Annotated in this window: 101 protein-coding genes and 3 pseudogenes (2 of these 104 running past the window's edge); 48 read left to right on the top strand and 56 right to left on the bottom strand. The window is 67.1% G+C overall.

What is annotated here, in order from left to right; translation table 11 throughout:
* A protein-coding gene (locus tag MKK62_RS11680) for a MaoC/PaaZ C-terminal domain-containing protein (protein WP_240264195.1) crosses the window boundary here: on the top strand, positions 1–271 show its 3' portion. It extends 545 nt beyond the left edge of the window; the window shows 271 of its 816 coding nt (coding positions 546–816); its start codon lies beyond the left edge, outside the window; the stop codon is at positions 269–271.
* On the opposite strand, the gene MKK62_RS11675 is transcribed toward MKK62_RS11680, so the two are convergent.
* The 3 genes from MKK62_RS11675 to MKK62_RS11665 are packed head-to-tail and all read right to left on the bottom strand — an operon-like array spanning position 257 to position 3,332.
* The gene (locus tag MKK62_RS11675; RefSeq protein ID WP_240260928.1) at positions 257–1,492 is read right to left on the bottom strand and encodes a chloride channel protein; all 1,236 of its coding nucleotides are present in this window, start codon (positions 1,490–1,492) and stop codon (positions 257–259) included. The two genes, MKK62_RS11680 and MKK62_RS11675, sit on opposite strands and share 15 nt — an antisense overlap.
* A gap of 4 nt (positions 1,493–1,496) precedes the next feature.
* Positions 1,497–2,126, bottom strand: coding sequence for a TetR/AcrR family transcriptional regulator (locus tag MKK62_RS11670; protein WP_240260929.1), 630 nt, complete (start codon positions 2,124–2,126; stop codon positions 1,497–1,499).
* Positions 2,127–2,186: 60 nt separating this feature from the next.
* Complete coding sequence (locus MKK62_RS11665) at positions 2,187–3,332, bottom strand: glycoside hydrolase family 3 N-terminal domain-containing protein (RefSeq protein WP_240260930.1); 1,146 nt, start codon at positions 3,330–3,332, stop codon at positions 2,187–2,189.
* Positions 3,333–3,425: 93 nt separating this feature from the next.
* On the opposite strand from MKK62_RS11665, the gene MKK62_RS11660 reads away from it, so the two are divergent.
* From MKK62_RS11660 to MKK62_RS11640, 5 genes are all read left to right on the top strand, one after another.
* Complete coding sequence (locus MKK62_RS11660) at positions 3,426–3,599, top strand: DUF2613 domain-containing protein (RefSeq protein WP_067342410.1); 174 nt, start codon at positions 3,426–3,428, stop codon at positions 3,597–3,599.
* A gap of 81 nt (positions 3,600–3,680) precedes the next feature.
* Positions 3,681–7,850 carry a DUF3367 domain-containing protein gene (locus MKK62_RS11655; protein ID WP_240260931.1) on the top strand — a complete coding sequence of 1,390 codons (4,170 nt, stop codon included), beginning with the start codon at positions 3,681–3,683 and terminating at the stop codon, positions 7,848–7,850.
* A 116-nt stretch (positions 7,851–7,966) separates the two neighbouring features.
* On the top strand, positions 7,967–8,260 hold the full coding sequence (locus tag MKK62_RS11650) for a WXG100 family type VII secretion target (RefSeq protein WP_240260932.1): 294 nt from the start codon (positions 7,967–7,969) through the stop codon (positions 8,258–8,260).
* 3 nt (positions 8,261–8,263) lie between these two features.
* Positions 8,264–9,898, top strand: a complete 1,635-nt coding sequence (locus tag MKK62_RS11645) for an alpha/beta hydrolase (RefSeq protein WP_240260933.1) — start codon at positions 8,264–8,266, stop codon at positions 9,896–9,898.
* Positions 9,899–9,934: 36 nt separating this feature from the next.
* On the top strand, positions 9,935–11,371 hold the full coding sequence (locus MKK62_RS11640) for a lipase maturation factor family protein (protein WP_240260934.1): 1,437 nt from the start codon (positions 9,935–9,937) through the stop codon (positions 11,369–11,371).
* 70 nt (positions 11,372–11,441) lie between these two features.
* Here the strand turns inward: MKK62_RS11640 and MKK62_RS11635 are convergent, their stop codons facing one another.
* Positions 11,442–13,091, bottom strand: a complete 1,650-nt coding sequence (locus MKK62_RS11635; protein ID WP_240260935.1) for an acetolactate synthase large subunit — start codon at positions 13,089–13,091, stop codon at positions 11,442–11,444.
* A gap of 80 nt (positions 13,092–13,171) precedes the next feature.
* Between MKK62_RS11635 and MKK62_RS11630 the strand changes: the two genes are divergently transcribed.
* Complete coding sequence (locus MKK62_RS11630) at positions 13,172–14,548, top strand: NADP-dependent succinic semialdehyde dehydrogenase (RefSeq protein WP_240260936.1); 1,377 nt, start codon at positions 13,172–13,174, stop codon at positions 14,546–14,548.
* 97 nt (positions 14,549–14,645) lie between these two features.
* On the opposite strand, the gene MKK62_RS11625 is transcribed toward MKK62_RS11630, so the two are convergent.
* Together MKK62_RS11625 and MKK62_RS11620 are read right to left on the bottom strand one after the other, a co-directional pair.
* Entirely contained in the window at positions 14,646–15,587 is a 942-nt protein-coding gene (locus tag MKK62_RS11625) for a R2-like ligand-binding oxidase (protein WP_240260937.1), read from the bottom strand.
* 15 nt (positions 15,588–15,602) lie between these two features.
* Entirely contained in the window at positions 15,603–16,271 is a 669-nt protein-coding gene (locus MKK62_RS11620) for a TetR/AcrR family transcriptional regulator (RefSeq protein WP_240260938.1), read from the bottom strand.
* A 142-nt stretch (positions 16,272–16,413) separates the two neighbouring features.
* Here MKK62_RS11620 and MKK62_RS11615 point away from each other — a divergent pair, with 142 nt between their 5' ends.
* Positions 16,414–17,394, top strand: coding sequence for a phosphotriesterase family protein (locus MKK62_RS11615; protein ID WP_240260939.1), 981 nt, complete (start codon positions 16,414–16,416; stop codon positions 17,392–17,394).
* On the top strand, positions 17,391–18,875 hold the full coding sequence (locus MKK62_RS11610) for an AMP-binding protein (RefSeq protein ID WP_240260940.1): 1,485 nt from the start codon (positions 17,391–17,393) through the stop codon (positions 18,873–18,875). Before MKK62_RS11615 ends, MKK62_RS11610 begins: the two co-directional genes overlap by 4 nt.
* 21 nt (positions 18,876–18,896) lie before the next feature.
* Here the strand turns inward: MKK62_RS11610 and MKK62_RS11605 are convergent, their stop codons facing one another.
* Positions 18,897–20,060 (bottom strand): acyltransferase family protein, encoded by a 1,164-nt coding sequence (locus MKK62_RS11605; RefSeq protein ID WP_434085056.1) that lies wholly within the window; start codon positions 20,058–20,060, stop codon positions 18,897–18,899.
* A gap of 173 nt (positions 20,061–20,233) precedes the next feature.
* On the opposite strand from MKK62_RS11605, the gene pgfA reads away from it, so the two are divergent.
* Both pgfA and MKK62_RS11595 read left to right on the top strand, forming a co-directional pair.
* Positions 20,234–21,478 (top strand): cell envelope lipid trafficking protein PgfA, encoded by a 1,245-nt coding sequence (gene pgfA / locus MKK62_RS11600; RefSeq protein ID WP_240260942.1) that lies wholly within the window; start codon positions 20,234–20,236, stop codon positions 21,476–21,478.
* Between the two features lie 12 nt (positions 21,479–21,490).
* Entirely contained in the window at positions 21,491–23,215 is a 1,725-nt protein-coding gene (locus MKK62_RS11595; RefSeq protein ID WP_240260943.1) for an MmpA family trehalose lipid delivery protein, read from the top strand.
* Here MKK62_RS11595 and MKK62_RS11590 read toward each other — a convergent pair.
* Positions 23,177–24,331 carry a glycosyltransferase family 4 protein gene (locus tag MKK62_RS11590; protein ID WP_240260944.1) on the bottom strand — a complete coding sequence of 385 codons (1,155 nt, stop codon included), beginning with the start codon at positions 24,329–24,331 and terminating at the stop codon, positions 23,177–23,179. The two genes, MKK62_RS11595 and MKK62_RS11590, sit on opposite strands and share 39 nt — an antisense overlap.
* A 38-nt stretch (positions 24,332–24,369) precedes the next feature.
* Between MKK62_RS11590 and MKK62_RS11585 the strand changes: the two genes are divergently transcribed.
* A complete protein-coding gene (locus MKK62_RS11585) occupies positions 24,370–25,137 on the top strand; it encodes a class I SAM-dependent methyltransferase (RefSeq protein WP_240260945.1) in 768 nt (255 codons plus the stop codon).
* A gap of 45 nt (positions 25,138–25,182) precedes the next feature.
* Complete coding sequence (locus tag MKK62_RS11580) at positions 25,183–26,664, top strand: aldehyde dehydrogenase (RefSeq protein WP_240260946.1); 1,482 nt, start codon at positions 25,183–25,185, stop codon at positions 26,662–26,664.
* A gap of 71 nt (positions 26,665–26,735) precedes the next feature.
* On the opposite strand, the gene MKK62_RS11575 is transcribed toward MKK62_RS11580, so the two are convergent.
* A complete protein-coding gene (locus MKK62_RS11575; protein ID WP_240260947.1) occupies positions 26,736–29,492 on the bottom strand; it encodes a helix-turn-helix transcriptional regulator in 2,757 nt (918 codons plus the stop codon).
* Positions 29,493–29,612: 120 nt separating this feature from the next.
* Here MKK62_RS11575 and MKK62_RS11570 point away from each other — a divergent pair, with 120 nt between their 5' ends.
* The 3 genes from MKK62_RS11570 to MKK62_RS11560 all read left to right on the top strand — a co-directional run bounded on the left by MKK62_RS11570 (position 29,613) and on the right by MKK62_RS11560 (position 31,747).
* Complete coding sequence (locus MKK62_RS11570) at positions 29,613–30,758, top strand: LLM class flavin-dependent oxidoreductase (protein ID WP_434085055.1); 1,146 nt, start codon at positions 29,613–29,615, stop codon at positions 30,756–30,758.
* A 199-nt stretch (positions 30,759–30,957) separates the two neighbouring features.
* On the top strand, positions 30,958–31,104 hold the full coding sequence (locus MKK62_RS11565; protein WP_240260948.1) for a hypothetical protein: 147 nt from the start codon (positions 30,958–30,960) through the stop codon (positions 31,102–31,104).
* 22 nt (positions 31,105–31,126) lie between these two features.
* Positions 31,127–31,747: a TetR/AcrR family transcriptional regulator gene (locus tag MKK62_RS11560; protein ID WP_240260949.1), complete on the top strand. Its 621-nt coding sequence runs from the start codon at positions 31,127–31,129 to the stop codon at positions 31,745–31,747.
* A gap of 4 nt (positions 31,748–31,751) precedes the next feature.
* Here the strand turns inward: MKK62_RS11560 and MKK62_RS11555 are convergent, their stop codons facing one another.
* On the bottom strand, positions 31,752–32,048 hold the full coding sequence (locus MKK62_RS11555; protein WP_240260950.1) for a hypothetical protein: 297 nt from the start codon (positions 32,046–32,048) through the stop codon (positions 31,752–31,754).
* A 22-nt stretch (positions 32,049–32,070) separates the two neighbouring features.
* Entirely contained in the window at positions 32,071–33,588 is a 1,518-nt protein-coding gene (locus MKK62_RS11550) for a class I adenylate-forming enzyme family protein (RefSeq protein WP_240260951.1), read from the bottom strand.
* A gap of 194 nt (positions 33,589–33,782) precedes the next feature.
* On the opposite strand from MKK62_RS11550, the gene MKK62_RS11545 reads away from it, so the two are divergent.
* Positions 33,783–34,778 carry an MIP/aquaporin family protein gene (locus tag MKK62_RS11545; protein WP_240260952.1) on the top strand — a complete coding sequence of 332 codons (996 nt, stop codon included), beginning with the start codon at positions 33,783–33,785 and terminating at the stop codon, positions 34,776–34,778.
* Between the two features lie 2 nt (positions 34,779–34,780).
* On the opposite strand, the gene MKK62_RS11540 is transcribed toward MKK62_RS11545, so the two are convergent.
* A complete protein-coding gene (locus tag MKK62_RS11540) occupies positions 34,781–35,560 on the bottom strand; it encodes a crotonase/enoyl-CoA hydratase family protein (RefSeq protein ID WP_240260953.1) in 780 nt (259 codons plus the stop codon).
* A gap of 86 nt (positions 35,561–35,646) precedes the next feature.
* Here MKK62_RS11540 and MKK62_RS11535 point away from each other — a divergent pair, with 86 nt between their 5' ends.
* Both MKK62_RS11535 and fadD12 read left to right on the top strand, forming a co-directional pair.
* Positions 35,647–36,453, top strand: a complete 807-nt coding sequence (locus tag MKK62_RS11535) for a 1-acyl-sn-glycerol-3-phosphate acyltransferase (protein WP_240260954.1) — start codon at positions 35,647–35,649, stop codon at positions 36,451–36,453.
* A gap of 3 nt (positions 36,454–36,456) precedes the next feature.
* Positions 36,457–38,055: an acyl-CoA ligase FadD12 gene (fadD12, locus tag MKK62_RS11530; protein ID WP_240260955.1), complete on the top strand. Its 1,599-nt coding sequence runs from the start codon at positions 36,457–36,459 to the stop codon at positions 38,053–38,055.
* A 6-nt stretch (positions 38,056–38,061) separates the two neighbouring features.
* On the opposite strand, the gene MKK62_RS11525 is transcribed toward fadD12, so the two are convergent.
* Together MKK62_RS11525 and MKK62_RS11520 are read right to left on the bottom strand one after the other, a co-directional pair.
* Complete coding sequence (locus MKK62_RS11525; RefSeq protein WP_240260956.1) at positions 38,062–39,480, bottom strand: WS/DGAT/MGAT family O-acyltransferase; 1,419 nt, start codon at positions 39,478–39,480, stop codon at positions 38,062–38,064.
* A 27-nt stretch (positions 39,481–39,507) separates the two neighbouring features.
* Entirely contained in the window at positions 39,508–40,719 is a 1,212-nt protein-coding gene (locus MKK62_RS11520; protein WP_240260957.1) for an alpha/beta hydrolase, read from the bottom strand.
* 101 nt (positions 40,720–40,820) lie between these two features.
* On the opposite strand from MKK62_RS11520, the gene MKK62_RS11515 reads away from it, so the two are divergent.
* The 4 genes from MKK62_RS11515 to MKK62_RS11500 are packed head-to-tail and all read left to right on the top strand — an operon-like array spanning position 40,821 to position 44,493.
* A complete protein-coding gene (locus MKK62_RS11515; RefSeq protein ID WP_240260958.1) occupies positions 40,821–41,720 on the top strand; it encodes an alpha/beta hydrolase in 900 nt (299 codons plus the stop codon).
* 11 nt (positions 41,721–41,731) lie between these two features.
* On the top strand, positions 41,732–42,832 hold the full coding sequence (locus MKK62_RS11510) for an acyl-CoA dehydrogenase family protein (protein WP_240260959.1): 1,101 nt from the start codon (positions 41,732–41,734) through the stop codon (positions 42,830–42,832).
* Positions 42,833–42,839: 7 nt separating this feature from the next.
* Positions 42,840–44,000, top strand: a complete 1,161-nt coding sequence (locus tag MKK62_RS11505; protein ID WP_240260960.1) for an acyl-CoA dehydrogenase family protein — start codon at positions 42,840–42,842, stop codon at positions 43,998–44,000.
* Between the two features lie 43 nt (positions 44,001–44,043).
* Positions 44,044–44,493: a TetR/AcrR family transcriptional regulator gene (locus MKK62_RS11500; RefSeq protein ID WP_240260961.1), complete on the top strand. Its 450-nt coding sequence runs from the start codon at positions 44,044–44,046 to the stop codon at positions 44,491–44,493.
* Between the two features lies 1 nt (position 44,494).
* On the opposite strand, the gene MKK62_RS11495 is transcribed toward MKK62_RS11500, so the two are convergent.
* From MKK62_RS11495 to MKK62_RS11485, 3 genes and pseudogenes are all read right to left on the bottom strand, one after another.
* Positions 44,495–45,796 (bottom strand): amidohydrolase family protein, encoded by a 1,302-nt coding sequence (locus MKK62_RS11495; protein ID WP_240260962.1) that lies wholly within the window; start codon positions 45,794–45,796, stop codon positions 44,495–44,497.
* Positions 45,790–46,857, bottom strand: a pseudogene (locus tag MKK62_RS11490) (CoA transferase); the annotation flags it as partial. The gene MKK62_RS11495 and the pseudogene MKK62_RS11490, both read right to left, overlap by 7 nt.
* A complete protein-coding gene (locus MKK62_RS11485; RefSeq protein ID WP_240264197.1) occupies positions 46,836–47,759 on the bottom strand; it encodes a hotdog family protein in 924 nt (307 codons plus the stop codon). The pseudogene MKK62_RS11490 and the gene MKK62_RS11485, both read right to left, overlap by 22 nt.
* Before the next feature lie 80 nt (positions 47,760–47,839).
* Here MKK62_RS11485 and MKK62_RS11480 point away from each other — a divergent pair, with 80 nt between their 5' ends.
* Positions 47,840–48,988: an acyl-CoA dehydrogenase family protein gene (locus MKK62_RS11480; protein WP_240260963.1), complete on the top strand. Its 1,149-nt coding sequence runs from the start codon at positions 47,840–47,842 to the stop codon at positions 48,986–48,988.
* A gap of 86 nt (positions 48,989–49,074) precedes the next feature.
* Here MKK62_RS11480 and MKK62_RS11475 read toward each other — a convergent pair whose 3' ends face one another.
* The 6 genes from MKK62_RS11475 to MKK62_RS11450 all read right to left on the bottom strand — a co-directional run bounded on the left by MKK62_RS11475 (position 49,075) and on the right by MKK62_RS11450 (position 57,522).
* On the bottom strand, positions 49,075–50,013 hold the full coding sequence (locus MKK62_RS11475; RefSeq protein WP_434085084.1) for an enoyl-CoA hydratase/isomerase family protein: 939 nt from the start codon (positions 50,011–50,013) through the stop codon (positions 49,075–49,077).
* A gap of 2 nt (positions 50,014–50,015) precedes the next feature.
* The gene (fadD4, locus tag MKK62_RS11470; RefSeq protein ID WP_240260964.1) at positions 50,016–51,557 is read right to left on the bottom strand and encodes a fatty-acid--CoA ligase FadD4; all 1,542 of its coding nucleotides are present in this window, start codon (positions 51,555–51,557) and stop codon (positions 50,016–50,018) included.
* Positions 51,558–51,743: 186 nt separating this feature from the next.
* On the bottom strand, positions 51,744–53,018 hold the full coding sequence (locus MKK62_RS11465; protein WP_434085054.1) for a calcium:cation antiporter family protein: 1,275 nt from the start codon (positions 53,016–53,018) through the stop codon (positions 51,744–51,746).
* Between the two features lie 151 nt (positions 53,019–53,169).
* Positions 53,170–54,996, bottom strand: a complete 1,827-nt coding sequence (locus MKK62_RS11460) for a phosphoenolpyruvate carboxykinase (GTP) (protein ID WP_240260965.1) — start codon at positions 54,994–54,996, stop codon at positions 53,170–53,172.
* Between the two features lie 124 nt (positions 54,997–55,120).
* A complete protein-coding gene (locus MKK62_RS11455; protein ID WP_240260966.1) occupies positions 55,121–56,704 on the bottom strand; it encodes a GumC domain-containing protein in 1,584 nt (527 codons plus the stop codon).
* Positions 56,701–57,522, bottom strand: coding sequence for a hypothetical protein (locus MKK62_RS11450; RefSeq protein WP_434085053.1), 822 nt, complete (start codon positions 57,520–57,522; stop codon positions 56,701–56,703). The genes MKK62_RS11455 and MKK62_RS11450 overlap by 4 nt, the downstream gene beginning before the upstream one ends.
* A gap of 298 nt (positions 57,523–57,820) precedes the next feature.
* Between MKK62_RS11450 and trmB the strand changes: the two genes are divergently transcribed.
* The 3 genes from trmB to mmpL3 are packed head-to-tail and all read left to right on the top strand — an operon-like array spanning position 57,821 to position 62,233.
* Positions 57,821–58,603, top strand: coding sequence for a tRNA (guanosine(46)-N7)-methyltransferase TrmB (gene trmB, locus MKK62_RS11445; RefSeq protein WP_240260967.1), 783 nt, complete (start codon positions 57,821–57,823; stop codon positions 58,601–58,603).
* The gene (locus tag MKK62_RS11440) at positions 58,600–59,268 is read left to right on the top strand and encodes an NYN domain-containing protein (RefSeq protein WP_434085052.1); all 669 of its coding nucleotides are present in this window, start codon (positions 58,600–58,602) and stop codon (positions 59,266–59,268) included. The genes trmB and MKK62_RS11440 overlap by 4 nt, the downstream gene beginning before the upstream one ends.
* 49 nt (positions 59,269–59,317) lie before the next feature.
* Positions 59,318–62,233, top strand: a complete 2,916-nt coding sequence (mmpL3, locus tag MKK62_RS11435; RefSeq protein WP_240260968.1) for a trehalose monomycolate exporter MmpL3 — start codon at positions 59,318–59,320, stop codon at positions 62,231–62,233.
* Between the two features lie 121 nt (positions 62,234–62,354).
* Here the strand turns inward: mmpL3 and MKK62_RS11430 are convergent, their stop codons facing one another.
* Positions 62,355–63,497, bottom strand: a complete 1,143-nt coding sequence (locus MKK62_RS11430; RefSeq protein ID WP_240260969.1) for an AI-2E family transporter — start codon at positions 63,495–63,497, stop codon at positions 62,355–62,357.
* Positions 63,498–63,621: 124 nt separating this feature from the next.
* Here MKK62_RS11430 and MKK62_RS11425 point away from each other — a divergent pair.
* Positions 63,622–64,668, top strand: a pseudogene (locus MKK62_RS11425) (lysylphosphatidylglycerol synthase transmembrane domain-containing protein); the annotation flags it as partial.
* Positions 64,669–64,684: 16 nt separating this feature from the next.
* On the opposite strand, the gene MKK62_RS11420 reads toward MKK62_RS11425, so the two are convergent.
* A complete protein-coding gene (locus MKK62_RS11420) occupies positions 64,685–65,224 on the bottom strand; it encodes a hemophore (RefSeq protein ID WP_240264201.1) in 540 nt (179 codons plus the stop codon).
* Between the two features lie 361 nt (positions 65,225–65,585).
* On the opposite strand from MKK62_RS11420, the gene MKK62_RS11415 reads away from it, so the two are divergent.
* Genes MKK62_RS11415 through MKK62_RS11405 form a run of 3 tightly spaced genes read left to right on the top strand, consistent with a single transcriptional unit; the run spans position 65,586 to position 69,537 of the window.
* Positions 65,586–68,585: an MMPL family transporter gene (locus MKK62_RS11415; protein WP_240260970.1), complete on the top strand. Its 3,000-nt coding sequence runs from the start codon at positions 65,586–65,588 to the stop codon at positions 68,583–68,585.
* Positions 68,582–69,121: an XRE family transcriptional regulator gene (locus MKK62_RS11410; protein ID WP_240260971.1), complete on the top strand. Its 540-nt coding sequence runs from the start codon at positions 68,582–68,584 to the stop codon at positions 69,119–69,121. Before MKK62_RS11415 ends, MKK62_RS11410 begins: the two co-directional genes overlap by 4 nt.
* Positions 69,121–69,537 (top strand): CoA-binding protein, encoded by a 417-nt coding sequence (locus MKK62_RS11405; RefSeq protein WP_240260972.1) that lies wholly within the window; start codon positions 69,121–69,123, stop codon positions 69,535–69,537. The genes MKK62_RS11410 and MKK62_RS11405 overlap by 1 nt, the downstream gene beginning before the upstream one ends.
* Here the strand turns inward: MKK62_RS11405 and MKK62_RS11400 are convergent.
* Together MKK62_RS11400 and MKK62_RS11395 are read right to left on the bottom strand one after the other, a co-directional pair.
* Positions 69,534–70,223, bottom strand: coding sequence for a hypothetical protein (locus MKK62_RS11400; protein ID WP_240260973.1), 690 nt, complete (start codon positions 70,221–70,223; stop codon positions 69,534–69,536). The genes MKK62_RS11405 and MKK62_RS11400 overlap by 4 nt on opposite strands.
* On the bottom strand, positions 70,220–70,846 hold the full coding sequence (locus MKK62_RS11395) for an Rv1363c family protein (protein ID WP_240260974.1): 627 nt from the start codon (positions 70,844–70,846) through the stop codon (positions 70,220–70,222). The genes MKK62_RS11400 and MKK62_RS11395 overlap by 4 nt, the downstream gene beginning before the upstream one ends.
* Positions 70,847–70,964: 118 nt before the next feature.
* Between MKK62_RS11395 and MKK62_RS11390 the strand changes: the two genes are divergently transcribed.
* Positions 70,965–72,950 (top strand): M13 family metallopeptidase, encoded by a 1,986-nt coding sequence (locus MKK62_RS11390; protein ID WP_240260975.1) that lies wholly within the window; start codon positions 70,965–70,967, stop codon positions 72,948–72,950.
* Here the strand turns inward: MKK62_RS11390 and MKK62_RS11385 are convergent.
* The 3 genes from MKK62_RS11385 to ricR form a co-directional block, all read right to left on the bottom strand.
* Positions 72,947–74,029, bottom strand: coding sequence for a L,D-transpeptidase (locus MKK62_RS11385; RefSeq protein WP_240260976.1), 1,083 nt, complete (start codon positions 74,027–74,029; stop codon positions 72,947–72,949). The genes MKK62_RS11390 and MKK62_RS11385 overlap by 4 nt on opposite strands.
* 121 nt (positions 74,030–74,150) lie before the next feature.
* Positions 74,151–75,386 carry an MFS transporter gene (locus tag MKK62_RS11380; protein ID WP_240264202.1) on the bottom strand — a complete coding sequence of 412 codons (1,236 nt, stop codon included), beginning with the start codon at positions 75,384–75,386 and terminating at the stop codon, positions 74,151–74,153.
* Positions 75,387–75,430: 44 nt separating this feature from the next.
* A complete protein-coding gene (gene ricR, locus MKK62_RS11375; RefSeq protein WP_240260977.1) occupies positions 75,431–75,721 on the bottom strand; it encodes a copper-sensing transcriptional repressor RicR in 291 nt (96 codons plus the stop codon).
* 199 nt (positions 75,722–75,920) lie between these two features.
* On the opposite strand from ricR, the gene ilvD reads away from it, so the two are divergent.
* Positions 75,921–77,618: a dihydroxy-acid dehydratase gene (ilvD, locus tag MKK62_RS11370; RefSeq protein WP_240260978.1), complete on the top strand. Its 1,698-nt coding sequence runs from the start codon at positions 75,921–75,923 to the stop codon at positions 77,616–77,618.
* A gap of 92 nt (positions 77,619–77,710) precedes the next feature.
* On the opposite strand, the gene MKK62_RS11365 is transcribed toward ilvD, so the two are convergent.
* Positions 77,711–78,364, bottom strand: coding sequence for an O-methyltransferase (locus MKK62_RS11365; RefSeq protein WP_240260979.1), 654 nt, complete (start codon positions 78,362–78,364; stop codon positions 77,711–77,713).
* Positions 78,365–78,479: 115 nt separating this feature from the next.
* Here MKK62_RS11365 and MKK62_RS11360 point away from each other — a divergent pair, with 115 nt between their 5' ends.
* Positions 78,480–78,623, top strand: a complete 144-nt coding sequence (locus MKK62_RS11360; protein WP_240260980.1) for a metallothionein — start codon at positions 78,480–78,482, stop codon at positions 78,621–78,623.
* Between the two features lie 5 nt (positions 78,624–78,628).
* On the opposite strand, the gene MKK62_RS11355 is transcribed toward MKK62_RS11360, so the two are convergent.
* The 3 genes from MKK62_RS11355 to MKK62_RS11345 all read right to left on the bottom strand — a co-directional run bounded on the left by MKK62_RS11355 (position 78,629) and on the right by MKK62_RS11345 (position 80,818).
* A complete protein-coding gene (locus tag MKK62_RS11355) occupies positions 78,629–79,126 on the bottom strand; it encodes a TIGR04338 family metallohydrolase (protein ID WP_240260981.1) in 498 nt (165 codons plus the stop codon).
* Positions 79,123–79,872 (bottom strand): DUF2786 domain-containing protein, encoded by a 750-nt coding sequence (locus MKK62_RS11350; RefSeq protein WP_240260982.1) that lies wholly within the window; start codon positions 79,870–79,872, stop codon positions 79,123–79,125. The genes MKK62_RS11355 and MKK62_RS11350 overlap by 4 nt, the downstream gene beginning before the upstream one ends.
* Positions 79,873–79,978: 106 nt before the next feature.
* A complete protein-coding gene (locus tag MKK62_RS11345; RefSeq protein WP_240260983.1) occupies positions 79,979–80,818 on the bottom strand; it encodes an alpha/beta hydrolase in 840 nt (279 codons plus the stop codon).
* Between MKK62_RS11345 and MKK62_RS11340 the strand changes: the two genes are divergently transcribed.
* Positions 80,766–81,833 carry a sigma-70 family RNA polymerase sigma factor gene (locus MKK62_RS11340; protein ID WP_240260984.1) on the top strand — a complete coding sequence of 356 codons (1,068 nt, stop codon included), beginning with the start codon at positions 80,766–80,768 and terminating at the stop codon, positions 81,831–81,833. The genes MKK62_RS11345 and MKK62_RS11340 overlap by 53 nt on opposite strands.
* A gap of 22 nt (positions 81,834–81,855) precedes the next feature.
* Here MKK62_RS11340 and MKK62_RS11335 read toward each other — a convergent pair whose 3' ends face one another.
* The gene (locus MKK62_RS11335) at positions 81,856–82,989 is read right to left on the bottom strand and encodes an NAD(P)H-dependent amine dehydrogenase family protein (RefSeq protein ID WP_240260985.1); all 1,134 of its coding nucleotides are present in this window, start codon (positions 82,987–82,989) and stop codon (positions 81,856–81,858) included.
* A 61-nt stretch (positions 82,990–83,050) separates the two neighbouring features.
* On the opposite strand from MKK62_RS11335, the gene MKK62_RS11330 reads away from it, so the two are divergent.
* The 4 genes from MKK62_RS11330 to MKK62_RS11315 all read left to right on the top strand — a co-directional run bounded on the left by MKK62_RS11330 (position 83,051) and on the right by MKK62_RS11315 (position 87,229).
* Positions 83,051–83,929 (top strand): MarR family transcriptional regulator, encoded by an 879-nt coding sequence (locus tag MKK62_RS11330; protein WP_240260986.1) that lies wholly within the window; start codon positions 83,051–83,053, stop codon positions 83,927–83,929.
* 4 nt (positions 83,930–83,933) lie between these two features.
* The gene (locus tag MKK62_RS11325) at positions 83,934–84,656 is read left to right on the top strand and encodes a pirin family protein (RefSeq protein ID WP_240260987.1); all 723 of its coding nucleotides are present in this window, start codon (positions 83,934–83,936) and stop codon (positions 84,654–84,656) included.
* Between the two features lie 27 nt (positions 84,657–84,683).
* On the top strand, positions 84,684–86,033 hold the full coding sequence (locus tag MKK62_RS11320; RefSeq protein WP_240260988.1) for an ABC transporter permease: 1,350 nt from the start codon (positions 84,684–84,686) through the stop codon (positions 86,031–86,033).
* A gap of 86 nt (positions 86,034–86,119) precedes the next feature.
* Positions 86,120–87,229, top strand: a complete 1,110-nt coding sequence (locus MKK62_RS11315) for a phosphodiester glycosidase family protein (protein ID WP_434085083.1) — start codon at positions 86,120–86,122, stop codon at positions 87,227–87,229.
* Here MKK62_RS11315 and MKK62_RS11310 read toward each other — a convergent pair.
* Together MKK62_RS11310 and fadD5 are read right to left on the bottom strand one after the other, a co-directional pair.
* Complete coding sequence (locus tag MKK62_RS11310) at positions 87,226–87,939, bottom strand: mammalian cell entry protein (RefSeq protein ID WP_240260990.1); 714 nt, start codon at positions 87,937–87,939, stop codon at positions 87,226–87,228. The two genes, MKK62_RS11315 and MKK62_RS11310, sit on opposite strands and share 4 nt — an antisense overlap.
* A gap of 31 nt (positions 87,940–87,970) precedes the next feature.
* Positions 87,971–89,242 (bottom strand): annotated as a pseudogene (gene fadD5 / locus MKK62_RS11305) (fatty-acid--CoA ligase FadD5); the annotation flags it as partial.
* Positions 89,243–89,345: 103 nt separating this feature from the next.
* Here fadD5 and MKK62_RS11300 point away from each other — a divergent pair.
* Positions 89,346–90,035 carry a GntR family transcriptional regulator gene (locus tag MKK62_RS11300; RefSeq protein WP_240260991.1) on the top strand — a complete coding sequence of 230 codons (690 nt, stop codon included), beginning with the start codon at positions 89,346–89,348 and terminating at the stop codon, positions 90,033–90,035.
* Between the two features lie 49 nt (positions 90,036–90,084).
* Here MKK62_RS11300 and MKK62_RS11295 read toward each other — a convergent pair whose 3' ends face one another.
* A complete protein-coding gene (locus MKK62_RS11295) occupies positions 90,085–90,525 on the bottom strand; it encodes an SRPBCC family protein (protein ID WP_240260992.1) in 441 nt (146 codons plus the stop codon).
* A gap of 41 nt (positions 90,526–90,566) precedes the next feature.
* Entirely contained in the window at positions 90,567–91,025 is a 459-nt protein-coding gene (locus MKK62_RS11290; RefSeq protein WP_240260993.1) for an acyl-CoA thioesterase, read from the bottom strand.
* A 14-nt stretch (positions 91,026–91,039) separates the two neighbouring features.
* On the opposite strand from MKK62_RS11290, the gene MKK62_RS11285 reads away from it, so the two are divergent.
* A complete protein-coding gene (locus tag MKK62_RS11285) occupies positions 91,040–92,146 on the top strand; it encodes an alcohol dehydrogenase catalytic domain-containing protein (protein ID WP_240260994.1) in 1,107 nt (368 codons plus the stop codon).
* 221 nt (positions 92,147–92,367) lie between these two features.
* The gene (locus tag MKK62_RS11280; protein WP_240260995.1) at positions 92,368–93,993 is read left to right on the top strand and encodes a vanadium-dependent haloperoxidase; all 1,626 of its coding nucleotides are present in this window, start codon (positions 92,368–92,370) and stop codon (positions 93,991–93,993) included.
* Between the two features lie 66 nt (positions 93,994–94,059).
* Here MKK62_RS11280 and MKK62_RS11275 read toward each other — a convergent pair whose 3' ends face one another.
* From MKK62_RS11275 to MKK62_RS11235, 9 genes are all read right to left on the bottom strand, one after another.
* On the bottom strand, positions 94,060–94,953 hold the full coding sequence (locus tag MKK62_RS11275; RefSeq protein ID WP_240260996.1) for an alpha/beta hydrolase: 894 nt from the start codon (positions 94,951–94,953) through the stop codon (positions 94,060–94,062).
* A complete protein-coding gene (locus tag MKK62_RS11270) occupies positions 94,950–96,398 on the bottom strand; it encodes a flavin-containing monooxygenase (protein ID WP_240260997.1) in 1,449 nt (482 codons plus the stop codon). Before MKK62_RS11270 ends, MKK62_RS11275 begins: the two co-directional genes overlap by 4 nt.
* Positions 96,395–97,105: an SDR family NAD(P)-dependent oxidoreductase gene (locus MKK62_RS11265; protein WP_240260998.1), complete on the bottom strand. Its 711-nt coding sequence runs from the start codon at positions 97,103–97,105 to the stop codon at positions 96,395–96,397. The genes MKK62_RS11270 and MKK62_RS11265 overlap by 4 nt, the downstream gene beginning before the upstream one ends.
* Entirely contained in the window at positions 97,102–97,851 is a 750-nt protein-coding gene (locus tag MKK62_RS11260; RefSeq protein ID WP_240260999.1) for an HpcH/HpaI aldolase family protein, read from the bottom strand. The genes MKK62_RS11265 and MKK62_RS11260 overlap by 4 nt, the downstream gene beginning before the upstream one ends.
* On the bottom strand, positions 97,848–98,819 hold the full coding sequence (locus MKK62_RS11255; RefSeq protein WP_240261000.1) for a zinc-binding dehydrogenase: 972 nt from the start codon (positions 98,817–98,819) through the stop codon (positions 97,848–97,850). Before MKK62_RS11255 ends, MKK62_RS11260 begins: the two co-directional genes overlap by 4 nt.
* Before the next feature lies 1 nt (position 98,820).
* Positions 98,821–100,035 carry a cytochrome P450 gene (locus MKK62_RS11250; protein WP_240261001.1) on the bottom strand — a complete coding sequence of 405 codons (1,215 nt, stop codon included), beginning with the start codon at positions 100,033–100,035 and terminating at the stop codon, positions 98,821–98,823.
* The gene (locus tag MKK62_RS11245) at positions 100,032–100,736 is read right to left on the bottom strand and encodes an NIPSNAP family protein (protein WP_240261002.1); all 705 of its coding nucleotides are present in this window, start codon (positions 100,734–100,736) and stop codon (positions 100,032–100,034) included. The genes MKK62_RS11250 and MKK62_RS11245 overlap by 4 nt, the downstream gene beginning before the upstream one ends.
* Positions 100,736–101,284, bottom strand: coding sequence for a hypothetical protein (locus MKK62_RS11240; protein ID WP_240261003.1), 549 nt, complete (start codon positions 101,282–101,284; stop codon positions 100,736–100,738). The genes MKK62_RS11245 and MKK62_RS11240 overlap by 1 nt, the downstream gene beginning before the upstream one ends.
* A gap of 78 nt (positions 101,285–101,362) precedes the next feature.
* Entirely contained in the window at positions 101,363–102,532 is a 1,170-nt protein-coding gene (locus MKK62_RS11235) for a CaiB/BaiF CoA transferase family protein (RefSeq protein WP_240261004.1), read from the bottom strand.
* 103 nt (positions 102,533–102,635) lie between these two features.
* Here MKK62_RS11235 and MKK62_RS11230 point away from each other — a divergent pair, with 103 nt between their 5' ends.
* Positions 102,636–103,316 carry a DUF427 domain-containing protein gene (locus tag MKK62_RS11230; protein ID WP_240261005.1) on the top strand — a complete coding sequence of 227 codons (681 nt, stop codon included), beginning with the start codon at positions 102,636–102,638 and terminating at the stop codon, positions 103,314–103,316.
* Here MKK62_RS11230 and MKK62_RS11225 read toward each other — a convergent pair.
* From MKK62_RS11225 to MKK62_RS11215, 3 genes are read right to left on the bottom strand one after another with little or no spacing between them, the layout of a single operon-like run.
* Positions 103,295–104,488 (bottom strand): acyl-CoA dehydrogenase family protein, encoded by a 1,194-nt coding sequence (locus MKK62_RS11225; RefSeq protein ID WP_240261006.1) that lies wholly within the window; start codon positions 104,486–104,488, stop codon positions 103,295–103,297. The genes MKK62_RS11230 and MKK62_RS11225 overlap by 22 nt on opposite strands.
* A 5-nt stretch (positions 104,489–104,493) precedes the next feature.
* Positions 104,494–105,375 (bottom strand): acyl-CoA thioesterase, encoded by an 882-nt coding sequence (locus MKK62_RS11220; protein WP_240261007.1) that lies wholly within the window; start codon positions 105,373–105,375, stop codon positions 104,494–104,496.
* A gap of 47 nt (positions 105,376–105,422) precedes the next feature.
* Positions 105,423–106,343: an LLM class F420-dependent oxidoreductase gene (locus MKK62_RS11215; protein ID WP_240261008.1), complete on the bottom strand. Its 921-nt coding sequence runs from the start codon at positions 106,341–106,343 to the stop codon at positions 105,423–105,425.
* 117 nt (positions 106,344–106,460) lie between these two features.
* Between MKK62_RS11215 and MKK62_RS11210 the strand changes: the two genes are divergently transcribed.
* Together MKK62_RS11210 and MKK62_RS11205 are read left to right on the top strand one after the other, a co-directional pair.
* Positions 106,461–107,315: an SMP-30/gluconolactonase/LRE family protein gene (locus MKK62_RS11210; RefSeq protein ID WP_240261009.1), complete on the top strand. Its 855-nt coding sequence runs from the start codon at positions 106,461–106,463 to the stop codon at positions 107,313–107,315.
* Positions 107,312–108,127: a thioesterase family protein gene (locus tag MKK62_RS11205; protein WP_240261010.1), complete on the top strand. Its 816-nt coding sequence runs from the start codon at positions 107,312–107,314 to the stop codon at positions 108,125–108,127. Before MKK62_RS11210 ends, MKK62_RS11205 begins: the two co-directional genes overlap by 4 nt.
* Before the next feature lie 13 nt (positions 108,128–108,140).
* On the opposite strand, the gene MKK62_RS11200 is transcribed toward MKK62_RS11205, so the two are convergent.
* The gene (locus MKK62_RS11200) at positions 108,141–108,767 is read right to left on the bottom strand and encodes an SDR family NAD(P)-dependent oxidoreductase (RefSeq protein ID WP_240261011.1); all 627 of its coding nucleotides are present in this window, start codon (positions 108,765–108,767) and stop codon (positions 108,141–108,143) included.
* Between the two features lie 106 nt (positions 108,768–108,873).
* Here MKK62_RS11200 and MKK62_RS11195 point away from each other — a divergent pair, with 106 nt between their 5' ends.
* Positions 108,874–109,413 (top strand): TetR/AcrR family transcriptional regulator, encoded by a 540-nt coding sequence (locus tag MKK62_RS11195; protein ID WP_240261012.1) that lies wholly within the window; start codon positions 108,874–108,876, stop codon positions 109,411–109,413.
* 6 nt (positions 109,414–109,419) lie between these two features.
* On the opposite strand, the gene MKK62_RS11190 is transcribed toward MKK62_RS11195, so the two are convergent.
* Positions 109,420–110,760: an FAD-binding oxidoreductase gene (locus MKK62_RS11190; protein ID WP_240264203.1), complete on the bottom strand. Its 1,341-nt coding sequence runs from the start codon at positions 110,758–110,760 to the stop codon at positions 109,420–109,422.
* 39 nt (positions 110,761–110,799) lie between these two features.
* Between MKK62_RS11190 and MKK62_RS11185 the strand changes: the two genes are divergently transcribed.
* On the top strand, positions 110,800–111,705 hold the full coding sequence (locus MKK62_RS11185; RefSeq protein ID WP_240261013.1) for an alpha/beta hydrolase: 906 nt from the start codon (positions 110,800–110,802) through the stop codon (positions 111,703–111,705).
* Here MKK62_RS11185 and MKK62_RS11180 read toward each other — a convergent pair.
* Together MKK62_RS11180 and MKK62_RS11175 are read right to left on the bottom strand one after the other, a co-directional pair.
* A complete protein-coding gene (locus MKK62_RS11180) occupies positions 111,695–112,468 on the bottom strand; it encodes an SDR family oxidoreductase (protein ID WP_240261014.1) in 774 nt (257 codons plus the stop codon). The two genes, MKK62_RS11185 and MKK62_RS11180, sit on opposite strands and share 11 nt — an antisense overlap.
* A complete protein-coding gene (locus MKK62_RS11175) occupies positions 112,465–113,112 on the bottom strand; it encodes a TetR/AcrR family transcriptional regulator (RefSeq protein WP_240261015.1) in 648 nt (215 codons plus the stop codon). The genes MKK62_RS11180 and MKK62_RS11175 overlap by 4 nt, the downstream gene beginning before the upstream one ends.
* Positions 113,113–113,255: 143 nt before the next feature.
* Here MKK62_RS11175 and MKK62_RS11170 point away from each other — a divergent pair, with 143 nt between their 5' ends.
* Complete coding sequence (locus tag MKK62_RS11170; RefSeq protein ID WP_156751530.1) at positions 113,256–113,387, top strand: hypothetical protein; 132 nt, start codon at positions 113,256–113,258, stop codon at positions 113,385–113,387.
* A gap of 15 nt (positions 113,388–113,402) precedes the next feature.
* Here MKK62_RS11170 and MKK62_RS11165 read toward each other — a convergent pair whose 3' ends face one another.
* A protein-coding gene (locus MKK62_RS11165; RefSeq protein WP_240261016.1) for an NAD(P)(+) transhydrogenase (Re/Si-specific) subunit beta crosses the window boundary here: on the bottom strand, positions 113,403–114,700 show its 3' portion. Its footprint extends 145 nt past the window's final position; the window shows 1,298 of its 1,443 coding nt (coding positions 146–1,443); its start codon lies off the right edge, out of view — the gene reads right to left on this strand; the stop codon is at positions 113,403–113,405.

The raw sequence follows: 114,700 nt of genomic DNA, 5'->3' as shown, positions 1-114,700 counted from the left end.
CAACCCGATCCACACGAGTTCGGTCGGCGCCAAGCTGTTCGGATTCCCCACCGTGATTGCCCACGGGATGTTCAGTGCCGCAGCGGTTTTGGCGAATCTTGAGGCAAGCCTTCCCGACGCCGTGAAGTACACGGTTCGGTTCGGCAAGCCGGTGGTGCTGCCGGCCAGCGTCGGACTCTACGTCGACCAGGTCCAGGATGGCTGGGACATCAGCCTGCGCAACATCTCCAAGGGGTACCCGCACCTCACCGGGACGCTACGCGCGCTGTAGCGGGAGGCGCCGGACGACGAGGCGCAAGCCGTAGGTGCTCGCCGCCGCGGCGAGGAACACTAGCGACAGCCACAGCGGTGGTCTGGCCAGCTCCCACACGAAGATCGCCGCCCACAGCGGCGCGTTCTGGGTGATGGCCAGCACCCCCGCCGAGCCGGCCAAGGCGATTGCGGGCACGCCGTAGTGAGTGCCCGCCATCGCGTTGACCGTCAGTACGAACAATGTTCCGGCCGCCGCGCCGGTCGCCAGCGCGGGAGTGAACAGTCCGCCCCTCGCGCCCGCTCGCAGGAACGCCGCGGTGGCCACGAGTTTGAGTACCAAGATGATCGCCGCTGATTCGATTGTCATGCCGCCGGCAAGAATCAGGTTGAGGATTGAACGACCGTTGCCGGGCAATTCGGGCCACCAGTGTGAGCACACGCCCACGAACAACCCCGCGCCGGCGATGCCGGGGATCATCAGCCACGACTTCGGCAGTTCGCGTTGGCCGGCCCATCCCATCAGCCGGTTGAACACCAGCCCGACCATCAGCGTCAGTGGGGCCAGCGCCACCGCGTAGGCGAACAGCCGGTAGGACACATCCGGGTTGGGCCAGTGCAGGTTCGGCTGGTCATGGGTGATGAATGACGACACCGAGACGGCCAGGCTCGACGAGATCAAGGCGGCGCCCACCGCGCGGGGATGCCAGCTCTTCAACATGATGCGCAGGGTGAACAGGGCGCCACCGAGCGGCACCGAATACACCGCGCCCAACCCGGCGCCCGCCGCGCAGGCCAACAGGATCTGACGGTCTCGCTCCGTGAGCCGCGTTATCCAGCCGGTGGCGACATTTCCCAGCGCGACGGCCAACTGGCGCGGTGCGACCTCCCGGCCCAGCGATGCGCCGGAACCGACCACCAGGACTTGCAGAGCCGCGTCGAACGTGAACGGCCAGAAGCGAATTCGCTCTCGGTTCCGGACGGCCGCAGCCAGCGGCGCGACTTCGGTCCTGGGCCGGAGAATCCACCAGCCCAGGCCGGCCAGTGCACCCCCGATCACCGGTCCGACGGCCCGCCGAACAGGGCTGCTCGCGGTGACACCCTCGAGCAGGGAGCCGAACACATAGTGATACGTGAGGTGCTCGATCGAGCGCAAAAGGAAGGTCGTCGCCAAACCGGCGCAGCCGGCCAGCAGCCCAACGGCGACGACCGCACACGCGAAATCGACGGTGCGGCTGCGCATTCAACTAATCGGACTCGCCGGCAAGTTCCGCGGCATCCTTGTCGGACGGCTTGCCTTTCAGGCCGCGCCAGAACAAGTTGATCATCACTTCGGCGGCGCCGTCGACGTCGGTGTCGCCGGTGCTCAGCCGCGTCGCGATGGCCTCACCGGCGCCCACAAGTGCCGCGGCGATCATCTCGAAATCGGTGTCAGGCTCGGGGTTTCGTGTCCCCGCCTGCAGGACGCGTACGACCAGGGCGATGATTCGCTCCCGCCCCTCGCGGACAGTGTGGGCGAACGCCTGCGAGTTGGTCGCCTGGGCGTACATCACAATCCAGGACGCCCGGTTGGAGTCGATGTAGCGCATGAACGCCACGATTGTGTTGTGCAGCAGATCTCGTGGACTCTGGTTGAGGTCGATGTCCTCGCGGACGCCGTCGATGAATCGCTGCAGTTCACGGTCCAAGCAGGCGCCGAAGAGTTCCTCTTTGGAGCCGTAGTACAGGTACAGCATTGGCTTGGAGATCTCAGCTTTGGCCGCGATCGCATCCATCGAGGTGTCGTGATAGCCGTTGATGGAGAACATTTCGACCGCGGCGTCGAGCATCTGCTGTTCGCGGACGGCACGGGGCAACCGCTTGGTACCACCTGCCATGCGGCCCCCTCTCACCAACGCCGGAGTTCAGAGTAAGCAATCCGGACGTGCGTCGCCGAACTACCGTCCGCAGTCGGACTTGGTGCCTTTGAACTTCGCGATCCGCTGCACCGAGGCGTCCACGCTTGCAGACGTCAATTCCCCTGCGGTGACGGCCTTCTCCAGCCGGTCCAACACCGCGGGCACCTCGTCGGTAGTGACCCACAGCGCGACATCGGTGCCGGCTTGCAGCGTCTTGAGCACGGCATCGGGCACGCTGTAGCGGTCCTTGATGGCGAGCATGCTGGACAGGTCGTCGCTGAAGATCGGACCGTCGAACGCGGGTGCCTGGTAACCCGCGCCGGTCCGGAGTAACTGCACGGCCGCCCGATTGACACTGGCCGGCTCGTCGCCGGTGAGCCCGGGGACCTGCAGGTGTCCGACCATCACACCGATCGGCGCCGCCGTCACCAGATTCCGGTAGGGAATCAGGTCGTCGTTTTGCAGTTGCGACAGCGGCGGCGTCGTCACCCCGCCGGTGTGTGAGTCCCCGGAACCGTGGCCGTGACCGGGGAAATGCTTGATCACCGGAAGCAGGCCCGCGTCCTGCAGGCCGCGAACGTACTGGCGCGCGTATTCGGTGACTTTCGCCGGGTCCGAACCGAACGACCGGTCACCGATCACCGTGTCATCCGGCACGGCGGCGTCGACGACGTCGACATCCGGAGCGAAGTCGACTGTGATACCGAGCCCGCGCATCTTGTGGCCGCGGTCCAGCGCCAGGCCGTAGACCTGTTGCGGCGTCTGGGTCTGCGCCAGCTCGCGGGCGGATGGCGCCTTGCCGATCAGCTTGGACAGCCGAGCCACCCGGCCGCCCTCCTCGTCGACGCTGATCGCCAGCGGCAGCGCGGTGCTGGCGCTGAGGTCCTTGCCCAGGTTGGGCCCGAGCATCGACATATCGGTCCAGCTGCCGATGAAAATGCCACCGACGTGGTACGCCGACACGACGGTCTTGGCGTCGTCGCCGTTGCGAACGCCCACCATCAAGAGCTGGGCGAGCTTGTCGCGCAGTGGGATGGCAGTCGGATCCCCGCACGCCGGCTTGGCCGGCGGTTGCGCGTTGGCCGTCGACGACGACGGGCCCGCGGGTTTGGTGGAGGTATGGCTGCACCCGGTCATCAGCGCCGTGACGGCGGCAAGCACGGCCAGTGTGCGCGGCAAATTCATCACGCCATGCTGTCATGCGACGCGCTCGGCAATGCCGGTGACCTCGGCGGCCCCGACCGACTCTTCTGCGTCTTTCTGCTAATTTGGGCAGCGATGAATCGCTTTGTCGCCCCCGCCGCCGCGAGTGTCGTGGTTGGCCTGCTGCTCGGCGCAGCCGCGATCTTCGGGATCACGTTGATGGTGCAGCAGGACACCAAGCCGCCGCTCCCCGGAGGCGACCCGCAGTCGTCGGTGCTCAACCGGGTCGAGTACGGCAACCGCAGCTAGCAGCGCCCCCCGGTGACGATGCGGGCCGAGGAACGGCCCGAGGAGGAGCCGGTTCAGCAAGTCGGTGCAGCGCCTGTGCCCATGTCACGCCGCTGGCTGTGGCTGGTTGCCAGCGTCTCGCTAGCGCTGAGCTTCGCCTCGTCGCCTGGCCGGATCTCCCCCGACACCAAGCTCGACCTGACCGCCAACCCGCTGCGGTTCCTGGCCCGCGCCACCAACCTGTGGAACAGCGAGTTGCCCTTCGGGCAGGCGCAGAACCAGGCCTACGGCTACCTGTTCCCGCATGGCAGCTTCTTTCTGCTCGGCCATGTACTGGGTGTGCCGGGCTGGGTGACGCAACGGCTGTGGTGGGCGTTGCTGCTGACGGTCGGGTTCTGGGGACTGCTGCGGGTGGCCGAGGCCCTGGGCATCGGCACCCCGTCGTCGCGAGTGGTCGCCGCCGCGTCCTTCGCGTTGTCGCCCAGGGTGCTCACCACGCTGGGGTCGATCTCGTCGGAGACCTTGCCGATCATGCTGGCGCCGTGGGTGTTGCTGCCGACGATTCTCGCGCTGCGCTGCCACGACCGCTCGGTGCGACGGTTGGCCGGTCAAGCCGGGATCGCGGTGGCGCTGATGGGCGCTGTCAACGCGATCGCAACACTGGCCGGGTGCCTGCCCGCCGTGGTCTGGTGGGCCTGCCATCGGCCCAACCGGCGGTGGTGGCGCTACACCGGGTGGCTGCTGCTCGCGATGGCGCTGGCGACGACGTGGTGGCTGGTCGCGCTGGTTCTGATGGCGCGGATCAGCCCGCCTTTTCTGGACTTCATCGAATCGTCCGGGGTGACGACGCAGTGGTCGTCGGTGGTCGAGGTGCTGCGCGGCACCGACAGCTGGACACCGTTCGTGGCGCCCAACGCCACCGCGGGCGCGCCACTGGTGACCGGGTCGGTCGCCATCCTGGCTACCTGCATGGTGGCCGCAGCCGGGCTGGCAGGCCTGGCGATGCGAGACATGCCGGCACGCGGCCGATTGGTGACCATGCTGCTGCTGGGCATGGCGCTGCTGGGCATCGGATACAGCGGCGGGCTCGGTTCGCCGCTCGCGCAGCAGGTCCAGGCGTTCCTGGACGCCGACGGGGCGCCGCTGCGCAACGTGCACAAGCTCGAGTCGCTGATCCGCATCCCGCTGGTGCTGGGGCTGGCGCAGCTGCTGAGCCGGGTCCCATTGCCGGGCTCGGCGCCGAAGTCGACGTGGCTCAACGCATTCGCCCACCCTGAGCGCGACCGTCGGGTCGCGGTCGGGATCGTGGTGCTGACGGCGCTGACCGCCGCGACGTCGCTGGCGTGGACCGGGCGGATCACCCCGCCCGGCACGTTCGCCGCAATACCGCGGTACTGGCACGACACCGCCGACTGGCTGACGGCGCACAACACCGGGTCGCCCACGCCGGGGCGGGTGCTGGTGGTTCCCGGCGCGCCCTTCGCTACCCAGCTGTGGGGCAACACCCACGACGAACCCCTGCAGGTGCTGGGTGACAGCCCGTGGGGAGTACGCGACTCGATCCCGTTGACCCCGCCGCAGACCATTCGGGCGCTGGACTCCGTGCAACGGCTGTTCGCCGCCGGAACACCATCGGCCGGGCTCGCCGACACCCTTGCCCGTCAAGGCATCTCATACCTGGTGGTGCGCAACGATCTGGACCCGGACACATCCCGGTCGGCCCGTCCGATCCTCGTGCACCGCGCGATCGAGGGGTCGCCACGGCTGCCAAGGGTCGCGGTATTCGGCGACCCGGTGGGCCCCGGACCGGTGTCGGGATTCGTCACCGACAGCGGGCTGCGTCCGCGTTATCCGGCCGTCGAGGTCTACCGCGTCGCCGCCGACGCCGGGAATCCCGGCGCTCCGTACCTGACCGACGTCGACCAGTTGCCCCGCGTGGACGGCGGACCGGAGGCGCTGCTGCGACTCGACGAACGCCGTCGGCTGTCGAACCAGCCGCCGCTGGGACCGGCGCTGATGACCGCCGACGCGGTGGCAGCGGGCCAACCGGTGCCGCTCACCACCGTCACCGACACCCCATTGGCGCGCGAGACCGACTATGGCCGCGTCGACGACCACTCGTCGGCGATCCGCGCCGCGGGCGACGCCCGGCGCACGTTCAACCGGGTGCCCGACTACCCGAGTCCCGGCGCCGAAACCGTCTACGGCGCATGGACTGGCGGGCGCCTGACGGCGTCCAGCTCGTCATCGGACTCGACGGCGTTGCCCGACGTCGCCACCGCCGCCTCGCCCGCCGCGGCGGTCGACGCCGACCCGGCGACGGCCTGGGTGTCCAACGCACTCCAGTCGGCCGTCGGCCAATGGCTGCAGGTCGACTTCGACCACCCGGTGACCAACAGCGTCATCGCGATCACCCCCAGCGCGACCACAGTCGGGGCCCAGGTCCGTCGCATCGAGATCGAAACCGCTACCGGCACAACGACACTGCGATTCGACGAGCCGGGCAAGCCGGTGATCGGGGCGCTTCCGTACGGCGAAACCCCCTGGGTGCGGATCACCGCGATCGGCACCGATGACGGATCGCCCGGCGTCCAGTTCGCGATCACCGACATGTCGATCACCCAATACGACGCCAAGGGTTTCGCGCATCCGGTCAACATCCGCCACACCGCCCTGGTGCCCGCGCCACCGGCGAATAGCGCGGTCGCACAATGGGATCTGGGATCCGAGCCGCTGGGCCGACCGGGTTGTGCGCTGGGCCCGACCAATGTGCAGTGCGCGCCGTCGATGGCGCTTGCCGCCGAATCGCCGGCCGCCTTCAGCCGCACCCTGAGCGTCCCTGCGCCGATATCGGTGACGCCCAAGATCTGGGTCCGCGCCCGTCCCGGGCCCAAGCTGGCCGAGCTGGTCGCCGAGCCGAGCACCACCCAGGCTCACGGTGACGCCGATTCGGTCGACGTGCTGGGGGCCGCCTATGCCGCCACCGACGGCGATCCAGCCACGGCGTGGACCGCCCCGCAAAGAGTGGTGCAGCACAAGACCGCCCCGACGATCACCCTTACGCTGCCTCAGCCCACGGAGGTGGCCGGGCTGCGGGTGACGCCCAGTTCGTCTCCGGTGCCCGCACACCCGACGTTACTGGCCGTCGACCTGGGCGACGGCCCGCAGGTCCGCGACCTGAAATCCGCTGATCCCCAGATGCTTTCGTTGAACCCGCGAGTCACAGACACCGTCACGGTCAGCCTGCTGGACTGGAGCGACGTCATCGACCGGACCGCGGTCGGCTTCGACCAGCTCAAACCGCCGGGACTGGCCGAGATCGCGGCGCTGGGCACCGACGGCGCGCCGATCGCCGCCGCCGACGCCGGCCGCAATCGAACTCGTGAGATCACCATCGACTGCGAGCACGGTCCCGTCCTGGCGATCGCCGGCCGTTTCGTCCACACCGAAGTCCACACCGACGTCGGGTCACTGCTCGACGGATCTCCGGTGGCCGCCCAGCCGTGTGACACCCAACCGATCGAACTGCCCGCCGGCCAACAGGAGCTCGTGCTGAGTCCCGGACCGCAATTCGTCGTCGACGGTGCCGAGCTGCTCGGACCGCACGCCGCCGCACCGGCGAGCTCCACCCCGGTGGACGTGGCCGGGTGGGGTCCGGCACGGCGCGACGTGCGTGTCGACGCCGCGAAGACCATGCGGGTCCTCGTCGTGCCGGAAAGCATCAACCCTGGCTGGGTGGCACATACCGGCTCCGGAATGCGGTTGAAAGCGCTGGCGATCAACGGATGGCAGCAGGCCTGGCTGGTGCCGCCCGGAACGGCGGGCACCATCACGCTGACCTATGCGCCGAACTCGCTGTACCGGGTCGGCCTGGCCGGCGGCCTTGCGTTGCTGCCGCTGCTGGCGCTGCTGGCATGGTGGCCGTCGCGGCGCCGGTCCCGCGACGATCCCGCCGCACAGCCGTGGACGCCGGGTCGGTGGGCCGTCGTACCGGTGGTGGCCGCCTGTGCCGTCATCGCGGGGGCCGCGGGCGTCGCGGTGTTCGGTGTCGCCCTGACCGTGCGGTGGGTGCTCCGAAAGGATCCGCAGCGATGTGACACCGTCACGTTGTGGCTGTGCGCCGGTGGCCTGATCCTGGCCGGTGCCACCCTGTCCCGCCACCCGTGGCGCTCCGTCGACGGCTACGCCGGCCATTCAGCCTGGGTGCAGCTGCTGGCGCTGATTTCGCTTGCCGCCGTGGCCTCGACGGTGGCGCGCGCCCCTGAGCGCTAACCCACAGCTGTGCATGGGTGGCCCAATCGACGGGGTCGCCCGGCGACACCTGACTTGCAGCCCCGCTGCGCTGCTGTTAGTCGGATAGCAACGCATTTCCTGTGAGGTGGTGAGCTATGGCGATTCTTCGGGTCGACCTGGAAACGTTGGCGGGCTCGGCGGCACACGTCGCCGGGCAGGGTGAGGACTTGGCCAACGCGCACCTGGCGTCGGACAACCGGATAGCGGGCGCCGAGCCTGGCTGGGTGGGCGCCTCCGCCGCGGCGCTCAGCACGACGGCGGCGACGTGGTCACAGACTTCGCGTCGGCTGCTGGCCCGCGTCGGCGACCACGCGCTGGAACTGACCGGCGACGGAATCGCCTTTGCCGCAATGGGAGAAGCCCATGCCGTCGCATTGAGGATGGTCTGAGACGTGACGCTGACGGTGGCCGACATCGATCGGTGGAGTGCCGACGCGGTGCGTGAGGTGTTCCACGCCGCGGTCGCTCGCGGTGAGGCGACGTTGGAGGCCGCGCGCCAGCTCGATTCGCTGGCGGTGTTCGATACCTGGCAGGGCGAGACCGCGCGGGCCCGCGCGCATACCAACGCGTCGATCCGCCTGGACCTCGACGCGCACGGCAACGAGTCGCTGGCGGTGGCGCGCGCCGCCGGCAAGGCCGCCGACGACATCGCCCACGTCCAGTCGGCCCTGAGCACGTTGCGCCGCGACGCCGCCGAACTGCAGATGACCATCGACGCAGCCACCAATACGGTGGTGCCGAGCTGGCGGTTCAACGGACCGCCGGTGGCGGCCTTGATCGCCGAGATGCAGCTGCAGCCACGACTGAACGCTATTGTCGCGGAGGCCGATTCGACTGATCGAGAATTGGCCGGTGCCATCGATATGGCCGACGGCGATCGGCCGGTGCCGCCGAGTCCGCACGACAACCGGCCGGCTGTCCAGCGGGCGTTGCTGTCGCCGGTGCCGGCGGACCCGAAGCAGTTCAATGCGCTGTGGAATCAACTCACAGCGGAAGAAAAGGATTGGCTGTACCGCCAAGACCACGGGATCGGCAACCATCCCGGAATGCCCTGGGACGGTGCCGATCACCTGGGCAGGGATCATTACAACCGGCTACATCTGGACGAACTCGAACGCGACTCCGCATCTGACGTTGAACGGATACAACGCAGCATTGAGGAGTTGACCAGTGCGCCGCGGATCGACGACGGCGCGGTGTATGCGTTGCAGTCACAACTGAGCGCGGCCAGAAGCCGGCTGGCGGGATACGAGGCGGTGCACGCGACGCTGGACGGGGCGAGCGGGCCCAAACGGTACTTGGGCCTGCTCGACGAGTTCGGCCGCGGCGCGGTGTCGATCGGCAACCCGGACATCGCCCGGCGTAATGCGGTGTTCGTTCCGGGTACCGGCCAGGGACTGTCCCGGCTGCGATTCAGCGACGACAAGTCGCTGGCGATGTACGCCGCCGCGCTGCTCGCCGACCCCGACCTGCGGCCTGACGATGTGGCTGTGACGACATGGCTGGGCTACGACCGTCCAATGGACCTGAGCCACGCGGCTTTTCCGCAGCCGGCCACCGGGGGCGCTGACCGGTTGGACGCCTTCCAGAACGGCCAGCGGGCCTCCCACGTCGGCGCGCCATCGATTGACACCATCGTCGGTCACAGTTACGGCTCGACGGTGATCGGTGCGGCCGCCGCACCCGGACACCGCCTCGACGCCGACAACGTCATCGCCGTCGGCAGCCCCGGCATGCTGGTCGACCGGGCCGACCGGCTGAACCTGCACACCGGCGCCCACGTCTATGTGATGCGGGCGCAGAACGACGCGATCAGCATGGGCGGCGTTGTCACCGGATGGACGCTGGGGATCGATCCGATGGCGCCGGGCTTCAGGGCCGAGCACCTGACCGCCGACGCCGGTCCCGCCGGGCCGCTCGGGTTTCCCAGCGTCACCGCGCACAGCAGCTACTGGCGCGACGGCAACGTGGCGCTACGCAATTTCGGCGCTGTCATCGCCGGGGTGCCGCCGACCAGCCGGCGGTGACGTTTTCCCGCGGGTCAGACGGGTACGCGCGACACCATGGCCTGGGTGAACGCACCGGAGTACTGGCTGAGCAGGCTGGTGCTCGAGCGCGGAATCGCGATCATTTACGTGTTCGCATTCGTGGCCGCCGCCCGGCAGTTCCGCGCACTGATCGGCGAGCATGGGCTGCTGCCCGTGCCGCGATATGTGGCACGGCAGTCGTTCGTACGGTCACCGAGCATCTTTCACGTCCACTATTCCGACCGGTTCTTTGCAACGGTCGCCTGGTCGGGCGCGGCGCTGTCGGCGGCGATGGCGATGGGGCTGCCCGACGTGCTGCCGTTGTGGGCGGTGGTGCCGACCTGGCTACTGCTGTGGATCCTGTACCTGTCGATCGTCAACGTCGGGCAGACGTGGTACTCCTTCGGCTGGGAGTCGCTGATGCTCGAAACTGGTTTTCTGGCAGCATTTCTCGGCAACGACCGGATAGCGCCCCCGGTGCTGACGATGTGGCTGGCCCGGTTGCTGCTGTTCCGGGTCGAGTTCGGCGCCGGGCTGATCAAGCTTCGCGGCGACTCTTGCTGGCGGGATCTGACCTGCCTGGACTACCACCACGAGACGCAGCCCATGCCGGGCCCGCTGAGCTGGTTCTTCCATCACCTACCCAAGCCGCTGCACCGGGTGGAGGTGGCGGGCAACCACTTCGCGCAGTTGATCGTCCCGTTCGGACTCTTCGCCCCGCAGCCGGTGGCCAGCATCGCCGGGGCGATCGTCGTCGTCACCCAGCTGTGGCTGGTGGCGTCGGGCAATTTCGCGTGGCTCAACTGGTTGACGATTCTGCTCGCCTTCAGCGCGATCGACGTTCGGTCGATGGCGATGCTGCTGCCGATCCCCCACCCTGCACCGCTGCCCGACGCACCGCGATGGTTCACCGCGTTGGTGCTCGCCTTCACGATGCTCACGGTGGCGCTGAGCTATCTGCCGATACGCAACATGATCTCGCGCGGTCAGCGAATGAACATGTCTTTCAACCCTTTTCACCTGGTGAATACCTATGGCGCCTTCGGCAGCATCAGCCGCACACGTCACGAGGTGGTGATCGAGGGCACCGACGACTCCGCGATCACCGACCAGACCGTCTGGCGGGAATACCAATTCAAAGGCAAACCCGGCGGGCTGCGGCGACTGCCGCGGCAGTGGGCGCCGTATCACTTACGCTTGGACTGGCTGATGTGGTTCGCCGCGATCTCACCGCAGTACGCCTACTCCTGGTTTCGGCCATTCATCGTGCGGCTGCTGCAGAACGACCCGGCCACCCTGAAGCTGCTGCGTGGCAACCCGTTCCCGGATACACCGCCGTCCCACATCAGGGCTCAGTTGTACCGGTACCGGTTCACCACTGCGGCCGAACTGCGGCGCGATCACGCCTGGTGGCATCGAACGCTCGAGGGCACTTACCTGCCGCCGGTCGCTCTGGAGACGCTCACCGCGTGACCGCGAAACAGAACGTACGGTCGTGATTCGAGCAAGCACCACGACCCAGGCTTCTGTTTCGCGGATGCGCCTAGAGGGTCTCGTCGAGTTCGCCGAGGCGGTCGGTCAGGCGTAGGTTCTCGGAGTAATCCACCGGACAGCAGATCAGCGAGACCCCATCCTCAGCGAGGGCGGCGCGCAGAGTCGGCAACAATTCGTCGGCGCTGGTGATCTGATATCCCTTGGCGCCGAAACTCTCCGCGTACTTCACGATGTCGGGGTTGCCGAACTTCACGTAGTGGTGCTCGCCCAGTTCGAGATCCATCTTCCACTCGATCAGGCCGTAGCCGCCGTCTTCCCAAATCAGCACCACCAGCGGAATTTGCTCGCGGACAGCGGTTTCGATCTCCTGCGAGTTCATCAGGAAGGCGCCGTCGCCGACCACGGCCAGCACCTTCGACTCCGGCTGCGCCAGCTTGACCCCCATCGCTCCGGGCAACGCGAAGCTCATAGTGGACAGTCCGTTCGAGATCAGGCAGGTGTTGCGTTCGTAGGTCGGATACAACCGGGCCATCCACATCTTGGTGGCGCCGGTGTCGACCAGCACCACGTCGCTGCGGCCCAGCGCCGCGCGGGTGTCGGCGACCACTCGCGCGGGGGCCAACGGAAAACGCGAGTCTTGTTGTCCCCGAGCGAATTCTTCGCTCAGCAGCCCGGCACCCGGGATGTGCGGGTCGGCCTCGTAGGCGTGATTGTCGAGCCCTTCGCAGAGTGCGTCGAGCGAGGCGCTGATGTCACCGATGATCCCGACGTCGACCGAGTAATGCGCGTCGACCTCGGCCGGGAAGCGGTGAATGTGGATGATCTTCTTGTCGGCCTTCGGGTTGATGCGCACCGGGTCGAACTCCTGCAGCTCGTATCCCACCGCGATGACGACGTCGGCGTTGTCGAAGCCGAAGTTCACGTAGTCGTGCCGCATGAAGCCCAACGCCCCGAGGGCGTTCGGGTGGTCGTCGGGCATCACCCCTTTGCCGTGGAAGGTGTTCGCCACCGGGATGCCGAATTTCTCGGAGAATCGGACCAACGCTTGGGTGGCGTCGGCACGGGCGGCGCCGTGACCAGCCAGCACGACCGGACGCTGTGCCTGCCGCAGCACCTCGACGGCACGCTCGACCTGGCGAGACGCCGGAGCCTCGGCACGAACAACGTTGCGCGGCAACGGATGTAGATCCGGGTAGTCGGCAGTGTCGGCATCGATGTGCTCGGGCACCGCGAGGTAGACCGCGGCCGGGCGTTCGGTCTCGGCCAGCTTGAAGGCTTTGCGAACCATCTCCGGTATCGCGTGGGCGGTGGGGATGTCGGCGGCCCACCGGGTGATCGGCGCGAACATCGACACCAAGTCCACGTACTGGTGCGACTCCTTGTACTCGCGGTCCTGACCGACCTGGGCGGAGATCGCGATCAACGGCGTGCTGTTGGTGGTGGCGTCGGCGACGCCGAGTTGCATGTTGATCGCGCCCGGCCCCAGGGTGGCCGACACCACGGCAGCGCGGCCGGTGACCCGCCCGTACATCTCGGCCATGAAGGACGCCGCCTGCTCGTGCCGAGTCAGGACGTAGCGAATGTTGGACGCGGCCAGCGCGCGGACGAAACGGATGTTCTCTTCGCCCGGAAGCCCAAACACCACCTCGACGCCCTCGTTTTCCAGGCACTTGACTACCAACTCGGCAGCTTTGCTCATTGGCACCTCCCTTTGTGGGAACGATAGTGGCAGGCTAGGTGTTGCACCTTTTACCCAAAAAGCAACCGAAGGATGTCAGAGTGCCTATCGCCACCATCAACCCGGCCACCGGCGAGACAGTCAAGACCTTCACCCCGGCCACCGATAGCGACGTCGAAGCCGCTATCGCCAAGGCTCACGAGCGTTTCCTTGATTATCGCCACTCCACCACGTTCGCCCAGCGCGCCGAGTGGGCCAATGCCACCGCCGACCTGCTTGAGAAGGAAGCCGACGACGTCGCGGCGATGATGACCCTCGAGATGGGCAAGACGCTCAAATCCGCCAAGGCCGAAGCGCTGAAGTGCGCCAAAGGTTTCCGCTACTACGCCGAAAACGCCGAGAAACTGCTTGCCGACGAGCCGGCCGAGGCATCCAAGGTCGGAGCGAAGCGGGCTTACACGCGGTGGCAGCCGCTTGGCGTGGTGCTGGCGGTGATGCCGTGGAACTTCCCGCTCTGGCAGGCCGTGCGATTCGCCGCACCGGCGCTGATGGCGGGCAACGTCGGCCTGCTCAAGCACGCCTCGAACGTGCCGCAGTCGGCTTTGTACCTGTCCGACGTGATTGCCCGCGGCGGCTTCCCAGACGGCTGCTTCCAGACATTGCTGGTTTCGTCCAGCGCGGTGGAGGCAATCCTGCGTGATCCGCGGGTCGCCGCGGCGACGCTGACCGGCAGCGAGCCCGCAGGGCAGTCGGTCGCCGCTATCTGTGGTGACGAGATCAAGCCGACCGTGATGGAGCTGGGCGGCAGCGACCCGTTCATCGTGATGCCCTCAGCCAACCTTGAGGAGGCCGTGAAGACCGCAGTCACTGCCCGGACCCAGAACAACGGTCAATCCTGTATCGCGGCAAAGCGTTTCATCGTCCACACCGACATCTACGACGCCTTCGTCGACAAGTTCGTCGAGAAAATGGAGGCCCTCAAGGTCGGCGACCCGACCGATCCCGACACCGACGTGGGTCCGCTGGCCACCGAGTCGGGTCGCGACGAGATCGCCAAGCAGGTCGACGACGCCGCCTCGGCGGGCGCCAAGATCCGCCTCGGCGGCAAACCACTCGACCAGCCCGGCTGGTTCTACCCGCCGACCGTGATCACCGACATCACCAAGGACATGGCGCTGTACTCCGAAGAGGTGTTCGGCCCGGTCGCTTCGATGTACCGGGCGTCAGACATCGACGAGGCGATCGAGATTGCCAACGCCACCACGTTCGGGCTCGGGTCCAACGCCTGGACCAACGACGAGGCCGAGCAGGAGCGCTTCATCGACGACATCGAAGCCGGCCAGGTCTTCATCAACGGTATGACGGTGTCCTATCCCGAACTCGGATTCGGCGGCGTCAAGCGTTCCGGCTACGGTCGCGAGCTAGCGCACCTGGGCATCCGCGCGTTCTGCAACGCGAAGACGGTGTGGGTCGGCTAGTGGCGATCGCAAGCACGGCGTAGCCGGGCGCAGCGGGTCGCCGCCGTTGGGTCGGTCGAGTGGTTCGGCGTCCGGCGACTCGAAGGTCGAGTAACAGTTACACCGACGCGCCGGCGAGGGCCCTCGCGTCCTCGTCGGCGAAGGTGTCCTCCAGTTGCACCGGCGAGTAGTCGAGGTCGATCTCGGCGAGGGGGCGTCCCCGCGCACTGGAAATCGTGCCGAAGCGCCGCATTCCTTTGTCCGCGGCGTACTGCATGAACTCGTCCTGGACCAGATCGAACGGCATCACCTCGAACAGCTCGAAACCTTGCACGGTGGCATCGAGGGCGATCGGCATCAGCTCGTTCATTCGGTTTTCGAACACTGTCCAGTTGGTGTCGTCGGCGGCGACGTGACGACGGCAAGTGAAGGTGCCCCACGCCATGTGGCGGCGCTCGTCGTCGCCGATGCGGCGCACCAATTCCTGCATCCCGGGCAGGATTCCGCGCGCCACGCAGACTTTGTGCCAGGCGTAGTAGCCAGTCAGTGCGAGCATGCCCTCGACGACGTGGTTGTAGGTGACCGACGCCCGGATCTGCGCCGCGGGTGACGGATCCGACGACAGGGCGTTGAGGCAGTCAGGCAACTCGTCGTAGAAGATCGTCCGGTACGCCGGCAGCGGCTCCAGGTAGCTCTGCAGGTCCCCGGTCATGCCGACGGCGTCGAGCCAGAGCCGGAAGACCTGCGTGTGCTTGGCCTCTTCGAAAGCGAACTGGGTCAGATACATTTCGTCGCCGAGCCGGCCTTCTTCTCGCATTGCGGCCATGAACGGCTGGATGTCCTCGGTGACCGCTTCCTCGCCGGCAATGAACTGCGCGCACAACCGGGCGGCGAAATCACGTTCGTCCTCGTTCAGCTTTTCCCAGTCGGCCCGGTCGCGGGAGAAGTCGATGTCGGCGGGATTCCAGAATTTGGCGTTGCCACCGGCAAACAGCTTGAGCGGCAGGCTGTCCCAGTTGAGCCCGCCGGCGACGAGTGAATTCGAACCAGTGCGTGTCATCAGACCTCCTCAGATCTAAGCGGTGTGAACAATTGTGGTGTCGACGGACGCGAATGCCGCCGACAAGACGGCGACCAGTCGGCGTACCGCCAGCGCCGGTTGCTCGGGGCTGGGCTCGTCCAGGCCGAGGATCGGATCGAGTCCGCGCATGTACGGCGCCAATGCCAGGTGCGGGAAAATCAACAGCAGCAACGACATCAGCGCTTCGGTGTCGGCATCTTTGCGAAAGTCGCCTCGCAGCTGGGCTTCTCGCACTAGCGGCCGGAGCACTTCGAGGTAGTGACGGTGGATAACGCTGCGCACGCTGATCCGAGCGTCGGCGTCGACTTCCAGGCTTGCCGCCGCGTGCAACGAGCGCTCGTGGGGGTGGTCGGCAAAGTACGCGATCCACACATCGAGCCAGTCGGTGAGGAACTCGAAGAACGGTCGACCCGGATCGAGTTCACCGATCCGGGCCTCCATATACGACCGCACCCGCTGGCTGGCCACGTCGGCGATGAAGGCATACAGGTCACGCTTGTCCGCAAAGTATTGGAACAGGCTGCCTTTCGCCACGCCCGCCCGTCGCGCGATCACGTTCAGACTGCCGCCGGAGAAGCCGTGAGCCCCGAACTCCGCCTCGGCAGCCTCGATGACCGCGGCGCGGCGCGCCGGGTCGACGCGAGCCCAGGTGACCGTCGGCATTGCCCTCCTTCGTTGGATGACCACTGGTCACTGTACTGTGAGCCACGTCACTTCGCAAGGGGCAGGGGTTGAGCTGCCGAGGATTTCGCGCAACGCCCCGAACTCGCCACGGCCGCCGACGGGTCGTCCTAGAGTCGGCTACGTGTCGCACGTGAATACTGCTTCCGGACCTGTCAACACCGCCGATATCGGCGTCACGCTCATGCACGAGCACGTGTTCATCATGACCACCGAGATCGCGATGAATTACCCCGAAGCATGGGGCGACGAAGACAAGCGGGTGGCCGACGCCGTCGATCGACTCAACGAACTGAAGTCGCGCGGCGTCGACACGATCGTCGACCTCACCGTGATCGGGCTGGGCCGCTACATCCCGCGCATCGCGCGGGTCGCCGCGGCCACCGACCTCAACATCGTCGTGGCCACCGGCCTCTACACTTACAACGACGTCCCATTCCGCTTCCACTACATGGGACCCGGCGCCGAGCTCGGCGGGCCGGAGATCATGACCGACATGTTCGTCCGCGACATCGAGGAAGGCATCGCCGACACCGGCATCAAGGCCGGCATCCTCAAGTGCGCCACCGACAAGCCCGGCATCACTCCCGGTGTGGAGCGGGTGCTGCGGGCGGTGGCCCAGGCCCACAAGCGGACCGGGGTGCCGATCTCCACCCACACCCACGCAGGGCTGAAACGTGGCCTGGAGCAACAGAAGATCTTCGAAGAAGAAGGGGTGGACCTGAGCCGGGTGATCATCGGTCACTCCGGCGACAGCACCGACGTCGGTTACCTCGAAGAGCTCATCGCCGGCGGCTCCTACCTCGGCATGGACCGGTTCGGCATCGACACCATCCTGCCGTTCGAGGATCGAGTCAACATCGTCGCGACGATGTGCGAGCGCGGGCATGCCGACAAGATGGTGCTGTCGCACGACGCCAACTGCTACTTCGACGCGCTGCCCGAGGAGTTGCTGCCGATCGCCGCGCCCAATTGGCATTACCTGCACATCCACAACGACGTCATCCCGGCCCTGAAGGAGCGCGGCGTCACCGACGAGCAATTGCACACCATGCTTGTCGACAACCCGCGCCGGATCTTCGAGCGGCAGGGCGCGTACTCGTGACGGCGCCGGTCCCGCCGATCGGAGCCCAGATCTCCGCGCTGGCGGCACTGGCCCCCGACGAGCCCGCCGTCACCTGCGACGGTCGCACGCTGACCCGCCGCGAACTCGACCGCTCGACGAACCGGTTGGCCCGCGCGTATGCCGAGCGCGGTGTGGGCGTCGGCGACTACGTGACGATGGTGCTGCCCAACTCGATCGAGTGGATCCAGGCCGCGGTGGCGTGCTGGAAGTTGGGCGCGGTGCCGCAGCCGCTGTCCGCGCGGCTGCCCGATGCCGAGTTGGCCGGCCTATTGGAACTGCGACCGCCGACCCTCTTGGTAGGTCGGCTCCATGCCGAAATCAATAGTCTTCCAACTGAATTCGAGCCGGACTCGTCGTTGTCCGACGAGGTACTGCCCGAAGCGGTGTCGCCGGTGTGGAAGGCCATGGGATCGGGCGGGAGCACCGGCCGGCCGAAACTCATCGAATCCGGCGGCGACAGCAGGATTCCACCGGCAATCGGCTATCCGCTCGGCGCCCAAGAGGGCGACATCACCCTGGTCCCAGTTCCGTTGTCGCACAACACCGGTTTCACCACCGCGACGATCGCGCTGTTGATGCGCCACCACCTGGTCGTGATGAGTCGCTTCGAGCCGGAGCAATTCCTGAGGCTGATCAGCGACTTCCACGTGACGTTCCTGACGACGGTGCCGACCATCATGCAGCGGTCTCTGCCGGTGTACCACGAGAAACCCGACGCTTTCGATCTGTCGTCACTGCGCAGGTTCTGGCACCTGGGTGCGCCGTGCCCGCCCGCAATCAAGCAGGCGTGGATCGACCTACTGGGGCCGGAGAAGGTGTGGGAACTGTACGGCGGCACCGAATTACAGGCCCTCACGTTCATCTCCGGCGACCAGTGGCTGACGCACCGCGGCTCAGTCGGCGTTGTGGTGGCCGGCGAAATGAAGGTGCTCGACGACGAGGGCAACCCGTGCCCGCCCGGCGACGTGGGTGAAATCTACATGCGACCCAGCCCGGGCAGCGGACCCACATATCGGTATGTCGGCGCGACCGCGAAGTCACGCGACGGCTGGGATTCGCTGGGCGATCTGGGCTATTTCGACGCCGACGGGTTCCTCTACATCTCCGATCGCCGGGTCGACATGTTCACCGTCGGCGGCCGCAACGTCTATCCCGCCGAGATCGAGGCCGCGCTGTCCGAGCACCCAGATGTGCTGTCCTGCTTGGTCGTCGGCGTTCCCCACGACGACCTCGGGCAGGTGCCCTACGCCCTGGTGCAGGCCCGGGTCGCACTCGACGAGCCGGGCGTTCAGCAATTTCTGCGCGAGCGGATCGCCGGGTACAAGGTGCCGGCGACCGTCGAGTTCGTCGACACGCCGCTGCGCGACGACGCGGGCAAGGCCCGCCGCTCCGCCGTCCGCGCTCGAATTATTACGCAGCTCGCCCCCGCAAGCGGGGGGACCCCCACCTCATCGCGATAATTCACATCGTCGTCTGCGGACTCATGGGGCGACTGCGTCTTCTTGAGGCGGGCTGACCGCCGATTCGGCGCGCGATGCGCGGCGGGTTTCCCAGCGCCGCAAAGCCTCTCGGCACGGTGATTCGACGAGCGCGTAGCTCACCGCGGAAATCGCGATCGTGAAGCCCAGCGTCAAAGTGAGCACCTCGAGCAGGTGTCCGTGGAACGCGAACTGGCCGATCACCGGGAACACCATCGTCAGCGCCGCGAGATGCCAGACGAAGATCCCGTACGACCAGCGCCCCAGCGTCACCATCGGGGCGCTGCCCAAAATCCGGTGGCTGTCCTCGGGCCGGTCGAGCACCAGCGGTGCCACCAGACCCGCGGCCACCAGCGCACCCATCGCGGTCTTGACGGTGAACTGCGCGTTGCTGCTGGGCACCAGCCCGGCTGGACCGGCCAGGGGTGACGCCGCGACCAGATAGGCGATCACGACCAGGCCGGCCAGCGCCACCCGGCGCCGCGCCCATCGGTGCGGCCAGCCGATCGGGCAGTAGATCCACTCGGCGAGCAACATGCCTGCGGCAAACCAGGAGAAGAACGCCGGCGGCCACGTCAGCGGGTTGACGCCGGGCGGGGCGTGGAACGGGATCCAGCCCCAGAACAGACTCGCGACGGCCAGCGCCGCGATGGCAGGGATCCGGGCGCGCACCGGGAGGCGGGCGGCCAGCATCGCCAGAATCGGCAGGGCCAGGTAGAAACTCACCTCGACCGACAGGCTCCACATCTGAGTCAGTCCGGCGGTCAGCGTCAAGGGGACGTAGACCTGAGTGAGCGACAGGTTCGCCAACCACACCGTTAGGTTCGGATGGTTGCCGTCGGGCAGCAGAGTCAAAATGACCACGACGGCAACCACGTAGGCCGGCATGATGCGCACCACCCGTGATCGCAGGTAATGACCGGTCGCGGGTCGCGGCGCGAGGCCGCGGGCTGCTGCGGCGTGCCCCCGCCACAGCAGGAATCCGGACAACGCGAAGAACACCGCCACCGCAAGGTCGAAGCGGCCGAGCAGCCGCCCGTCCACTCCACTGGAGTGTCCGGTGTCGAACGCCACGTGGGTGACGACGACGCCGATGGCGGCGCAGGCCCGCATCCCTTCGACGGCCGGCAGGAACTTACGGGTGCCGCCCACCTGCGTGTCACGCATAGCGACAGTCTGCCCGGCGCGCGTTTTAGCTGCCTCCGAGACATAAACGGCCGCCTTAAACATTGCTGTTAGGGTCGAACGAGTTTTGCTTCGCCGCCGCGCGGTAGGCGGGTGTAACCCCAGGTAGCCCGGGGTACCAGCACCGGACGAGACCAGGAGGAGGTCACGGCAGCGTGAACCGAGCAGTCATGTTGCGGATGGCCGCGTGCGGGATCATGGGGCTCGGGGCAGCGTTGTTGATCGCCGCGTTGTTGCTGTGGACGTATACCGGTAGCCGGATTACGAAGATTCCGCTCGACGTCGACGCCACCTTGATCGGTGAGGGCAACGGCACGGTCGTCGACCCGGCTTCGTTGTACAGCCCCAAGCTCGTCGTCGACAAGAACGTACCGGTGGTGGCGCAGCAGCAGATCGACGTCGAATCCCCCGCCAACGCCGACGTCGTGACGTTCCAGGTGGGCAGCACGCTGCGGCGCAGCGACAAGCAGAAAGACTCCGGTCTGCTGCTCGCGCTGGTCGACACGGTCACCCTCAACCGGAAGACCGCCTCGGCGGTGTCCGACGACACTCATCCCGGCGGCGCGGTGCAGAAGCCACGCGGGTTCAAAGACGAAAGCCCGGCCACCAACATCGCGCTCCCCCACGAGGGACTGTCCTACCGGTTCCCGTTCCACACCGAGAAGCGGTCGTACCCCTACTTCGACCCGATCGCGCAGAAGGCTTTCGAGGCCAACTACAACGGTGAAGAAGACGTCAACGGTCTGACCGCCTACAAATTCACCCAAGACGTCGGCTACGACGCCGACGGCAAACTCGCCGAGCCGGTCAGGTACCCGTCGCTGTACGCCGACGATGCCGACAGCAAGGTCACCAACACCGCCGAGATGTGGGGTCTGCCTGGCGACCCAGAGGAAAAGATCACGTTGACGCGCTATTACGCCGCGCAACGGACGTTCTGGGTAGACCCCGAGTCGGGGACGATCGTCAAAAAGCAGGAGCGGGCCAACCACTACTACGCGCGTGATGCGTTGAAGCCCGAGGTGACACTGGCCGATTACAAGGTCACCTCGACCGAGGAGACAGTCGAGTCGCAGGTGAACTCCGCGCGCAACGAGCGTGACCGGTTGGCGCTGTGGTCGCGAGTGCTGCCCATCACGTTCACCGCCGCCGGGGTGATCGCGCTGATCGGTGGACTGCTGCTGGGGTCCTTCAGTCTGCGGACCGAAACCGCGCTGACGGAATCGGATTCGGACGACGACGAGCATGGCTTCTTCGGTCGCGGAGAGCCGCCGCCGGCGCGGGTACCCGGCGCCGAGGCGGAGACCGAGAAGATTCCCACGCCACCCAAGGACGTCAAGCGCGACGGCCCGTCGAGTACGGGAGGTCCGCCGACGTCTGGACCGCCCGATCTCGCTTAGCTAGCTCCCAGCGTGCGCTGGTTTCGGCCCGGGTACGCGCTCGCGTTGACGCTGCTGGTCGCGGCGCCGTTGCTGAGCCCCGGCTACCTGTTGCTGCGCGACGCAGCCTCCACGCCGACGTCATATCTGACCGATAGCGCACTGGGCCTGATGTCGGCCCCTCGGGCCACACCGCAAGACTTTGCGGTCGCGCTGGCTTCGCATTGCATAGACGGCGGCATCGTGGTGAAGGCCCTGCTCGTGCTGGGCCTGTTTCTGGCCGGGTGGGGCGCGGGTCGACTGGCCGCGGCGCTGGTGCCGAAATCCGGTGTGGGAGGCCAGTTCACCGCGACCACGGTAGCCATCTGGAACCCCTATGTCGGCGAGCGACTACTGCAGGGCCATTGGAGCCTGCTACTCGGGTATGGCTGTCTTCCCTGGGTGGCGACAACGGTCGCATCGCTGCGAGTGGCCGAAAAATCCTCGTGGCCAACGGTTCTCACGCTGGCGTTCTGGGTTGCGTTGGCTGGACTGACCCCCACCGGGCTGATTCTCGCCGCGATCGTCGGGCTGACCTGCGCCGCGATCCCCGGGAGCTTCCCACGCCGGCGTTGCGCCGCAATCACGGTGGGGGTGGCGGTGGTCGCGGCGCTGCCATGGTTGACGGCGTCCGCGCTCGGGTTGGCGTCGTCGGGCATGTGGGCGCACACCCCCGGTATCGCCGCTTTCGCAGCGCGCGCCGAGCCGGGGCTGGGCACTGTGGGAAGCCTGGCCAGCTTGGGCGGCATCTGGAACGGCGATGCGGTACCCGATTCGCGCGCAACATATTTCGCCGTGGTGTCCGCTGTCGCGCTCCTGGCGCTGGTGGTCGCCGGTTGCGTCGCATTGGCGCGGTGCCGTGCGGTGCGACCGCTGCTGGTGCTCGCGGCCGTTTCGGTGTTGATTCCCGCGGCATTGGCGACCGGCCCGGGCCTGGCCGTCCTACACGCCGTGGTCGAAGCCGTGCCCGCGCTGGGCGTTTTACGGGATACCCAGAAGTGGGTTGCATTGGCGATGCCCGGCTACGCGCTGGCGGCCGCGGCAGCGGTGCTCACATTGCGACGGTGGTTGAACCCGTTGCCGGCCGCGCTCCTGTGCTGTCTGGCGCTGGTGCTGTCGTTGCCCGATTTGGCCTGGGGAGTAGCCGGGAAGGTGACCTCGGTGCGCTACCCCGCCGATTGGACCACCGTCGCCGCGGCGATCAACCGCGCTCCCGCCGAGGTCGCGGTGTTGCCCGCCGACACCATGCGGCGATTCAGCTGGTCAGGACCGGCCCCGGTGCTCGATCCGTTGCCGCGTTGGCTGCGCGCCGACGTGCTGGCGACCGGCGACCTGACGATCTCTGGGACGACCGTCCTAGGCGAGGGCGATCGGGCACGTGCAGTGCAGGACCTACTACTGAACGGAGCCGACCCAGAAAGGATACGAGCGGCCGGCGTGGGGTGGCTGGTAGTCGAGCTGGGCACTCCCGGCGACATCGGCTTGGCCGCAGAGACTTTCGATCGACTGCCGGTTGCGTATCGCGGGTCCGACTTGATGCTCTACCGCGTCGAAGGAAACAGCACCGGCGCGTCAATGGGCAGGCGGATCGTGGTCATCGTCGCGCATCTGGCATGGCTGGCGATGCTGCTCGGCTCTGCGGTCGGACTGGCGGTGGGCAGGGTCAGGAGGAGGGGGATGTCACAGCACGCCGGTGACACGGCCTCCGGCGGCGACTGACTCCAGCACCGAGCGCATCGCGTCCGCGCTTGTCCGCCAGGAGAATTCGGCACTGCGCGCTTGCGCCTTCGCGCCGAGCTCGTCACGCAGCACCGAGTCGGCCAACAACTGCTCGAGCCGGTTCACCAGGCCGGCATGGTCGTCGACCAGCACCCCGGTGACCCCGTCGATGATCGAGTCGACAAGCCCCCCCGACGACCGATAGCCGACGGTGGGCACCCCATGCTGAGCCGCCTCGATCACCGCCAGCCCCCAGCCCTCTTTGCGGGAAGGCAGGACGTGCACCCATGCCTGTTGCAGCACAGCGTGTTTGGCTTCGTCGCCGACATGCCCGTGGAACGTCACCGCGTCGCCGATTCCCAGCTGCCGGGCGTGGTCGACCAATCGTCGGTCCCACCAACCACCGCCGACGACGTCGAGGTGCAGATCCGGTACCGAGGCCCGCAGCCGGGCCACCGCGTCCAGCGCATCCTCGATCTGCTTGTGCGGCACGAGTCGCGACAGCACGACCACACGCGGCGCCGGAGCGCGAGGGCCGGTCAACGTCGAAGCGGGAGCCCGGTCGAGTCCGTTGCGGACGACGGCGATTCGCTCGTTCTGGACGCCGAGGCCGACGAGGTCGCGAGCCGACGGGAGCGACACCGTCACGTACTGATTGCGGCGGTTCAGCCGCGGCGACAGCCACGATTCGACGAACCAGCCGACACGCCCGAGGAACCAGCCCGCCACCGGCCACTGTTCACGATGACAGTGGTGCACTAGCACCACCACCCGCGGGCCGTAGATCAGCCGGGCAAGAAAAGGCAGGCCGTTCTGGGTGTCGACAACGACGTCGGGCCGGACGCGTCGGAGCGGGCCGAGACCCAGCCTGGCCGCGGCCATCGCCAGCATCGCCCAGATGTAGACGGAGTAGCGCCCGCCGACGCGGTCGATGTGGACACCGTCGACGACTTCCCGTCGCGCCGCACCCGGGTATCGCGCGGTGCGCAGCGTGACGTCGACGCCGGAGCCGGCCAGCTGCGCGCCGATCCGCTGCAGATACGTCTCGCTGCCGCCGCCCTGCGGATGACCGGTATCGCGCCAGCACAGAAGCAGCACCGAGCGCACACCGGACATCTGGCCAGCCTATCCGGCGTCAAACGTAGGGTTGGCCGGTGGCCGTGACCGGAGTGTTCGCCCGGCGGGCGACCCTGCGCCGCTCGGTGCGGCTGTTGTCGAGCTTTCGCCGCGAACAGGGTGACCCGCCGCGGTTCTACGGCCCGCTGGCCGCCGACACCGTCGACCTGGTCAGCGATCTCTGGCGAGGCGCCCACGGTGAACCACCGGTTGGGCGCCGCGTGCTCGACGTCGGTGGCGGTCCGGGATATTTCGCCGCGGCATTCACCGAAGCAGGGTTGCACTACGTCGGCGTCGAGCCAGACGCGAATGAAATGCACGCCGCAGGCCCGGTGGTGGCGCGTGAGGCCGGAACGTTCGTCCGCGCGTCCGGCTTGGCGTTGCCGTTCGCCGACAACAGCGTCGACATCTGCCTCTCGTCGAACGTCGCCGAGCACGTGCCCAGACCGTGGGTGCTGGGCGGCGAGATGCTCCGGGTCACCAGGCCCGGCGGCCTGGCAGTGCTGTCCTACACCGTCTGGCTCGGACCGTTCGGCGGCCACGAAATGGGCGTGTCCCACTATCTCGGCGGCGAGCGGGCGGCAGCGCGTTACGCGCGCAAACACGGGCGTCCGGCCAAAAACAACTACGGGTCGTCGTTGTTCGCGGTCTCGGCGGCCGACGGCCTGGACTGGGCTGCCAGCACCGGCGCGCTGGTCGCCGCGTTCCCCCGCTACCACCCGAAATGGGCCTGGTGGTTGACCGGCGTCCCGATGCTGCGCGAGTTCCTGGTGAGCAATCTGGTGCTTGTCCTGCAACCGCGATAATGAAACGTGTTCTCGTTTCGGCTCGCCTTGGGTAGTGTGACGTGCATGACTGACGTCGCAACGAAGCAAGCTACAACGGAGTACGACAAGCTTTTCATCGGCGGCAAGTGGACTGAGCCGTCGACATCAGAGGTCATCGAGGTGCACTGCCCCGCCACCGGCGAATACGTCGGCAAGGTGCCGCTGGCGGCGGCGGCCGACGTCAACGCCGCGATTGCCGCGGCGCGGACCGCATTCGACGACGGCCCGTGGCCGTCCACCCCGCCGAAAGAACGCGCCGCCGTCATCGGCAACGCCCTCAAGCTGCTGGAGGAGCGCAAGGACAGCTTCGTCAAGCTGCTCGGCCTCGAGACCGGCCAGCCGCCGATGTCCGTCGAGACCATGCAGTGGATGAGCGGCATCGGGTGCCTCAACTTCTTCGCAGGCCCCGCCGTCGATCAGGTCAAATGGCAAGAGATTCGCAACGGTGGCTACGGGCAGACCATCGTCTACCGGGAACCGATCGGCGTCGTCGGCGCGATCGTGGCGTGGAACGTGCCGCTGTTCCTGGCGATCAACAAGCTGGGCCCGGCGTTGCTGGCGGGCTGCACGGTGGTGCTGAAGCCCGCTGCCGAAACACCGCTGAGCGCCAACGCTTTGGCGGAGGCTTTCGCCGAGGCCGGCCTGCCCGAGGGTGTGCTGTCGATTGTTCCCGGCGGCGCCGAGACCGGTCAGGCGCTGACGTCCAACCCGGACGTCGACATCTTCTCGTTCACCGGAAGCTCGGCGGTGGGCAAGGAGATCGGCAAGCGCGCTGCCGAGATGCTCAAGCCGTGCACGCTGGAGCTCGGTGGCAAGTCGGCCGCGATCCTGCTCGAGGACGTCGACCTGCCGTCCGCCGTGCCGATGCTGGTGTTCTCCGGACTCATGAACACCGGCCAGGCCTGCGTGGCCCAGACCCGCATTCTCGCGCCGCGCTCGCGCTACGACGAAATCGTCGAAGCGGTCGGCAATTTCGCGGCCTCGCTGCCCGTCGGGCCTCCGTCGGACGCGGGCGCGCAAATCGGTTCGCTGATCTCGGCGAAACAGCGCGACCGTGTCGAGGGATACATCGCCAAGGGCGTGGAAGAGGGCGCACGCCTGGTCACGGGGGGTAAGCGTCCCGAGGGCCTGGACGACGGTTTCTACATTCAGCCCACCGTGTTCGCCGACGTCGACAACAAGATGACGATCGCGCAGGAGGAGATCTTCGGACCGGTCCTGAGCATCATTGCCTACGACACCGAGGAAGACGCGATCAAGATCGCCAACGACTCCGCGTACGGGCTGGCCGGCAGCGTGTGGACCACCGATGTCCCGCGCGGCATCAAGGTCTCCGAACAGATCCGCACCGGTACCTACGCGATCAACTGGTACGCGTTCGACCCGTGCTGTCCGTTCGGCGGGTACAAGAACTCGGGCATCGGCCGCGAAAACGGGCCCGAAGGCGTCGAGCACTTCACCCAGCAGAAGAGCGTGCTGATGCCGATGGGTTACACCGCCGACTGATCGTTGCCGCCGCATGTGCGGCCAGCCTGACGTTCGAGCTCGTGTGCGCGGCTGGCCGCACGAACTCGATTTCAGAGGTCGAGCGCGGTGGAAAGTCCAGCCCGCGAACGGACGCCGAGCTTGCGATAAGCGGCGCTCAGATACATCTCGACGGTCTTTTCGGAAATGAACAGTTCGGCCGCGATCTGCTTGTTGGACCGGCCAGCCGCAGCCAGCTTCGCGGTGCGCAGCTCGGCGGCGCTGAGCCCCCGCCCGTCGCCGCGGGGGCTGTCCAGTCGGTCCAGGTCCGCTTGCGCGCGTGCCGCCCAGAGCGGTGTGCCGAGCCGCTCGAAGGTGCCCAGCGCTTCGCGAAGCGAAGCGGTGGCCTCCTGCCTGCGGCGGCGGCGCCGCTGAACCTGGCCCAAAAGCAGTTGCGTGCGCGCCTTTTCGAACGGCATGGGTAGCCGCTCGTGCTGGGCCATGGCCTGCTCGACCGCGCGTTGCGCCCCGCCGAGATCGCCACGTGCGGCAAACAGGTGACCACGCCCGCGTGCGCCCATCGCCAGCATCCATGGCCGGTCGTGGTGAATCCCGTTGCGCTCCAGCGCCTCGACTAGCGGCTCGGCTTCATCCGCTCTACCGACCGCGGTCAACGCTTCGATCGCGTCCGGCAGATGCCGGCCACCTTCGATCTCGGTTCCCCCCGTGCCGTCGAAGGCGTCGAGGTCGGGCTTGAGCACCACGAGCGCCGCCGGGTAGTTGCCCAGCGACACTTCCAGGAACGCCAGGCTGCTCCTCGGCTCTTTGGCCATCTGCGGCGCGCCGATCTCGTAGGAGGTGTCGATCGCGAGCTGACAAAGGCCGCGCGCTTCGGCCTCCCGCCCGGCATAGGCGGCGACGGCGCATCGCGGCGTCCACGCGGTGACGAGCGCAAATCTGCCGCCCATCTGCTCCGCGCGTTCCAACGCCTCCTCGGCTGCGTCGGCGGCGTCCTGGTAACGACCCGCCCAGATATCGATCGCGGCTAAATGCACTGCAGCCCAGATGATGTCGACCTCAGTGCCACCGTCGAGCATTTGCTTTTGCACTGCCTGCATCTGTGTGCGGGCACGGTCCAGAGCCCCGACGTATCCGGAGACCATCGCCTCCACCGCGCTGGCCCGAAAGAATGTGGTTGCCCCGCTGAGTGGATCTTCGAATTCGAGTGCAGTCTTGAGCTTTTCGTAATCGACGCCCCACCCGGCGACAAAGGTGCCAGCCACCCAAATCGATCGCGCCTGACTTTGCAGGCTCGGCACTCCGAGCTGGTCAGCGAGCTCGACGGCATCCTCGACCAGGCGGATCGCGTCGTTCAGGCGATCGGTCATCACGAGCGCCAGCGCCAGCCGCAGTCGACACAGCAGCCCCAGCACCGCGTTGTCGCCGACCTCCTTGATGGCCTGGGTCATGGTCTCGACCGCGCCAGCCATGTCGTCGTCGTAAGCCTGAACGCCGCCGAGCCACATCAGCGCCATGCACCGTAATGCCCCGGGTGGTGCATCGGCGAGCGCCGCCCGCAGAAGTGCGCGCGCCGCGGCGATGGAACCCGCGCGGAAATACAGCTCGCCGGCGCGGATCCGCCGCCACACGTCATCCCCGCCCAATTTCATTGCCAATTCCAGCAATTCGGCAGCGACCGCGGGGGCGCCCTGGGCAATCGTCGCGTCGGCGGCAGCGTCCAGCGCAGCGAGCACCGCCGCATCTCCGGTCGCGGCCGCAAGGGCGAGATGGCGAGCCCTGACCTCCGGCCGGTCGACCAGGGCGGCGAGCTTGCGATGCATGGCCCTTCGGGTCGACGGAGCGGCGTCGGTGTACACCCCGCTGGCGAACAGCGGATGCCTGAACCGCACGCGTTGTCCGTCGACGACGATGGTGCGTGAATGTTCCATCGCGTCGAGGATCTCGACGACGTCGTCAGTCGACTTGTCGGTGGCACGGGCGAGCGTCTCCACTGTCGGCGCTGCGCTGCACGCGGTGGCCAACAGCACCGCAGCGGCGTCGTCATCGGCGTGGCCGATACGGCGTCGGACCAGCGCGGCAAGACTGTCCGGCAGGTCGATCGCGGTGGCCGTGACATCGTCGGCCGCGCTGGCAGCGAGTTCGAGCGCGAAAAGCGGGTTACCTCCGGATACCTCGTAGATCCGCGTCATGATCGGACGTGGCAGCGCATGACCCAACCGATCGGTGACCAGCGCGTGCACGGCTCTGCGGCCCAGTGGACGGATGCGCGCCTGCGTCACGGTCTCGGGCCGGTGGAACCGCAACCACGATCGGTCGTCTGCCGATTCGGGGTCTCCGGTCCGAAAACTGAGGGCCATTCCCACCGGCCCGGCAAGCCGCCGCGCGACAAAGCTGATCGCCGCGCGACTGGAGGCGTCCAGCCATTGGGCATCGTCGATGGACACCAGAATCGGTGCATGCGTGCTGCAGCGCTGGATGACTGCCAGCACAGCGATAGCCACTGTGCGTTCGTCGGTGGCAGGGCCGCCGCCGTCGACCTCCCCGACGCGCGCTCGCTCTAACGCATATCGTTGCAGCGCCGGCAGTTCCGACCACATCCCGTCGTCGACATCTCGCAGGAGGTCCGCCACAGCGGCGTAGGCATAGGTCACCTCAGCGGGTGAACCTTGGGCCGACAGCACTCGGAAGCCCCGCGACTCCGCCTCGGCTGTCGCGCCGAGCATGAGCGTGGTCTTACCGATACCCGCTTCACCCTCGACCACCAAACCTGCTGCGCCCGCTTGCGCGCGCTCGAGGAATTCCGTGACCGCCCGAAAATCCCCGGCACGCTCGGGCGTCTCCCCTCCCACACTCAGCATTTTGCAGTCGGCAAACACGTCCGCACAGCATTACGCCGAAACTGCGAGTCGTGCCACGGAGTCGCCCCACCTGAGCCACACTGTGCCTCAATCCGACGGAGGGGCGTTGTCGTGGCCGGTTTTCGCGTGGGCGTGCAGGGTCCCGTTTTCGTTTCCCGGCCCCGAGCCGAGGCGTTCACAAGGACGACCTATCTGAGCGCAGCGGCGAACCGGGTCGACTCGTTTTGGGTTCCCGACCATCTCAATGGCCTGTTTCCCCGGTCGCTATGGCAGCAGAAGTATTGCGGCGCGGCCAGAATCGTGCCGTCCCTGGACGCATATATGGAGCCGTGGACGATGCTGGGGCACTTGGCGGCGCGCAACCGGATCGGGCGACTGCGACTGGGCGTCGCGGTCACCGACTCGGGTCGCCGCAATCCCGCCGTCACCGCGCAGGCCGCGGTGACGTTGCATCACTTGACGCGTGGCCGCGCGATTCTGGGCATCGGTCCCGGCGAACGAGAAGGCAACCAACCGTACGGCGTCGACTGGTCGCGACCGGTTTCTCGGTTCGAAGAGGCGGTCGCGACAATCAGAGCACTCTGGGATTCGAAAGGCGAACTGATCAATCGTGATTCGCCCTACTTCCCGCTCCACAACGCCCTGTTCGATCTGCCGCCGTATCGGGGCGAATGGCCGGAGATCTGGATTGCCGGTCATGGCCCTCGCATGCTCCGCACGGTAGGACGTTACGCCGACGGTTTTCTCCCCGCGTTTGCGCAGCGTCCTGAGGACTACGCGCAACGGTTAGAGGCGGTGCGCGGCGCTGCTTCTGACGCGGGGCGCGATCCGCTCAAGATCGTCCCCGCCCTGTGGATGCCGGTGATCACCGGCGGGAATCAGCAGGATGTAGACGACGCGCTCGATTCCGAGATGGTCAGAATCGGCGGTCTGAACTTTCCTGACGAGATGTACGCGCGCCACGGCGCTCAACATCCGTTGGGAAGGGGCTTCTCCGGAGGGCAGGACATCTTGCCGCACGACATCGACGAAGCGACGGCCTTGTCCTATGTCGAGCAGATTCCGCAAGCGCTTCTGCGTGACGCCGCCCTGACCGGGCGCCCGAAGGACATCCTCGAACAGGCCGCGGACTGGCGCGATCACGGTGTCCGCTACCTGGTGCTCTCGAACGTGAGCCCCTTGCAGCGCAGCCTGCGCAAAGGGCTGGCCTCCGCTCGCCACTTCACGACGGTCCTTCGGGGGCTGCGGCGCTTGTGACGCTCTGCCACGGCTTCACATCGCCATGAGTAAATATGCGATGACCCATAATCCGCCGGGATGCCGCCCGTCTGCCGTGTCTCCGAGATGGGAGTTTGCTGATCGTGGTTTAGGCCGTTGTCCAGGCGGGAACAGACAATTGCCTTGCTTGCTACACGCGGGTCTTATATGGTCTCTTACATAGTCCTCAGGAGGGACCATGGTGATCGTCGAACTGAACCTGGCCGGCTACCGCTTGAGCGGTGAATGGGTCGGCTTGCGCCGCGGCACGCTGCACCCGGCGCGGTTCAACCCGCGGACCATCCACTGGCGGATGCCACAGCTCCGCCAGACCCCCGCGGCCTGAGGTTCGTCAGATAGACGCCCCCATGTCGTTAGCGACTCACGCTCGCCGCAAGCGCGGTGACACCCGAACCAAAATGCTTATCAGCGCCGCCGAGGTGATGCGCGAACGCGGCGCCGCCGGCGTCACCATTGACGAAGTGCTGACTCGCAGTGGTGCCCCCCGCGGATCGGTGTACTACCACTTTCCCGAAGGTCGCAACCAGATTCTGGCCGAGGCGTTGCAGTACGCCGGCGACGCGATCACCGCTGATATCGATGACGCCGCAAGCCGCGGCGCGAAAGTGCTACTCAAACAGTTCGTAAGCTTTTGGGAACGCGTACTGGCCGACAGCGACTTCCACGCGGGCTGTCCGGTGGTTGCGGCGGCCATCGGTTCCGGCGACGACGAAGTTCGGCTGTCGACGGAGGCGGCGCGGATCTTCGCGCATTGGCGTACCGCGCTCACGTGGGCGTTCGTCGCCGACGGGTTTCAGGAGCCCGACGCCGATGCGCTGGCGGTGATGTCGATCGCGACGCTCGAAGGCGCCGTCGTACTCTGCCGATCGACCTGGAGCAGCGAACCGCTCCACACGGTCTACGAGCAGCTCGAATTCCTGGTCAAGGCAAAAGAATTCGTTCTCCGCAACGGAGTACCGACCGCCTGAGGCGCTAGTCGCTGGCCGGCAGCGGCTTGGCTTCCTTCAGGCTCAGCGGCGTCTCGCCCACCGCCAGTGTGCCGGCGCCGGCCTTGGTCACCAGCACCTCGGCGCCGGCGTCGTCGACGTATCGCTTGCCCATGATCGCGCCATCGGAGAAGGCCGGATCGAGTTCACCGGACCGCTCGGCGCCCAACTCCACCATCGGCGCCCCACCGCACCGCAGATCATCGAGGCTGTCGGCGCTGCGGACGACGATCACCTGGGTGTCGCAGACCTGGCTGGCCAGACGGGTTCCGTTCTTGATCATGATTTTCGATCCTTGCGTTCGATTACTGCTCGGCCGGAGCGGCGCGAAGCTCTTCGACGATGTCGCGGCGAAGCACTTTGCCTGTCGCGTTGGTGGGCAGCTCGTCGCGAAAGACTACCCGGTCAGGGGTCCGCGACCCCCGCAAACTCTTGCGGACATGCTCGCGCAGTTCCTCGGGGTCGGGGTCGGCGCCGGCGGCCGGGACCACCACCGCAACGATCGCCTGCCCCCACTGCGGATCCTCGACCCCGACGACCGCGACGTCGCGCACATCGGGATGCTCGACGAGCACGTCCTCCAGTTCAGCGGGCGCGATGTTCTCCCCGCCGCGGATGATCGTGTCGTCGCTGCGGCCACCGATGAACAAATAGCCGCCCTCGTCCAGCATGGCGATGTCCTTGGTCGGGAACCATCCGTCGGCGTCAAGCACCGAGCCGATCCCGGTGTAGCGGCCGGACACCTGCTCGCCCCGGACGAACAGTTCGCCGGTTTCGCCCGCCGGCAGCACGGTGCCGTCCTCGCCGCGGATCTGCACCTCGACGCTCGGCACGGGCTGGCCGACCGACCCCAACCGTCGCAGCACCGCCGGGTCGGCGGCGGCCTGCGCTTGGCGGTGGTCATCAGGCGTCAGCACCGCGATGGTCGAACTCGTCTCGGTCAAGCCGTAGGCGTTGACGAATCCGACGTGCGGCAGCAACTCGAGAGCCTTGCGCACCAGCGGTAACGGCACCTTCGAGCCGCCGTAGGCCAGGTTGCGCAGCGATGGCAGCCGGTGGCCGCCGCCCTCCAACACCGCGACGATCCGGTCCAGCATCGTCGGCACCACGGTGGCGCTGGTGACCTGCTCGGCGTCGACGAGTCGCAACCACTCCGTCGGGTCGAAGACCGGCAGATAGACCATCTTGCGTCCGGCATAGAGGTTCGACAGGGCCGCGCTGACCCCGGCAATGTGGTACGGCGGTACACAGATCAGCGCGGCATCGGTTTCCTCGGCCGAGCCGAATTCGACGGTTCCGGTGATGTAGCTGGTCAGGTTGTTGTGAGTCAGCTCGACGGCTTTGGGCTGCGACGTGGTGCCCGAGGTGAACAGCACGATCCCCACCGAGTCCGGGTCGGCGAACTCCACGACCGGCTCAGCGTCGCGTGCCCTGGCGAGGAACTCGTCGGACAACATCACCTGCTTGGCCACCCCGGTCAGGCCGTCGGGGCCGCCCAACTCGTCGAGATAGCGCTTGTCGATAACCACCAGCGGCTCGGGCAATCGCGCGATCAGCGCCTTGATGCCGTCAGCCGACAGCCGGTAGTTGATCGGCGTGAACGTCAGCCCGGCGCGTGCCGACGCGAAGATCAACAGCGGCAGCATCGCGCCGCCGACACCGACGTAGGCGACGTGCGATGCCTGTGAACCGGCAATGATCCCCGCGCCGCCGTCGGCGAGATCGCTGAGCTGCTGCGTCGTCAAACGGACATCACCTGAGACGACGGCCGTCCGCTCGGGATCGCTCGAGCTGGCCATCTCGAGAAGTAGCGAAATACTCACGCGCGCGCTTTCTGTGGTGTCTCAACGTTACAAAGCTCGTCGGAAATGTCATGCCAGTTTAGATCACGTCACATTCAGCCCCTGTCGTGGCCGACGTCACGGCTGACGCGTCGTTTATCCCCAAAGCGAAGGGTTATCCGGCCCCGAGGCCGCCAGTAGTTGACCAAGCAACCACGAGCGAGTTGGGAATCGCGTTGACGACCTCCACACCGGATCTTGCGCCCGAACACTCCACCTTGACGCGGCTACGTGCCGGGGTCGCGGGCGCCATGCTCGCCGAGTTCTTCGGGACGTTCGTGCTTCTGCTGCTCGGCCTGGGCACCTGCGCCGTCAACACCGTGGGCCTGCCCGGCTCCGGCCGGCAGACCATGCCGTTCGGACCGGACAATTGGTTGATCAACATTTTCGGCTGGGCATTCGCCGTGATGCTGGCCGCATACGTCTCCGGCGGTATCAGCGGTGCACACTTCAACCCGGCCGTGACGCTGGCCTTCGCGGTGGCTCGAAAGTTCGACTGGCGCAACGTCATTCCGTACTGGGCGGCGCAGATTGCCGGCGCCTTCTGCGGAGCCGCCGCGGTGTACGCCGTGTACCGGCCCGCGATCGAAGCCCACGACGCCGGGATCTCCCGGGCGAACGCGATGGATACCTACGGGATTTTCGCGACGTCACCGGCGCAGTACTTCCATGGTGGCTACCTCGGACCCGTTGTCGACCAGCTGGTCGGAACCGCGATCCTGGTCGTGCTGATCGCGGCGCTGATCGACAACCGCAATCAAGCGCCCGCCGGCAACATGGCGCCGCTGCTGATCGGCTTGATCATCGCGGTGATCGGCTGCTCCTACGGCACCAACGCGGGCTATGCGCTGAACCCCGCTCGTGAGATCGGCCCGCGGGTTTTCGCATGGCTCGAGGGCTGGGGGAAGCTCGCGCTGCCCGGCGATTACGGGCAGACGACCAACTACTGGTGGATACCGGTGTTCATGCCGCTGTTCGGTGCGGTCGCCGGGATCGTGTTGTACGACTTCTTCATCGGCCACGTGCTCGATGCGCGTGCGGCGATGATGCGCACCCCCGAGCCGGGTCTGGCGCCGGTGCCGACCACCGACGCCGCGGCGAGGGTGGCCGGTCCGGTGACCGCCGAAGACAGTTCCGATACCGAAGGCCTAGACGAGCACCGGGCGGCGTGAGCTCAGGTACCGGTCCAGTGGGCCGGCCGCTTTTCGGCGAACGCGATCGCGCCCTCCTTGGCGTCGTTCGAGCCGAAGACCGGCATCAGGATGCTGTTCTGCTTGCCGAATCGCTCGTCGGGGCTCCATCCGCGGGACTCGACGATGATCTGCTTGGTGGCGGCCACCGCGAGCGGGCCATTGACCGTGATCCGCTCCGCAAGATCGATCGCCGCGTCGAGTGCGCCACCCGGCTCGGCCAGCACATTGACCATCCCCAGCGCGTGCGCCCGCTCGGCGGTGAAGCTCTCGCCGGTCAGCGCCAGTTCCATCGCAATCGCGGGAGGGATGCGCTCGGGCAGCCGCAGCAGGCCGCCGCCGCCGGCGACCAGTCCGCGCTTGACCTCGGGGATGCCGAACGACGCGTCCTTCGACGCCACGATCAGGTCGGTGGCCAGCGCTAATTCGGTACCACCGGCCAACGCATAGCCTTCGACCGCCGCGATCAACGGCTTGACGGGCGGGCGCTCGGTGAAGCCCATGCCCCGGCCTTCGACGATCGGAACCTCGCCGCGGGCAAACGCCTTGAGGTCCATGCCCGCGCAGAACGAGCCGCCCGCCCCAGTCAGGATGCCCACCGACAGCCCCGGGTCGCCGTCGAGCTTGTCCATCGCGTCGGCCAGACCGTGGGCGACCGCGGAGTTGACCGCGTTCTTGGCTTTCGGCCGGTTGATGGTGATGATCAGGATCCGATCCCGCTGTTCGACGAGGACTTCGGGTTCGGTGGCTTCTTCGGTGCTCACGGCGGTGTGACACTCCTTGTCCTCGCTGTAACGGCTATTGCAGAGATGGTAGCGAGCCGTCCTTCAGCGGCTAGCATCACAGCCAAATGGCTGCCAATAACGACGAACCAACCGAGCTGTCCAAGTGGGATCCCGCACTCACCGAGCGGGTGATGGGCTGGCTTCGACCGCTGATCAAGGGCTACCACCGCGCAGAGGTTCGCGGCCTGGAGTCCTTCCCCGCGGGCGGTGCGCTGGTGGTGGCAAACCATTCCGGCGGGCTGTTCGCGATGGACGTGCCGGTGTTCGCCACGGGGTTCTACGAGCAGTTTGGCTATGACCGCCCCGTCTACACGCTGAGCCACGACGTCCTTTTCACCGGCCCCACCGGCGACTTCTTCCGTCGCACCGGCTTCATCCGGGCCAACCACGAAAACGCCGACGAGGCACTGCGTTCCGGCGGTGTGGTGGTGGTCTTCCCCGGCGGCGACTACGACGTGTATCGACCGACGTTGTCCGAGAACGTGATCGACTTCGACGGGCGCACCGGTTACGTGAAGGCGGCACTAAACGCCGGGGTGCCGATCGTGCCGGCGGTGGCCATCGGCGGCCAGGAGAGTCAGCTCTACCTGTCCCGCGGAACGGGACTGGCCAAGCTCCTGCGACTGGACAAGCTGCTGCGCTCGAAGATCCTGCCGATCTCGGTGGGCTTCCCGTTCGGGCTCTCCGCGGTACTGCCGATCAACGTGCCGCTGCCGACCAAGATCGTCATGCAGGTGCTCGATCCCATTGATATCACAGCCGAATTCGGTGAAGACCCGGACATAGCCACGGTCGATACGCACGTCCGGCGCGTCATGCAAGAGGCGCTTGACGGGCTGGCCAAAGAGCGTCGACTCCCGGTAATCGGGTAAGCAATGGCGCTCGGTCTGCTCGGCAGCATGGTCCGCGCGGGAATCATCGCCCCGATGCGACCCGACAAGTATCTGCGCATCGTCGGCGTCGTACGTCGCGAAGGGCTCACTGTCACAAGCGGATTCGGGATGTCGGCGCAGCGCTGCCCGAACCGCCCCGCGTTGGTCGACGAACTGGGCTCACTGACCTATCGCCAACTCGACCAGCGCGCGGACGCTCTGACCACCGCACTGCAGGGCCTGCCCGGCGGGACACCCGAAGTGGTGGCGATCATGGCCCGCAACCACCGGGGGTTCGTCGAGGCGCTGATCGCGGCCAACCGGATCGGCGCCGACGTGCTGCTGCTCAACACGTCGTTCGCGGGCCCGGCCCTGGCCGACGTGGTCAACCGCGAAGGCGCCGACGTGATCATCTACGACGAGGAGTTCACCGAGTCGGTAGACCGTGCGCTTTCCGACAAGACCGACACCGTTCGGATCGTCGCGTGGACCGATCATCCCGACAATCACGACGTCACCGTCGAAGAACTAATCAACTCCCACCTCGGTGAGCGCCCCGCCAAGACGGGGCGCACCGGCAAGATGATCATGCTGACCTCGGGCACCACCGGTAACCCGAAGGGCGCCAAGCATTCCGGTGGCGGGGCAACCGAATTGAAGGCGATTCTGGACCGGGTGCCATGGCACACCGAGGAGACGATCGTGGTCGTCGCACCGATGTTCCACGCCTGGGGGTTTTCCCAGCTGGTCTTCGCCGCATCGATGGCCTGCACGGTGGTGACACGGCGTAAGTTCGACCCGGAGGCCACCCTCGAGCTGATCGACCGTCACCAGGCCACCGGATTGTGCGTGGTGCCGGTGATGTTCGACCGGATCATGGATCTGCCCGACGAGGTGCGCCGGCGTTACAGCGGCCGGTCGTTGAAATTCGCGACCGCGTCCGGTTCACGAATGCGGCCCGACGTCGTCACGAAGTTCATGGACGAGTTCGGCGACATCCTCTACAACAACTACAACGCGACCGAAGCCGGCATGATCGCCTCCGCCACGCCCGCCGACCTGCGGGCCGCGCCCGACACTGCGGGAAAACCCATCCTGGGCACCGAGATTCGCATCCTTGACTCCGAGCACCGGCCGGTACCGGTCGGTGAGGTGGGCCAGATTTTTGTCCGCAACTCCAACCGCTTCGAGGGCTATACCTCCGGCGGCAACAAGGACTTCCACGACGGGTTCATGGCGTCCGGCGATGTCGGACGGCTCGACGAAGCCGGGCGACTCTACGTGGTGGGCCGTGACGACGAGATGATCGTGTCGGGCGGTGAGAACGTCTACCCGATCGAAGTCGAGAAGACGTTGGCGCTGCACCCGGATGTCCAGGACGCCACCGTGATCGGTGTCGACGACTCCGAGTACGGGCAGCGGCTCGCGGCATTCGTGGTGCTGACCCCGGACGCGTCGGCGAGCGTCGAGGATCTCAAGCAACACGTCCGCGCGAATCTGGCGAATTACAAAGTGCCGCGCGAGATCATCGTGCTCGACGAACTACCCCGCAGCAGCACCGGCAAGATCTCGCGACGCGACCTACACGGGCTACTCAGCTGAGCCTCTTCAGGCCTGAGCCAGCGCCGCCTCGATCACCGTCAGCTGTTCGGAAAGCCCGGCCGCAGTTCGCACTTCGACGAACTCCTCGATCATCGCGTCGGTGATCTCGTGTGGGTCGTCCATGGTGGCGCCGTCGCAGAGCACCGAGATGTTGAGCTGGTCGACATAGCTCCACACCGTGATGTTGACCGCGCAGCCGGCAGTCAGAGGTCCCACCGAGTAGATCTCGGTGACCAGGGCGCCGCCGACGCGCCCGTGTTCGCGAGGACCGGGCACGTTGGACACGTTGAGGTTCATCATCTTGTTGCGCTCTTTGCTGTCGGCCAGCCGGCGAAACAGCGCCTCCGTCTGCGCCGGCGGAAAGTACGCCGCCCACCGGGTGACGAACTCCGGACCGAGCAGGTTCTGGCTTTCCTTGGCATCGTTGGCGTAGTCGTGCGCGCGTTGCACCCGCTCGAGCGGATCGGGGGCATCGACGGGTAGTCCGACGAGCATCCCGGTGAAGTAGTTCCCCGAAATTCGGTCCGGTGAGCGGTCGTAGCTGACCGGGACCGAGGCCACCAGCGGATGATCTGCACTGCCGTCGTGGCGTAGCAGCAGCTTTCGCAGACCTCCCGCAGACAGCGCGAGAACCATGTCGTTGATCGTCACGCCGAGGTGCTTGCAGGTTTCTTTGATGTCGGCGAGCGCGAGCGTGGCGGTGGCGAATTTGCGCTGCGGAGTCAGATGGTGATTCATGAACGTCGGCGGCGCCTCAAAGGGTCTCGCCAAGTCCGGAGACAGTTTGCGGGAGCTGCGCCGCACCCGATTGAGGCCTCGCACCGTGTAGCCGACCGTGCGCGGGATCCGGCCCACATGACGAAGGTGGTCAGCGAAGGCCGACCGCAACAGGGCGGCTCTCGTCGGGGCGGGGTCAGGCGTATAGGAGTCGCGGTCGCGCTCGGGCCCTGACGCCAGATCCATGCCGCGCGCAAGCAGATTCGCCGCGGCGACCCCGTCGGCGAGGGCGTGGTGGATCTTGCCCACCACCGCGATCCGGCCGTCGGTCAAACCTTCGACGAAGTACATCTCCCATAGCGGACGGTCGCGCTTGAGCGGGGTGCTCGCGATCTCGCCGATCGCTTCATCCAGTTCCCGGCGTCCACCGGGGGCCGGCAACCGCCACGGGCGCACGTGGTAGTTCAGGTCGACGTCGCAATTCTCCCGCCACATCGGGTGGTGCAGCTTGAACGGAATGTCGACGAGCTGATAGCAGAACGGCTCCAGCAGATACAGCCTGCTGTGGATCACTCGACGGAATGCCTCGATGTCGAAACCACGACGGTCGGGATCCAACTCGATGACTGCGATCTTGAGCGTGTGCATATGCACGTTGGGCGCTTCGCTGTACAGCAGTACTGCATCCCAGCCGCTGAGCCGCTTCATGGCAGGACCCTAACAACGGCGCAGCTGTTAAATGACCTCTTTGGCTGCGATCGCCCGATTCCGATAGATCTGGTTGAGGAACAACCCGATTGCCATCGCCGTCGCACCTGTCCGCGCGCCGTCAGTGAGGTCGAATCCGTGTCCGGCGCCGGGTAATTCGACGTAACTGACCACCGACCGGGAGACCGAGCGCAGCCGTTCGACGAAGCTGCGAGCCTGGGCCACCGGGATGATGTTGTCGGTGCTGCCGTGGATGACCAAGAACGGCGGAGCGTCCTGATGCACCCGGGCGATTGGTGACGCGTCACGAAACACCTTGGGATGACGATCGATTCGTCGCTTTACGACGACGCGCTCAAGGAACTCGACGAAGCGGTCACGTTCCGGAGTGGACCGGTCTTCCCAGTCGTAGCGGCCGTAGATCCCGACGACGGCGTCCACCGAGGTGTCCGAGTCCGGCGGCAGCGTGCCCTCCAGATCGGGGTCGTTCGGGGTCAACCCGGCCAGCGCGGCCAGATGCCCGCCGGCCGAACATCCCGCCACCGCAATGAAATCGCGATCACCGCCGAACTTGTCGACGTTCGCTCGTGCCCACGCGATCGCGGTCTTGACGTCGATGATGTGCGCCGGCCACCGATTGTGCGGCGAGGCCCGGTATTCCACCGACAGACAAATCCAACCCATCTCGGCGAGTTGCGACATCAATGCGTAGCCCTGCAGTTGGCGCCCACCGTGCACCCAGGCCCCACCGGGGACGAAAAGCAACACCGGCGCCGGTCGCACCGGCAGATCCTTGCGCCGCCAGACGTCGAGCAACTGCGAGGGCAGCTTCCCGTAACGCACCGACGCACGATGCAGATGCCGACGGTGACGCAGCGCGCGCAAGACCGGAGCGACCGTGTCCGGCTGCGGCCACGGGCTCTCCAGGTCGCCGGCGGCGACAACGCCGCGCAGCGCGGCGTCGAGGATCGCGTTCGTTTGGTCGCGTTCAGCTTGACGATCGACGCCGACTCGAGACGGATCCTTCGAAGCGGCAATGAACTCCGGTGCGTACCGGTAGCCGCACACGCCCATTGCGGTGATGCCACCGAACGGTTCGAGGTGGCGCCCGACGACAGGCAGCGACGCCAGCAGATCGCTCCAGGCCAGGACGTAGTCACCTGGCTTCGCCCTCAGCAACCATCTCGCCTGCGACGCCAAGGAGGGTCGGCGTCGCGGGGGCGCCGTGGGTTCCGTCATCGGGCGAGCGTACCCCCGGGTATGGAACTGAAACGGTAAATGCGAATTGTTCATTTGACCGCGGTCGCCACAGCGTAAGCACTGGTCGGCATACTGGATCGATGCCGAGCACCGATTTCCACCCTGACCTCCGCAAAGTCGCCCGTTTAGCCCCGCGCGGACTGGTCGGACCACGCACGCTGAAGCTGATCCGCGCGATATCGCCCGGAGCCCCGCACGGGGGCACCAGCAAACGCGGCGTCGAAGCGCTGATTCTGAGCTCCGGTGTGGGGATCCGGTTGCACCGTCCCGAGGGTGCCACCCAGCCGGGTCCGGCGCTGCTGTGGATTCACGGCGGCGGCTACGTGATCGGCACCGCCCAACAGGACGACGCGCTGTGCCGTCGATTCGTGCGCGAGCTGGGGGTCACGGTGGCCGCGGTGGACTACCGGTTAGCGCCCGAGCATCCCTATCCGGCCCCGCTCGAGGACTGCTACACGGCGCTGCAGTGGCTGGCGGGATTACCGGCGGTCGACCCGGCGCGTGTCGCGATCGGCGGCGCCAGCGCGGGCGGCGGGCTGGCGGCCGCCCTGGCATTCCTGGCCCGCGACCGTGGCGAGGTCACACCGACCTTGCAGCTGCTGGCCTACCCGATGCTGGATGACCGAAGCGGATCGACGCCGGAGAACCCCAAATACCGGCTGTGGAGCCCGAAGAGCAACCGCTTCGGTTGGTCGGCTTACCTGGGCAATGCTGATCCGAAGGTTGCGGTGCCGGCCCGTCGCGAAGATCTCAGTGGATTGCCTCCGGCGTGGATCGGCGTCGGCACACACGACCTTTTCCACGACGAGGACCTCGCCTACGCGGCCCGGCTGACCGCAGCCGGCGTGCCGTGCCAGGTCGAGACGGTCGAGGGCGCCTTCCACGGCTTCGACCTCGTCGTGCCGAAAGCCTCGGTGTCCAAAGCATTTTTCGCCAGCCAGTGCGAAAGCCTCCGCTCGGCGCTCGGCGCCGCTGCCTGATGCCCTTCTCGGTGAGCGACGAACAGCGGGCGCTGCGCAGCGCGGTCGCCGACCTGATGGCCCGTCGTTCCGGCGAGGCGCAGGTGCGCACCCAAATGGCCACCGACGCCGGCCACGACCCGGTCCTCTGGCGTGAGCTGGCGGCGATGGGCCTGACCGGGCTGCTGATCGACGAAGAGCACGGCGGTGGCGGGGCGGGACCGGTCGAGATGGGGATCGCGATGGAGGAGATGGGCCGGGCGCTGTTGGTCAGCCCGTTCCTGTCCACCGCGGTGCTGGTCCCCAGCCTGCTGGCGGCGACCGGTGACGCCGAGGAGTGCGCGGCGGTGCTGCCGCGCATCGCGGCGGGCGAGTTGCTCGCGACCGCCGCCTTCGCCGAGGACGGCTCGGCCCGGTTGCCGGCGAGCATCGCGACGTCGGCGGGCCTCATCGGTGACCGCTGGCATGTCACCGGCTACAAGCATTTCGTGCTCGACGGCCTTTCGGCGCAACGGATTTACGTGCTGGCCGCCACCGACGCGGGCCCGGCGGTTTTCGCGGTCGACGCCGGTGCCGCGGGGCTGGCGGTGACGCCGCTGACCACGGTCGACCCCACCCGTAAGCAATGCCGACTGCAGTTCGTCGACACGCCGGCGCAGCTGATCGGCCAGCCGGGTGCGGGCGTCGAGGTGGTCAATGCGGCCCTGGATTGCGCGGCGTTGGCCTTGGTCAGCGAGCAGGCCGGCGGTGCTCGACGCGTGGTCGAGATGGCCACCGAGTACGCCAAGACCCGTTATCAGTTCGGCCGCGCGATCGGCAGCTTCCAGGCGGTCAAGCACATGTGCGCCGACATGCTGCTGGAGGCGGAGTCCGCGGTGTCGGCGGCGCGGTTCGCCGCGGAGGCCTTCGCGGCGCAGGCACCGTCGCGGATCGCGGATCTTGCCCTGGCGCAGGCATATTGCGCCGACGCGTTCGTGTTCGTCGCGGCGACCAACATCCAGGTGCACGGCGGCATCGGATTCACCTGGGAGCATCCGGCGCACCTCTATCTACGGCGAGCCCGTAGCGACGCGCAACTATTGGGCAGCGCGTCCTGGCACAGGGAACGCTACATGCAGCAGATCGGAGCATGAGCCGCAAATGAATGACGACGAGTTGCGCGCCGAGGTCCGAAAGTGGCTGGCCGACAACTGGAATCCGGGTATCGACCGGGGCACCTGGGCACACACCGTGGTCGACGCGGGATGGGCCACGCCCAGTTGGGAGCCGGGGTTCTATGGGCGCGGCCTGACAGATGCCCAATCACGTTTGGTGGCAGCGGAATTCGCGACGGTTGGCGCCTTCGGTTGCGGCCACGACCGCGGCAACCTGTTCGCCTGCACGCTGCACGAGTTGGGGACCGACGAGCAGAAGCGTCGGCTGATCCCACCGTCGATCCGCGGCGAAAGCAAGTGGTGCCTGCTCTACAGCGAGCCCGGCGCGGGTTCGGACCTCGCCGGCCTGCGGACGCGGGCCGAGCGTGACGGTGACGAGTGGGTGATCAACGGCCAGAAGGTGTGGACGTCGTTCGCCACGACGGCCGACTACGGCATGCTGGTGGCCAGGACCGACTGGGATGTGCCCAAGCACCAAGGCATCAGCTTCTTCATGCTGCCGATGAAGCAACCCGGTGTGGAAGTCCGGCCGATTCACCAGATCACCGGCGAGTCGGAATTCAACGAAGTCTTTATTCACGACGCGCGCGTGCCGGCCGGGAACCTGGTCGGCGAGTTGAACGGCGGCTGGTCGGTGCTGCAGACGGCGCTGGCCTATGAGCGACGGTTCATGGCCGACATCGCCCGCACCGCCAAGGACGCCAAACGGCCCCGCGACGAAAAAGGCCATCTCTTGGTGGAATTGGCGCGGGAGTCCGGGCGGCTGGATGATCCCTACATTCGCCAGCAGATCGCCCGCGTCGACGCGCTGACCACGGTCAATCGATGGAACACCCAGCGGTCCAAGGCCGCGACGGACCGCGTCGAGTCGGCCACGCTGATGGCGTTGGGCAAAATCGCGATGTCGCGGATCCTGCACGAGACCGCGCGCGTCGAAACCGAAATCGTTGGCGCCGAGGCGATGTTGACCGGCCCCGACAATCCCGTCGGCGACGCCGTGACCTTCCGGACCTTGAACGCCTACTTCACCTCGATCGGCGGCGGTACCGACCAGATCCAACGAAACATCGTCGGTGAACGGGTGCTCGGCCTGCCCAAAGAGCCTGAGCCGTACAAGAACACGCCGTTCCGCGAATTGCCCCACTGACCGGGTGCTTGAACTTTGCCGGCCGCACCGTCATCCTGAGAGTGTGGCCGCCAGCGACAAGCCGTCTCGCGGGATCCTCGACCCCGTCGCGCGCAAGCTTCGCCTGCCGTTCGGCACGCCCGAATTCATCGACCGCGCGATCCGCGGCAGCATCAACCAAGCCGGTCGACGAACCCTGCACATGTTGCTCACCACGTGGGACGTCACCGGCGGTGGGCCCTTCGCCGCCAGCGCGATCGCCACTGCGGGCCTGGCCAAGACCGTCGACATCGCCCAGGGGCTCTTCATCGGGCCGGTCTTCAACCCGCTGCTCAAGAAACTCGGGGCCGACCAGATCACGTTCCGCGCGTCTCTGTGCGCCTCGCAGGTGGTCGGGCTGGGGATCATGCGGTACGGAGTGTCCGTCGAGCCGATCCACTCCCTCGACGTCGACACGCTGGTCGACGCCGTCGCGCCGACCCTGCAGCGTTATCTGGTCGGAGAAATATCGTGAATCAGGCTGTCGAGTAGACGATTCCGCCGTCGATGACGGTCGCGGCGACCATCCCGGCGTCGAGGTCGGCCAGCGCGGTTTCGGGTGAGACGCTCAGCACGCACAGGTCGGCGGGCTCCCCGGGCGCGACGAGGCGGGGTCGGCCAGGTTGCTCGGCGCGACCGAGGAACATCGTCAATGCCGTTCGGGCGGAAATGCATTCGCGTCGATTCAGCACTGCCCCGCTGGGTGCGGCGCGGCGCACCGCGGCCCGCATCGCCGCCCACGGGTCGCCGTCCCCGAACGGCATGTCCGTCGACAGCGCCACCGAGACGCCGGCCTCGAGCAGCGACGCCACCCGCCAGAGTTCCTCGTGCTCACCGGCCGGCACCTCGGCGAGATACTGATCGCCCCGCTCGGCAACGAAATTGGGTTGGGTCACCACGGTCATCCCGAGCTCGCGCAGATCCGTCAGGCAGTCCACCGGGACGACCGCAGCGTGCTCGATGCGGTCGTTCGGCCGGCATCCGGACTCGCGGAACGCTGCGATCGTCACTAACAGCTGCGCCGCGGTCACGCAATGGATGGCCACCGGGTGGTTGTCGCGGTGCCGATCGGTGATCCAGGCCGCCAATTGCTCGAGGTCCAGATCGTCGTCGTGCAATATCCGCTTGCCCGGAGCCAGACAGTGCACGTGTTGGCGCAGCTCGCCGCGGCGATGCAGCTCGGACAGCCCAACGATGTCGGCGATCGCGAGATCCGGTGTGGCATCAGTGATCCCGGTGACACCGTAACGGCTGAGCCGCTCACTGAGTTCTGCCAAGCTGGTTTCGCTACGACCCAAGGCTTGCGCCCATGAGTCGCTGCTGCGCAACCGGCCGTCGGGATGATCGGCCAGACCCACGTGTTGCAGGCCCGCCGAGTTGAGCATCCACAGCACGCCGCTGCGGTGCTGGATCCGCAACGGCGCCGCCGGGGCGATCGCGTCGAGGGCGTCGCGGTCCAACGGCCCGGCAACGGAGTCGTGGTAGCCGACCGCGCGGACCCAGCCGTCGTCGCCGGGAACGGCGCGACTCAATACGGCGGCCAACTGGGTGCGGTCGTGGACCTGCGGCGGCCCGACGCGTAGCGACGTCGCGGCGGCCGCCGCTGAATACAGGTGCACGTGATGGTCGTGCAGGCCGGGCAACACGGCGCCGCCCCCGGCGTCCAGCACGTCTTCACCCTGCTGCGGCGTCAGGGTCGCGGCCACGTCATCGATGCGGCTGCTCACCCTGATGTCGACCGTCGTCCCGTCGAGCATGACGGCGCGTTGGATCAACATCTTTGGGCTACCAGACGGTCCACGGCGTCGTTGTCCGCGCCCAACGCCGGCGCCGGTGACGACACCGGGGGCGCCGCCGTGGTGGCCGGCTCTCGCGGGAAGGTGGCGTACCGGGCGGCGACCTGAGCCATCGCCACGTCGATCACCTCGCCGCCGCCCCGACGCAGCGACTCCGCTATCGCGCGTGCCGCTTCGAGTCCGGTGAGCGGATCGGCGATCGCGTCGCCGAAGAACACCGGCCCGTCGCCGACCAGTCCACCCGCGACCGCGGCGTCGTCACCGAACGCAGGCCGGTCCGGCTGACCGCGATAGCCGTTGATGCGCAGCCAGATTCGGCCCGGTCGGCCCGGCACGCTGTCGGCATCGAGGCGGCGGCGACGCAGCGCCGCGGGCCGGGAACCTTCGATGACGATGTCGGCGACGCCGAGCAGCGCGCGCACGGCATCGGTGTCGAAATCGACCGCGTAGGAAAGCTTTCCACCGTTGATCCAGTCGAAAAACGCCGGTTCGCCGCGGCGGGCGCCGTCGGGCCGGTTCAGGCTTTCCACCTTGACGACGACCGCACCCGCAAGAGCGAGCAGTTGACCACACAGTGGCCCCGCCCACAGTGACGACAAATCCGCGACCAGGAGCCCGCCGGCCGGTCGCGGCCCGACCGCGTCGCCGCCCCGGCGGACGATCGGCTCATCCGCGGCAGCCTCACCCAACGCCGCCGCCGCGATGTCGAGCAGTCGCGCACGCTCGACGACGACAGCGGTCGAACACCGCGCCGCCCAACGGGATAGCTCGCACCAATGATCGGCGACCACGTCGACTTCCAGCATGGCGGGTACGGCGGCGATGTCGTCGTCTCGCGGCAGGGCGATCGCGCACCACCCATCAGTGGTGGGCAGCAGCCGTGTTGCGCCGCCCGCCGAAATACGTTCCGGGAGAGGAAGTTCAAGCAGTGCCGCACGACCGGTGAGGATGGTTTCGGCGTCGACCGCCACCCCGAGAAGCTCGCCGATATCGGCGGCCACACGGCGGGCTTCGGACAGCATCAGAATTGCAGCGCGGTGAAACGCCAGTCGAGAACTTGTCGCGGCTCGTCGGGGTTGTCGGTGATCGCGTAGACCACCGATCGCAGTCCCAGCCTGCCGCCGTCGTCGGTCGGTTCGGCCGACTCGACATGCAGCTCGCTGTAGAGCGTGTCGCCCTCGTACACCGGCCCGGTGTGATCGCACGACGTCCAGCCCAGCACGGTCGCGAGGTTCGGCAGCAGCCTGCTTGCCTGGGCCAACGCCAGCCCGATGGTGTGGCCGCCGTACACCAGCCGCCGACCTCCGATGCGTGAGTCGTGATGCACGCCAGCAATATTCAGGGTGAGGCGGGCCAGTTCGGGTGCACTGGTCACCACGTCGGCGCTCCCCCGTAGTACGGCGCCGGCCAGGCTTGGGTCGAAGTGTGGGCCGGTGACCCGCTGCCGGAACGCATCACCGTCCCAGTCGGCAGCAGCCGACGACGGTCCGGCCAGGTCGGCGCCGACCGTCGACAAGTCGTCGGCATGATTGGAGCCCTCGGGGTCGCCGTCGGGACTCAGTGGCAGCATCGCGCAGCGGTAGAAGTCCAGGATCAGCCGGTCGGCCTGGTCGATGGTGGTGATCCGCAGAGCCATCAGCCCGGTAGGTGCGCGACCGGGTTTGGCGGCGTTCTTCTTGAGCCCGACGACCTCGGTACGGGTGAACAGCGTGTCACCGATGGCCGGAAAGCGGAAGAATTGCAGGCCGCGATAGAACAGGTTGGCCTTGACGTGCTGGGTGGCCAGCGTCGACTGGCCGATCGCGACGTCGCAGACCAGGCCCGGGTGTGCCAGCGTTGCCGGCAATCCGGTGACCGCGGCGGACAGCTCGGCGTCCAGCGGCAGGCGCAGCCGGTCGCCCAGGATGCTCTGATGCACCGCGGCCAGTCCCGGGGTGAGCGTCATCGACGGCGCAGCGGTGAACACCTGCCCGGTGTGCACCTGGTCGAAGTAGGGGCCGGAGGTCACCGTGCCACCATGGGGCAATGGGTCTCGATGGCGATGAGGCAATGTTGGTCGCGACGGTACGTGAATTCGTCGACAAACAAGTCAGGCCGACGGTGCGCGAAGTCGAGCATGCCAACGAGTATCCCGAAGCGTGGATCGAGCAGATGAAGCGCATCGGAATCTACGGCCTGGCGGTGCCCGAGGAATACGGCGGCACACCGGTGTCGATGTGGTGCTACGCGCTGGTGACACAGGAGCTGGCGCGCGGGTGGATGAGCCTGGCCGGGGCGATGGGCGGGCACACCGTGGTGGCCAAGTTGCTGGCGCTGTTCGGCACCGACGAGCAGAGACAGCGTTACCTCCCGCCGATGGCCAGCGGCGAGCTGCGCGCGACGATGGCGCTCACCGAGCCGGGCGGTGGCAGCGATCTGCAGAACATCTCGACCACTGCCCTGTCGGACGGGGACCAACTCGTCGTCAACGGATCCAAGACCTGGATCTCCAACGCGCGACGGTCCGGGTTGATCGCCTTGCTCTGCAAAACCGACCCGGAGGCCCGGCCCCGGCACACCGGGATTTCCGTGCTGCTCGTCGAGCACGGGCCGGGCCTCACAGTGTCACGGGACCTGCCGAAGCTGGGGTACAAGGGCGTCGAGAGCTGCGAGTTGTCCTTCGACGGCTACCGGGCGTCGCACTCGGCGATCCTCGGTGGCGATGCGGGCAAGGGTTTCGCACAGATGATGAAGGGCCTCGAGACGGGCCGGATTCAGGTCGCGTCGCGCGCCCTCGGCGTGGCGACCGCGGCGCTCGACGATGCACTGGCCTACGCGCAGCAGCGGGAGAGCTTCGGTCAGCCGATCTGGAAACACCAGTCGGTCGGAAACTATCTGGCCGACATGGCGACCAAGCTCACCGCCGCCCGGCAGCTCACCCGTTATGCCGCCGAGCGCTACGACAGCGGCGAGCGGTGTGACATGGAGGCCGGCATGGCCAAGCTGTTCGCCTCCGAGGTCGCGATGGAGATCGCGCTCGATGCCGTCCGAATCCACGGGGGCTACGGGTATTCCACCGAATACGACGTCGAACGGTACTTCCGCGACGCCCCGCTGATGATCGTCGGCGAGGGCACCAACGAGATCCAGCGCAATGTGATTGCGGCGCAACTGGTCTCCCGCGGCGGACTGTGAGCCCCGTGCGGGCTCTGAGCCCCGCGAGACAGAAGCCAGGTCGTGATTTCGGCTTAATCGCAGCCGTGGCTTCTGTCTGGCGCCCGTCAGCGCAGCGCGTCGATCAGGCCCCACGACAGCGCCGTCGCAGCGTCGAGCGTCGCGCCGCTGAGCACCAAATACGCTGTGCGCCAACGACCTATCCGACGGGTGACGCTGACGGTTCCGCCCGCGCCGGGGATCAGCCCCAGCCTCAGCTCCGGCAGGCCGAACACCGCGTCGGCAGTGGCGTCGACCCGACCGCAGAACGCGACCATCTCCAATCCGCTGCCCAGCACCCGACCGTGCACCTCGGCGCGGCATGCCGCACCGAGGCGTCTCGTCAACGCGTCCAGCACCAACGCCGGGCTGTGGCGGGTGCGGGCCAAGTGCGCGCTGGCCGGGTCGACGAACGTACCGAACTCGTCGAGGTCTCCCCCGCTGCAGAACGACGGTCCGTTGCCGGTCAGCACGACTTCGCTGATCGACGAATCCAGTTGCGCCACAGTCAAAGCCTCGAGCAGCGCGGCGCGGGCGTCGGTAGAAAACGCGTTGTGTCGTTGCGGACGGTCGAACGCGATCCGTAACGTGTCGCCGTCGCGGTGAGCCTGCACCGGATGTGGGATGTCGGGCATCGTGGCCGGGCCGCGGTCGGCCAGCCAGCGGGCGAACTCCGGACCCGACTGCAGCGTCGAGTAGGCCAGCGACTCTGTGATCACCCCGGCCAGCGCCGGGCCGGCCGGGGCGACCGATCGCAGGACGTCGTCACAGGTCGCCGCCGCGATCGGCCAGCGTTCGACGCGCCGGCACAGATCGGCAAGAGCGTCGTCGATCGACGGGACGGTGATCACCCGACGGTCACCGGATACGTCTTCGCTGAGGGTGAAAGTGGCTCGCTCGAGCCAGTATTCACAGGCGCCGGACAGCGGTCCGACCGCCACGATCGGCGCACTAAGCCGCGCAGAGTCGAGTTCGGAGTCGGGCTCCGACACGTCGACCACGCGCAACGTCACACCGAATACTTCTGGATCAACTCGTGCTTGAACATCTTCCCGGTGTCGGTGCGCGGCAGCTGCGCCTCGAACGAAATCGACTTGGGGCACTTGTAGTGTGCCAACCGCTCCCGCATCCAGCCTAGGAGTTCGGCGCCGAACTCGTCGGTCGCGTCCGCCGGGTCGACGGTCTGGACGGCAGCCTTGACGCTTTGGCCCATCTCCTCGTCCGGAATGCCAAAGACCGCGGCATCCAACACCTTTGGATGGGTGACCAGAAGGTTCTCGGCTTCCTGCGGGTAAATGTTCACTCCGCCGGAGATGATCATGTGGTGGCGGCGGTCGGTCAGGTATAGATAACCGTCCTCGTCGACGTAACCGACGTCGCCGACCGTGGTCCAGCCGTGCTTGTCGCGCGACGCGGCCGTCTTCTCCGAGTCGTTGAGATATTCGAAGGACATGCCGCCCTCGAAATAGATTTCACCGGCCTGCCCGGGCGGCAACTCGTCGCCATTCTCGTCGAGGATGTGCAGCTGACACATCATCGGCTTGCCGACCGAACCGGGATGGGCCAACCACTCTTCGGCGCTGATCAACGTCGATCCGATAGCCTCCGAGGACGCGTAATACTCGTCGACGATCGGCCCCCACCAGTCGATCATCTGCTTCTTGATCTCGACCGGACAGGGCGCGGCGGCGTGCATCACCCGTTGCAGGCTGGACAGATCGTACGAATTACGAATCGCCTCGGGTAGTTTCAGCATCCGGGTGAACATCACCGGCACGAACTGCCCGTGCGTGACTTTGTGCCGCGCAATGGCATCCAGGCAGCCTTCTGGGTCGAACTTCTCCAGCACCACCGTCGTGATGCCGCCGGCCTGCACCGTCATCGACCACACCGACGGCGCCGTGTGATAGAGCGGCGCGGGGCTGAGGTAGACCGCGTCCGGGTGCATCCAGAAGCCGACCAGCGCCGACATCATGCCCGGCGCGTCCGCGGGCGATACGTGCGGCAGCGGCCGCTTGATTCCCTTGGGACGGCCGGTGGTTCCAGAGGAGTACTGCAAAAGGTCGCCCTCGAGTTCGTCGTCGATCGGCGTATCCGGTTGATCGGCAACACATTCGGGGTAACGCGCCCAGCCATCGAGATCGGCGTCCCCTTCGCCGGAGGCGAGTATCAGCAGGCCAGGCAGACCTCGAGGTAGGTGTTCGGCGAGGTTCTCGCAGGTTTTGCGCAGCGCGCCCGACCCGATGATCGCTTTGGCGGCGCTGTTGTCGATGATGTACGCCGCTTCGGAGGCGGTCAGGTGCGTGTTGATCGGCACGTAGTACAGGCCGGCCCGCCGGGCGGCCCACATCACGGCGTGGATGTGTTCGTTGTTCTCCATCAGGATCGCGACGGCATCGCCTTCGACTAGGCCGGCCTGCCGGAAGTAGTGCGCCAACCGATTGGCCCGGGCTTCGAGTTCGTCGAACGTGATCACGGTGCCGGACGGGTGAAGGATGATGGCGGGCTTGTTGGCTCCGCCCTGACCGGAGGTGTGCTCGCGAATCTGCATGGGCAGACTGTACCGCCGGAGAACTTGACAGGTGTCAAGAGGGCTTTCGCAGCGCCGAAAGTGAAGCTAGCTTCACGTTGGACGCCGAGCGTGAAGGCAGTTTCACGTTCGTGCGGCGACGGCGACGGCAGCGGCGGCGACGGCGACGGCGACGGCGACGGCGGCGTGCTGCGGCGAGCGCGCCGACTACTGCGGATGCACCTCGAGGTGGGGGTGACCACCGTGGCGCTTGGCGCGACCGCCGAAGGGGGCGGACAAGATTGCCGGCAACTCTCGCCGGTAGCGCACCAGCGCCACCGCCGCGACGGCGGCGTACACCGCGCTGAGCACCAGGCGCCCAGGCGTGGAAGTCAGCGGGAACTGCACGAGGAACAAGACCAGCAACGCCCATGCGGCCCAGCGCTGAAATCGCAGACCCAGCAACAGCGTCACCCCCATTAGGGTCTGCGCCGCGGTCAGGACGATCTCCTCGACCTGGCGGCCGTCCAGATGCATGGCCGCACCGCCACCGCCAATCATGTACGCCACCGGCAGCGATCCGATCAGCAGCGTCCACTGGTTGACCTTCGCCGAGATCAGTGTGGCGATCGCGTCGTCGCCCTTGCCGCGGAACGCGAAGATGGTCGCGATGATGAACTCCGGCGCCTCCGACGCCAGCGGCGCCAGCCACTGGACCAGTAGGAAGCGGTCGATACCCAGCTGCGTTCCGGCGCCGATCAGGTTGTCGGCGAACGGCTTTGCGCATGTCACAATCACGCCCGCGGCGACGACGAACAGCGCGGACACCACGATACGTCGCGCCCGATCGGGTAGGGCCCCCAGCTCAGCCGCGGTGCCGATCAGCTCTGGCTCCTCGACGTCGCCGCGGCTGAGCTTGAACAGGTAGAAGCCAAACCAGCCCAGCAGGGCGAGCCCGAACGCGATGTGGATCTGCCCGCTCGCAGGTATGACCAAGGCGCCCACGCCGGCGAACATCAGGAAGCCGATCTCGACGCGATTGCTGGTGTCGAGTTCCAGAGCGTCGAGCTTACGTCCGGAACTCCGGCGAGCCACCAGCACGGTGACCAGGACGACGACCGGCCAGCCGAGCCCCATCAGCAATCGGTTCGAACCGGTCATGTTGGCCGCCGCGTATTGGGTGTAGGCGGGCAGGTGACCGGCGGTGTAGGCGTAGTAGAGGTCGACCGCGTACTCGGGGAGCACCGCAATCACGGCCAGCACGGCGACGGCGAGGCTGCCGGACACGTCGACCTGAGCCGCTTCGGCGGCCCAGGCGAGCACAAAGCTGGCGCCCACCACGGCCGCGCCGTACGCGATCAGCCCGACGACGGGATCGAGCTCGAGGCCGAGCACTCGGAGCACCAAGGCGGGGACGATGACGACGCTGACGATGCCCAGCGAGCGGACCAGCACCCCCGGCCGGACGTGTGACTCCGTTACATCCTGCGCGGCTGCTGTCACGTGGCCAACGTACCCGCCCGCCAACCACCCAGCAACATAGCGTGGCTAGCGAACGGCGTACTGCTACGACAGAAGTTAGCTGTTCAGGGCCTGCTTACTCACAAGTTCGGGTGACCGATCTTGCGGTTTCGGCAACCCTGCCGGGCGGGTGTTAGTTGGACTCGGCGAGGCGCTGCTTGAGTGCTTCGAACTCATCCCGGACGCCGGTCGGCAGCTTGTCGCCGACGAACTCGAACCACTCCTCGATAAGCGGCACTTCCTGGCGCCACTCGTCGACGTTGACCGCCAGCGCACGCTCGACATCGGCGGAGTCCACGTCCAAGTTGTCGAGGTCCAAGTCGCCCGCGGTGGGCACGACGCCGATCGGAGTTTCTTGGCCACCGGCCTGGTGCTCGATCCGGTCGACGATCCACTTCAGCACCCGGCTGTTCTCACCGAAGCCCGGCCACAGGAACTCGCCCTTGTCGCCGCGACGGAACCAGTTGACGAAGAACACCTTCGGCAGCTTCGACTCGTCGGAGTTCTTGCCGATGTCGATCCAGTGCTGGAAGTAGTCGCCGACGTTGTAGCCCAGGAACGGCAGCATGGCCATCGGGTCGCGACGCACGTCGCCGACCTTGCCCTCCGCCGCGGCGGTCTGCTCGCTGCCCATGGTGGCGCCCATGAAGACGCCGTGCTGCCAGTCGCGCGCCTCGGTAACCAGCGGGACCGTGGTCTTGCGGCGGGCGCCGAACAGGATGCCCGAGATCGGCACGCCCTGCGGGTCGTCCCACTCCGGGGCCAGGATCGGGCACTGCGACATCGGGGTGCAGTAGCGCGAGTTGGGGTGCGCGGCCTTCTCGCCGGATTCGGGCGTCCAGTCGCGGCCCTTCCAGTCGATCAGGTGCTGCGGGTCACCTTCCAGGCCCTCCCACCACACGTCGCCGTCGTCGGTCAGCGCGACGTTGGTGAAGACGGTGTTGCCGCCCTCGATGGTGCGCATCGCGTTCGGGTTGGACTTCCAGTTCGTGCCCGGCGCAACACCGAAGAAGCCGAATTCGGGGTTGACCGCGTACAGCCGACCATCTTTGCCGAAGCGCATCCAGGCGATGTCGTCACCGAGGGTCTGGGCGCGCCAGCCCGGGATGGTGGGCTGCAGCATCGCCAGGTTGGTCTTGCCGCAGGCCGACGGGAACGCGGCGGCGAAGTAGTACGCCTTGTTCTCCGGGGAGATCAGCTTGAGGATCAGCATGTGCTCGGCGAGCCAGCCCTCGTCGTGGGCCATCGCGGAGGCGATGCGCAGCGAATAGCATTTCTTGCCCAGCAACGCATTTCCGCCATAGCCGGAACCGAAGCTCCAGATTTCGCGGGTTTCGGGAAAGTGCGTGATGTATTTGGTGTCATTGCAGGGCCACGGCACGTCCTTTTGACCGGGCTCCAGCGGAGCGCCGATCGAGTGCAATGCCTTGACGAAAAAGCCGTCGTCGCCGAGCTTTTCCAGCGCGGCCTTGCCCATCCGGGTCATCACCTTCATCGACGCGACGACGTATTCGGAGTCGGTGATTTCCACGCCCAGCTTGGGGTCCTCGGCGCCGAGCGGACCCATGCAGAACGGGACGACCCACATCGTGCGTCCGCGCATGGAGCCGCGGTACAGCTCGGTCATCGTCTCGCGCATCTCGGCCGGCGGCTTCCAGTTGTTGGTCGGACCGGCGTCGACCTCGCGCTCCGAACAGATGAAGGTCCGCGACTCGACCCGCGCCACGTCGGACGGGTCCGACAGCGCCAGGTAGGAGTTCTTGTGCTTCTTGTCGTTGAGCTTGGTGAAGGTGCCCGCCTCGACCAGCTGGTCGGCCAGCCGCTGCCATTCTTCGTCGGAGCCGTCAGCGAAAACCACCCGGTCGGGCTGGGTCAGCTCGGCGACCTCCTCCACCCAGGACAACAAGCCCTGATGGTTCGTCGGGGCAGTATCCAGACCAGGAATGGTCGCTGAAGTCATCAAAATCTCCTGCAGTCGCGGTGTGCGTAGTGCGCGGCTAAATGGCGGCGGCCTCTACACAGGTTATCGCGAGCTGAATACCCAGAAAAAGCCGGGAGTGTATCGGCTGACTCACAAGAACGATTCAGAAGACGTTATCGGCCGATTTTGTCGCCGATTTGTCGTCGACGACCTCGTCATCGGCATCGATGGGAGCCGACGGCTCGGACTCTACGTTCGTATCGTCGGACGGCTCCGCAGCGGCTTCGTCCGTGTCGATCGGCGGGTCAGGCTCCCCGAGTTCGGTTCGTACCGCCTCCAGGGCGGCCTGCAATGTCGGCATCTCCTTGCCGCGCAGCGCCGCCGCCCGGGCCGCCACCACGGAGTGCTCACGCAGCTCGGTGTCGATCACGCTGACCTGCTCGGCCACCCGGGTGCTCTCGCCCTCGTCCTGCTCGCTCAATGCAGCCGTCAGCGCCGACTCGGCGGCAAGCACGCGGGTCGCTACCAGTTCCTCCGCCGACGACTGCACCAGCGCGGTGGCCTCGCCGGCCCACCGATCCAGCAGAGATCGGTCCCGGAGCAGGCCGCGCATTCCGACCACCCACACCGTCAGGGCAAGCCCGATCGCCGCGCACGCCACGGCGCCGGCGATGGTCAGGCTCGGAGTCAAATCGGCGAGCAGCCGGCTCAGCGTCAACGCCACCCCCAACCCGAAGCCGGCGCCGAGCAGCATCATCAGCCGGGTTTCCAGCTTGCGTGACTTGAGCGGAGGCGAGGGCAGGTCAACCGCCGGGAGCGGCGCAGGGGCCGGCGGGTCGACCGTCAGCCCGAGGGTCTGTGCCATCTCGGCCAGCTGGTCAGTGATGTTGTCGTCGACCTCGGTGACGACGTTCTCGAGCCGGGCCGTCGCCTCGCCCTCGAACTCGGCCAGCTTGCCCCGGCTGAGGCCCGCGGCATTCTCCTGTAATTCCGAGCGGACTGCGGCACAGCGATTGCGGGCGAAATAGGACAGCTGCGTGCGGGCCTGCTGGATCTGGCTCCGCAGCGCGATCGTTCGTTCGGACTTGGACAAGCGTCGCTGTCGAAGGATGTCGCTGCGCTGTTCTCGCAGCGCCTCGACCCGTGCGCGGCGGCCGGCTCCGTCGGCGTCGCGGTCGTAGCGGTCGGCGACGGTAAGCAGCCTCGATTGCCATGCCCGCAATCTGTTTCGGCGGGCTAGCTCGTCGTCGGCCAGGTGGTCGGACAACACCGCGACGAGCTCATCGACGCGCGGCTCACCTTCCTCGGGCGCGGCGGCCACCCCGACCCACCGCACGTCGGCGTAACGCGCCGCATGCGCGGCGAGCACCTCTCGGTTAGCGGCCAGCACCTCTTGCCAGTTGTGATGGACGTCGATCTTGGACACCACGCCGATCACCGCGTCGGTCTCGGCGGTGGCCGTGTCGAGCAGCGCACAGTCGGATTCGGTGAGCACCGCGGCCGCCGAAACCACGAAGATCACCGCCGTGGGCGCTCGGCCGGGGTCCAGGTCCGTCGGCTCGACGAAGGTCGTGTCCGGCATCTTCTCGCTGAGCGCGGCGACCACTCCGGTCACTCCGGCCAGCCAGGGACCGGTGACCAGCACGGCGTCCAGCCGCTCGGTGCCCGGTGCGCCGAGTTGCGGGCCGATCGCCGTCACCATCGCGTCGACGTCGGCGACTGCTGTGCTGTCGTCGTTACTGCTCATATCGAGCCCCCGGCCTTCGCCCACAGCCGCAGCGAGCCCCGGACGATGTCGGCGCCGCAGACACGCCGGACGCCCACTGCCGGCCCACGGCGGTGACGCTCCCAGCGCGCCGCGCGCCGTAGGTGGTCGTCGGCGGTGTCGCCGCGATCGACGGGCATGCCGACCGACTCGGCGGCGTCGACTGCGGCCATCATTTGGGCAATCACGGTGGCGTCACAACTCAGGAAGTCACCGATGCGCTGGTCGGTCACGGCCATCGCTTCCAACTCGGCGACCGCTTCCCGCACGCGCTGGTAGCGCAGTTGGGCTCCGAGCACGCCGAGCCGGGCGACGACGGCATCGATGTTGCTCAGGCCGCGCAGCAGGGTTTTGACGTCGTCGCGGGTTGCGCCGCGCCGGATCGCCGACCTGGCCTGCCGGGTGCCGAAGGTATCCAAAGCGGGCACCCGTGGACGCTGGTCGTGCAACGCCGTCCACGCGCCGTCGTCGAGCGGCGCGACCGCAAGGACGGCGACCAACGGTTCGACGGGCGTCCCGGCGCGGACCGACAGCGCGGCGCACCGGGCCCGGGCGGCCTCGGTCGGGCCGTTCGGGTGCCGGCCCGTTGCCGCGGTGGCGACCAGGTCGGCCTTGTTCAGCACGGCCAGCAGTGGCCTGGTGGCGCCGGCGAGGGCGGCCTGGTCCTCCGGTTTGACCGCATCGGCCAGCACGTAGACGTCCAGATCGGCATCGGCCGGAGTGGTGACGGTGATCCCCGCGCACCTCAGTGCCTGGGCAACGGTGCTGCTGCCGACGCCGCGGCGCCCGTAAACCGCCACCTGTAGCGGCGCGGCGAGTTGTGCGGCGATCGCCGCACAGCGCGGCTCGGATACCGCCGCCGCAAACCGCTCCAGCTCTTCGACGAAAATCGGTCGCCCCTATCCGCTCTTGCTGTGCAGGCGCTGTTAACCCCGCTAACCCGCCATTGTGGCTGAATACCTGCCGATTACCGCGCAGCACCACCGTTTTGTCAGTCGAATGGTGACATTTGCCCATGCCAGCCGCGAGTCACCAGCCCCCGGCCAAAGGCAACTGTTGGGTATCAATCTGCCCCGCGGGCGGCGACATGATGGGTTCATGGGTCACGATGAACGGATGCGCGCGCAGCCCTGGGTGGACGCGGCCACACCGCCGACGCCTTCTACTGCCCTGCCCGCTGAACGTGAGGTCGCCGGCTACCGGCGGACCACCAGCTTTCGCACGCGGCGCTCGCAGTTGTCGGCAGCACAGCAGCGGACCTGGGAGCGGCTCTGGCCGGAGTTGGGCCGCGTCGCCGTCTCCGACGGCACGCCCGAACCCCTGGACGCCGCGGCCTGGTTTGGCCGCGACGCTCCGCTCGTTCTCGAAATCGGTTGCGGGACAGGTACTTCCACACTGGCAATGGCACAAGCCGAACCGGACGTCGACGTGATCGCCGTCGAGGTCTACCGGCGGGGCTTGGCGCAGTTGCTGTCCGGCATCGACCGCGAGCACGTCACGAACATCCGGCTGATCCGCGGCGATGCCGTCGACGTGCTCGACCACCTGCTGACGCCCGCTTCGCTGAGCGGAGTGCGGGTGTTCTTCCCCGACCCGTGGCCCAAGGCTCGGCATCACAAGCGCCGGCTGCTGCAGCCTGCGGTGGTGGCGAGAATCGCCGACCGGCTGCGGCCAGGCGGCATATTGCACGTCGCGACCGACCACGCCGACTACGCCGAGCAGATTGCCGCGGTCGGCGACGGCGAGCCGCTGCTGAGCTGGGTGGACTTCGGTGCCGCGACACCCGTCTCAACCGTCCGCCCCACCACGAAGTACGAGGGAAAGGCCGAGGTCGCCGGCAGCGTCGTCAACGAATTCCTCTGGGAAAGAAAACGCCCATGAGTCTTATCGAAGCCATCGATCCCCCGGTCGATTCCGGACCCGCCCCGCGACGGGTATTGCTGGTCTGGGACGCGCCGAACCTCGACATGGGCCTGGGATCGATCCTGGGCCGACGGCCTACCGCGCTGGAGCGCCCGCGCTTCGACGCCCTCGGACGCTGGCTGCTGAGTCGCACGGCGGAAGTCGCGGCGCACCACGACGACGTCTCGAGCGAACCCGAGGCGACCGTGTTCACCAATATCGCCCCGGGCAGCGCAGACGTGGTGCGACCGTGGGTAGACGCATTGCGCAACGTCGGGTTCGCGGTATTCGCAAAGCCGAAGCTCGACGAGGACAGCGACGTCGACAGCGACATGCTCGCGCACATCGCGCAGCGCTATCAGGACGGTTTGGCGGCTCTGGTGGTGGCGTCGGCCGATGGGCAGGCGTTCCGAATACCCTTGGAGGAAATCGCGCGCAGCGGGGTACCCGTCCAGGTGCTTGGATTTCGCGAACATGCGAGTTGGGCGCTAGCGTCGGATACCTTGGACTTTGTCGACCTGGAGGACATCGCCGGTGTGTTCCGGGAGCCACTGCCGCGAATCGGCCTCGATTCGCTGCCTGACCAGGGGGCGTGGCTGCAACCGTTCCGGCCACTGTCCTCGTTGCTGACCTCGCGTGTCTGACAACTCAACATCAATGCGCGGGTCGTCGCAGATCCAGTAAGGAGCTTACGTGTTCGCCTGGTGGGGTCGAACTGTATATCGCTATCGGTTCATCGTGATCGGCGTGATGGTGGCGCTGAGCCTGCTCGGCGGCATCTTCGGGATCAGCCTGGGTAAGCACGTCACGCAGAGTGGTTTCTACGACGACGGCAGCCAGTCGGTCAAGGCATCGGTGCTCGGTGACAACACCTACGGCCGCGACCGGACCAGCCACATCGTGGCAACGTTCACCGCCCCCAAGTCGATCAACGACCCGGCCTGGCAGAAAAAAGTCGTCGACGAGCTCAACACCTTCAAGAAAGACCACCCCGACCAGGTCGTCGGCTGGGCCGGCTGGCTCGCGGCCCCGACCAGCACCGACTCCGTCATCAAGGGCATGGCCAGTGAGGACGGCAAGCACACCTTCGTCAGCATCCCGCTCAAGGGCGACGACGACGACACGATCCTGACCAATTACAAGGACATCGAGCCCGATCTCCAGAAGCTCAACGACGGCAAGATTCAGCTGGCGGGTCTGGAGCCGATCGCCAGCGCGTTGACCGGGACGATCGCCACCGACCAGAAGCGCATGGAGGTGCTGGCGCTGCCGCTGGTCGCGGTCGTGCTGTTCCTGGTCTTCGGTGGTGCGGTGGCGGCATCGCTGCCGGCCATCGTCGGCGGCCTGAGCATTGCCGGGTCGACGGGCATTTTGCGGCTGTTGGCCGAGTTCGGGCCCGTGCACTTCTTTGCCCAGCCCGTGGTGTCGATGATGGGCTTCGGTATCGCGATCGACTACGGGTTGTTCGTGGTGAGCCGGTTCCGTGAAGAGATCGCCGAGGGCTACGACACCGAGGCGGCAGTACGCCGCACGGTGATGACGGCCGGTCGCACGGTGGTGTTCTCCGCGACGTTGATCGCGGTGTCGGCGGCGAGCCTGTTCCTGTTGCCGCAGGGCTTCGTGAAGTCGCTGACGTACGCCGTGATCATCTCGGTGTCGCTGGCCGCGATCCTGTCGATCACGCTGCTGCCGGCGGCTCTGGCGATTCTGGGTAAGCACGTCGACGCGCTCGGGGTGCGCACGCTGTTCCGCATCCCGTTCCTGGCGAACTGGAAGCCGTCCCGGGCCTACCTGAACTGGCTGGCCGACCGGCTGCAGAAGACCAAAACCCGCGAAGAGGTCGAGGCCGGGTTCTGGGGCAAGCTGGTCAACGTCGTCATGCAGCGGCCGCTGGTGTTCGCCATCCCGATCATCGTCGGCATGATCGCGCTCGTCATCCCGTTGCACAACCTGGCCTTCGGCGGCATGAGCGAGAAGTATCTGCCGCCGGACAACTCGGTTCGGTTGGCGCAGGAGAACTTCGACAAACTGTTCCCGGGCTATCGCACCAACCAGCTGACGTTGGTGATCGAGAGCAACAACCACAGCAAGGTCACCGACCAGCAGGTCGCCGAGGTGCGCAATGACGCCGCGTCGATCAGCGGCTTCACCGACACCACCTGGCAGGAGCGGGCCTGCCCGACGATCGAGGGCAACCCCTGTGTCTCGGGCCCGAACGGCGCCCACCCGAAAGACGACTCGGTCCGGGTGATCCAGAACGGTCTGGTCAACGCCAACGACGCCGCCAAGAAGATCAACGAGCTGCGATCGATCACACCACCGCGCGGACTGACCCTGCTGGTCGGTGGCGTGCCGGCGCTCGAGCAGGACAGCATTCACAGCCTCTTCGATAAGGCCCCGTTGATGTTGGTCGTATTGCTGACCACCACCATGCTGCTGATGTTCCTGGCCTTCGGCTCGGTGGTGCTACCGATCAAGGCAGCAGTGATGAGCGCCCTGACGCTGGGGTCCACCCTGGGAATCCTCACCTGGATTTTCGTCGACGGACATTTGTCGAAGTGGCTGAACTTCACCGCGACGCCGCTGATGGTGGTGTTGATCGCCCTGGTCGTTGCGGTCGGGTTCGGCCTGGCCACCGACTACGAGGTCTTCCTGGTGTCCCGAATGGTGGAGGCCCGGGCGCGGGGCATGTCGACGGCCGAGGCCATCCGGATCGGTACGGCGACGACGGGCCGCCTGATCACCGCGGCCGCGTTGGTGCTCGCCGTGGTAGCCGGCTCGTTCATCTTCTCCGATCTGGTCATGATGAAATACCTGGCCTTCGGCTTGATGGCGGCGCTGTTGCTCGACGCCACCGTGGTCCGGATGTTCCTGGTGCCGTCGGTGATGAAGTTGCTCGGCGACGACTGCTGGTGGGCTCCGCATTGGATGAAGCGTCTGCAGAACCGCCTGGGGCTCGGCGAGATTCACCTGCCCGACGAGCGCAAGGTGCCGTCGGCGCGGGCCCGGACTGCGCGGCCCGCGACCACCCGTCCCCCGGTCACGCCGGCTCCCCGGCCGCCGCACGACCCCACGCACCCCACCGCCGAGGGCGCACAGCGGCCGGCCCGGCCCACGGCGCCGCCGCCGCCCGTGCAGCGGCCAGATGTACGGCCGCCGGTCAAAGACGCGCCGCCGTCGGCGGCGGGTACCACCCGGATGACCAATCCGGCGCAGCCGAAAGAGCCTGCGACTACCCGCTTTTCGGCACAGCCAAATCCGTCGGCGGCCCCTGCGCCGGGGCGGCCCCCCGCTCCCCCGCGCGGCGAGGACCGGGAGATCGAGTCCTGGCTGAGCGACCTGCGCGGCGGTAAACCCGGCCCGCAGCCGCCGCAGCCGTCCGCCGACGAGACCCGCGCCCTGCAGGTCCCGCCGCGGGACACGCCGTCGGGCCCGCCGGCCAACGAATCGCCGGAAGATGTCACCACCGCGATCCCGACCCCGCCGCGTGAGGAGAAGGACGCCGACGCCGCCACCGAGAAGATGAACGCCCGCGGCGACCAGCCGCGTCCGCGCCGCGGCGGCGGCCTCAGCGCCGCGGACCTGCTGCGCCGAGAGGGCCGCATGTAACTGGTGGCCTTACCGGGCCCGGGCGATGCCGCGGATAGCCGCCGACTGTGCGGCTAATGACCGTGAAACCACCCGAAGGCGCGTGGATAACCTGCACGCTCGGCGAGGGATCCGGTTCGCGTTACTCGCTTGTGACAGGTTCCGGGTCGTCGGCTTCGGCCTGGATCAGCGAATCGTCGCCGTCTTCCACCGCCGAGTCCGGATCGTTGGCCAGCAACACCTTGAACGCGTTGTTGAAGAACGCGACGGTCGGGACGGACAGCAGTGCGCCGACGACGCCGGCCAGCACGCCTCCTGTCGAAATCGCCACCACGACCGCCAGCGGATGGATCGAGACCGCTCGGCCCATCACCAGCGGCTGCAGGATGTGGGCTTCGAGTTGGTTGACCGCGACCAGCAGGCCCAGCGTGATCAGCGCGTAAACAAAGCCCTTCGCTAGCAAGGCCACGATTACCGCCAGGAAGCCGCTGAGCACGGCACCGACCAGTGGGATGAATGCCCCGAGGAACACCAGCGAGGCCAGGGGCAGGGCCAACGGCACCGACATGATCGCCAACCCGGTGCCGATGCCCACTGCGTCGACCAGGGCCACCAAGAAGGTGGCCCGCACGTACCCGGTCAGCGCGCGAAATCCCGCGCCACCCGCGACGCGCACCCGCTCACGGTGATCGCTCGGGAACAGCTTGGTGACGTAGTGCCAGATATTGCGTCCGCCGTAGAGGAAGAAGATGAGCGTGAACAGCACGAGCAGTGCGGCCGTGACGATTTCAGCGGTGGCGGTCGCGGTCGACAGTGCGCCGCTGGTCACTTTCTCCTGATTGTGTTGCAGCGCTTGGATCGCCGAGTTGCCGGCGTTGTCGATCTGCTGGCGGCTCAGATGCAGCGGCCCCTCGATCAGCCACCTCTTGGCGGAGTCGATGCTACGGGTGACCTGGTTGACCAGATCCGGCACACCGACGATGAACTGGCTGACGACAAAGGTCAAGATCCCGCCGAGGATCGCGAAGCCCCCCAGGATCACCAGCGCCACCGCCCCGCCGCGAGGCGCGCCGCGGCGATCCAGGAAGTCGACGATCGGGACCAGCAACGCGCTGAGCATCAGGGCCAGCAGCAGCGGGACGACGATGACTTCGAGCCGCTTGATCACCATCAGCAACGCCACGATGGCGGCCAGAATCACTAGGAGGCGCCAGGACCAGGCTGCGGTTTTGCGGACGATCGGTTCTACCGAGTCGGCGTAGTCGGCCGAGCCCTGTGATGCCATACCGGCCAGCCTAGACATCTCGGGGTCGTAAATTGTGGAGCTGCTTGGTCGACTCCATTGGGCACGCGCAAACACCGGCGTCGCGCAACCCTTCCAGCGCCACCTGCGGAGTTACGCTAATCGCGTGTCGCACGACGCGCCGGCCAGGAACGTCGACGGTCAGGTCCCCGAGCGTGCCCGCAGTCGGTATTGGTGGCTGCGGTGGGTGACGCTGGCGGTGGTGGCGACCGTGCTGACCGTCGAGGTGGCGCTGGCCTGGGACCAGCTGACCACTGCGACGCGAAGCCTGTACGCGGCCGACTGGTGGTGGCTGCTGGCGTGTGCGGTGGCCGCGATCGTGTTGATGCACAGTTTCGCCGAGGTGCAGCGGACCCTGCTGGCCTCGGCGGGGGTACGGGTGCACAAGTTTCGCTCCGAGGCCGCGTACTACGCGGCCAACTCTTTGAGTACGACGCTGCCCGGTGGCCCGGTGATCGCGGCGACGTTTCTGCTTCGGCAGCAACGGCTTTGGGGTGCCTCGACGTTGGTGGCGTCCTGGCAGCTGGTGATGTCGGGGGTGCTGCAGGCGGTGGGGTTGGCGCTGCTCGGGCTGGGCGGTGCATTCGTGCTCGGCGCGAAGAACAACCCGTTCTCGTTGCTGTTCACGCTGGGCGGCTTCGTCGCGCTGCTGCTGTTGGCTCAGGCCGTGGCGTCACGGCCCGAGTTGATCGAGGGCATCGGGTGCCGGGTGCTGGCGCGGTTCAATGCGCTACGCGGCAAGCCGTCCGACGCCGGGCTGGCCAAGTGGCGGCAGATGCTCTGCCAGCTCGAGTCGGTGAGCCTGACGCGCCGCGACGTGGCGGCCGCGTTCAGCTGGTCGGTGGTCAACCGGTTCGCCGACGTCGCGTGCCTGGCATGCGCGGCCTACGCGGCGGGCGCATCGCACGTCTCGCTCGGGGGGCTGACCGTAGCCTGCGCGGCAGCCCGCGCGGTCGGGACGATTCCGCTGATGCCCGGCGGGTTGCTGATGGTCGAGGCGGTACTGGTACCGAGCCTGGTGTCCAGCGGCATGTCGCTGTCGACTGCGGTCTCGACGATGCTGATCTACCGCCTGGTCAGCTGGCTGGTGTTGGCCGCAATCGGCTGGGTGGTGTTCTTCTTCATGTTCCGCAGCGACAACCACCTCGACCCGAATCGGGTCGAGGGACTCACTTGAAGGCGCTGAACGCGCCGGCGCCACTTGGCATTGCCGCTGCGGCACCCGGGACCGTCGCTGCGCCGCCCGGGATCGCGTTCTGAGCGCCGGAGATAGCCTGCGCCGCGCCCGGCAGGCCACCGGGAAGGGCACCCTGCGCCGACTGCATGAACCCGAGCACCTGGGGCAGGCTGATCGGCATCTTGCACCGGGTGGACAGTCCCGCTAGCGGCGACGCGATGGTCTGTAAATCGCTGGCCGCCTTGGGATTGGTGTCGAAGTAGCTCTTGAGCGAGGTGACCGAGCTCGGGCCGGCCGGCTGCTGCATCACCGATGTCATCGCCTGGTTGGTCTCGGGGTGGCCGTCGAGGTAGTCGCCCGCCGAGCGCGCCACGTTGCTGATCGTGCGGGCCATCTCGCTGGCCGCGCACGGGTCGGAGGCGCCGACCGCCGAGGGAGCGGAGAGCAGCACGACTGCGGCGGTGCCGCCCAGTCCGGTCGCGGTCAGGACGCCGATCAAGCGACGACGAAGCGTCGCGGTGCTCCCGGTCAGGGACTTCATTCGTGCTCCTTGTGGGCGTGCGGGGCGAAACTCGTTGTCCCCAGAAACCGCCGGCGCTGGGCCGGCACGTCGTCGTCATCCTGCCATCGAATCCGGCGGGGTCGCCACTTCGCGGAAAGGGATCTCATCACACCTGTGGAACAGCTATGTGGGAATTGCCGCCGTTACGGAGTCGTTGCAGCTCAGCGACCCGGAAGCCCGCTGCGTACACGGTTGCCTGCGGTAGGCTCGCGGACACGCACAAATTCGCGGCGATCGCAGGCGCGGCCGTGGCGAGCACCGGACGGCGTAGCCAGGCGCGGCGGGTCGGCGCAGGGCAACGGATGCGGGGAGAGAAGACATCCAGCACTTCATGATGCGCTTGAGCAGCAGCCTGCGCAGAGGTCGCTGGCTGGTCTTCAGCGGCTGGCTGCTGGCGCTGATCCCTGCCGTCTACCTGGTGCTGACCTCGTCGGGTCATCTCACCGGCGGTGGGTTCGAGGTACCGGGATCCCAGTCGCTGAAGGTGCACGACGCGCTGGAGGCGCACTACCCCGACCAGGGCACATCCCCGTTGGCGCTGGTCGCCGCCCCACGCGCGGATGCCAGCTACGAGGACATGACGGCGGCCGCCGCGTTCCTCCAGCAGGTCGCCAAGCAGCAGCCCGACGTCGTGGTGGTGCCCAACCCCGCGCAGCCGTCGCCGCAGCCGGACCGGCCGTATGTGGTCTCGCTGCGACTCGACAGCGCCGCCAACAACAGCGCCAGCGACGCCGCCAAAAAGCTGCGGGTCAAAGTCGGTGTCCAGGGCGAACGGCCGGGCCAGATGCGGGACGGCCGCGTGCGGCTCTATGTGATCGGGCAGGGGGCGTTGAGCACGGCCGCGGCGGCCAACACCAAACACGACATCGCCAAGGCCGAGCAGTGGAACCTTCCAATCATCCTGATCGTGTTGTTGGCGGTGTTCGGTTCACTGGCCGCCGCAGCGATCCCGCTCGCGCTCGGCATCGTCACCGTGATCATCACGATGGGCCTGGTCTATCTGTTGTCGGCCTACACCGTGATGTCGGTGTTCGTGACGTCGACGGTGTCGATGTTCGGCATCGCCCTGGCCGTCGATTATTCGCTGTTCATCCTGATGCGTTTCCGCGAGGAGCTGCGGGCCGGGCGTCAGCCGCAGGAGGCGATCGACGCGGCGATGGCCACGTCGGGGCTGGCCGTCGCGCTGTCGGGAATGACCGTCGTGGCGTCGTTGACCGGCATCTACCTGATCAACACTCCGGCCCTGACGTCGATGGCCACCGGCGCCATCCTCGCGGTGGCCGTCGCCATGCTGACGTCGACGACCATGACGCCGGCGGTGCTCGCCACGTTCGGCCGGTCGGCCGCCAAGCGTTCGTCGGTGCTGCACTGGTCGCGGCGCGCCGAGACCACGCAGTCGCGGTTCTGGACACACTGGATCGGCGGTGTCATGCACCGGCCGTGGGCGTCAGCCTCGGCGGCGGCGGCCGTGCTGCTGGCGATGGCGATACCGGCACTGTCGATGGTGTTGGGCAATAGCCTGCTTCGGCAGTTCAACTCGTCGCACGAAATCCGCGCCGGTGTGTCGGCCGCGTCCGAGGCGCTCGGGCCCGGTGCGCTCGGCCCGATACAGGTGTTGGTGAGCTTTCCCAACGGTGAGGCATCGTCGGCCACCCACGCCCAGACGTTGGCTGCGGTCCGCGACCAGATCGGCAAGTCGCCCAACATCGTCTCGGTGGCGCCGCCGGTGTTCGCCGACGACAACAGCAGCGCGATGCTGTCGGCGATGCTGTCGGTGGACCCCGAGGACCTCGGCGCCCGCAACACCATCTCCTGGATGCGCACCCACGTCCCCCAGGCCGCGACCGGCTCGGCGGAGATCAGTGTCGGTGGACCGACCGCGCTGATCAAGGACTTCGACGACGAAGTGTCCAAGACCCAGTGGCTGGTGCTGGTGTTCGTCGCTCTGATCGCGTTCGTGATGCTGCTGCTGTCGATCCAGTCGGTGTTTCTGGCCCTCAAGGGCGTGGTGATGACGATGCTGTCGGTGGCCGCGGCCTACGGCAGCCTGGTGATGGTGTTCCAATGGGGCTGGCTGGAGAAGTTGGGCTTTGCGCCGATCACCTCGATTGACAGCACGGTTCCGCCGTTGGTGCTGGCGATGACGTTCGGCCTGTCGATGGACTACGAGATCTTCCTGCTGACCCGGATCCGGGAACGGTTCCTGCAGACCGGCAACACCCGCGACGCGGTGGCCTACGGCGTGAGCACCAGCGCGCGGACGATCACCAGCGCGGCGCTGATCATGATTGCGGTGTTCATCGGGTTCGCGTTTGCCGGCATGCCTTTGGTAGCCGAGATCGGGGTGGCCTGCGCGGTGGCGATCGCCGTCGATGCCACCGTGGTGCGATTGGTGATGGTGCCGGCGCTGATGGCGGTATTCGCCGAGTGGAACTGGTGGCTGCCCGCCTGGCTGGAACGCATCCTGCCATCCGTCGACTTCGAAAAGCCTTTGCCTGCAGTCGATCTCGGCGATGTGCTAATGATTCCCGACAACATCTCGGCGCCCGCGGTGCCCAGTGCGGACCTGAAGATCGTGCTCAAGTCCGCGGCCCGATTGAAGAACATGGTGCCTGACGCGATCACCGTCGCCGACCCGCTGGCGTTCATCGGCTGCGGACGCAGCGGCGAACCGGTGAAAAAGGTCAAGGATAGCACCTACGTCGCCAGCGCGGCCACCCGTCAGCTGGCCGTGATCGGCACACCCAACGGCAACAACGGCACGCAGTCGGCGGCCCGCAAGTTCGTCGGCAGCCTGTCGCACCGCGGCAGCGCGGGCCGGGCGGCGCCCCGCGCGATCCGGCCCGTACACCCGGTCACGCTGTGGCGCGGCCGGCTCGCGGTGGCGCTGGACGCGCTGGCGGCCCAGGCCGCGGAGGCGGAAGCCGAGCAGCCACGCTTCGCACGCCGCAGCCCGGTGGAGACCACCCACGTGCAGCTGCCGACCGGCGACCGGCTGCAGATCCCGACCGGCGCCGAGACGCTGCGGCTCAAGGGCTACCTGATCATGAGCCGCAACAGCAGCCGCGACTATGCCGATTTCGCCGAACTGGTAGACACCATGGATGCCGAGAACGCCGCGGTCGTCCTGGCCGGTATGGACAGGTATTACTCTGGTCAATCACCCCGTCGGCAGTGGATCGCCAGCCAGTTGGTCCGTCGCCTCGCTGACCCGCATCCGTCGGATGTTGATAACGACGGTTGGCCCGAGTCCGATACCAAGGCAAACTGGGAGAGTGTCAGGCAGCGCTGCCTGGCGGTAGCGGTGGCGATGTTGGAGGAGGCTAGGTGACGTTGGCAGCGGACCGTCGCCATGGTCAGGCGCCGCACCGGCCTCCGGCCCGCCCCCGCGACGGCGACCGGCCCGTCGAATTCTGGCCGACCTCAGCCATCCGGCAGGCCCTGGAAGGTGGCGACATCGCCACCTGGAAGCAGATCGCGGTGGCGATCAAGCGTGACCCCTACGGCCGCACCGCCCGGCAGGTCGAGGAGGTGCTGGAGACCTCGCATCCCTACGGCATCTCCAAGGCCCTCGCCGAGGTCCTCGACCGGGCCCGCGACCACCTGGAAGCCAACGAGCGCAACGAGGTGTCCCGTCACGTCCGGGTACTGATCGAGCGGTCCGGCCTCAAGCTGCCGGAGTTCGCATCCCGAATCGGGGTGGACGTCGACGACCTGCGCTCCTATCTGGAGGCGACCGCCAGCCCGTCGGCGTCGCTGATGATCCGGATGCGCCGGCTCTCGGACCGTTTCGCCAAGGCCCGGTCGTCCGAGCCGCCCGAGCATCCGGTCCCACGCCCCGCACAGCGGCCGCCGCGCCGCCACTGATGGCCAACCCCGACGACCATGCGCTGCGGCAGATCTTCGCCGACACGCGAACCATCGCCGTCGTCGGGGCATCCGACAAACCCAGCCGGCCCAGCAACCAGATCTACAGCTATCTGCTCAGAAGTGGGCAGTACCAAGTCTTTCCGGTCAACCCGACGATCAGCGACATCGCCGGGGCGAAGGTGTATTCGCGCCTGGCCGACCTGCCCGTGGTGCCCGACATGGTCGACGTTTTCCGACGGTTCGACGATCTGCCCTCGGTGCTGGCAGACGTGCTCGCCCTCGACCCGCACCCGAAAACCCTGTGGCTGCAAGAGGGTTTGTGGCATGAGAAGGTCGGACGCGACGCGGAAGCCGCCGGCCTGCAGGTGGTCATGGACCGCTGCCTGATGGTCGAGCACGCCCGGCTGCGTTAGCGCGGGTTGAGCGGCGAGACACCGAGCACCAGCCAGTGGTCGCCCTGCTTGGTCAGCGTGACCCGCAGTGCCAACACCGCGTTGTCCGGCGGCTGGCCGGGTTCGTTCTGGGTGGCCCGCATCACGACGGCGACGGCGGCAGCGCTGGGTCCAATGGCCTCGACGCCGGCCTCCATGACCGCCGCGGTGGCGGTGACATTACGCTTCGCCAAATCCGTTGTCGCCTTGCCGAATTGCTCCTTGAACGTGTTGCCCTGTTCGGGCACCATCATGGCCGCGGCCTTGTCGATGGCGGCCATCGGCTCCGACGGTGAGAATGTCGCGGTCGCCTGGGCGACGTCGACGGCGACGCGAACGACCTCGGCCGAGTCGACTTTGAGGGCGTGGTCCGGCGTCGCCCAATGCCGGTAGCCGGTCAGCACGGCCGCGACGATCGCGGTGGTGGTCAGCGCGACGACGGCGAAGCGCAGAGCGGGGGCGTCGTCGTCGGTGCCGACGGTGACCGAATCTCGCCGAAGCAGATACACATTGACCGCCACACCTTCGACGATCAGCACGATCAGCACCGAGCACAGCGACACCCACCAGACCGGCCAAGCCAGTACGTAGCCGATGGCCAGCAGCGCGGCGATCGCGGCCAGCGGCGCGAGAACGTCGAAAGCCACCACCCGCCAGGCGTTTCTCATCGAATCGACTCCAGCCGCGAGATCATCAGCTTGCCGTCGACGTCGGAGACGACGAGCCGCAGATTCCAGTGCACGGTCGTGGGCTTGCCACCGGTGTTCTCGCTGACCGACGTGGCGACGACCATGACCGCGTCGCTGCGCCGGGCGATGGACGCCGGCAGCGGCTCGGGCGGCTTGGGCCCGCCCGGTTGAGCATCGAGGTCGTGGTGCACGGCTTCGACGGCGACGGCCTCGACCTCACCGCGGCTGCGCGACTGCAGCCGCTCGACGACCTGCTGGTACGGCTGGATCGAGGAGTCGAAGTCGGCGTTGAGTTCTCCGACCGTGCCGTCGTGCAGCTTCTGCAGGCTTTCCTTGATGTTGTCGGTGTTCATGTTGATCAACACGCCGGTCCAGTCGGCGGCGGTCTGCATGGCCCGGCTCTGGTAGGTGCGTTCCTCGACGTCGCTGCGGTGGTCGGTCCAGATCACCGCCCCCAGCGCGATCGCCGCGACGCACAACGCGCCCAGCACCGCGGAGGCCAGGCCGTAGGGCGAGAACATCCGGCCGCCGGCGGGTGTCGCCGTCGCGGCGGCGTCGTCGGGCTCGTCGGCCGCCGGTGGGGTTTGCTCGTCGTCGGGCATGGCCGTGAGGGTACTAGGGCCGACCGCCCGGCTGGGCGGGCGCTTGCTGGCGAATGCCCGGCTGGGCGGGCGCTCGGGCCGCCCGCAGTCTCGCCGAGCCTTTGGTAACAATGAAGGCGTGACGGTAGAAGCTATCCGCTCGGGCCTTGACCTGAGCTATGTCGACGACGCGGCCCGCCCCCAAGACGACCTGTTCGGTCACGTCAACGGCCGCTGGTTGGCGGATTACGCCATCCCGGCCGACCGGGCCACCGACGGCGCGTTCCGGCTGCTGGCCGACCGTGCCGAGGAGCAGGTGCGCGACCTCATCACCGAGGCCGCCGCGGCCAACGGCGGCGACGGCACCGACTCGCAGCGCATCGGCGACCTGTACGCCAGCTTCATGGACACCGACACGATCGCGGGACTGGGCGTGCGGCCGCTGCTCGACGAGCTGGCCGGCATCGACGCTGCGTTGACGCCCACCGAGCTGGCCGCCGAACTGGGCGAGCTGCAGCGCACCGGCATCGGCGGCGGCACCGGCCTCTACGTCGACACCGACTCCAAGAATTCCGCCCGTTACCTGCTGCACCTGACGCAGTCGGGGCTAGGGCTGCCCGACGAGTCGTATTACCGCGACCCGCAGCACGCGGCGATCCTCGCCGAGTATCCGAAGCACATCGCGCGGATGTTCGCGCTGGTCTACGGCGAACACGACGGCGATTGGCCGACGACCGCACAGCAGATCGTCGCGTTGGAGACCAAGATCGCGGCCGCGCACTGGGACGTGGTCAAACGCCGCGACGCCGAGCTGACGTACAACCTGTTCACCTTCGACGAACTCCGCTCCAAGGCAACCGGTTTCGACTGGGCGGTGTGGTTCCGCGCGTTGGGTGCGACGTCGGAGCAGGCGGCCGAAGTCGTCGTCCGCCAACCGGACGCCCTCATCGCTTTCGCATCGCTGTGGGAGAGCGAGGACATCGAGGACTGGCGGCGCTGGCTGCGCTGGCGGGTGATCAGCGGACGCGCATCGATCCTGAACGACGAGCTGGTCGACGAGAACTTCGCGTTCTACGGTCGCACGCTGTCGGGCACCGAGCAGCTGCGTGATCGCTGGAAGCGCGGGGTGTCGCTGGTCGAAAGCTTGATGGGCGACGCCGTCGGCCGGCTCTACGTGGAGCGCCACTTCCCGCCCGAGGCGAAGGCCCGGATGGACGAGCTGGTGGCCAACCTGCGCGAGGCCTACCGCGTCAGCATCACCGACCTGGAGTGGATGACGCCGGAGACCCGGCAGCGGGCGCTGGAGAAACTGGACAAGTTCACCCCGAAGATCGGTTACCCGGCGAAGTGGCGCGACTACTCCGGCTTGGTGATCGCCCGCGACGACCTGTACGGCAACTACCAGCGCGGCTACGCGCTGGAGTACGACCGCGATTTGGCCAAGCTCGGCGGCCCGGTGGACCGCGACGAGTGGTTCATGACGCCGCAGACCGTCAATGCCTACTACAACCCGGGGATGAACGAGATCGTCTTCCCGGCGGCGATTCTGCAGCCGCCGTTCTTCGATGCCGAGGCCGACGACGCGGCGAACTACGGCGGCATCGGCGCGGTGATCGGTCACGAGATCGGCCACGGCTTCGACGACCAGGGCGCCAAGTACGACGGCGACGGCAACCTGGTCGACTGGTGGACCGATGACGACCGTGCCGAATTCGGTGTGCGCACAAAGGCTTTGATCGACCAATACGACGGGTTCACCCCGCGCGGGCTGGACGCCACCCATCACGTCAACGGCGCGTTCACCGTCGGGGAGAACATCGGCGATCTCGGTGGGTTATCGATCGCGCTGCTCGCCTACCAGCTGTCACTCAACGGCGCGGAGGCGCCGGTCATCGACGGGCTGACCGGCGTGCAGCGGGTGTTCTACGGCTGGGCGCAGGTATGGCGGACCAAATCCCGTGAGGCCGAGGCGATTCGGCGGCTGGCCATCGACCCGCACTCGCCGCCGGAGTTCCGCTGCAACGGCGTGATCCGCAACCTCGACCTGTTCCACGAGGCGTTCGGAGTCACCAAGGACGACGAGCTATACCTCGAACCTGCTCGGCGAGTTCGCATCTGGAACTAGCCCAAGGGACCCGCGAGCTGCCAGTCGTTGGAACCGTCGTTTTTGCTGTAGTTGCCGACGGAGTTCTTGACGATGATCGGATCACCGGTGCCGAAGTTGGCGAAGAACCACTTGGCGTTGGTCGGGCTGATGTTGATGCAGCCGTGGCTGACGTCGCGCTTGCCTTGGTCGGCCACCGACCACGGCGCACTGTGCACGTAGTCGCCGCTGTTGTCGAACTGCACGGCGTCTTCGACATCGACCTTGTAGCCGTAGGTCGAGTTGACCGGCACGCCGTAGGTGGACGAATCCATCACGACCTTGGCTTTCTTGTCGAGCACGTAGTAGGTGCCGTTCGGCGTCTGGTGACCGCCCGCGGCCATGCCCATCGACATCGGGAAGGTCTGCTCGACGGTTCCGTTGCGGGTGATCACCAGCTGGTGCGTCGCGTCGTCGGCGGTGGCCTGCAGCGCGTCACCTACGACGAAGTTGCTCTGGGTCCCGGCCGCGTCGACGTGCACCGCGGTGTGAGCGGGCCAGAAGCTGTTGGGACGCCACCGCACCTGGCTGGGGGTCAGCCAATAGAACTTGCCGGGCACCGGCGGGGTGGACGACACGTGGATCGCCTGCTCGGCCATCGGCTTGTCGGCGATCGGACGGGCGAAGTTGATGATGATCGGCTCGGCCACCCCGACGGTTGCACCGTTGACCGGGTTGAAGGTGGGCGGGACGAAGGGCGGTTGGCCGGTAAAGGGCGCCGGGTTCTGGCCTGCGCACGTCGACGCGCACGTCGGTACGGCAACCGGAGTTGCCCCCGGCACGGTCGCCGACGGCGCCAGGGGATCACCCGGTGCGGTCACAGGCGCACCGGGGACCGGCGGCGCGGGCACGCCCGGAGGCGGGCCGGCCAGCGGGTCGGCGGGCGCGGGCGGCGGCGCCGGGTCGCCGGGCGGCGGCGGGGCCGGAGCGTCCACTCCGGGTGCGGGCGGCGGCGGTGGTTCCGGGTCTGCGAGTGCGACGCCGCTTCCCATCGCCAGCGCAGCGGCCACTCCCACTGCACTGAGCGCAGCAGTCAGTGAGCCCTTGAACAAGCGCGACATGTGATTCCCTCTCGAGTCACTCTTCTCGAGCCAGTATGCAGGAGCACGCGACCGAAATATCAATCCGGCAACCGCCAAATCGGCTGGAAACGGGCGTCAAAAAGCGCGTTGAACTGCAGTCTTAAGTGTCAGCTGTGGGACCGTCGAAGAGCTGCCTCTCGAACGTCATTCCGGCCGCTCCGATGCCGATCAACGCCGCCGACGCCGCGAACATCGCCAGCACGCCGTGCTCCAGGAACAGGCCGCCGACAAACGAGCCGGCCATGATCCCGCCCTGGAAAGCCGCCATGTACAACCCGGAGGCGCCGTCGGGGTCGTCGGCGCCGGCTTTCATCGCCGCCGATTGCAGCATCGGCGACACCGCGTTGGCGAAGGCGCCCCACAGCGCGATAGTGACGACGCCGACCAGGGCCGTCATCAACGAGGGGAATCGGTGGAAGGCCAGCACGGTCAGCACGAGCTGCGTCACATACAGACCGACCATGCAGCTGATCGCCGCGACCCGCGGGTGGTGATCCAGCGGCCGGGCCACTAAGGGCATCGCGACCAGGCCCGCGATCCCGTAGATCGAGAGCAACCAGGCGATGTCCGGCCCTCGGATGCCCACCACTTCGCGAATGATCACCGCCATGAACGTGAACGAGATGTAGTGGCCGGTCACCGCGATCATGGTGAGCAGGCTCACGATCACCAGACGTCGATTGCGGTGGTGCCGGGCGCCCCGGCCGACCGACTTCAACTGGTCGTCACGCAACGTCATCGGCGGCAACACCGCCCACGCGGCCACGGTCACCGCGGCGGCCACCGCCGTCACCGCCGCGACAGCCACCCGCCAGTTCCACGCCAGGCTCATCGCCGCGGTCGCTGGGCTACCGACCACCACGGCCAGGCTGATCCCGACATAGATGGAGGTGGTGGCGCGCCCCGAGTGGCTGGCCGGAACCAGTCGGGTGGCGATCGGCGCGATCACCGAGAGCATCAGGCCGTGGGTGACTGCCGACAGAGCGCGTCCGCACACCAGGACCACGAAGTTGGGTGCCAGCGCCGAGATCAGCTGCGACGCGGTCAGGCAGATCAGTGAGAGCAACAACGCCCGGCGGCGTGGCCACTGCGCGGTCCAGCGCACCAGGGGGATCGTCGTGACGGCGGCGACCAGCGCGTACCAGGCCAGTAGCGTGCCGACCATCGGAATGCTGACGTGCAGGTCACGCGCGATCGCGGGCAGTGCGCCGACCGGCAGCAGTTCGGCCGTGACGTAGGTGAACGCAGCAGCGGCCAGGACCGCCAGCTGGATGGCAATTCGGGGTGTCCAGGGTCCGCTGATTGCGGTTCGCCCTTCGGCGGCACGAGCTGGCACCACGGGCACTACTCAACCACGGGTGGCACCCAACCCGTGACAGATCAGGAGCGGACGAGTCGCGCAATCGCCGCCGACGCTTCGGCGAGCTTCTGGTCGGCCTCCGAGCCCCCCTGCGCGACGGCGTGGGTGAGGCAGTGGCCGAGGTGCTCGTCGAGCAGGTTCAGCGCCACCGACTGCAACGCGTTGTTGGCCGCGCTGATCTGGGTCAGGACGTCGATGCAGTACTTGTCGTCCTCGATCATCTTGGCGATGCCCCGCACCTGGCCCTCGATACGCCGTAACCGCTTGGCGTAGTTGTCTTTCTGCGACGAGTATCCGTGTGTGGGTGCCACTGCCCCTCCAACATCCTGGTCGTGAAGATCATGCTCGGGCCGTCAGCGCGGCACCGGTGTTGCCACCATTGTCAACGATCGGGCCGCCTGCGCGCCACGCCACCCTGGTGAACGGCCAGATCGCCGGCTTCGTTCGTATACCCCTTGGGGGTATTTTAATGATTTTGGCCGACCTGGCACGGCGCGCAATACTTACGCCATGGCGGACAACATCGACATCAAGCCCCGCAGCCGCGAGGTCACCGACGGCCTGGAAAAGGCCGCGTCGCGCGGGATGCTGCGGGCGGTCGGCATGGACGACGACGACTTCGCCAAGCCGCAGATCGGGGTGGCGTCGTCGTGGAACGAGATCACGCCGTGCAACCTGTCGCTGGACCGGCTGGCCAAGGCCGTCAAGGAAGGCGTGTTCGCCGCCGGCGGCTATCCGCTGGAATTCGGCACGATCTCGGTGTCCGACGGGATCTCGATGGGCCACGAAGGCATGCACTTCTCGCTGGTCTCGCGCGAGATCATCGCCGACAGCGTCGAGACCGTGATGATGGCCGAGCGCCTCGACGGGTCGGTGCTGCTGGCCGGGTGCGACAAGTCACTGCCCGGCATGCTGATGGCGGCCGCCCGGCTGGATCTGGCCGCGGTGTTCCTGTACGCCGGCTCGATCCTGCCCGGACGCGCCAAGCTGTCCGACGGCACCGAGCGCGACGTGACGATCATCGACGCCTTCGAGGCCGTCGGCGCCTGCGCTCGGGGGCTGATGTCGCGCGAGGACGTCGACGCGATCGAGCGGGCCATCTGTCCAGGCGAGGGCGCGTGCGGCGGCATGTTCACCGCGAACACCATGGCCAGCGCCGCCGAGGCACTCGGCATGTCGCTGCCGGGCAGCGCCGCTCCCCCGGCCACCGATCGCCGGCGCGACGGCTACGCCCGCCGTAGTGGTGAAGCGGTGATCAACCTGCTCCGCCGCGGGATCACCGCCCGCGACATCTTGACCAAAGAAGCCTTCGAAAACGCCATTTCGGTGGTGATGGCCTTCGGTGGATCGACCAACGCGGTGCTGCATCTGCTGGCGATCGCCCACGAGGCCGACGTGAAGCTGTCGCTCGCCGACTTCAGCCGCATCGGCGCCAAGGTGCCGCACCTGGCCGACGTCAAGCCGTTCGGCAAGCACGTGATGTTCGACGTCGACCACATCGGCGGCGTGCCCGTGGTCATGAAAGCGTTGCTGGACGCTGGCCTTCTACACGGCGACTGTCTGACGGTGACGGGTCAGACGATGGCCGCGAACCTCGCGCATATCGCACCGCCGGACCCGGACGGCAAGGTGCTGCGGGCGTTGGACAACCCGATTCACCCCACCGGCGGCATCACCATCCTGCACGGCTCGCTGGCGCCGGAAGGCGCTGTGGTCAAGTCGGCCGGCTTCGACTCCGACGTGTTCGAAGGCACCGCAAGGGTTTTCGAACGCGAGCGGGCGGCGTTGGACGCTTTGGAAGACGGGACGATCACCCACGGAGACGCGGTGGTAATCCGCTATGAGGGCCCCAAAGGTGGCCCCGGCATGCGGGAGATGCTGGCGATCACCGGCGCCATCAAGGGCGCCGGCCTGGGCAAGGACGTGCTGCTGTTGACCGACGGCCGGTTCTCCGGCGGGACCACCGGCTTGTGCGTCGGGCACATCGCGCCCGAGGCCGCCGACGGCGGACCGATCGCTTTCCTGCGTGACGGCGACAAGATTCGCCTCGACGTCGCCAAGGGCACCCTGGACGTTCTGGTCGACGCCGATGAATTCTCCTCTCGGCGCGAGGGTTTCAGTCCATTGCCGCCGCGCTACACCTCCGGCGTGCTGGCCAAGTACGTCAAACTGGTGGGCTCGGCAGCCGACGGCGCGATCTGCGGCTAACCACTACGTCACCGCGAGTGTGCGTGTTTGCACGCGCCACGCCGCGCAGCAATGGCATTCTGCGCACCTTCGCGGGCCGTGACCAAGCCTTGCTACTTCACCAGCGCAAACGCCAGGCCGTCCCAATGTTTGGCGCCCACCACCTGCAGCACCGCGGTGTCGAGTTGCGGGTGCTCGCCCATCAACTCGATGACCTTGCGGGAGCCTACGGCCACGGGGTTGTCACCGGGCGAAAGAATCGAACCCTCGCGAATCACGTTGTCCACCACGATCAATGAGCCAGATCGGGTGAGTTTGACGGCCCAGTCCAGGTAGCCGGGGTTGTTCTCCTTGTCAGCATCGATGAACACCAGGTCGAAAGGTCCGTTGACGCTCGGCAGGGTGTCCAGCGCCGCGCCGACCAGAATCTCGACCTGATCGCCCACCCCGGCGCGGTCAACGTTGGCGCGGGCCACCTCGGCGTGCTTGGGTTCGTACTCAAGGGTGGTGACGCGGCCCTCGGGTCCAGCGCCGCGGGCCAGCCAGATCGTGCTGTAACCACCCAGCGTTCCGATCTCCAGGATGCGACGAGACCTGGTCGCTGCGACCAGCAGGCTCAGGAACTTGCCCTGCTGAGGCGATACGGCGATCTGCGGCAGGCCGGCCGCGTCGCTGTCGGCGAGCGCCGCGCTCAGCACGGGATCGTCGACCAGCACGGTGGCGTCAAGGAATTCGTCAACTTCGGCGGGAGTCGGGTGGGGGCTCATGGGTCCAAGCTAGCTCGGTCTCGGCGACGGCCGCCACTGCTTTACCGTCCTTGCCCTATACCCCCCTGGGGTATAGATTGGCGGCTGTCCGGTTCCAATCCCGAGAGGTGGAGAGATGTCCAACGAAGCAGGAACCCTGTTGAGCTGTGGTCACGACGGCTGCGGTTGCCGGGTTCGTATCGAGGTGGCCTGTCACTGCGCCGGTGATCACGCATACATCTGCAAGTGCGGCGACGAGATGGTCGAGGTCGCCAGCTGATTCGGCTAGCGCACACCTTCTTTCGCGTAGACCACCCGTAGGACGTGTCCGACTTCGGGTCCCATCACCAGTTCGGCCAACCTGCACAGCGTCGTGACGTACTGCGAACCGTGCGCCGGTTGCTCGTCGCAGAGGTGATGCGCGATCTCGTGCAAGACGACGAGTTCGCGCATCGCCCAGTCGGCATCGCGGTCGTCGGGAACCGCGATAACGCCTGAGCCGTCATGGTTTTCGTAGTGCGCCGCGGTCGAGGCCCGGCGGGCCCGGACCCGCAGCGGCGCGACATCGGGCCATTGCCCCCGCACCGCCGGCAGCGCCAGCACGTCGTCGACGTAGCGTTGCACGCCGCTCAGCGTTCCGAACTTCGCCTCTGGCGGCAGCGTCAACTGCGCGCCGAAGAACTCCACGCTCGCGCCGTATTCGGCGGCCCGGTCGAACAGCGTCCGCACGAATTCCTCGGCGGCGTAAACCTTGGAGCGCTGCGCGTCACGCGGTGCGTTCACCGTTCCAGTGCGGTCCGGGCGCCGGAAAGCTCCGCGCCACTGCCGAGCCGCGCCCGTCTGCCGGCGCGGTCCCCCGCCCGTCGCGCCGCCGACGAATAGCCTGCGGTCGCCCGAGTGGCCTGCCAGGTGCCGCGCGCCCGCGACGCGGTCTTGTAGTAGTCGCGAAGCTCCAATTCTTTGTCCCGCAATGCGATTGCGGTGCCGGGCGGGCGGCGCTTGTCTTTCTTGGCCTCGCGTTGGGTCTGCTCGCGGGCCTCGGCTAAACGCTGACCAATGCGCGCGCCGAACGCCAGCTGGAAGTTGAGCCGGGCGGTGATCGTCGGGGTCGGCCTGTGCTCACCGGAGGAGATGTAGGCGTCCGAGGCGCGGACCATCTGCACGACCAGGCTGGCATACAGCGCATGGGTGGCGTCGATGTCCTCGGCGAAGCCGTAGGCGTAGACGAACGTCGAGTTCGATGCGATGTCGCAGCGCACGTCATTGGCCGCCGCGATCACCACGAACAGCTGGACGTAGGTCCGCAGGCCGCGAGTGCCGGCGTTGCCGATGGTGATCGTGCGCTGCACCGGTGTCTGCGCGGGCGAGCGCTTGTCGGCGTGCGATCGCGCGACGGCCAGGTCGATGGACGTCGCGGTGGCCAGCCGCTGGGCGGCCGACATGAACGCTTCGGCCTCGTGCGCATTGTCGGTGCCTTCGGCCTGACGCAGCAGCGCGGCGATGCGCGCGAGCATCTTGTCGTCACTCATATAACGCCGCTCCTCCTCACTCGCGCCGCTTCACGCGGCGCATGTCAGGCCGCCGGCGCGCACAGCACCAAACTAGAGGAACCGGGCGACGTTTCGCCGCCGCCATTCACAGTCGCGCGTTGATCCAGGCAACCACGTCGTCGAGCACCTGCTCTTGCTCAGGCTCGTTGAACACTTCGTGATACAGGCCCGGGTAGACCTTCAGCTCGACGTCTCCGCTGCCCACGGCCGCGACCAAGTGCCGGCTGCCCTCCACGGGGATCAGCCGATCGTCGGAGCCGTGCACCACCAGCAGCGGCGCGGTCAACGAGGGCGCGCGTTGCGGCATCGTCTCACCGACCAGCAGCAGTGCGCGGGCAACTCCGCCGGGGATTTTGCCGTGGTAGACCAGCGGGTCGGTGTCGTAGGCGTTCACCACGGCCGGGTCGCGGGACACCGCGCCGGAGTCGAGCGCCTGCAGCGGCAGTCCGGGCGCGATGGCACCCATCGTCTTGGCGACCCACCCCAGCAGCGGCGACACCGCCAGTTGCGCGGCGACCGCCGGCCCGGACAACACCATCAGGTGGTAGTCGTCGGGGTGTTCGACCCCGTAGGCGAACACGATGCCGCCGCCCATGCTGTGGCCGAGCACGATGCGGGGCAGCCCCGGGTGTTCTCTGGCGGCGATGCCGACCAGGGTGTCGAAGTCGCCGGTGTAGTCGGAGATGTCCCTGACCAGCACCCGCTTGCCGCCGGAGCGGCCGTGGCCGCGGTGGTCGAGCGCGTAGGTGATCAGTCCCTCGCGACCGAAGCGCGCCGCGACATGGTCGTAGCGGCGGGCGTGCTCACCCAATCCATGCGCGAGGACCACGACGCCGCGAGGGGTGACCGCGGGAGTCCAGACGTCATAGACGATGCGCACGTCGTCGACACCGTCGAAGGCATGTTCGGCACGCGAAATTGTCATCAGGGGAAGCGTAGACCGAACGTCGTACGCAGTCCGTAAGCTCGGTCGGGTGAGCGTGCTCGCCCGCGAGTTTGCCGATGACGGTCAGGCGGATTTTTCCGCCGCCGCCGAGCCCTACCGGCGTGAATTGCTGGCCCACTGCTATCGGATGACCGGCTCCCTGCATGACGCCGAGGATCTGGTACAGGAAACCCTGCTGCGAGCATGGAAGGCCTACGACCGCTTCGAGGGCAAGTCTTCGTTGCGGACCTGGCTGCACCGGATCGCCACCAACACCTGCCTGACGGCGCTGGAAGGTCGTCAGCGGCGGCCATTGCCGACGGGGTTGGGCGCGCCGAGCTCGGACCCGACCGCGGAGTTGGTCGACGGCGCCGAGGTGCCGTGGCTCGAACCGCTTCCGGACCCCGCCACCGTCGTGGGTACTCGTGAGTCGGTCCGGCTGGCATTCGTCGCCGCCCTGCAGCACCTGTCGGCCCGGCAGCGGGCCGTGCTGCTGCTGCGCGACGTGCTCCAATGGAAAGCCGCCGAGGTGGCCGACGCGATCGGCGCCAGCCCGGCCGCAGTCAACAGCCTGCTGCAACGCGCCCGCGCACAACTCGATGCCGTCGGACCCAGCGCCGACGCGCGGTTGTCCGCGCCCGATTCAGCGGAGGCCCAGGATCAGCTGCGGCGCTATATCGCCGCGTTCGAGGCATACGACATCGACCGCCTGGTCGACATCTTCACCAGCGAGGCGATCTGGGAGATGCCACCTTTCACCGGTTGGTATCAAGGGCCGCAGGCCATCATCACGCTGATCCATCAGCAGTGTCCCGCCGAGCTGCCCGGCGACATGCGAATGCTGCCGTTGACCGCCAACGGCCAGCCCGCCGCGGCGATGTACATGCGCAGCGGCGATCGCCACGTACCGTTCCAGCTTCACGTGCTGGACGTGACCGACCACGGCGTCACCCGAGTCGTGGCCTTCCTCGACACCGCACTGTTCGCGAAATTTGGCTTGCCTGAGCGTCTTTGACCCGTGCCGAGTGCCGAAGAACCTAGAACAGGCGGCTGTCCGGCGGCACGCCCGCGACGGCGCCGACCAGGCCGGCTCCGGTGATCAGCGGCAGATCCAGCGCCGACAGCAATCCGGGTCGCGCCTGGCAGACCGCGGGAATCGCGTTGACCATCCGCGACGCGCCGGCCATCCGCGCGCCGAGGTCGTGGTCGTGGTCGTCGGCCATCTCGAACTCACACCGCATGGTCGGTGAACCCTCGATCTCGACGCGGTACAGCCCACGACCCGATGCCGCCCCGTAACCCAGGTCGCGCGGCGGAATCGAGATGTGCGGCTGCGGCCAGTCCGGTGCCAGATCGTCGCGCATCCGAGTGACGTGGTCGACCACGAAAGTTGGCCTGCCATCCACATATCCGGTCAAGGTCGACCGCATGGCCCCGACGGTGCCCGCCTCGATGCGCCCGGTGGGCGTGTCGAACGATTCGTCGGCCACGACCCGCTCGACGTTCTCCTCGATATTGTCGACCTTGACGCCCAGCCCCGCGGCCAGTTGGTGCACCACCGGCCCCCATCCGAAGCTGAACATGCCCGGCGCCGCGGCGAATGCGACGAACTCCGGCGGCTTACCGAAGCCCAGGATCTCGTAGACGGCGTCTTTGTCGGGATAGGTGGCATAGTTGAACATTTCGGTGATCCGCACCGACTCGACTACCCGTGAGACACCCGTGAGTACCAGCGGCAGAACGTCATTGGCGAACCCGGAATCGATGCCGGTGGTAAAGAACGACGCGCTGCCGGCCGCCGCCGCCTCTCGCAGGGACGCCGTGAAACCCTGATCGACTCCGTCGGGGTAGACCAGCGGCACGACCGAACACGACACCACGTTCTTGCCGGACCGCAGGATCGACGCCATGTCGGCGATCGCCTCGGCCGGGCGGAGGTTGGCGGCCGCCGCGTAGATCACGGCGTCGGCGTCACCGGAGAGCAGTGCCGCGGGATCCTGCGTGGCGATTACACCGGTTTTCGCGGCGCCGCACAGATCCCCGGCGTCGCGGCCAGCCTTGGTGTCGCTGTGCACGACAAGGTCGACGAGCTCCAGCTCGGGGTGGTCGATCACCCCACGCAGGGCGATCAAACCCATCGACCCGGGGCCCCATAGGCCTACCTTGTACATTTGTTCTCCTAATATTAGGAAGCTATAAACCATATTTCGGACGGATGGTAGGAAGGTCGGGATGGATCCGTCAACCACGCCGGCACCGGCCAAATCGCCGCCCACCGCCCGCGTGATGGATGTGCTTGCGGCCCTGTCGGATTCATCGGCCGGTCGGACGTCGGCAGAGCTGGCCAAGGGCTGCGGGATCAGCACATCGACCTGCGCGCTGGTGCTGGCCGAGCTCGAAGACCGCAATTGGGTGACACGCCGCGACGACCGGCGTTACACGCTGGGCAGCGGGTTGTTCGGCCTGGTGCACGGGCTGCGCGCCCAGTTCCCGCTCCTGGATCGCGGCCGCGAGACGCTTGCCTTTCTCCACACCACCTTGGGCGCGGGCTGTTCGATGTCCAAGATCGGCCGGACGCACCTGACCACCGTCGACGCCGTGGGCCACGGCACCGATGGCGGGCACGCGGTCGGGCAACGCTTTCCGATCGGGCCGCCGTTCGGCCTGGTGGCGATGGCCTGGCGGGACGAAGACGCGATCGAGGGCTGGCTGCGCCGCGTGACACCGCGTCTCACCGATGCCGACATCGCCGGGCACCGCAGGGTGCTCGCCGAGATCCGCGACCGCGGCTACGGCGCCTGGAGATTCGATGCGGCCCACAACTCGCTGCACGACCGGCTGGCCGCGGTATTGGCGTCGCTGGAGCCGACCGCGCAGGTGACCCGCGAACTCAACACGCTGATGACCATCGTGACGCTGCAATCGGTGACGCGATCGCTGGAAACAGACCTGGCCACAACCGAATTCGTCGTGCTGCCGATCTTCGACCGAGACGGCCAGCCGGAATACCAGATCGAGATCCATTTGGGTGGCCGCAGCCAACTGGCGCTGCCCGACCTCGAGGCTGCGCTGCGGCATGCTCAGACTCTGCTGCGCAGCGGGGTAGCGTGACAGCGTGCCCGCCACCGTGGACATCCGACGCGCCGCCGACCGCGCGGTCAGCCGCACGCCGTGGCTGAACTCGCGGCACTCGTTCTCGTTCGGCGACCACTACGAACCGGGCAACACCCACCACGGTGTGCTGCTGGTCAGCAACGACGACATCGTCGCACCCGGCGGGGGCTTTGACACCCACCCGCATCGCGACATGGAGATCGTCACCTGGGTGCTGGAGGGGTCATTGGCGCACCGCGACTCCGCGGGTCATGCGGGAGTGATCTATCCCGGCCTGGCGCAACGGATGTCAGCCGGCTCGGGAATCACCCACTCGGAAAAGAACGCCTCGGCCACCGAGCCGGTCCGGTTCGTCCAGATGTGGGTGCAGCCCGACATGGCCGGTATCGAGCCGAGCTATCAACAGCAGGCCGTCGGCGACGACGAACTCGACGGGCGGCTGACGACCGTCGCCTCCGGAATACCGGGTCGCGACGCCGCGATCAGCATCCACAACGCGTCGGCGGCTCTGCACGTCGCGCGCCTGCAACCCGGCGATGCGGTGACGCTTCCGGCGGCCCGGTATCTGCACCTGTTCGTCGCGCGCGGCCGGGTGGGGTTCGACCAGGCCGAGCTGGGTGAGGGCGACGCGCTCCGCCTCACCGATGCAGACGGTGCGCACGTCACCGCCCGGGAGTCCACCGAATTGCTCGTCTGGGAGATGCACGCGGCACTCGGCGACTAGGGTGGGCGCGGATGAACAGGAGCCGATGTGTCTGAACCGCAAGCCCGTCACGCATCACCTGATGTCGCTTACGGCGGTGACGACCCCGCGTTCGACTATCCTCCCGCACCGAAATCGACTCGTACCGTCCGGTTTTGGGCTGCACCGATCCTTCTCACGCTGATTCTGCTGTCGACCCTGTCCGCCTTCTATCTCGGCGGAACCCTGCAGCCGATGACCAACCTGCGCCACTTCCCGGTCGCGATTACCAACGAAGACGCCGGGCCGACGGGTGCACAGGTGGTCAAGGGCATGCTCGCCGGCTTCGACCACGATGCCTACGACGTCCGCGTGCTCACCCCTGACGAAGCGAAGAAGCAGATGGATACCGCGCAGATCTACGGTATCGCGGTCATACCGCCGAACTTCTCGTCCAAGTTGCAGACCTATGCGAAGAGCGCACTGACCCCGGGCCGCGTCGAGCGCGCGGTCATCGTGGTGTCGACGAACCCGCGAGCCGGCACCCTGGGCGCCAGCATCGCCGGTCAGACGTTGCAGCGCGAGGTTGCGCTGATCGATCAGCGTGTTGGCCAACGGCTTTCGCAAGAGGTCGCGGCGCAGACCGGGAAAAAGCCCGAACCCGGCGCGGTGGCGCTGATGTTGGCCAACCCCGTCGAGGTCAAGTCGAGCGTGCACAATGCCCTACCCGACGGCACCGGAAATGGGTTGTCGGCCTTCTACTATGCGGTGCTGCTGCTGTTGGCCGGCTTTGTCGGGAGCGTCGTCGTCAGCATGCTGGTGAATTCGATGCTCGGTGTCGCACCCATTGAATTCCGAACGGTGTACGGCTCCGGCGAGAACGTGTCGCGGCTGCGCGCCCTCCTGATCAAGTGGGCGATGATCGTCGTGGTGGCGCTGCTGACGTCGGCCGCCTATCTGACGATCGGCGCCAACTTGGGTATGCCGGTGCAAAACGGAGTGGCGCTATGGCTATTCGGCGCATTCGCGATCCTCGCGGTCGGAATGGCGTCGGCATCACTGATCGCCGCGATGGGTGCGACCGGCGCCGTGGTCAGCCTGTTCGTGTTCGTCATCCTGGGCCTGCCTTCGGCGGGCGCGACGGTGCCGCTGGAGGCCACCCCGGCATGGTTCGAATGGCTCGCGAGATTCGAACCGCTACACCAAGTCTTCGTCGGCACAAGGGCTTTGCTCTATCTCGGTGGCCGCGCCGATGCGGGCCTGGCGCAATCGCTGGAATGGTCTGCCGTCGGGCTGGTGGCCGCCGTGCTGTTCGGCCTCGTCGTGACACGCCGCTACGACCGCCGGGGGCGCGCGGCAACCGTGCCGCCGGCTGATACGCCCGCCGAACCCGGCGCGGTCTCCCAGCCCGGCCAGTAAACAGCCAGCGGCCGAACGTCATTGGACTGCTGCCGATCCGTCACTCCGCTGTTACGCATCTTGCTGTGTAATACCTGAGTAATGATATTCGCGCCGAAGGGGCAACAGTGCCGAATCTCGTCGCCGCCTTCCGGCGTATCACAGCCTGCTGCGCCAGCGGCGCGCTGTGCTGGGCGCTAGCGACCGGCACCGGCCCGCCGATTGCCCGCGCCGAAGCCCGCGAACTGCTGGCCAGCGCCATCGCGAATACCCAAGGTTCCTATCTGGTCTACAACTTCGGCGGCGGTCACCCGGCGCCGATGCTCAACGCCGCCGGCAATTGGTACGACGGCAGCGGCGGAGGTCATCTGATGATCATCAAGGCCGCCTCGCAACGGCTGGAGCCGCATCTGCTGGTGGACAGCCACCAGGGCTATCAGTCGCGCTGCGAACGTAATCCGCATGCCCGCACCAGCGACGGGTTGATGCAGGCCTCGGAAACTTACGCCCCGGTGCAGGCGTGGCAGGCGCTGGGCAAGCCGACGATCGCCATCAACGCCAACTTCTTCGACATTCGCGGCCAGAAGGGCGGCTCGTGGCGCTCGACCGGATGCAGCTCGCCACTGGGCGCCTACGTCGACAACACCCGCGGGCAAGGCCGGGCCAATCAGGCTGTCACCGGCACCATCCCCTACGCCGGTAAGCAGGGATTGTCCGGTGGCAACGAGAACTGGAGTGCGCTGGCCACCATGGTGTTACCCAAACACGGTGCTCCGTCGGTGTTGTGGCCGCGTGGTGGTCGCGACGGACACGATTACGACGCCGCCACCGCGGCCGTCACCGGCCTGGTCGACCGGGGCGACCCCTTCGTCGCCGTGAGCGGGTTGGGATTGCTGTCGCCGGGAAACACCGGTCAGCTCAACGACGGCGGCCCCAGCGCGGCGCGCACCGCGCTGGCGTATTCCAAGCCGCGCGACGAGCTTTACGTGTTCCAGGGTGGTAGCTATACGCCAGACAACATCCAGGACCTGTTTCGCGGCCTCGGCAGCGACACCGCGGTGCTGCTTGACGGTGGCGGCTCGTCGGCCATCGTGCTGCGTCGCGACACCGGAGGGATGTGGGCCGGAGCCGGTGTGCCGAAAGGTAATTGCGACACGTACGAGGTGCTGTGCGACGCGCACGAGCGGGCACTGCCCGGCTGGCTGGCGTTCAACTAGAACTTGGGTGTGAGATCCAGTGAGGTGATCGTGGTCATCTTGGTGACCAACCAGCGCGCGTGATCCCGTTGCAGCACAAGCCGATACGACAGGTACTTCAGCGACGGCACGTCCTTGGTATTCGGACTTGTCGACGCGGTGTTGGTGTAGACGATGGCGGTCGCATCCGTTCCGCTGAGCGATTCGACGGCCGCCCCGACCACCTGGGTGGTGTTGGTGATCTTCGCCTGCTTGTTGGGAGCGATCAGCGCGTCGAGGTATTTGCGGTAGGCCGCTTGGAAGTCGCCGGTCAGGTATTGCGACGCGCGATCGGCCAGTTTGTCGATGTTATCCGGGGTGTAGGTCCACAACGTCGTGATGGCGTTGGCGGCGGTGCGGGCGACGTTCAGCTTGGTCGCCACGGCGGCGCGGTCGGCCAGGTAAGGCTGCATCATCGCGCCGGCGAATGCTCCGGCACCGACGAAGAGAACGGCCGCCACCGTGGCGGCGATCGTCGTCCACTTGGTGGCCGGCCGCCGCTGGCGAAAGCGAACGACACCGGCTTCGGCGTCGTCGGTGGCCTCGTCGTCGCTGTCGCTGTCCTCGGCCGTCTCGACATCCGACACATCGGCCGCGTCCGGTTCGATGGGCGCAGCTTCGGTGTCAGCGACGGCGGTGTCGGCGGCCGACGCTGACGTCAGATCACCTGTTGCAAGCTGCTGATCTTCCACTGCTTACCTTCCCGCTGGGCGACGACAACCCAACATAGCCCTCGTCGTCCATCCGCACCAGATCGCCGGAGTGGAACCAGCCACCGTGAAACGCCTCGGCAGTGGCTTCCGGGTTGTTCCAATAGCCGCTCATCAATGTGGGTGCCCGGTAAACGATTTCACCGACCTCACCGACCGGTACGTCGTTCATGTCTTCGTCGACCACGCGGGCGGCAACCGTCGGAATCACCTTGCCCACCGAGCCGAGCTTTCTGATCGCGTCCTCGCCGAGCAGCATGCACGTCACCGGCGACATCTCGGTTTGACCGAATGCCGCCAGGATCTGCGATCCCGGAAATGTTTCCGCCATCTGCCGCAGCAGGGTATCTGACGCCGGAGCTGCACCCCATGAGATGACCCGAAGCTTCAGATCCCGTGGATTCGCCTGCTGCGCACTACAAACCGCCTGCCACTGGGCCGGGACCAGAAAAATCCCGGTGACCTTTTCGGCGGCGAGGACGTCGAGCAGGTGCCCGGGGTCGAACGCGCCAAGCGGGTGGATCACGGTGGGTAGACCCATCAGCATCCCGGTCAGCAAGTTGCCGATGCCGGCGATGTGGAAGAAGGGAACGCCGATGAAGCCGATGTCGTCGGCCGCAAACCCGTGCGTATAGAGGTTGGCCGTGGTCTGACAGCTCAGGTTGGTGTGGGTCAGCACGGCGCCTTTCGGTCGTCCCGTCGTGCCGGAGGTGTACATGATCAGCGCCGGCGAGTCGTTCGGAATGTCGGCCAACCGGGCCGGATCCCCGGACTCGCCAATCAGATCCTCGTAGGCCAGTAGGCCCTCGTCGGCGGAGTCGCCCGCAACCGCAATGGTTTCCAGCACCGACGTGATGCCGCGCACCGCAATGGCAACCGGAGCAAGCACCGGCTCGGTGATCATCAGCCGGGCCTGGCAGTCGTCGACCAGGAAAGCGATCTCCGGCGGGGTGAGCCGGAAGTTGACCGGGACAGCGATGGCTCCGAGCATGTTGGCCGCCAGCACCGACTCGACGAACTCGGTGCGGTTCAGCATCAAGATCATCACCCGATCCCCCGCGGCGACCCCGCGGCGACTCAGCGCGCCGGCGAGCTTCGCGACGCGATCGCGGAGGCCGGCCCACGTGGTGGTGTGGCCGAGGAATCGCAGCGCCGGCGCACCCGGCTGCATGTAGGCGTGCCGCTCGAGCTGGTTGACCCAATTCTGTCGTCGCGCCAGGTAGGGCTGTTCGCTGGCGATGTCGCCGGTGCCATGGGCGCCGTGGGTGGTCAACTGCGCGGTCAACTGGTCGTACCCCTCTCGTAAGCAGGTCGCTTAAGTTGATATTTGATAAAACCTGGTGTTGTCTGGGTCACACTATGGTCTGCGCCTTACGAAGACAAGCCCGATGAGTTCGGCCAGTGCGCTCTCCGGCAAGCGGCTTCCGCTGCGGCGGGCGCAGTTGTCCGATGAGGTCGCCGGCCATCTTCGCGCGGCGATCATGTCGGGCGTACTCAAGCCGGGAACCTTCATCAGATTGGACGAGACCGCAGCCAAGCTGGGCGTGAGCGCCACCCCGGTGCGCGAGGCCCTGCTGAAGTTGCGCGGCGAGGGCATGGTGCAACTCGAGCCGCACCGCGGGCATGTGGTCTTGCCGATGAGTCGCCAGGACGTCGACGACATCTTTTGGGTGCAGGCGACCATCGCACGAGAGCTTGCCACGTCGGCCGCCGAGCGCATCACCGACGCCGAGATCGACGACCTCGAACACCTGACCGACGTGCTCGCCACAGTCGTCGCCGCCGGCGACGTCGAAGCAATCGCGACGACGGAGTTCGCCTTCCACCGCACGTTCAACCGCTCGACCGGGCGAATCAAGTTGGCCTGGTTTCTGCTTCACGTCGCTCGCTACATGCCGCTGATGGTCTACGCGACGGACCCGGAATGGGGCGCCGCCGCGGTGCGTAATCACCGCGAGGTGATCGCGGCGTTGCGACGGCGCGACACCGCGGCGGTCGTCGAGCACACCGCCTGGGGATTCAACGACGGGGCGCGGCGGCTCACCGAGCGATTGGCGAGCACCGGTATCTGGGATTAGACCACCGGCGACGATTCGGGCCGCTTCGGCCCGGGGAGGAGCCGGAAAATCATGAGGACGCGAGGTCCTCGGCGCGCTTCTTGAGGTTCTCGGCCAGGTAGTCGATGACGTTGCCGGCCAACTGCTTGACCATCGGCGCCGGGATCGGCATCGACGGCTCGACGTCCAGGTCGACGGTCAGCAGCGACGACGATCCAGTGTCGACCACACTGAACAACTGCTCCTGCTTCTTGAAGAGGTTGCCCTGCTGCAGCACGGTCTGGATTTGTGTCGGGCTCGGGTAGTAGACCGCCTGGATCAGACTGTCTTCGAGCGCTTCGTATTTCGCGTCGAGACGCAGCTGGCTGGGGCGCCCGTCGTCGTAGCGGGCCAGCACCCACAGCCCCTGGACTCCGTCGTTCCATTCCGGGTAGCGCTCGAAGTCGGCGACGATCGCCAGGATCGAGTCGGCGTTGGCGGCAACCTCAACGGTCTTGCTGACAAAAGGCATTCGCCGAGCTTACCGAGAACCGTGGCCGCTGAATTCCCCAGTTAGACGCACGCAGTGGACAACAACTCTCGGATCTCGTCGGGAATGGGCGTCGGCCGGCGGGTCGACTTGTCGACGTAGACATGCACCCAGTGCCCGACCGCTGCGACGGGCTGCGGCTCGGAGTCTTGTGCGGCACGAAAGACACCCAGCCGGTAGGTGACGCTGCTGTTGCCCAGCCGCGTGACGGCGACCCCGACCACGAGTCGCTCGGGGAAGTGCAATTCGGAGAAGTAGCGGCACCCCGATTCGGCGACGATCCCCTGCGCCGGCGTGGTCACCGGGTCGATCGTCACGCCCGCGGCGATCCAGCCGTTGATCGCGGTGTCGAAAAGTTGGTAGTACACAGCGTTGTTCAGGTGGCCGAACATGTCGTTGTCGGCCCACCGGGTCAATACCGGCCAGTGCACGGGAAAGTCGCGACTGGTGAGACCGTCGGGTGCAGGCGGTACCGAACTCATGGTTGTATTCGACCATGGTCGAGATCCGGGGTGCCGTGCTGGAGCGGATTGGATCGCCTCGGCCGTACGCCGATTCCCGGCCGCTGGCCATCGCCGACATCACTTTGGCTTCGCCCGGTGCCGACGAGTTGCTGGTGCGCATCGAGGCCGCGGGCGTCTGCCATTCCGATCTGTCGGTGGTGGACGGCAACCGGGTGCGGCCGACGCCGATGCTGCTGGGGCACGAGGCTGCCGGGATCATCGAGAAAGCGGGCGACGGCGTCAACGACGTGGCGGTCGGGCAGCGCGTGGTGATGACCTTCCTGCCGCGGTGCGGGCACTGCGCGGCGTGTGTGACCGACGGCCTGACGCCGTGCCAGCCGGGCAGCGCGGCCAACAATGCCGGCACCCTGCTCGGCGGCGGGATGCGGCTGACCCGCAATGGCGAGCACGTTTTTCACCACCTAGGGGTGTCCGGTTTCGCGACGCATGCCGTGGTCAACCGCGCGAGTGTCGTTCCGGTGCCCGACGACGTCCCTCCCCCGGTCGCCGCCCTGCTGGGTTGCGCGATGCTGACCGGCGGCGGCGCGGTGCTCAACGTCGGCAAGCCGCAACCGGGCCAGACCGTGGCAGTGGTCGGTCTCGGCGGAGTGGGGATGGCCGCGATGATGACCGCACTGTCGTACGCTGGCGTCGCGGTGATCGGTGTCGACCAGCTACCCGAAAAGCTCACCGGCGCCACCACTCTCGGAGCACACGCGGTGCACACGCCACAGCAGGCCATCGACGCCGGGCTGAAAGCAGACGTGGTTGTCGAGGCGGCCGGTCACCCGGCGGCGCTGGAGACGGCCATCGCGCTGACCGGCGCCGGCGGACGGACCATCACCGTCGGCCTGCCGCGGCCAGATGCGCGAATCAGTGTGTCGCCGTTGGGGTTCGTCGCCGAAGGACGGTCACTGATCGGCAGCTACCTCGGCTCGGCGGTGCCGGATCGCGACATTCCGCGGTTCGTCGAGCTGTGGAGGTCGGGGCGGTTACCGGTCGAGTCGCTGGTGTCGTCGCGCATCGGCCTCGACGACATCAATACCGCGATGGACAACCTGGCCGACGGGGTCGCCGTGCGGCAGTTGATCAGCTTGTGACCCGCCCAGTGTGGATCTGACGACGCCGTAACGGCCATGTCGCGACGCGCAGTTCACACTTGATGCCGAGGCCGATTGTTCGTCCGGCCTCGCGAGTGGTGTTAGCACCACCCGCAATTGGAATGTGAGCATCCTTTCACGCCTTATTGCAGCCGCTTAGCGTCGATCTCGGATTTTGCGCTGACAAGCCGCCGGCGCGCATATAGGGAAGGGATCTCGTCATGACCGTCACCGATACTCCAGCCGAGCAATTTGCCGCAACGGCTGACTCCTTGAATCACCAACTCAGACCGGCCACTGCGCACCGCGGCGCGCGAGCGTTGGCGCTTCGCACAGAGCTGGCCAACGCGGATTTTCTGGGCGGCAGCCCGCAACAGATAGACAACGGCGACGAGGCGCGATACGCCGACAAGTCCGGGACCTACACCAAAGGTGTACTGCAGCAAGGAATCGGCCTGGTCGACCTCGCCGCCTACGAGTCCTTCAAACACGCGTTGGCCAGCGGCGACCCGGCCGATTTCGCCAACATCGTGCTTGGTGGACCACGCACACTCAACGGCCCGCAGGGTGGGTTGGCGTTCTCCCTCGACTCGGCAGACTCCGGCCACTTCTCGGTGCCACCGGCACCGGCCCTGGCCAGCGAGGCCTACGCGACAGAACTCGTCGAGATGTACTGGGCGTCGTTGCTGCGCGACGTTGCCTTCACCGACTATCGGACAAACGCTACCGCGGTCAAGGCCGCGGCCGAGTTGACGACTCTGCCGAGCTATGCGGGGCCGCGTGACACCGGCGGCGCCGTCACACCCGAGCTTCTGTTTCGCGGCCGCTTCGCCGGCGACACCACCGGGCCGTACCTGTCGCAGTTCATGGTGCAACCCACCACGCTGGGCTCACTGCCGATCACGCAGCGCTACCACACCAACAAGGCCGGAGTCGACTTCATGCTCAACGACTCCGAGTATCTGAAGGTGCAAAACGGTCAGCCCACCGGCAAGAAGCTCAACCAGCTGGCTCCGCTGCGATATCTGCACGACGGGCGAGGGCTCGCCGCCTACACCCACGCCGACGTGCTCTATCAGGCATATTTCATCGCGTATCTGGTGCTCAACACCATCAACGCCGGCAATCCGGTACCGCTGAACCCCGGAAACCCTTACGCCACAGGACATCCCGCCGCCAAGACCCAGAATGGTTTTGCCAGCCTGGGCCAACCCGATATCGCGGCCACCCTGGCCGCCGTCGCAGACGAGGCGCTCAAGGCGGTGTGGTATCAGAAGTGGTGGGTCCACCTGCGGCACCGGCCGGAGTCCGGCGGGGCCATCGTGCACCTGCTCAAGACCGGGCAGGGCGGCTCGATCCAAGGCCACGTCAGTGATACCGCACTCAACTCGCAGGCGGTAGCCAGCAGCTTCGCGGCCAACAACAGCTACTTCCTCGCGCAGGCCTTCCCCGAAGGTTCACCGGCGCACCCGGCCTACCCGACCGGACACGGCACCGTCGCGGGTGCCTGCATCACCGTGCTGAAGTTTTTCTTCGACGGCAACTTCGTCATCACCAACCCGGTGGTCTCGTCGCCCGACGGCACGTCCACGACTCCATACATGGCACCTGCCGGTGAGGCGCCCCTGACGGTCAACGGCGAACTCAACAAGCTCGCCAACAACGTCAGTTTCGGTCACGGCGTACACGCCGGGATCCATTGGCGCAGCGACACCGAAACCTCGATCGAGCTCGGTGAAGCGGTCGCTCTGAGCTATCTGCGGGAGCGCGCGCGTACCTACAACGAGCAGTTCACTGTTTCCCTGACGAAGCTGGACGGCTCGATCGCGACGATTTCGAACCCGTGAACCGGTCGGCGGCGTCGCGGCACATCTGTTGGCCGCGGCGCCGCCGCCCGTTCGCAGTTGACTCCGCTATGCGCCGTGGAAAGCCCGCCGCAGCGCGCGCCCCTGCAATGCGAACAGGTGCTCGGACACCTCCCAGTCGGGCAGCACCGAGTCGAAGCCATGACAGGTGCCGGCGAACACGTGCAACTCGGTGGACACCCGGTCGTGCAGCAACCGCAACGCGTAGTCGAGCGCCTCGTCGCGCAGCGGATCGATGTCCGAGCAGGTGATGAATGCGCTTGGCAGGCCGCTCAATCGGTCACATCGAGCTGGCACCGAATCCGCCGACGCCGCAACGGACCCGAGATAGTACCGCCACATCTTCTCGGCTGCGGGCCCGTCGAACGCGGGCGTCTCGGTGAACTCGACCTTCGACCCGGTGTCCCGATCGTCGAGCACCGGTTGATGCAACATCTGAAACACCAACTTGTCGGCGAACCGCTGCGCCAGGCCCGCGGCCAGCGCGCCACCGGCGCTGCTGCCGGCCACCGCGACGCGCGACGTGTCGAGACCCAATTCGTCGGCGTTGGCGAACACCCAATCCAGCACCGTGATCGCATCGTCGAGGGCGGCGGGGTACGGATGCTCAGGTGCCAGCCGGTAATCCACCGAGACCACCGTGCAGTGTCCGCGCCGCGCCATCTCCACGCACTGCCGATGGTCGGTGTCGAGATTTCCGAGTACGAATGCGCCTGCATGGCAATAGATCACGGCTGGTGCGGGTGCCGGCGCACCGCGATAGATCCGCACGTCGACGCCGGATGCGGAGGCGTCGATGATCGATACGCCGATCGCGTCGACGGCATCGACCGCGGCGCGGCGGCGTTCGTCCAGCCCGGCACGGACCGGCCCGAGATTCGACAAGTCGGTGCGGGTGGTCGCCACCGCGCGAAGCGCCGGCTCGAGGCGCGGCTCCGTCACGCCGGCTCGAAGATGAAGTCGGCCTTCTTGAATCTCCGGGTCATTCCCCAGAATGTACGGGCGCTGCGCGGCCACTGCGTCACCACCCGGCCGTTGGCGGCGCGGAAGTAGTTGCTGCACTGGGTCGTCCACACGGTGCCCTGCATCCACTCGTCGATCTTGGCCACGAAGCGTTCCATTGCCTCGGGCCGCACCGCGACATAGCTTATGCGTTTGCGTCGCAGGTGACGCAGCGCGCGCACGATGTAGCGGGCCTGTGCCTCGAGTACGAAGATCACGCTGTTGGAACCGACATTGGTGTTGGGGCCGTACAGCATGAAGAAGTTTGGGAACCCGGGCACGGCCATCCCCAGATAGGCGTACGCGCCGTCACGCCACACGTCACGCAACGCGACCCCGTCCTCGCCGATGACGTCGATCTCGCCGAGGTAGTCGGCTGCCGCGTAGCCGGTAGCGCAGACCACCACGTCGACGTCACGCTCGGTACCGTCTTCAAGCACCAGTGATTGACGCCGCAGGAATTGCGCAGGGCTGCTCAGCACCTCGACGTTGGGCCGCGTCAGCGCGGCGAGGTAGTCCGACGAGAACACCAGCCGCTTGCAGCCCATCGGGTGAGTCGGCGTGAGCGCACGTCGTAACTCCTCATCGGATACCGAGGTCTCCAGTAGTCGATGGGCGATCGCGGTGAAGTCGTGGGTCTTCTCGCTCCCGTGTTCGATCACAGAGATGTTGGCCTCGCTGCGCAGCCACAACCGGGTGCGGTAGATCTTCTTCGCGAACGGCACATGCTCGAAAACCCAATGCTCCTTAGCGCTGTAGGGTCGGTCGGGCTTCGGCAGGATCCACGTGGGCGAGCGCTGCACCGAATAGACCCTCTCGGCGACCTTCACCAATTCGGGCACCACCTGTGCGGCCGTGGAGCCGGTGCCGAGAACGGCGACCCGCTTGCCGGCCAAGGAGACCGAGTGATCCCACCGCGACGAGTGCATCACCGTCCCGGTGAACGGCTCTTGCTCGACGAGGTTCGGCATCACCGGTTGAGTGAACAGCCCGACCGCGGAGACCACCACGTCGAACTCCTGCCGCTCCCCCGTCGCCGTGGTGAGCCGCCACTGGCGCGACTGCTGATCCCAATTCGCGGAACGGATTTCGGTGCCGAGCCGCAGATGCGGCTGGAGTCCCTGGTCGGCCACGCAACGTTCGAAGTAACGCAGGATCTCCTGTTGGCCCGACCACAGGCGCGACCAGTGCGGGTTCAGGTCGAAGGAGTATGAATACAGGTGTGACTTCACGTCGCACGCCAGGCCGGGGTAGGTGTTGATCCGCCAAGTTCCGCCGACCCCGTCTTCGCGGTCGAAGATAGTGAAGTCACGAAAACCAGCTCTGCGCAACAAGATTCCGAGCGCGATACCGCCGGGCCCGGCGCCGATGATACCGACCCTCATGAGATTTTGAGGCATTGGCCGCCGTCGATGACGAGCTCTGAACCGGTGATGAACGATGCCTGGTCCGATACCAGGAAGGCGACCGCATCTGCCACCTCGGACGGCTCACCGATCCGGCCGAAGGCCGCCGAGCTGGCTAGTCGCGCCTGGGTGTCGTCGTCGAGCATCGGCGTCGCGATGGGCCCGGGGAAGACGGCGTTGACGCGGATACCTGCGGTGGCGAGCTCACCCGCGGCGGCCTTGGTCAGGCCGCGCAACGCCCACTTCGCCGAGCCGTAGGCGATGTGGTTGGGAAAGGGTCGAATCGCCCCGGTGCTGCAGGTGTTGACGATCGCGGCGTGCTCGGCGGAACGCAGCTGCTCGAGCGCCGCCTGGATGCCCAGGAATGCGCCCAAACAGTTGACTCGCCAAGATTTTTCGAAGCCCTCGGCCGACTCTTCGGCGATCGAGGCCCGGTGCAGGATGCCGGCGTTGTTGATCAGGGTGGTCAGCGACCCGAAGCGGTCGACGGTCGCGGCGACGGCTTCCCGCCAGGCCGACTCCGAGGTGACGTCGAGCGGAATGCCGATCAGCCCGTCGTCACCCGATGTGTCGACGGGAGTGATGTCGCAAGCGGCCACCGAAACGCCGTCGGCGCGCAGCCGTTGGGCGATGGCCCAGCCCTGCCCGCGCGCGGCTCCGGTGACCAGCGCAACGCGTCCGGTCATTGCCCGCCCTTCGCTTCGTCGAGATCCGCGGCGGCACCGCGCCGCAGCGCCTGCGATTCCGCGGCCAGGGTGATCATCTGAAATCCCAATTGCGCCATGGCGTAGCCGACCTTCCCGTTGCCGGCGTGGACGGCGGGCACCAGACCGGCGGCGGAGGCCGCGTCGTGGATACGGCTGATCGCCGCGAGCACGTCCGGGTTAGCGGTGGCCTTGGCCACCTCGACACCCATCGAGATCGCGAGGTCCGCGGGTCCGACGTAGATGCCGGTCAGTCCCGGCACAGCGCAGATCGCCTCGACATCGGCCAGGGCTGCGGTGGTTTCGACCATCGCGAACACGCTGACCCGGGCTTCGAGCGCGGCGGTGTCGGTCCCGAGTGCGGCCCGTAGCGGACCGAAGCTGCGCGAGCCGGTGGGCGGATAGCGCGTGGCCGCTACCGCCGCGGCGGCCTGATCAGCCGACTCGATCATCGCGACGATGATGGCGTCGGCCCCGGCATCGAGCACCCGCCCGATAGGCGCCGCCTCGGCTTTGGGCAGTCGGACCGCGGTGGCGATCGGGATGTGCTCGAGGCGGCGCAGCATGGTCGCGATGTCGGCATCGTCGAGGTAGCCGTGCTGGGCGTCGAAGCCGACGTAGTCGTAACCGGAGCGGGCGAATTCCTCCGGCCCGATTGCGGTCGGCCCGGTGATCCAGCCGCCCCACACGGGACCGCCCGCCGCGAGTGCCTTGGCGAAGGCGTTCATGAGGCCACGATCGCGATCTTGCCGCGGTCGGATACGGGACGGCTCGCCAACTCGAAAGCACCTTGAACGTCGTCGACCCCGAAGGTGTGGGTGAGATATTTCGCCAGCAGGCCGGGATGCTCGGCGGCGAACTTGTTTGCCAGTTCCAGCATTCGCGGCCGGTCCAGCGCGACACCGGATTTCAGCGTCAGGTTGCGACGCAGCATGGTGCGCATGCTGATGGGGTAGCTGTCGTCGTCGGGGACCCCGAAGTAGAACACTGTGCCGCCGGGCGCAGTGGCCTCGATGGCATGGTTGAGGGTGGCCACCTGGTGACCGACAGTCTCGATCACGACATCCGGCCGGTCGGCGGGTTGGAGGTGGCTGACCCACCGGTCGCTGGTGGCCCGCACGTAGGTGTCGGTGCCGAACTGAGTGGCGATGGCGGCTCGGTCGACAGGGTCGACGCCCGTAACCCACTTTGCGCCAGCCGCTTTGGCCGCACACGAGAACAGCAACCCGATCGAGCCCTGCCCGATCACGCCGACGTGGCTCCCGGCGAGGTCGGGCAGTTGCTCGATGGCGTACAGCACGCAGGCCAGCGGTTGCAGCCCGATCGCCTGCCCGGGGCTCAGCGTCGGGTCGTAGGACACCACTTGGTCGCCGTCGGTGACGACGCGCTCCATCAGGCCGTCGAACCCGGATGCCCAACCCACGACCCGGTCGCCGGCCTGGTGCGAGCGGTGCCGGCTGGCGATCACTTCACCGGCGATCTCGTGGACGGGAAAGCCGTCTTTTTCGGCGCCGCTGCGGCCGTGGTCACCCGGCAGCAGGCCGCGGACACCGCGAAAGGCGGGCATGTCACTGCCGCAGACGCCGGCCGCCAGGAACTGCAGTAGCACTTGGCCGTCGGTGAGACAGTCGGCGGTCTTCTCGGGAATCGAGGTCCGCTCGAATTGATAGGGCGCGACGATCCGGTACGACCACATCTCACACCTCCACCGGCAGCCGGCTCCAACCCCATTGAAAGCTCGACGGTGGTCGGTGCGCCGACTCTTCGATGATGCGGAAGTCTGGCACCCGACGCAGCCATTCTTCGATCATCACCGCGATTTCCAGTCGGGCCACGTGGAAACCCAGACAGAAGTGCTGTCCGCGACCGAAGGCCAGCGCCCGCTTGATGCGGCGATTCCAGACGAACGAGTCGGGATCTTCGTATTCACGTTCGTCCCGGTTCGCCGAGGCGAGCAGCGTGATGATCCGCTGCCCCGGCTCGATGGTGGTGTCGCGTATCGCGAACGGCTTGCGGGCTGTTCGGGCGAACCACTGCGCGGGCGCGCAGTACCGGATCATCTCCTCTCTCGCGACGGGAACGTTGGCGTGCGGGTCGGCCTTGACCGCGGCGAGTTGGTCTGGGTGACGCAGTAATTCCCACAGCCCTTGGGCCACGATCTTCGGTACTGTCTCGGTGCCACCGATGAACACACAGAGCATCTGGGTGGCGACTTCGATGTCATCGAGCGCGCTGTCGTCAGGCAGGCGGTAGCCCAGCAACCCGTCCACCACCGGCAGCGCGCCATCATCGGGGTTCGCCCGACGGCGGCGCACCGACGGGAGCAGGTAGTCGAGGTAGCCGGGCCTCGCCTGCGCCGTATCAACACCTTTGCTCTCTTGCGGCAAGCTGCCCGCGTTGACGGTTTCGAGCACCTCGGTCGCCAATTCAACTGGTATACCGAGGAATTCGCACACCATTGCGGCCGCTACCACCCCACCGTAGTCCTGGGTGAGGTCGAAGGTGCCGCGCGGCAGCAGCTCGTCGAGCCGCTCGTTGGCCAATTCGCGGATCCTGGCTTCAAGTTGTGCGGCCGCCCGCGGACGGAAGGATCTGCTGTGCGACTGGCGCACACCGTCGTAAATCGGCGCGTCGAACACCGCGTGAAACGGCAAGGGGTGCAACGGCGGGTCGGCGACCGGTCCGTCGTTGTGGCGGGCGAGCACGGTGGCGGGCGGCAACGTTCCCTCTGACGCGACGAATGTTCCGTCGTTGAGTGCCAGCACATCCCAGATGTCGTCGAACCGTGACAATGCGAACGTGTCCCACTTCGGCAGGTAGTACACCGGGTGCTCGTCACGCAGAACCCGGTAGTACGGCAGCGGGTCGGCCATTACCGCCGGGTCGAACGGGTCATAGGAAAATTCGGTCATTGCAGCGGTGAAGGTGGCAGCGCCTGCAGGATCGAGTCTTCCCAGCCGTCGCGCAGCGCCGGAGCCACGCTCATCCAGGTGACGATCTCGGCCGGCGGGCTGTCCTTCCAGGACGGGTAGTGGTTGGCGAAGCATTCCCAGCCGCCTTCGAGCGCCCAGTAGTGGATCACCTCGTTGAAGCGGAAGGTGGTGGTAAACGATCCCAGCCAGTGCTTGCCGGTGCTCTCCGACCAGGGCACGTAGAGCCGCTCCAATTCTCGGATGTAGTCGTCCTGGCGGCCGGGCTTGGTCTGCATGATCTCCTGAATCACCAGTCCTGCATCGAAATTCGCGTCGTTGAGCTGGGCGAGCGTCTTGTTGCTCGGGCCTGGGTACATGATCCGACCCTCGCCCGATGCGCCGATGCTGGAGAGGAACGCCACCCACTCTTGCGCCGCGCCGTGGTGGCTACCGCCGGGTGCTTGGGCCGCGCCGATCCGCGCATAGTCGGCGAACGCATCGATCTCCCAGATGACCGTCACCTGCGGCCAGTGCCCGTTGTAGGGCGTGCACTCCCACAGCGCGAACAGTCGCGCGCCCAACTCCTGCATCATCGGCTGGTAGGTGTCGGTGAAGACCTGGGTGACCTGCTCGCTCGAACCCGATCCCAGCGCGATCGTCTCGTGCAGATACAGCAGGGTGTGGCTGTGGTATTTACGCATCAGCCAACCGGGATCAGTTCCGAATCGACTGGTAGAGAAGCTTTCATGTCGCTACGAAGCGTCTCGGTAGGGCCGACCACACCGGCGATGCCGGCCGCTTCCAGCGCATGACGCTTGAAGGCACGCGCCGCTCCGGTGAGCGTGTGCCGCACTGTGGTGGTCCGGTGCCCGACGTTGAGCGGCCAATCGTCTTGCCACAGCGTCACTTCGGTCATCCAGCGGTCGAGTGCGACGAACACTTCCCGTCGAATCGCCACGTTGCGGGCGAACATGTCGGCGCTGACCGCCAGGCCGCGCGCCGCGCAGTCGCTGCGGGCCGACAGCATGTGCGGCTCGAGTTCGACGGCCCGCATGCCGAGGATGTGCAGCGGCCGATGATCACATCGCTGCGCCAACAGCACCTGGACGTCCCAGCCGGCGCGCACGCGATCGTAGAGCCAGCCGCCGATCGAGGTGACCACGTCGGCGGCGCTGGAGCCGACGACGTCGAGCCGATACGCGACCTCTCCGTCGCGGCTGTGCGGATGCCGATTCTCCGAGGTGTTCATCGCATCCCTTCACGCGTCGTCGATGACCCGGCCGACCCAGCGTGACACTTTTAGGTGAATCTGTAAAGTCCGACTCGGTCAGTCTCCTCGTTGCGCCTCGAGTTCGGCCAGGACCTCGTCGGTGTGCTGACCGAGTTTCGGCGCGCAGGACCGCGGCGACCACGGCGTGCCGTGGAAGTCGGCCGGTGTCGCGACCATGGGTACGGCTGCTCGCCCATCGGGCACGTCGACCATGCCACCGGCGGCATGGAACTGCTCGTCGGCGATGACGTCCTCGATGGTGTTGACGGGCGACCAGAAGAAGTCCGGTTCACCGGCGAAGATCTGTGCCCACTCGTCGAGCGTCTTGGTGGCGAATATCTGGTCCAACTCGGCGATCAGCTCGACGGCGTTGACGGCACGGGATCGCGCATCGGTGAACCGCGGGTCGTCCAGCCAGTCGGTTCTGTCGACGGCACGGCACAGCGGCGGCCAGTGCCGGTCGACCTCGAGCCCGACGATCCAGAACCGCCGCCGGTCCGCGGTGGCGTAGTTGTTCATGCACGGGTTGAACATCGTCTCGCGTTGACCGATCGCGATCGGCTGGCCCGACATCAGATACGTGTTCAGGTCGAAGCTGACGGTGTAGGCGCCCTGGCGGTAGAGCGACGTGCTGACCAGCTGACCGTTTCCGGTTCGGCCCCGCGACACCAGCGCCGCGCAGACCGCGGCGGCCAGCGTCATACCGGCGGAGTGATCGCCCATCCCGCCGCGCTGGAACGGCGGCGTCTGCCCGGGCCGGGTGAGCAGGTGCGCCAACCCTCCGCGCGCCCAGAACGCGGCGACGTCGTAGGCGGCCCGGTCGGCGTCCGGGCCGGATTCGCCGTAGCCGGTGATCAGCCCGTACACCAGCCGTGGATGGTCGGCGGCCAGCGACTCGTAGTCCAGGCCCAGGCGCCGCAACGCGCCGGGCCGCACATTGGTGACGAAAACGTCTGCGCGGGAGGTCAATTCGAGCGCGGTGCGGCGTCCGTCGTCGGTCGTGAGATCGACGACCACGCTGCGCTTGGACCGGTTGTCCATCTCGAACGGCGGGCTGACGTCGACGTCGAGGCCGAGCATCCGGCCGAACATCCGGGCCGGGTCGCCGGTGGGCGGTTCGATCTTGACGACGTCGGCGCCCCAGTCGGCGAGGATGCCGCCGGTCGCGGGCCCGGCCACCCAGACGCCGAGTTCCACGACAGTGATGCCTTCCATCGGTCCGGCCATCGATGCCCGTCCTCTCGTCGACTCCGCTACAGCACGATAGGCACCCCGGCGATTCACGTCAGCCGAGTACCGTCGAATATCGAATCGACATGAGGAGGGCCGTGTGAGCCTGGTAGCCGGACGCGGTCCGCTCGGGGCCGATCCCAGCGGCTGGTTTTTTCCGACACTGCCCGACGACCTGGTGTTCGTCGAGCCTCACCCTCGTCGCGTCCAGGCGGTCCGCGACGGCGACACGGTGATCGACACCGAGCGGGCGTTGTTGGTGCATCGACGAAATCACCCGCTTCGCTACGCGTTTCCGGCCGACGAGGTGACCGGCCTGCCCAGCGAGCCGGTCGCGGAGGCTCCCGGATTCGTGCACGTGCCATGGGACGCCGTCGACTCCTGGACCGAGGAGGGACGCACGCTGGTGCACTACCCACCCAATCCCTACCACCGCGTCGACTGCCGGCCCACCACCCGTCGGCTGCGCGTCGAGGTGGACGGCAAGACGCTGGTGGACACCGACGCCACGACGATCCTGTTCGAGACCTCCGTCGAGCCGCGGCTCTACGTCGACCCCGCGCTTGTGCGCACCGAGCTTCTGCTGCAATCGAATACGTCGACGTACTGCAACTACAAAGGGTGGGCCACCTACTGGTCCGTCGCCGATGTCGAAGACGTCGGGTGGAGTTATCTCGATCCGCCGGCGGAGAGCCAGCCGATCAAGGGATTCATCAGCTTCGACGCGAGCCGGGTGACCGTTTTCGCCGAGTTGCCGGGTCACGCCCTCGGCGGCGAATAGTTCGGTCGTCCGAGTCCCAGCGCATGCTGGGCGATCATGTTGCGGAACACCTCGAGGGTGCCACCGTAGATACCGACGGGCGAGGCCAGCCGGAAGATGTATTCGGCACCGCCGTTGTCGGCTCTGTCTGCGGCCCCCTCGGTCTCGACGGGCAGCGCTGACGCCGTGCCGAGGATGTCCATCAGGTCCGGTGCGACGTCGCGCATCGTCTGGGCGTTGGCCACCCGGCCGAACATTCCCGGCGTACCCAGCGCCGCCTCGGTGCGAGCGACGCTGCGGCCCAACCGATATGCCACCGACGCGTCGTCGATCAGTCGGCGCCCGTCGGGCCGCTCCCGCGAAACCAGCGCCGCGATCTCGTCGATCGCCTCGGCCATCAGCGTCAGATGCTCGCTCATCACCGCCATGCGCTGCAGGCCGTCGTCGTCTTTTTCGGCGGTGCCGTGCTCCTCGTCGAGCGCACCCCGCAGCACGCCCCAGCCGCCGTTGACCGGACCGATTCGGTAGCGGTCGTCGACCCGCACGTCGCTGTAGAACACGATGTTGGTGCGGTCGCCGTCGACGGTCCGGATCGGTTGGATGTCGACGCCGGCGGTGTCCAGCGGAACCAGAAACATGGTCAGGTTCTTGTGTTTTGGGCCGTCCGGGTCGGTGTTGGTCAGCAAAAACACGTATTTCGCGTTGTGCGCGTTGGACGTGAACATCTTGGAGCCGTTTATCACCCAGCCGTCGCCGTCGCGGATCGCCCGGGTCTTACAGGTCGCCACGTCCGAACCACCCTCGGGTTCGGTGTAGCCCAGGCACAACCGGGTCTCGCCGGACAGCACGCCGGGCAGCACCTCCTCGGTGAGCTCCGGCGGCCCGAAGTCGCGCATCATCCTGGCCACCACGGCCGTCGTGCCCCAGTGGAACCAGGGCGTGTGGGCCCGCCCGATCTCCAGATCCCAGATGCGTCGCCGCAGCGCACCGAAGCCGCCGTCGGCTTCGTCGTGGAAGTCGGCGGCCAGATAACCCTCGGCGCCCAACGCGAGATGGACGCCCTCGTCGAAGTTTTCCCCGGTCTCACGATCGCGGCGGATCACCTCGTCGGTGACGATCTCAGCCAAGAACTTCCGCAGCCGATTCCGGAACTCCTCGTCTTCGGCCGACAGCTCGACGCGCGAGAAATCCATGAACGTTACAGGCGCGCTTCGGTTTTGATCGCGGCGTCGGCTGCTCGCAGCGGGCGGATCAACGCATCCTGGGTGAACGAGGCGATCAACTCCCCCTCCTCGGTGTGCACCGTGCCGCGGACGTAGGACATGCCGGCACCGACTTGGGTGCTCTCGTGGCTGTAAAGCAGCCAACCGGTCCACGTCACCGGCTCGTGGAAGCTGACCGACACCGTCATCGGCGCGGTCGACACGGTCAGGTGTGACTGGGCGGTGCCGATGCCCTCGTGTGCTCGCATCGTCGTCGAAATGCCAAGGTGGCCAGTGAAATACGCGACCAGCGCTTTGGCCAGGTCGTCGCGGTTGGGGATTGGATCGTAATGCAGCCAGGCGTACAGCTCTGGCGGCCCGACCTCGTCGGGGTTGTTCACGTCGACCACGTCGACCAGCCGAACCTCTCGGCCGGCCATCGGCATCCCGCCGTCGTTGGCGTCGCGCGGAGCGGTTACCCCGGGCTTGGGCAGGTGGTGGCGGATGACGTCGCCGGACGGCACGTCGAGCAGCGCGGTCACCGTGATCGCCCGGCGGTCGTTCTGGGAGACTGCGACCACCGCGGTCGCCGTCGAGCGGCCCTCCGCGACGACGTCGATGTCGATGTCGATTGGCGGCCCGACCAGCACGGCACGGGCGAACACCGCATGCACCGAGCGCACCGACTTCTCCGGGAACCGCTTGGCGACAGCGACGATCACCTGCGCAAGCACTTGGGTGCCCTCCACTACCTGGCGTTCGTCCGCTGCCGCGATGCCGGTGTCGGCGGTGAACCGGCCATCGTCCAGCGGCCGTGCGTCGAACAAGTCGAGGAGGCCGGCGACCGACCAGTGCGTCTGCTCAGAGTCTGTTGTCACTCTGCGAGAATGACATTCTCGTCAAAACTTGTAAAGCCTGCGCGGCATCATGCAGCCTCGATGACCTGGGTCTTGAACCGGTCGATCACCTCGAGGGCGTGGGGCAGGCTGTCGCCGGGAAGGCCGACCTGCGTCCACGTGACCCCGAGTTTGGCCAGGCGGTCGAGCGCGGTCAAGTAGGCGTCGGCGTTGAAATCGTCGTCGGACGGACTGCCACCCTCGAAGTTGCCGAACACGATGTCGACTCCCTCGGGGTCGCGCCCGGCCTCGTCGAGTCGACGGCGCAGATCGTCGATGCCGTCGGCCAGCGCCTTCACGGAGTCCAGCGCCGCGGTCCGCGCAGTCTGCGCCAACGCCGGTGGCGCGGCGAACGGGCACCAGCCGTCGCCCTTGCCCGCGACCCGCCGCCGCGCGGCCCCGGTGTTGCCCCCGATCCAGATCGGTGGATGCGGGTCGCTCACCGGTCGCGGGTGCGCGGTGATGCCCTTGGCGCTGAAGTGCCTGCCCTCGAAGCTGACGTCGTCACCGGTCCAGATCGCCTTGATCACGTCGAGTGATTCGTCGAACAACGCCGCCCGTTCCTCGAAATCGACTCCGAGAGCCGCGAATTCGCGCTTGAGATAGCCGACCCCGACGGCCAGGGTGAACCTGCCGTCGGAAAGCAGATCCAGCGTGGCCCCAGACTTGGCCACTACGAAGGGGTTTCGGTACGGCAGCACGACGATGTTGGGGATCAGCCGCAGGGTGGTGGTGCGCGCGGCGGCGAAGCCCATCGCCACGAACGGGTCCAGGGCGTCGTGGCCGCCGGCCTCGAGCCAGCGTTGCGTCGGAGCGGGATGGTCGGTGAACCCGAAGCCGTGAATGCCGGCGGCTTCGGCGGCCGCGGCCACCGTGGCGATGCCCTCTCCTCTGACCAACTCGGGGTTGTAGGGATGGCTGTGCATCGGGTGGGTGATGGTGAACTTCATCTGCCGCCTTCCTTTGCTGGCCGCCCGGAAAGTTACCGCGTGACATTCGTACGATAATCTGTAAAGCCACTCGAGCAAGGCGCCGGTCGAATTCGCCGGTGCGAAGGAGCGACGACCTTGGGCACGACAGCGACCGCCGGGGAGCTGACACCGCTGGCTCCGCTGGCCGCGGGGTTTTGCTTCGGCGAAGGCCCGCGCTGGTTCGAGGGGCTGCTGTGGTTCTCCGACATGCTGGGCGAGGCGGTGCACACCGTCACCGTGGGCGGGGCGACGACCACGCTGCCACTGCCCGGGCATGCCCCCTCGGGCCTGGGGTTCCGGCCGGACGGCACGCTGCTGATCGTGTCGACCAGACGCCGCACGCTGCTGGCCTACGACGGCGAAACAGTGGCCACGGTAGCCGATTTGAGCGCGCTGGCCCCAGCCGACCTCGGCGACATGGTCGTCGACAGCCAAGGCCGGGCCTACATCGGATCACAGGCCCGCGAGGGCGGGGTCATCCTGCGCGTCGACCCCGACGACACCGCCCACGTCGTCGCGACCGACCTGGAGTTTCCCAACGGCATGGCCATCACTCCCGACGGGACGCTGATCGTCGCCGAGTCGATCGGTCGACGGTTGACCGCCTACCGCATCGACGCCGACGGCGGTCTGTCCGACCGACGCGTCTTCGCCGACGGTCTCGACGGGCCACCGGACGGCATCTGCCTCGACGCCGAGGGCGGCGTGTGGACGGCGATGACGCTGGCGCACCAGTTCGAGCGCATCGAAGGCCAGCGCGGTGTAGGGCGCGTGACGCACCGCGTCGACATCGGCGACCGCGCGGCCATCGCGTGCATGCTCGGCGGTGCGGCAGGCCGGACCCTGTTCATGCTGTCGAGCAGCGACGCCTACCCGGAGCGGTTGGTGGGCACGCAGCTGTCCCGAGTCGACACGGTGATCGTCGACACTCCCGGCGTCGGTGGGCGATGACCGACTGCTACTACCAGCTGGTCGACGCTGCCGACCCGATCGGCGAAAAGTTTTCCGCCACCGACTTGGTCCGCAGCACATGGACCGCGCAGATCCAGCACGCGGCGCCGGTGTCGGCGCTGCTGGTTCGCGCGCTGCAGCGCTGCGCTGCCCGCGACGACTCTCGGCTCAGCCGGGTCGCCGTCGACCTGCTCGGTCCGGTACCCGCCGACGGCGATATGTGGGTCCGCTCGAAAATCCAACGCCCGGGCAAGCAGATCGAGTTGCTCAGCGCCGAGATGTTGGCGATGGGCCCGGACGGCCAGCCACGACCAACCGCCCGGGCCACCGGTTGGCGGCTGCAGCAACTCGACACCACTGACGTCGTGCACGCGGCCGCGCCGCTGCCCGCCCCGCTGTCCACTGCGCGCAGCCGCGACCTGGCCAAGAATTTCGACCGCAACTACGTGCACAGCCTGGACTGGCGCTGGCTGACCACGCCGCTCAGCGACGGGCCGGGCGAGTCGTGGATCAAGCCGACGGTCAACCTGGTCGACGGCGAGACGATGACGCCGTTGGAGCGATTGTTCGCGGTCGCCGACTGCGCCAATGGGATTGGCTCGAAGATCGACATCACTCAGTGGACCTTCCTGAACAACGACCTCGTCGTGCATGTGCACCGGATTCCCGACGGCGAATGGGTCGGCATCCGAGCCGAGACCAGTTACGGCCCGGACGGAATCGGGACCACGGTCGGCGCCCTGTTCGACGAGACCGGGGCGGTGGGCAGCATTCAGCAGTCGGTGTTGGTGCGACGGCGGCCGCGCGCTTAGCGCGAAAGTGCTACTAGCGACGCATCTCTCGAGAGACCTCGTCGGTGACGGCACTCTCGCGGCGCGACGGGATGACGTCGACGACGCTCAGATGCATGCCCGACGAGACGATGGTCGAGGCGATCAAACGGCCGGCGTCGTCGGCCGGCACCGCGCCGGTCGAGCGGACAATCGACGCCCGCACGCCGGTGCCGACGAACTCGGCATCCAGTCCACGGATCCAGGCGTCGAGCATCCGGTCCGCCCCGGCCGGCGACGCCCCGCTCAATTCCGGGCTAAGCAGCACCACGTCACCACGCCCGTTGTCGATCATCGGCGAAACCAGTTGTGTCACAAGGTGTTGCGCGCCAACCCAGGACCGCTCGGCGACTCCGGCGCTGCTGATCAGCGCGTCCACGTCGCCGATCAGGTAATCGACGGATTCCAAAAAGTCGTCGATGGATAGCGGATCGGCCAGGTCCAGGTGAGCGGCGAACACCGACGCGCCGGCCGAGCGCAGCCGAGCGGCCAGGTCCTCGCCGGCCTCCGGTCGCGGGCTGCCCATCAGCACGGAGTGGCCGCCGGCCGCCAGCCGCGATGCGGTGGCGTAAGCGACCGGCGACGAGGCTTCGGTGATCACCACCGCTCTGGCGCGGCTCACCGCGGCGACCCGTTTTGGGGGGTTTGCCCGGTTAAGCTGGCCAGGGAACATGGCAGTGGCACGAAAACAGCGTGACACTCACGGCTTATTTTGTAAAGTTACGGGTATGGAGCAGACGTCGACCATCGAGGGTGACACCTCGACGCAGCAGCGGATCCTCGCGGCGACCGCTGAGGTCCTCAGTCGCAACGGCAAACGCAAGCTCAGCCTGTCCGACGTCGCGGTCCAGGCCGGGGTGTCACGCCCGACGCTCTACCGCTGGTTCGCCTCCAAAGAAGAGTTGCTTTTGGCGTTCTCCAAGTACGAGCGGGTGACGTTCGAAACCGGCTTGAGCCAGGCGACGGCCGGGCTCAGGGGTGCCGAGAAACTCGATGCGGCGTTGCGCTTCATCGTCGACTACCAGCACTCCTACACCGGGGTGCGGATGGTCGACATCGAACCCGAGCACGTCATCGGGCAATTCGCCGGCGTCATCCCGCAGATGCGCGAGGGCCTGCAACGGCTGATCCCGGGCCCCAACGCCGCGGTAAAGGCGGCCACCGCGATCCGAGTAGCGTTCTCGCATTACATGATTCGTAGTGACGATACCGACGATTTTCTGGCCCAGCTGCGGCACGCCGTCGGCATCAAGGCTTCCGCTGACTAGTCCTGACTAGTCGAACAGCACCGCCGCGTTGAGGTAGCCGGTCGGATCGAACGCGGCCTTCACCGTGCGCATCGCCGCGACGTCTGCCTCGCCGCGAGACATGCCGAGGTATCGCCGTTTCCGGCTGCCCACCCCGTGCTCGGAACTCACGTTGCCGCCGCAGTCGGCGATCAAGTCCATCATCGCGGCGTAGAGGTCCTGCTCCTGAGCGGCGCTGCAGCGCAGCACGTTCAGATGCAGGTTGCCCTCGCCGATATGCCCGAACAACACCTCGACGGCGTCAGGCGCATACCGCTGCACCAATTTCGCCGCTTCGTCGGCGAATCGGGCGATCGCGGGCAGCGGCAGCGACACGTCGAACTTCAGCGGCGGCCCGAATACGCCGACGACTTCGGCCAGCGATTCGCGGACTCGCCAAAGGCGTTGTTGCGCAGCATTATCGATGCCCACTGCGGGCTCGGTCGAGGCAGGCACGCGGTCCAGTGCGTCGGCTAAACGCTCGGTCTGGTCGAAATCGGATGCCAGCTCGACCAGCAACAGCCAGCGACCGTCGACCGGCGGCGGCGCACCAAGATGCTCGTCGGCCAGCGCGGCGGCCCGCCCGTCGACCAACTCCAGCGCCGCGATTCCGTCCAGGTCGCGGAACAACCGACCGGCGTCGACCAACGGGCCGAGCTCGTCGAAACCGCAGACCGCCGTCACGCGATGCGTCGGCGCGGAATGCAGGCGAAGGTCGAGCGCGGTGATCACGCCGAGTGTTCCTTCGGCGCCGACGAACAGCGACGGCAGGTCGTAGCCGGTGTTGTCGGCCCGCACCCGCGAATGCCGTCGCAGCACCGATCCGTCGGGCAGCGCGACGTCCATGCCGATGACCTGGCTGCCCATGTTGCCGTAGCGCACCGTGCGCAGGCCGCCGGCGTTGGTCGACGCCATTCCGCCCACGGTCGCCGTGTCGCGGGCGGCGAGGTCGACGCCGAACACGAGGCCGGCCGCGGCGGCGGCGCTCTGTACCGCGCTCAGCACGGCGCCGGCTCCGGCCTCGACGCGGCGCTCGACCTTGTCGACTTCGCCTACCTGGCAAAGCCTTTCGGTGGACAGCAAGACATCGTCATGCTCGGGCACGGTTCCAGCGACCAAGGACGTCCGGCCGCCCTGGATCGTCACGTGGGTTGCGGTGTCGCGGCACAGGCGCAGCACCGCGGCGACTTCCTCGGACGATCCCGGCCGCACCAGCACGGTGGCGCGGCCGCGGTATCGGCCCGTCCAGTCCGCGCTGCGCCCGGCGAGCACGTCGGGATCGGTGCTGACGTATTTCGGCCCCACCAGCGACGCCAGTTGCTGCAGCACGTCTAGGGTCATGGCGCCGGTTTACCACACTGATGCAGGATGACTGTCATGCAACGTGAGGATGTGCGGTTCAACTCGGGCGGCGACCGGATCAGCGCATGGCTGTACCGGCCGGACGGTACCGGTGACACACCGCTCCTGGTGATGGCGCACGGGCTCGGCGGGGTGCGCAGCATGCGCTTGGACGCCTACGCCGAGCGCTTCGCCGCGGCCGGCTACGCCTGCCTGGTATTCGATTACCGCAACTTCGGCGACAGCGAGGGCGCGCCTCGTCAAGTGCTCGACATCCGTATGCAGCTGCAGGATTGGACGGTTGCCACCGCATTCGCCCGTACCCTGCCGGGTATCGATCCGAGCCGAATCGGTTTGTGGGGAACGTCGTTCAGCGGCGGTCACGTGATCGCCACGGCGGCCCGGATTCCGGGAATCGCGGCGGTGGTGTCGCAGTGCCCGTTCACCGACAGCGTGGCGTCGCTGGCGGCAGTGAATCCGTTGGTGAGCGCCCGTCTTACCGCGTTGGCCGTCCGTGACATCGTCGCTTCCCGGTTCGGCGGCAACCCGGTGATGGTCAAGACGGCCGGGCATCCCGGCGAAATCGCGCTGATGACAGCCCCGGACGCCTACCCCGGCTTCTTGAAGCTGGTGCCCGAGGGCGTCGAGCTGCGCAACGAGGTTGCCGCGCGCATCGGCGTGAAGCTGCTGCCCTACCGGCCGGGTCGGCTCGCAGCCAAGGTGCCCTGCCCCATCCTGTTCTGTATCTGTGAGAACGACACTGTCGCCCCGTCCGGACCGACCCGCCGCTACGCCGCCACCGCGCCGAAGGGCGAGATAAGGCTCTACCCGGAGGGGCACTTCGACATTTACGTCGGCGACGCGTTCGAGCGCGTAGTCGCCGACCAACTCGAATTCCTCAGCAGGGTGTTGCCTGCCACCGTCAGCGGATGACGGTCACCCCGCCGTCGACGGGAATCACCGCGCCGGTGATATAGCTGCTGGCCCGGCTGGCGAGGAACACCGCGATGCCGGCCATGTCGTCGGGCTGGCCGATCCGACCGAGCGGGAGGAACGAGCCGACCGCGTCCGAGCCGGCCCGCAGCAGTTCCTTGGTCATCCGGGATTCGAACAACCCGGGCGCGATCGCGTTCACCAAAATCTGCGGCGCCAACTCCCCGGCGAGGTGTTGGGTCAGCATGTGCACGGCGGCCTTGCTGGCGCTGTAGGAGAAGTTGTCCCGGCCCTTCCCGGGCGGCACGATCCCGTCGATGCTGCCGGTGTTGACGACGCGGGCCGGGTCGCCCTCGCTCGCGCCCGCGGTCAACAGCGGCACCAGCGCTCGGGTCAGCAGGAAGACGCCCTTGACGTTCACGTTCATCACCTTGTCGAACCCGGACTCGGGGAACTCGCCGAGCGGCGCTCCCCAGGCCGCGCCGGCGTTGTTGAACAGCGCGTGGATCTTGTCTTCCCGCCCGGCGAGGTCGGCGGCCAACGCGTCGACGCCGTCGGCCGTTCCGAGATCGGCGGGAATCGCGTGCACGGAACCAAGTGGCGACAGCTCCGCGACGGCGGCGTCCAGCTCGGCCTTCTTGCGGCTGGACAGATACACGCTCGCGCCGGCCTGCAGCAGACCGCGCGCGATCATCACCCCGATGCCGCGGCCACCGCCGGTGACGACGGCGACCTTGCCGTCGAGGCGAAACAGGTCGGTCACGGCGCGACGGCCTCCGAGCGTGGCGCGCCCAGCGGCTCCTGCACCCGGACCGCTTCGTCGCGAATCAACCCCCGCAGCAGCGCGGTGCTGAACTCGGCCGCGATCTCTTTGGCGCTACGCCGCCCGCTCGGCCGCAGCCACCGGTAGGCGCCCAGCGTCATCCCGATGTAGCCGAGCGCCACGACGTGGGAGTCGCACTCGAAGAACTCGCCGTCGGCGATGCCCCGGTCGATCAGGCCGTGCACGTGCTCGTAGACCTGGGTTTCTTTCTCGCGGACCGCCTCGACCTGCTCCTCGGTGAACCACTCGGTGATGTAGGGCTGCTCCTGGAAGTAGACGGCGGCGCCCTCGGGGTTGACGGCGATGTTGTCGAGCAGCCGCACGGTGTACTGGTAGAGCGCCTCGCGGGCGGACATCGTCGGGTCGTCGTGTACCGCGTCCAGGGTGCGTTCGGCGGCCTGTTGGTAGATGTCGTAAAGGATCAGCGACTTGCTCGCGTAGTAGTGGTAGACGGTGGCTTTGTTGAGGCCTACCACGTCGGCGACATCGTCCATCCGGGTGCCGTGATAGCCGCGGGCGGCGAACAGTTTGGTGGCAACGGTCAGGAGCTCCTCGCGGCGGGTGAGCCCGTTCTCGGATGGCATGATGTTCTCGCTTCAGCAGTCCGGGACAATCCCGGAGTCAATCAACTGGTGGGTAGTCTAGGCAACCCGTCGGTTCACTGTTGCGCGTTGTCCCGTAGGACTAGACTTTCAACGAACCGCTTATCGACTCGAGAGGTAGTCAGATGCAACCGGATCCCGATCCCAGCTACGACTTTTCCGACGAACTCGAGTTCTACTTCAAGTACCTGCCGTGGGGCTTGCGTGGTGTCACCGACGGCCAGGGCTACCCGCCGCCGGCGTACCCGCCGGTCTAAAGCGTCAGGCGCCGGTTACAGCGCCTTGAGTTCCTCGGCCACTTCGGTCACCGACTTCTTCGCATCCCCGAATAGCATCGACGTGTTGTCGCCGAAGAACAGCGGATTCTCGATACCGGCGTAGCCCGACGACATCGATCGCTTGAGCACGATCACCGAACGGGCCTCGTCGACATTGAGGATCGGCATGCCGTAGATCGGGCTGGACGAATCGTTGCGGGCCGCGGGGTTGGTGACGTCGTTGGCGCCGATGACGATCGCGACGTCGGTGCGGTTGAACTCACCGTTGATGTCGTCCATCTCTTTCATCGCGTCGTATTCGACGTCGGCCTCGGCCAGCAGCACGTTCATGTGACCGGGCATCCGGCCAGCCACCGGGTGGATGGCGTATTTGACTTCGACGCCCTTCTCCTCCAGCAGGGTGGCCATCTCCTTGACCGCGTGCTGGGCTTGGGCGACCGCCAACCCGTAGCCGGGCACCACGATCACCAGGTTGGCGTACGCCATTTGGATTGCCGCGTCCGCGGCCGAGGTGGCCTTGACCGTGCCCTGCTCGCCGGTCGCGCCACCGCCGGCGCCGCCGTCGCCGCCGAACGAGCCGAAAACGATCGCCGGGATCGAGCGGTTCATCGCGACCGCCATCAGGTTGGTCAGGATCGAACCCGATGCGCCGACGATCATGCCGGCGACGATCATCGCGGTGTTGTTCAGCGCCAAACCCGCTGCGGCAGCCGACAATCCGGTCATCGCGTTCAGCAGCGAGATCACCACCGGCATGTCGGCGCCACCGATCGGGAACACCACGAACAACCCCATCACGCCCGCAAACGCCAGCACCAGCAGGATCCACCAGACCGGCTGGCCCGGGTTCAGCCCGAGGTAGACCGCGACGCCGACCGCGCCGATCAGCAACAGGATGTTGGAGAGCTGGAACAGCTTGGCCGACGAAACCAGCCGCTTTTCAACGTTTTTCGGAATCGATTCCTGCAGCTTGAGGAACGCGACCAGCGAGCCCCAGAACGACACCGAGCCGATGATCGCCGCGAACAGCGAGCCGACCACCAGCGCGACGGTCGGCGTCTGGTCCGGCCGGAACACCGAGAAGCCCTTGGTAGAAATGAATTCCGACCACGCGATCAGGGCAACCGTGCCACCGCCGACGCCGTTGAACAGCGCTACCAGCTGCGGCATCGCCGTCATCTTGGTCTTCTTGGCCGGTGGCACACCCAGCACGACACCGATCGCCAAGCCGGCCGCGATCAGGATCCAGTTGATCGACGCGGTGTCGCGCACCTTGATCAGCGTCGCGATCA

Origin of the sequence: Mycobacterium paraterrae (assembly GCF_022430545.2) — a bacterium.
Classification (GTDB): Bacteria; Actinomycetota; Actinomycetes; order Mycobacteriales; family Mycobacteriaceae; genus Mycobacterium; species Mycobacterium paraterrae.
Note: the sequence above shows the minus strand (reverse complement) of the source record. Positions and strands in the feature narration are given on the sequence as shown.

What these genes read in the sequence shown, in the direction of transcription:
- MKK62_RS11660 (WP_067342410.1), top strand. Translation starts at nt 3,426, where the DNA reads ATGAATCGCTTTGTCGCCCCCGCCGCCGCGAGTGTCGTGGTTGGCCTG.
- MKK62_RS11340 (WP_240260984.1), top strand. Translation starts at nt 80,766, where the DNA reads ATGCGCACGTCGTCGACACCGTCGAAGGCATGTTCGGCACGCGAAATT.
- MKK62_RS11675 (WP_240260928.1), bottom strand. Translation starts at nt 1,492, where the DNA reads ATGCGCAGCCGCACCGTCGATTTCGCGTGTGCGGTCGTCGCCGTTGGG.
- MKK62_RS11330 (WP_240260986.1), top strand. Translation starts at nt 83,051, where the DNA reads ATGGATCCGTCAACCACGCCGGCACCGGCCAAATCGCCGCCCACCGCC.
- MKK62_RS11185 (WP_240261013.1), top strand. Translation starts at nt 110,800, where the DNA reads ATGACTGTCATGCAACGTGAGGATGTGCGGTTCAACTCGGGCGGCGAC.
- MKK62_RS11455 (WP_240260966.1), bottom strand. Translation starts at nt 56,704, where the DNA reads ATGAGCAGTAACGACGACAGCACAGCAGTCGCCGACGTCGACGCGATG.
- MKK62_RS11280 (WP_240260995.1), top strand. Translation starts at nt 92,368, where the DNA reads ATGACCGTCACCGATACTCCAGCCGAGCAATTTGCCGCAACGGCTGAC.
- MKK62_RS11560 (WP_240260949.1), top strand. Translation starts at nt 31,127, where the DNA reads ATGTCGTTAGCGACTCACGCTCGCCGCAAGCGCGGTGACACCCGAACC.
- MKK62_RS11400 (WP_240260973.1), bottom strand. Translation starts at nt 70,223, where the DNA reads ATGAGAAACGCCTGGCGGGTGGTGGCTTTCGACGTTCTCGCGCCGCTG.
- MKK62_RS11170 (WP_156751530.1), top strand. Translation starts at nt 113,256, where the DNA reads ATGCAACCGGATCCCGATCCCAGCTACGACTTTTCCGACGAACTCGAG.
- MKK62_RS11640 (WP_240260934.1), top strand. Translation starts at nt 9,935, where the DNA reads ATGGCCTGGGTGAACGCACCGGAGTACTGGCTGAGCAGGCTGGTGCTC.
- MKK62_RS11430 (WP_240260969.1), bottom strand. Translation starts at nt 63,497, where the DNA reads ATGGCATCACAGGGCTCGGCCGACTACGCCGACTCGGTAGAACCGATC.
- MKK62_RS11335 (WP_240260985.1), bottom strand. Translation starts at nt 82,989, where the DNA reads ATGTACAAGGTAGGCCTATGGGGCCCCGGGTCGATGGGTTTGATCGCC.
- MKK62_RS11495 (WP_240260962.1), bottom strand. Translation starts at nt 45,796, where the DNA reads ATGTTGATCCAACGCGCCGTCATGCTCGACGGGACGACGGTCGACATC.
- MKK62_RS11440 (WP_434085052.1), top strand. Translation starts at nt 58,600, where the DNA reads ATGAGTCTTATCGAAGCCATCGATCCCCCGGTCGATTCCGGACCCGCC.
- MKK62_RS11300 (WP_240260991.1), top strand. Translation starts at nt 89,346, where the DNA reads ATGAGTTCGGCCAGTGCGCTCTCCGGCAAGCGGCTTCCGCTGCGGCGG.
- fadD12 (WP_240260955.1), top strand. Translation starts at nt 36,457, where the DNA reads ATGGCGCTCGGTCTGCTCGGCAGCATGGTCCGCGCGGGAATCATCGCC.
- MKK62_RS11385 (WP_240260976.1), bottom strand. Translation starts at nt 74,029, where the DNA reads ATGTCGCGCTTGTTCAAGGGCTCACTGACTGCTGCGCTCAGTGCAGTG.
- MKK62_RS11285 (WP_240260994.1), top strand. Translation starts at nt 91,040, where the DNA reads ATGGTCGAGATCCGGGGTGCCGTGCTGGAGCGGATTGGATCGCCTCGG.
- MKK62_RS11345 (WP_240260983.1), bottom strand. Translation starts at nt 80,818, where the DNA reads ATGACAATTTCGCGTGCCGAACATGCCTTCGACGGTGTCGACGACGTG.
- MKK62_RS11260 (WP_240260999.1), bottom strand. Translation starts at nt 97,851, where the DNA reads ATGAACGCCTTCGCCAAGGCACTCGCGGCGGGCGGTCCCGTGTGGGGC.
- MKK62_RS11205 (WP_240261010.1), top strand. Translation starts at nt 107,312, where the DNA reads ATGACCGACTGCTACTACCAGCTGGTCGACGCTGCCGACCCGATCGGC.
- MKK62_RS11555 (WP_240260950.1), bottom strand. Translation starts at nt 32,048, where the DNA reads ATGATCAAGAACGGAACCCGTCTGGCCAGCCAGGTCTGCGACACCCAG.
- MKK62_RS11515 (WP_240260958.1), top strand. Translation starts at nt 40,821, where the DNA reads ATGCCGAGCACCGATTTCCACCCTGACCTCCGCAAAGTCGCCCGTTTA.
- MKK62_RS11625 (WP_240260937.1), bottom strand. Translation starts at nt 15,587, where the DNA reads ATGACACGCACTGGTTCGAATTCACTCGTCGCCGGCGGGCTCAACTGG.
- MKK62_RS11250 (WP_240261001.1), bottom strand. Translation starts at nt 100,035, where the DNA reads ATGACCGAATTTTCCTATGACCCGTTCGACCCGGCGGTAATGGCCGAC.
- MKK62_RS11580 (WP_240260946.1), top strand. Translation starts at nt 25,183, where the DNA reads ATGACTGACGTCGCAACGAAGCAAGCTACAACGGAGTACGACAAGCTT.
- MKK62_RS11360 (WP_240260980.1), top strand. Translation starts at nt 78,480, where the DNA reads ATGTCCAACGAAGCAGGAACCCTGTTGAGCTGTGGTCACGACGGCTGC.
- MKK62_RS11520 (WP_240260957.1), bottom strand. Translation starts at nt 40,719, where the DNA reads ATGACGGAACCCACGGCGCCCCCGCGACGCCGACCCTCCTTGGCGTCG.
- MKK62_RS11665 (WP_240260930.1), bottom strand. Translation starts at nt 3,332, where the DNA reads ATGAATTTGCCGCGCACACTGGCCGTGCTTGCCGCCGTCACGGCGCTG.
- MKK62_RS11635 (WP_240260935.1), bottom strand. Translation starts at nt 13,091, where the DNA reads ATGAGCAAAGCTGCCGAGTTGGTAGTCAAGTGCCTGGAAAACGAGGGC.
- fadD4 (WP_240260964.1), bottom strand. Translation starts at nt 51,557, where the DNA reads ATGCAGATTCGCGAGCACACCTCCGGTCAGGGCGGAGCCAACAAGCCC.
- MKK62_RS11620 (WP_240260938.1), bottom strand. Translation starts at nt 16,271, where the DNA reads ATGCCGACGGTCACCTGGGCTCGCGTCGACCCGGCGCGCCGCGCCGCG.
- MKK62_RS11290 (WP_240260993.1), bottom strand. Translation starts at nt 91,025, where the DNA reads ATGAGTTCGGTACCGCCTGCACCCGACGGTCTCACCAGTCGCGACTTT.
- MKK62_RS11590 (WP_240260944.1), bottom strand. Translation starts at nt 24,331, where the DNA reads ATGTCCGGTGTGCGCTCGGTGCTGCTTCTGTGCTGGCGCGATACCGGT.
- MKK62_RS11195 (WP_240261012.1), top strand. Translation starts at nt 108,874, where the DNA reads ATGGAGCAGACGTCGACCATCGAGGGTGACACCTCGACGCAGCAGCGG.
- MKK62_RS11235 (WP_240261004.1), bottom strand. Translation starts at nt 102,532, where the DNA reads ATGGCCGGACCGATGGAAGGCATCACTGTCGTGGAACTCGGCGTCTGG.
- ilvD (WP_240260978.1), top strand. Translation starts at nt 75,921, where the DNA reads ATGGCGGACAACATCGACATCAAGCCCCGCAGCCGCGAGGTCACCGAC.
- MKK62_RS11605 (WP_434085056.1), bottom strand. Translation starts at nt 20,060, where the DNA reads ATGCGTGACACGCAGGTGGGCGGCACCCGTAAGTTCCTGCCGGCCGTC.
- MKK62_RS11415 (WP_240260970.1), top strand. Translation starts at nt 65,586, where the DNA reads ATGATGCGCTTGAGCAGCAGCCTGCGCAGAGGTCGCTGGCTGGTCTTC.
- MKK62_RS11245 (WP_240261002.1), bottom strand. Translation starts at nt 100,736, where the DNA reads ATGCGTAAATACCACAGCCACACCCTGCTGTATCTGCACGAGACGATC.
- MKK62_RS11565 (WP_240260948.1), top strand. Translation starts at nt 30,958, where the DNA reads ATGGTGATCGTCGAACTGAACCTGGCCGGCTACCGCTTGAGCGGTGAA.
- MKK62_RS11365 (WP_240260979.1), bottom strand. Translation starts at nt 78,364, where the DNA reads ATGAGCCCCCACCCGACTCCCGCCGAAGTTGACGAATTCCTTGACGCC.
- MKK62_RS11670 (WP_240260929.1), bottom strand. Translation starts at nt 2,126, where the DNA reads ATGGCAGGTGGTACCAAGCGGTTGCCCCGTGCCGTCCGCGAACAGCAG.
- MKK62_RS11485 (WP_240264197.1), bottom strand. Translation starts at nt 47,759, where the DNA reads ATGACGCTCACCCCGGGACTGGCCGCGGTGCATCAGAGCATCCTGGGC.
- MKK62_RS11535 (WP_240260954.1), top strand. Translation starts at nt 35,647, where the DNA reads ATGGCTGCCAATAACGACGAACCAACCGAGCTGTCCAAGTGGGATCCC.
- MKK62_RS11225 (WP_240261006.1), bottom strand. Translation starts at nt 104,488, where the DNA reads ATGGATTTCTCGCGCGTCGAGCTGTCGGCCGAAGACGAGGAGTTCCGG.
- MKK62_RS11395 (WP_240260974.1), bottom strand. Translation starts at nt 70,846, where the DNA reads ATGCCCGACGACGAGCAAACCCCACCGGCGGCCGACGAGCCCGACGAC.
- MKK62_RS11525 (WP_240260956.1), bottom strand. Translation starts at nt 39,480, where the DNA reads ATGAAGCGGCTCAGCGGCTGGGATGCAGTACTGCTGTACAGCGAAGCG.
- MKK62_RS11650 (WP_240260932.1), top strand. Translation starts at nt 7,967, where the DNA reads ATGGCGATTCTTCGGGTCGACCTGGAAACGTTGGCGGGCTCGGCGGCA.
- MKK62_RS11480 (WP_240260963.1), top strand. Translation starts at nt 47,840, where the DNA reads ATGGGTCTCGATGGCGATGAGGCAATGTTGGTCGCGACGGTACGTGAA.
- MKK62_RS11350 (WP_240260982.1), bottom strand. Translation starts at nt 79,872, where the DNA reads ATGAGTGACGACAAGATGCTCGCGCGCATCGCCGCGCTGCTGCGTCAG.
- MKK62_RS11175 (WP_240261015.1), bottom strand. Translation starts at nt 113,112, where the DNA reads ATGCCATCCGAGAACGGGCTCACCCGCCGCGAGGAGCTCCTGACCGTT.
- trmB (WP_240260967.1), top strand. Translation starts at nt 57,821, where the DNA reads ATGGGTCACGATGAACGGATGCGCGCGCAGCCCTGGGTGGACGCGGCC.
- MKK62_RS11215 (WP_240261008.1), bottom strand. Translation starts at nt 106,343, where the DNA reads ATGAAGTTCACCATCACCCACCCGATGCACAGCCATCCCTACAACCCC.
- MKK62_RS11270 (WP_240260997.1), bottom strand. Translation starts at nt 96,398, where the DNA reads ATGAGGGTCGGTATCATCGGCGCCGGGCCCGGCGGTATCGCGCTCGGA.
- MKK62_RS11505 (WP_240260960.1), top strand. Translation starts at nt 42,840, where the DNA reads ATGAATGACGACGAGTTGCGCGCCGAGGTCCGAAAGTGGCTGGCCGAC.
- MKK62_RS11460 (WP_240260965.1), bottom strand. Translation starts at nt 54,996, where the DNA reads ATGACTTCAGCGACCATTCCTGGTCTGGATACTGCCCCGACGAACCAT.
- MKK62_RS11655 (WP_240260931.1), top strand. Translation starts at nt 3,681, where the DNA reads ATGTCACGCCGCTGGCTGTGGCTGGTTGCCAGCGTCTCGCTAGCGCTG.
- MKK62_RS11405 (WP_240260972.1), top strand. Translation starts at nt 69,121, where the DNA reads ATGGCCAACCCCGACGACCATGCGCTGCGGCAGATCTTCGCCGACACG.
- MKK62_RS11265 (WP_240260998.1), bottom strand. Translation starts at nt 97,105, where the DNA reads ATGACCGGACGCGTTGCGCTGGTCACCGGAGCCGCGCGCGGGCAGGGC.
- MKK62_RS11295 (WP_240260992.1), bottom strand. Translation starts at nt 90,525, where the DNA reads ATGCCTTTTGTCAGCAAGACCGTTGAGGTTGCCGCCAACGCCGACTCG.
- MKK62_RS11240 (WP_240261003.1), bottom strand. Translation starts at nt 101,284, where the DNA reads ATGAACACCTCGGAGAATCGGCATCCGCACAGCCGCGACGGAGAGGTC.
- MKK62_RS11255 (WP_240261000.1), bottom strand. Translation starts at nt 98,819, where the DNA reads ATGTGGTCGTACCGGATCGTCGCGCCCTATCAATTCGAGCGGACCTCG.